The following is a 91521-nucleotide window of genomic DNA, read 5'->3' on the forward strand; positions in this document are numbered from 1 at the left end:
ACGGAAGGGGCGCTGCTGGGCCTGCATCTGCTGTGCTACTTCACTGCGGTTTTCTGGCTGCTCGAGCCGTGGAAAGCCGTGGCGTTCATCGGATTACACCATCTCGCGACCGGCCTGTACGGCGGCTCGATCTTCGCGCCGAATCACAAGGGCATGCCCGTGCGCTCCGAGGCCGAGACCCTGGACTGGATGACCCGTCAGGTGATCACCGCGCGCAATATCCGCGGCGGCCGCGTGGTGGACTATCTCTACGGTGGACTGAACTATCAGATCGAGCACCACCTGTTCCCGTCCATGCCGCAGCCGAATCTGCGCCGGGCCCGGCCCGTGGTGCGGGCGCACTGCCGCACCGCGGGCCTGGACTATTACGAAACCGGGGTGGTGCGAGCGTATTTCGAGATCATTACGCACCTACGACGGGTGAGCCGGCAGGCGCGGACTTGTCGGTGAGTCCATAGCGGCGGTGCCAGCGCGCCAATGGCCTTGGGGCCCACCAGTTCCACGCACCCGCCAGCCGCATGACCGCGGGCACCAACAGGATTCGAATGAGGAACGCGTCCAGCAGCACCGTCACCACCAGCCCGACGCCCAGACCGCGCATGAACGAGACCTGGGCCGTGACGATGGCGGCGAAGACGATGGCCATGACGGTCGCCGCCGCGGTGACGATCCGCCCGGTGCGGGCCAGCCCGAGTGCGACCGCCCGCCGGTTGTCGCCGGTGGCCAGCCATTCCTCCCGCATACGCGACAGGACGAAGATCTCGTAATCCATCGACAATCCGTAGGCGATGCAGATCAGCAGCGGCGGCATGGTCGCATTCGTGTGCCCGGTGGCGACGGTGCCGAGCCCACCGAGGTGGCCGTCCTGGAAGATCCACACCATCGCGCCGAGCGCGGCCGTCAGCGACAGCACGTTCATCAGCAGCGCCTTCACCGGCAGCAGCAGGCTGCCGGTGAACAGGAACATCAGCACGAAGGTCGCCAGCGCGATCAATGCCAGGATCGCCGGTACCCGATCGGTCACCCCGCGCACATTGTCCAGATCGCGCTGCGCCGATCCGCCGAAGAGGGTATCGGCCGGGGCCGCGATATCCTTCAGGTCGTCGAGCTGACGCTTGGCGGCGTCGGAGAACGGGTCCAGGGTGGTGCCGACGGTCAGATACGCGGCGGCCCCGTGGCGCGCGGAGTCGACGGTCGCGGTGCCGAGTCGTGTTCCGCCGGAATAGATTCCGTCCGGCGCGGCCACGCCGGTCACCTGCCGCACCCGCGACAGCGCCGCCGCGTATGCGGCCACCGCCTCGTCACCGGGCGCCGACGGCATGACGATGTAGACCGTCCCCTGGCTGTTCTGCCGGGGAAACTCCGCGCGCAGCAGGTCACCGGTTCGGCGCGCGGACGCCGAGGTGGGCAGGTTCCGGTCGTCGGGGTAGCCCAGGCGCACGCCCAGGAACGGCAGGCCCACGACAACGAACAGGGTCGTCACCACGAGCACCGTCGAAACGGCATGGCGCATGGCGAAATTCGCGGTCCGGTACCAGACGGTGGTCTCGGCGGGCCGGGTGACGGGCTCGGCTCGGCCGATCCGGTCCCCGAGCAGCAGGATGAGCACCGGCGCGACCAGCAGCGCGCCCACGAGACTGAAGGCGACACCCGCGATTCCGGCGTAGGCCAGCGACCGCAGGAAGTACATGGGCAGCACGAGCATGGTCGCGACCACGCAGCCCAGGGTGAGGGCGGAATACGCGACGGTGCGTCCCGCGCTGGTCAGAGTCCGTCGCAGCGCCGCGTCCGGCGGCATCCCCGCACCCCGTTCCTCGCGATAGCGGCTGAGGATGAACAGCGTGTAGTCCACGGCCAGCGCCAGGCACAGCGCGGTCGCCAGATTGACCGCGAATACCGCGACATCGGTCCAGGCGAACAGGATTCGCAGCGCGGCGGCCGTACCCGCGATCGCGAAGGCCGCCACCGCCAGCGGGACCAGCGCCGCGAGGACACCGCCGAAGATCCAGATCAGGGCCGCGAAGGTGAACGGCGTCGCGATGATCTCCAGTTTGATCAGATCCACACGGGACTGCCGATTGATCTCGTACTGCGCCACGGCCTGCCCGCCCGCCGTGACAGTAATATCGTCCGAGGAGCCGATCAGGGGTGCGGCGATATCGTGGGCGCGCACCGGGGCCTGCCGATCGTCGCCGGTGACGCGGGCCGCGATCAGGGCGGTGCGATGATCCGTTCCGATCAGCACCGGCGCGACCGTCGCGGGCGCGGTCCAGTACGAAATCACCTGTGTCGCATACGGAGACGAACGCAGCGCGTCCACCACCGCCAGTCCGCGAGTCCGCGCCTGTGGTGAGTCGGCCCCGGACGGTGAGGTGACGGTGAAAACCAGCGAGGATCCGCCCGCCCCGAACGTCTCGTCGAGTACCTGAGCCGCTCGGGCCGATTCGGAATCGGGAACGTCGTATCCACCGGCGGGCAACTGGGCGCTCACCGGTAGTCCGTACACCGCGGCGGCGGTGACGAACACCCCGAGCCACGCCGCGATCCGCCGCGGAGAACGAAGGACGAACTCGGCGATCCGAGCCAACAGCACGCCTACCTCCAGATTCGTATTCAGCTGTGTGCCAGCGGTTCCGCGACCGGATTCGGCCCGCGGTGGAACACGCGCCGGCGCGTCTCGGTGACGCGGCCGACGCCGGTGACCGCGCGCGCCACAGCCCGCGCGTCGCGAGCGAGATCGGGCAACTGCCCCGACGGCACGCGGTATCCGAGGAAATGGAGGCCGGGAGCGTGGGCCAGCGTCCGACCGCCGTGCACCAGCGGCCGCCCGCCCACCTCGGCGAGTACGCCCAGATGCCCGACCAGTGCGGTCAGATCCGGGCGCTGTCCGGTCGCGGCGATCACGGCATCGGGGCGGATCGCCGATCCGTCGGCGAGCAGCACCCTCGGCCCCGCGAAACCCGTGACCGCCGACACTATTTCGATCGCGCCCGCACTCACCGCCGATACCAGCCCGCGGTCGATCGTGCCCGCGGTGTGCCCGGTGCGGGTCAGGGCCGTGACAATGCCGTGGCGCGGGGCGGACAAGCCGAGGGTGCTCAGATCGCCCCATTGCAGTCGGTGCAGGAGCAGACTGGCCCGGTCCACCGCGGCGTCGGGCAGCGGCCAATGCTTGACCGCCTGGCTCAGCAGCGAGGTCAGCGGGCCGAGGCGAAACAGTAACGGCGGATTGCGGATCGCCATTCGTACCCGGGCCGCGCCGGAGCGCGCCAATTCGACGGCGATATCAATACCGGTGGGCCCGCAACCCACCACCAGCACATCGCGGTTTCGATACGGTCGCGGTCCGCGGTAGTCCCGGGCGTGTGCGAGTCGCCCCGCGAAGCCGTCGGATCCGGGCCAGTCCGGTAGATGCGGCCTGCGGTGCAGGCCGGTCGCCACGATCACCCGCGCGGTCGGGATGTCACCGGCGCTGGTGCGCACGATCCAGTGGTTGCCACTGCGCTCGATACGCTCGGCCCGGATGCCGTAGCGCACGTCGGGATCGAGTGCGCGCACATAGCGGGCGATGTAGTCGAGGAAATCGTCGCGACTCGGCCAGGGTCCGCATGCGGGCGGAAGTCGCATTCCCGGAAGCGAACTCAGCGGCCGCCAGGAATTCATGCGCAGCGACGGATAGTAGCCGTGCCAGGTGGAACACGGGCGATCGGAGCATTCCAGGAGCATCGGGCGCGCGCCCGCCTCGGTCAGGGTCCAGGCCGCGGCGAGCCCGGCGGGTCCGGCACCGATCACCACGGGAGGATGCGGATCGGTCACTCGGATATGACAACCTGGGCATCTGAAATTCCACTGACATCTTCGAATCATTGCTGACAGGTAGCTGAATATTGGTGACGGCGTATCCGGCAACCCGTTTCTGGTTGGAAATTCCTAATATCAACCGGCAGCTGATAATTCGCCGTGGTGTGTCGCCGGTAAATTGCCATACGGGTGCTAGGGTCTAGCGCGACCTCGAACTCATCGAACCTCCATGCACATCTGCGAAGGAAGGTTGAATGTTCACGATGCGTAATAGGCGGCATCGGTACGGGTTTGCGTTGACTGCGATAGCGGTCGTTCAGGTTGCGCTCGCTACCATTGCCAACGCCGACCCCTCGTGCCCGTGTATGCCGGATCGCCCGGCGCCGGTTTCCGACAATCCGGATATGTATACCGGGCCGATCCAGCCGCTGCTTCCGTTCCCGCAGCCGCCGTCGCCACCGGAATTCGACCCGTTCTATCGTCCCGATCCCGCGCGGTTCGTGGATCTGAAGCCGGGCCAGATCATCGCGGCGCGACAGGTGAATTTCGCCGGTATCGGCGTTATCCCCTTGGACGTCGAGGCGTGGCAGCTGTCGTTCCGTTCGAACAACAGCCGTGACGAACCGATCGCCGCGGTGACCACGGTGGTCAAGCCGCATATCGGTCCCAACCCGCGCAAGCTGCTGTCCTATCAGGTGCCGGAGGACTCGCTCGCGAATTACTGTGCGCCGTCCTACAATTTCCAACTCGCGTCGGTCCCGGGTAACTACATGGGCCAGATCGAACCGGCCGCTGAGATGCTTCAGCCGTTCCAGCAGGCGCTTCGGCAGGGCTGGAATATGAACATTCCCGACCATCAGGGTCCCAATTCGGCCTTCTACGCCGGGCCGCTGGGCGGGCGGATCACGCTCGACAGCATTCGGGCGGCCGAGAACTTCTATCCGATGGATCTCGACGGTCGGCACACGCCGGTCGTCATGCAGGGACATCTGGGCGGCGGACCGCCCACGCAATTCGCGGCGGAACTGCATCACGATTACGCGCCGGATCTGAATCTCAAGGGCGCGGCGGTCAACAGCCCGCTGTCGGATCTGGCCGGACTGGTCGCGCACAACAGCGGAAATCTCGCGGGCCCGTCCATCTTCGACGCCATGGTCGGCATCTCTCGGGAGTATCCGGATTTCGGCCGGTACCTCGACGAGCACATGGACGGCGTGGGCAAGGCGATCCGGGATGTCCACGGCGTGGTGTGCATGGGATGGGCGGGCATCGCCCCGCCCTATCAGAACTACATGGGATCACTGCCGCCCAATGTGTTCGACGACCCGGCCGTCAAGCACGCGATGGACGAGAACCGCTACGGCAATCAGCAGCCGGACATCCCGATGTACTACTACCAGCCTGCGCTGGACTGGGTGATGCCCACGCCGCTGGTGGACGACTTCATCAACACCACCTGTCGGGACCATCCGGATGCGAGCATCCACTATGTCCGCGATCACGCCAGTGAGCTCCTCACGATTCCCTATGTGGCCCAACCATCGATCGATCGCTGGTTGACCGAGAGGGTCGACGGAATACCCGCCCCCGAGGGCTGTTCGGTCAGCGATGTCGCGACCATGGCATCGCCCAACAATGCGAACGGTGATCAGGGCGGCGACGCCGCCCCGATGCCGGATGCCGTCGAGCGGAGCAACGGAAACTAGGCAGTCCATCGAAAAAGGGTCCGGCCGGGTTCGCCCGGCCGGACCCTTTTCAGCTTACGAGTGTCGCGCGCAACCGATCGCTGGGCGCGATGCCCAACTCGGCGTCGAGGATTCGGCGTAGATTGCGGAACGCCTCGACCGCCTCGGCCCGGCGACCCGAGCTCTTGAGGGCGATGAGCAGCAGCTCCCACAGTCGCTCGTTGAACGGATCGGCGGCGATGAAGGTTTTGGAATTGACGATCACCTTCTGATAATTCTGCAGGCCGATCCACGAATCCAGCAGCGCCTCACGTGCGACGGCGCGCAACTGGTGCAACTGATCCGCGCGCGCGGCCACCAGGGGACCGTCGGCGACATCGGCCAGCGCGTCACCGCGCCACATGTTCAGCGCGTCCTCCAGCATGGCCGCCACCACCGAACGTGCCGAGGTGCCCAGGGCCAGTGCGTGTTCGACCTGTTCGGAGAAACGATAGGCGTCCACGCAGGCGCGGTCGATATTGAGCCGATAGTTCGAGGCCGATGATTCCAGCAGATCGGCGGGGAGTTTGTTTGCGCCGAACCACTTCCGCAATCTTGCGATATGCGCGTGCAAGGCATTGACGGCATCGGTGGTTCCGGACAGCTGGAGTTCTTCGATGAGCTCGTCGCGCCGCATCCACTCCCGGGGCCGAATCGCGAGAATTGCCACTATGCTGCGCAGTTTTCGGCCCGAGAGGGTGGCCTCGGCGCCGTCCATCATGATCTGCACGGGACCGAGCATCGAAATACTGGTTGTCGCCATACGTTGCCCACCATCCAGAACGCGCTGCAGCCGTTGCTGTACCGGGACCCCCCTCGACAGCGAATGCTAGCACTACTGCTTTTCTACGGTGTGCAACGCAGCCGCGCGTGTGAACTCGAATGAGATCGCCTTCGGAGTCCGGGTCGCCCACCAATAACTGGTGCCGGTTCCGGGCCAGCATTGCCGGTTGTTTCCGGTGTGGTCGAGAAACCAGCTGTCGCAACCCGAGTTCCATACCGAACGGGAAAGTTTCGAATGCAACCATCGATTGAATTCCCGCTGGATCTCCGGGCGCACCTCCATCCGGGTCGCGCCGCCGCGGCGCAGCATGCCGAGACATTCGGTGATGTAGCGGATCTGCGCCTCGATGACGAACAGGATGGACTGGGCCCCGCCGCCGGAGTTCGGTCCCATGATCAGGAACAGATTCGGGAATCCGGCCACGGTCATGCCGAGGTAGGCCCGCATACCGTCGCGCCAGGCCCGCGCGATGGTGTATCCGTCTCGGCCCACGATATGTTCACCGGCGCAGCGATTGTCGGTGTCGAAGCCGGTGGCCAGCACGATCACATCGGCCTCGTGCAGCACGCCGTCGGCGGTGCGCACCCCGCTCGGCTCGAATTCCGTGATGCCCGCGGTGACCAGATCGACGTCCGGTCGGCACAGCGCCGGGTAGTAGTCGCTGGTCAGCAGGATCCGCTTGCAGCCGATGGTGTAGTCGGGAATCAGCTTGGCCCGCAATGCCGGATCCGGCACCTGTCGGCGCAGCGTCCGCAGCGCCGCCCAGCGCAGCACCCGCAGCAGGCGCGGATGCAGGAATCCGGCCACCGGCACCTCGTGGGTCCAGAAGGCGAAATTGCGATACAGCGCGGCCAGCCCGGGGACGCGCGACAGCAGCCGACGCTCGCGCGCGCCGATGGCGCGATTCGGCTTGGGCAGCACCCAGTGCGGGGTGCGCTGGAAAACCGTCACCCGCTCGGCCACCCCGGCGACGGCGGGAACCAGTTGCACCGCACTGGCTCCCGTGCCGATCACCGCGACCCGCTTACCGGCGAGATCGAGTGCGGGGTCCCATTCGGCGGTGTGCACGATCGGACCGGCGAACCGGTCCTGGCCCGCGAATTCGGGGCGATGTGGTCGATGCAGCACGCCATTGCACAGCACGACCACACGCGGGCAGTAGAGTTCGCCGCCGCGGGTCCGCACCCACCAGCGATCCACGGCGTCGTCGAATTCGTAGGACACCACCTCGGAGTCGAAGCGAATATGCGCCTCGAGGGCAAAGTCCTTCACCACCCGCCGGGCGTAGTCGAGGATCTCCGGCTGGTCGGCGTAGAGCTTGCTCCATCCGGTGTGCGGGGCGAAGGAATACGAATACATCAGCGACATGACATCGCACGCGCAGCCCGGATAGGTATTGCTGCGCCAGGTACCGCCGATCTCGTGCGCCTTCTCCAGGATCACGAAATTGTCGACGCCCGCCCGACGCAGGCCGACGCCCATACCCACACCGGCCATCCCGGCTCCGACGATCAAAACATCCGGATAGCTGAAATCTGGCATGTGCCACCTCGTTTCGCTCGGTCGACGGTCAGGGTCCGTCGCACTCGGGCGTCAGTACCCGCAGTGCGCGCGGCAGGATGTGCAGGCCGTAGCCGGTATGGGTGCCCGGCATGAGTTCGCCGTCGTGTTCGATCAGCAGGGGCTCGCCGTCGGTGCGTTCCAACCGGATTCGCCGTCCCCTGCCGTAGTGCACCCCGGGCAGGTCGTCGATCGCGCCGGTGAACGCGACGCGGAACAGTTCCGGCAGATCGACGACGGCGGTGGCCACGCAGACATCCAGCAGTCCGTCGTCGAGTATCGAATGCGGCAGCAGGCGAAAATCGCCGCCGCGATGGCGCATTCCGCCGATATCGGCCACGACGATGCGGTCCTCGACCAGTATTTCGCCGTCGACGATCACCCGGCCCGGGAACGGCCGATAGCTCGCGGCGGCCGCTACCGTCGCGCGCAGCAGCAGATCTCGGCCGTGGCCCTCGATTTCGGTGGCCGCCAGTAATGTCGCGGGCAGCAGCCCCGCGGCGCAGCCCAGCAGCACGGGGACCTCGAATTCCTCGAGCCGGGCCAGATCGATCGCGCGCCAAGGCGGTTCCGGACGTAGCGCGATCGTCACGACCTCTTCCCACGGTCGATGCCCCCACAGCCCGCGGAAACTGGAATTACCCGTCCCGCCCGGTGCGATCAGCAATGCGGGCGCCTGGCCGGTCAATTCGTCGAGCATCCGCAGCGCCGCCGCGACCTGTCCGGCCGTGCCGTCGCCGCCGACGGCGACCACCACATCGGGCCGGTATGCGAGGACCTGTTCGACCACCCGCGCCTCGGTCGACGTCGCCGTCGTCTCGATGCTGCGCAGTGCGATGGCGTCCAGCTTCTCCAGCGCGCGCATCAGCGCGCCGGTATCGCCGCCGGCGGCCGGATTCACCACTGCCAGAACGGGAATCACAGCGCGTTGGTCATCCGCAGCAGGCTCCACACCGCGCCCGGGGTGAGCCGTCCACCGACCGCGAGATATTCGGGGAAGACCAGTGTCGGCTGCCACTTCAGCTTGTATTCGAGCTGACTGCGTGCGGGATAGACGCGCGCACCGTGGTCGGCGAGCAGTCGCACCGCGCGGGCGGTGACGCGGTCGGCGGTCGGAAGTTCCAGTGCGGGATCGAGTCCGGTGAACGGGGTGAAGCCGAAGTGCAGCCAGCGGGCGCCCTCGCGCCGGAAATCGCGCATGGCGGTGAAATTCACCGCCTCCATGACGCCGGGCACGGTACCGGGCAGGCGGCGGCTGAGATCGTGCAGCCAGCCGCGATGAGCGCCGTAGGCGGGAGCGTAGGAGATGTAGCCGACCGGTGCGCCGCCGATCCGCGCCAGATACAGTCGGCGCAGCCGCTGTGCGGGGCCGCCGATCTCGCCGACCAGGAACCGTAATGGTTTGGCGTGCCGCCCCTTCGAACGCAGCCACCGCTGATCGATATCGGCGAGTGCGTCACGGTGGCGGAGGGCGTCGACCCGTTCGACCACCAGTCCGGCGCGCTGGGCGCGGGAGATCTTGTTGCGCAAGCGCATGAAGCGCTTCCCGGCCAGTTCGGTCTGATCGAGAGCCACCGCGTACGAGGCGCCGATCTGATTGACCGGCATACCGAGTTCGGCGTACAGGGCGGCGTCGGCGCGCTGTACCTGCACGGCCACCACCTTCCTGCGTTCGTCGACCGCATGACCGAGGAATCGGCGCAGCAGCTCCGCCCGGCGCTCCGCGGCGGCGACGGGGCCGCCGAATTGAATCAGATGGCGACCCCAGCGGCGGTAGCAGATGAAGCCGGGCACATCCGGAACCGTGAAGTACAGATTGTCCCGATTGAGAGCGAGATAGGCGCTGGGATTATCGGCATACCGCCGGAGAACATCGCGGCGGATATCCTCCCTGCACGGTGTCACATCCGATGAAACCAACGGTGATCGGCCCTTTCAGCGAGATCGATCGGTGCGATCCAGCATGGCCACTCGTCCTGACGACTGGCTGATCCGTTTGCTGAGCCACGTCAGCAATAGGTCAGCAACATTTCAGTGCCGCCCGGCAGGCTGGCATCCACGATGACGACGGCGCAGCATACGAAGCCATACACCTACGGCAGCTATGTGGGTGGTGCAGACATTGGCGGCGACACCTGGGTGCATGTGCTGTCGTCCCGTGCGATCTTCGAGGACTCCTTCGCGAGCCTGCGGCTCAAACGCGATCTCGATCGCGGCGCGGTGGCGCTGGCGTCGGTGCCGCCGGGTGTGGTCGTGGGCCGGGTGGCCGTCGCCGACGAGACCACCGCCGCGCGAGCGCTGACGGTGGCGGCCGAGGCGGCGGTGCTCTGGCGGGCCGCGCCCGTCGCCGATCGGGTCGAATTCCTCGCCAGGGCACGGGAACTGCTGCTGGACAAGGCCGATGCCATCGTCCGGATGCTCACCCTGGAGGGCCATCCGCTGGAGTTGGCGCGCTGGGAGTTCCGCGGCTTCCTCGAGATGTGCGAACAGTCCACGCGGGAATTCGTGCGCGGGCAGCTGTGCACCGAATATCGCACCGCCGACGATCGGGTGCGCCTGATCCGCCGCTGTGCCGACGGGGTGGTGTGCGTGAATCCCCCCGCGAACGCGCCCATGTCGAGTGCGCTGCTGGCCGCGACCGCGGTGGTCGCGGGCAATGCGGTGGTGGTGCGCGCACCTCGCGCGGCGCCGCTGGGCGTGACCTACGCCCTGCGCGAGATCGTGGCCCCGGCCCTGGCCGCGGTGGGCGCACCGCCCGGCGCGATCGGGAGTCTGTGCGGTGATCCGGAATGGCTGCTGCGCATGTGGCTGGACAGCCCGCGCGTGGACGACATCATGTACTTCGGCGGGGTGGAATCGGGACGGGAGCTGGAAAGGCGTTGTGTCGCAGCGGGAAAGAAGCCGATTCTGGAGCTCGCGGGCAATGACATCGTGCTGATCTGGCGCGATGCCGATCTGACCGCGGCCGCGCGGGCGGTCACCGAGAGCTTCTTCGGCTCGGGACAGCTGTGCATGATTCCGAATCAGGTGGTGGTGCATCCGGCGGTGGCCGATGAGCTGCTCGCCCGGGTCGTCGAGCTGGCCGAACAGCTGCGGCCCGGCTATCCGGACGATGAGGGTGTCGTGCTGTCGCCGGTGCTGCGCCACGATCGGTTCCACGCCGTCCTGGCCGATGCGGTGGCGCACGGCGCGACCGTGGTCACCGGCGGTTCGAACATGCACCTGGACGGGTCGGCCGATTCCGCGGGATTCTTCCTGCGGCCCACCGTCGTTCGCGTGGACGGTCTGGCCGCCGCCCGGGAGCTGGTCGCCGTACGGGAGGAGACGTTCTTTCCCCTCGTGCCGGTGATCGTGCCCGAGGCCGAGGACGACGAGCGCCTGCTGGAGGCGTGCCTGCGGTTCGTCGACGGCAATCGCTACGGACTGCGGAACTCGCTGTGGGCCCGCGATGCCCAGGTGATCGATCGATATGTGGCCAGTGTGACCAACGGCGGCCTGATCAAGGTCAACGAATCCCATATCGCGTTCACCGCGCCGCTGCCCTCGCACGGCGGAACCGGGCTCACCGGAGGAGTTTTCGGCGAGGCCAACTATCCGATGCTGCGGGCCTCGCATCTGCAGGGCGTCGCGATCTCCGCGGCCGGTCAACCGTACGGATACCGGTAGGGGTGGGCATGCGTACCCTCGACGAGGCGCGGACCATGTGCGAAAAGCACATTCCCGGACTGTATTCCGCGCTCGCGGACATTCCGCTGACCGAGCTGGAACGACCCGGCAATCCCGGGCTGGAGTTGTTCCGCAAGTTCGGCGGGCCAGGACTGGTGATCCCGAACGCGTACGGTGGCCGCGGCGTCGATCCGCTCGACGCGGTGTGCGTGATGCGCGCGGTCGCCTCCGTCGCACCCTCGCTGGCGGTCGCCACCACCATGCACCACTTCTCGGTCGCGACGCTGTTCACCCTCGCCGACAGCCTGCGCGCCGCGGGCACCGAATGGGCGATCCTGGAGGGTATCGCCGACCAGAACCTGCTCGTCTCTTCCGGTTTCGCCGAGGGGCGGCCCGGCGGCGGCATTCTGTCGCCGACGATGACCGCGACCCCGGCCGAGCGCGGCTATCGGGTCAGCGGTTCCAAGCGGCCGTGCAGTATGGCCGCCTCGATGGATCTGCTCTCGGCCAGCGCGGTCGTGCCCGGTGAATCCGAACCGGTGATGCTGCTGATACCCGCTGCCGCCGAGGGGATTTCGACGCATCCGTTCTGGGCCAGCGCCATTCTGGCCGGGGCCGAGAGTGATGAGGTACGCCTGAACGATGTATTCGTCGACGAGCGCCTGGCCGTGCGGGCCACGGTGGACGACTCGGGCGCGGTCGACGAATTACAGACCGTCGGATTCATCTGGTTCGAACTGCTGATCTGCGCGTGCTACCTCGGCATGGCCAGCGCGCTGGTGGAGCGGGTGTTCCGCGCCGGTCGTGCGAGTCGGGAGACGCTGTCCTGGTTGGGGATTCGGCTGGAGACCGCGGCCCTGCTGCTGGAATCGGTGGCGCGACTGCTGATCGAGGGCCGCGCCGACAATCCCGCCTTGGCGCAGACCATGATCGCCCGCTTCGCGGTGCAGGACGCCATCGGGGAGACGGCCGCGCGGGCGCTGGAAACCCTCGGCGGCACGGCCTTTGTCACCGATCCCGATATCGCCTACCTCGCCACGGCGAGCCGCTGTCTCGCATTCCATCCACCCGCTCGCCAGGCCTGCGGTGACAGCCTCGCCGAAAGTCTGGCGGGCGGCACCTTCCGGATCGACTGAAAGTGACGATATGACCATTGAGCACAGCGATCCAGTCGCGAACGATACGGCCTGGGTGGCGCGGGCCTACCGCGACAACCTCAGCTCGGGCCGGGCGCGCATCGCGGAACTGATCGGCGGGCAGGTGGAGGTCGCCTCCGAGGGCGCGTGGGTGACCACGATCGATGGCGAAAAGTACCTCAACGCGGGCGGTTACGGGGTTTTCATCACCGGCGCGCGACATCCGGTGGTGGTCGGCGAGGTGCAGCGGCAGCTGCAGCGGCATCCGATCGGCACGCGAATGTTCTTGGAGCCCACCGCCGCTCGGGCCGCGGGCATGCTGGCCCGGATCGCGCCCGAGGGTCTCGAGCGGGTGCACTTCTGCGGATCGGGGGCCGAGGCGACCGAGACCGCGATCAAGATCGCCCGGCTGTCCGGGCACCGGCATCTGATCTCCATGCACGGCGGATATCACGGCAAAACCCTCGGTGCGCTGTCGGTCACGGCGAAAAGCCTGTTCCAGGACCCGTTTCGGCCGCTGCTACCCGATGTGACCCATATTCCCTACAACGATGTGCCCGCGCTGCACGCGGCGCTGGAACGTTCGGCGGGCCCGGCGTGCGTGATCGTCGAACCCGTACAGGGCGAGGCCGGGGTGGTGCTGCCGCTGCCCGGCTATCTGCACAGCGTGCGCGCGCTGTGCTCGGAGTTCGGCGCGCTGCTGGTGGTCGACGAGATCCAGACCGGACTGGGCCGCCTGGGCGCCTGGTGGGGTTCCGATCTCGAGGGGATTCGGCCCGATATCCTGTTGTCCGGCAAGGCGCTCGGCGGGGGAGTGCTGCCGGTCGCGGCGGCCATCGCGACCGAGCGGGCCTATTCGGTGCTCGACCGCGATCCCTTCCTGCACACCTCGACCTTCTCCGCCGCGCCGGTGGCCATGGCGGCGGTGTGCGGCGCGCTCATCGCCATCGAACAGGACGGGCTGGTGGAGCGGGCCGCGCTGCTCGGGGCCGAATTGCTCTCCGCGATCACCGATATCGCGGTAGCCGCGCTGGGCGTGCAGATCCGGCAGGTGCGCGGGCGCGGCCTGCTGATCGGAATCGAGTTCGTGGATCCGGCGCTGGCGGGCGAACTGCTGATCGAACTGGTCCGCCGCCGCGTCATCCCCAGTCATTCGCTCAATTGCGAACGCGTGCTGCGGCTCACGCCGCCCGCCGTCATGGATCGCGACGAGGTGGAGTTCCTGCTGGATCGCTTCGCGCAGGCGGTCACGGCGCTGGCCGATCGGTATCCCCACAGCGAAAGGTGAGGTCGACAACGATGCGTGCGGTTCAACTCACGGTCGGCTCGGTCACCTGTCCGGCCGCCCGCGCCTACGCCCGGATCGCCGAATTCGAACGATATCCGGAGTTGGTGGCCGAGGTGCGATCGGTCATCGTGCACGACAGCCCCGACGGTGCTCCGATGAGCAGCGATTGGGAGGTGTATTTCCGCAACGGGCCGCTGCGCTGGTCGGAGGTGGACTACTTCCAGCCCGAGCAGCGGCGCATCGTCTTCGAACAGACCACCGGCGATTTCGACATCTTCCGCGGCACCTGGCGGGTGGAGAGCGTGGACGCGGGTTGCGCGGTGCATTTCGAGGCCGCGTTCGACTTCGGAATCCCCAGTCTCGCGGGAATTCTGGAGCCGGTCGCGGAGAAGGTGCTCAAGGAGGGCATCGCAGTGGCGCTGTTCCAACTGCTCGGCGACGCGCAGGTGATCGACGATGCCGCGGTCGCGGCGGCCGTGGCAGCCAAACTCGCGCTGTCGGGCGTCGCTTCGGAAGGCCGGGCGCTATGACGATCTCGGTCGAGGCGATCAGCCGCGCGGTCGGTTCCACCGCCGAACTGGCGAGTTGGGCGCGCACCGTGCGCTACGAGGACATTCCCGCGCCCACCCTCGCCCTGGCGCGCAGCCAGCTGGTCTCGACGCTCTCGGCCGTGCGCGCCTCGCTGACCCATCCGCTGGGCCGCGCGCTGGTGGCCACCTTCGGCGCGCCGCTGCATCGCGATCCGAAACAGTCCGCGGCGGTGCTGGCCGGGCTGGCCACCTGTCTGGACTTCGACGATGTGTCCTTCGTGGGACATCTGTCGGCCTCGTGCGTCTCGGTGCCGGTGGCCTATGCCCGCGGGCTCGAACTGGACGGGCGGGCATTGCTGACCAGCATCGTAGTGGCCAACGAATGCGCCGCCCGGCTCACGGCCGCAACGATTCTCGGGCCGTTCTTCCGGGCGCAGGCCAATACCCACTGCCATCTGGTCGGGGCGGCCACCGCGCTGCTGCACGCGCGCCGCGCGCCCGCGGTCGAGTGGACCTCGGCGCTGGGCCTGGCCCTGGGCATGGTGCCGACGCCGCTGCATCGCGCCGTCCTCGGCGGCGATGTCAAAGCGCTCACCGCCGCGCTGCCGGTGCGTTCGGCCCTGGACGCATGCGATGCGGCCGCGCACGGGATGCGGTGCACCACAGATCTTCTCGACGGCGGCGACGGTCTGCTGGCGCAGTTGTCAGCGGTGCCGCTGCCGGAACTGCTGGTGGCCGGGCTGGGGCGGCGCTGGCATACGGATACGGTGGGGTTCAAGCGTTTTCCGGGCAGCGCCTACGCCCAGGCGGCCTACGAATGCGCCGAGCGACTCAGCGCCCGGCTGCCGCCGCGGGATCTGCCCGCGATCCGGCGCATCGTGGTGCACGGCTGTCTGCTGACCTATCTGCTCGACCGCAAGGTGCGGCCGTTCCTGGACGGCCGCCGAACCCCGGTCGCCGCGGCCAATTTCGCGCTCGGCTACGGCGTGGCGACGATCCTGCTGACCGGGCGGCTCGGCGCGGACGATCTGGCCCCGGCTGCCCTCGGTGACGAACAGCGCTGGCGGCTGGCCGATCGGGTGAGCGTGGAACACGACACCGCTATGACCGAGCAGATGCTGCGGGCCACCGCCCCGCTGGGCGAGGCGCTGCGCTGGGCGGGTCCGCGCGCGGCCAGCTGGCCGGAGCTGCAGGCGTGGGCGGGTGAGGAACTGCCGCGCCGGCTGGCCGAACTCGGCCTGCCCGAATCCACTTTCGAGCAGGCGACCATGTCCATCGGCGCGCGCGTGGTGGTCGAACTGGCCGACGGCCGTCGTCTGACCGAACAGTGCGATCGCTCGATCGGCATGACCGGACCGGCCACCCGACAGCATCATCAGGTCATCGCGGGCGGGAAATTTCTCGCGGTCGGTGGAAATGCGGAGACGCTGTCGCGAGTGGAACGACTGGAAACTCTGGATGCGGAGCAAACCGCCCGCACCCTCGCGACCGCGCTGTGTCAGCCCTATGGGAGGTGAGCAAAGGTCGACACTCTACGCGACAGGCCCGTGGATGCAAAATGATTGGCAAATTATTGGTTAATATATCGGAGTGGCCGATGTAGGCGAAACACCCGCGATGCGCCGACTGCACCGCCATATGTGGTGGATGCTGTCACTTCTCGTATCGGTGCTGCTGGCCGCGGGCACCGTGCATTCGTGGTTCAAGGCCGACGAGCCGGATATATCCTCGGCCGTCATCGGATCGGTCGCCACCTCACCCGAGGAGGTCGATCGGGCGGTCGCCGAACAGTGGAAGCCCGGCGAGGCCCACTACCGGATTCCGACCGGCGTGCTCATGCTGTCGCTGGAATTCGTGAATCCCTACGCGGTCAAGGCGACCGGCATGATTTGGCAGCGAATCGACCCCGCGCTGCCGCCGGATGTGGTGCACGGCGTATTGCTGCCCGAGGGCGACAATCCGCGAACCGTGACCCCCGCCTTCAACTTCGACGACCGCGGCACCCGCATCGAGGTGTGGACGTTCAACGGCACCTTCCGCCAGCAGTTCGACTATCGGGACTATCCGCTGGACCGCCAGGATGTCTGGTTGCGTATGCGGTCGGCCGATCTGCATCGGCCGGTGCAGTTGGTCCCCGATTTCGAGGCGTTCCCCAAACCGTGGGAGACGGCGAAGCTGGCGGGTCTGGATCCCGGTCTGGTGCTGGGCAGTTGGCATGCCGATTACACGGTCTTCAGTTTCGAACATCGCGAATTCGGACTGCAGCACAATCGGGCGGCGTATCAGGCCGCGGATCTGTATTTCAATCTCGGCATCGATCGCAGCCTGGTGGGTCCGCTGATCGGCCGGATCGTGCCGGTGCTGCTGCTGGCGCTGCTGATGTTCCTGTCGCTGTTCGTGATCACGACGGATCCGGATCGGCGCACCATCTCCGGTTTCACGGCCTTCGCGATCATCGGTTTCTCCGTGTCGACGGTGCTCGTCGTGGCGGTCAACGACAATGCCGCGCGCACCGAAACCGGTTCGGCCGGAATCTCTTACATCGAATTCTGGTACTTCTCGCTCTACATGATGACGCTGCTGGTCGCGTTCAATGCCACCATGCTGCTGACCGGTGGGCTGCGCAAAATCGTGATGTGGCGGGAGAATCTGTTCCCGAAACTGGTGTTCTGGCCGTTGTTCTGCGGATTGATGTACATCGCGACGCTCGCGTTCCTCGGGCCCTGAGGCCAGGGCCCGAGGAGGCCGCTAGCGTCCGAGCGCCCGTGCGAGCTGGCGCTTGTTCATTTTGGAACGGCCCGGGATACCGCGCCTGCGGGCCTCGTTGTAGAGCTGATCGCGGGTGGGGCCCTGCGTGCGCGACCGGCTTGTGCGGTTCGCTGTTCGATGTACTGCCATGTCACACCTCCTTGTCCGACATATTCGGAACTTGCAGCGGTGGCCGGCCGGATTGCTCGGTGAGCGTCCAGTCGGCGGGTAGACCCCTCACACACCCGTCCGAACCCTCGGCCTCGATCGTGACCGTGGCCGGGCCCAGCCGTAGATCGGCGAGGACGAGTCGACCCCAGCGCTCGGGCAACAGCGGTGCGAGCGCGATTTCGCGTCCCGGGACATCGGGCTCCAATCCCAGGAACGAGCGAACCAGCAGCAGCGGCGTGGCCGACGCCCAGGCCTGCGGGGAGCAGGACGTGGGATACGGGATGGGCGTGCGGAATTGGTCGCGGGGGAAGCCGCAGAACAATTCGGGCAGCCGGCCGTCGAAGGCCAGGGCGGCATCGATCAGACCCTCGGCCAGACGTTCGGCCAGCCTGGTCGCGCCGGGCAGATGCCGGTAGCGGATCAGCCCGGCGATCGCGATGGCCGTGTCGTGCGGCCAGACCGAGCCGTTGTGATAACTCATCGGGTTGTACGCGCCCATGCCGGTGGCGAGGGTGCGCAGCCCGAAGCCGTTGTCCATGGCCGGATCGGCCAGTCGCTCGATGAGCTGAGCGGCGCGATCGTCGGGGACGATTCCGGTCCACAGGCAGTGCGCCACATTGCTGGTCAGTGCGTCCACGCGGCGCTTGCGCCGATCCAAAGCGATGGCGTACCAGCCGGATTCGGGAATCCAGAACGCCTCGTCGAACTGCTTGCGCAGATCGGCGGCCTGGCCGCGCAGCCGTTCGGCGGTGGTGACATCGCCACGGGCCTCGGCGATCGAGGCGCGCGCCAGCCGGGCGGCATAGGTGTAGCCCTGCACCTCGCACAGCGCCAGTGGCGTCTCGGCGAGGCGGCCGGTCACATCGTTGATGGCGTCGAAGCTGTCCTTCCAGCCCTGATTGGCCAGGCCCCGATCGGTTTTGCGCTGATATTCCACGAAGCCGTCGCCGTCGGCGTCGCCGAAATGATCGATCCAGTCCAGTGCCGCGTCGGCGGCGGGCAGCAACTCGTCGATGATCTCCGCGTCGGCGCCCCAGCGGCGGCACTGGTCGAGCAGCATGACGAACAGCGGAGTGGCGTCGACGGTTCCGTAGTAGACGCTGCCGCCGAGCACCCGGTCACCGGCCGGTCCGCGGCGCATCTCGTGCATGATGCGGCCCGGCTCCTCCTCGGTGAGCGGGTCGACTGTACTGCCCTGCAGTTCGGCCAGCTGACGCAGCGTGCCGACGGCCAGATCGCCGTCCAGCAGCAGCGCCATCCACGAGGTGATCAGGCTGTCGCGGCCGAACAGGGTCATGAACCAGGGCGCGCCCGCGGCCACGTAGGCGGGCGGGCCGCCGCTGGAATCCTCCACGCGCACACTGCCTTCGATGCGCAGCGCGCCGAGATCGCTTTCGGTGTGGCGCAGGATGTGCGCCAGGCCCGCGTCGGAGGCGGTGAGATTGGTTGCGGAAGCGCGCCAGGCCTTGATGCGGCGACTCGGATTGTCCTCCTCGGTGATCGACATCCGCACCGGATGGTGACCGACCACCGGCTGGGCCAGCAGGGTGGTCTGCCATTCACCGCGCGCGGGTACGACCGCGTGCCACGTGCACGTGCCCGGGTGGACCTGTGGACGTCCGGTCGCGGTGACCAGCAGCCCGCGACCCGGATCGTCGTGGTCGCTGAGCCGCAGTTGTTCGCCGACGACCGCGGCCTCCGCGCCGCTCAGATGGGTCCGGCCCTCCTTGACGGCGAACAGGTCCGCGAAATCGGCATCGGCGTGCAGGGTGATGGTGAGCGCGGTGTCCTCGCTGCCGAGGTTGTGCACGGTCACGATCTCGCGCAAGCCCTCTCCGATGAGGCGGCGGCGCTCGATCAGCACGGTGCTGTCGGCCAGCCCCGCCCGCGGCGGCATACGCAGCACGAACCGGGCCTTGAACGCCTCGCCCGCCAGCACGGTCAGCGGGTCGAGCGGATGCCCGTCCACGCGCAGTTCCCACCGCGACAGCACCCGCGTGTCGTGGTAATACAGCCCCTGCGTCCCGCAGGGATGGATATCGCCGAGCTGATCGGACAGACAGAACGTGGCCGCCTCGACCAGGGTGATGGTCGATTGACCGCCGACTCCGATCGGCGGCCCGGCATTGAATATTCGCGGCAAGGTACTGCTCATCGCATTCCTCCTCCGCGTCCCGCAGCGGAAACGATATGTAGTGATCGCATCGATACTCCCCCTACCAGGGCGGATCTGTCGAGAAAAGAGCGAATTTTCCGCAAACTCATCGCCACCCATCCTCTCTCGAGTCGGCCGCGAAGAGGGGGAGGATCGGTATTACCGACCGGAATTGTTCGACTCGGGCGGCGGTCGAGCGATGCGACATCGATCCGCCTGTTGACGAGTGACCCACGCCACCCTACGGTAAGGAAATCTCCATTCTCTTTTTCAGATGAGGAAGATATGAGGTTTCGTACCGCCGCGGTCGCCGGCATTCTGTTCGTCCTGGTCGGCACGGTCGCTACCGGTGGTGCCCACGCGGTACCCATGCGCTCCGACGTGCCTGTTCAGCCACTTCCGGTGATGGTCGTGCCGCCGGAGATGGATCCCTTCTACAAGGCTCCCGCCGATGTCATCGCCGATACGCCGCCGGGCGGGATCATCAAGGCGCGGCAGATCACGCCCGCATTGCTGTCGGTGGCGCCGTTCAATATCGACGCCTGGCAGGTGCTGTATCGCACGAACGACAGTCGCGGCAACGCCGTCGCAACCGTGACCACGCTGTTGAAGCCGCGGGGGCCCGCACCGGAGGGCGGGTTCAAGCTGCTGTCGTACCAGGTCGCCGAGGACTCCACCGCGCAGTACTGCGCGATGTCCTATGTCGTGCAGCAGGGGTCGATTCCCGCGGATTACGTCAATTCGGCGGAGACGTCGCTGGCTGTGGCGCTTGGCATTTCGCAGGGCTGGGCGGTCGCGATCCCGGACTATCAGGGGCCGAACTCCGCCTACGGCGCGGCCATTCTGGGCGGGCAGGCGACGCTGGACGGGATTCGCGCGGCCGAGAGTTTCGCACCGCTGCAGCTGACCGCGGGCGCGGCGACGCCCGTGGGATTGATGGGCTACTCCGGCGGCACGATTCCGACCGGATGGGTGGCCGAACATCACGACGTCTACGCGCCCGAGCTGAATATCGCGGGCGTTTCGATCGGCGGTGTCGCGATGGGCGATCTGAAGGCGGTGCTGCGGTTCAACAATTCGAATCTGGGCGCGGGGCTCATCGGTGCGGCGCTGCACGGATTCGCCACCGAGTATCCGGAGGTGCAGCAGGCGTTCGATACCCAGTACGACTGGTTCGGGCGGTTCATGACCTCGGTCAAGGGTTTGCTGTGCCATCCGATGGGCTCGGCGCTGTTTCCGTTCTGGAACTTTCTGGGCTCCTATACCGGCCCCGGTGATCCGCTCGAGGTTCCCGCGCTGAGCGCGGCGATCACCGCGCAGCAACTCGGCCAGCACACCCCCGATGTGCCGATGTACATCTATCACGCGCAGAACGACGAGTTCATCCCGAACGCGGGCACCGATCGAGTCGTCGACGGCTACTGTGCCGATCCGAATGCCAGCGTCACCTACACGCGAGAATTCCTGGCCGAGCACATCATCGGCATCATGGGCTGGCTCCCGGATGGATATCAGTTCATCATCGACCGGCTCAACGGCGTTCCCGCCGCGAAGGGCTGCACCATCACCAGCCCGTTCACATCGTTCAGCACAGGCGATTTCGTCAAACTGCTCGGCGACAAATGGCCCGCCATCGCGGGTCTGTTGACCGGATATCCGGTCGGCGCGCGGTAGGTCAGGGTTCCAGCACCCGGTCCGCCAGGTCCTCGATGACCCGGCGGACCCGGTCGGGGTGGCGGACGTCCGCGCCATGATCGCTGCGAGGCAAGGAGATTCGCTGTGCGTGCGGTAGGACTCCGGCCACCGCGTCGACGCGCTCGGTGAGCCTGGCGGGGCTGCGGTCGCCGCCGAGTAGGACGGTCGGGACGGTGATGCGGGCGTAGGTGTCGAGTCGGGGGCCCAGGTGGTCCATGGCCGCCAGGTCGTTGATCTGGCACGGGACGAGGCGGCGGTGGCGTGGGGTCAGGGCGGTGAGCAGGCCGACGGCCAGGGACTGCCAGCGCGGCAGTCCGATCACGGCGTGGACGAACAGGGCCATCGCCCGGCCGGATCGACCGGCCGCTATCGCGGCGCGGGCCGCGGTGATCATTTCGCCGTTCGGGCCGGACCAGGGTGCGTCCAGTACCGCCGCCGGTTCGAAGATCACCGCGCCGGTGAACGAATGCTGTTCCGCGGCAATAGCTTCCAGTGCGATCACGCCCCCGGAGGAGTGACCGTAGACGAGCAGCGGTGTGCCGAGGCGATGGGCGACGGCGAGGACGTCGGCGACCTCGTCCGCGACGTCGAACGGGCCGCGTTCGAGCAGATCCAGTCGATACTGGCGGCGGCGCAGGCGAATCACGCGGAACCGGCGCGCGAGCAGCGCCGCGAGTTTACGGGTGCGGGTGCCGTCGTCGAGCCCCGGACCGATGATCAGAACCGGCGGCCCGCTGCCCTCGTCGAAGACCTGGATATCGACGCCGTCGGCCGAAACCATCGAATCCATCACCACTCCATTCGCCTTAGCAGTGCTAAGTGTGACTTAGCACTGCTAAGGTGTCAATGATGTCTTCCGCCGATCGCCCGGGCCTGACCAGGCAAATACTCATCGATACCGCGTTGCGCCTACTGGACGAGGTCGGGCTGGACGGGCTGTCGGTGCGTCGGCTCGCGGCCGAATTCGGGGTGAAGTCACCGGCGCTGTACTGGCATGTGCGCGGTAAGCAGGAACTGCTCGACGGTATGGCCGATGCGATCATCGCGGCGGCCCGCGTGCGTCCGCCGCGCGCGAACGAGACCTGGCAGGATTGGTTGACCAGGCGCGGCGAGAAGTACCGCCGCACGCTGCTCGCCCATCGAGACGGGGCGCGGGTGGTGACCAATGCCGAGTGGTTGAGTGAGCACACCATCGTACGGTTCAACGGTGAGCTCGTGGTGCTGGTCGAGCGGGGTTTCGGCGCGGCGCTGGCCATGCGAACACTGACGGCGATCACCCAATACACCAATGGTTTCGTGCTGCGGGAACAGATTCGCCCGACGGCCGTCGATCGCCTCGCCGCCAACCGTCTCGATGCCCTGACGGAATTGCTCGACGCCGATGCGCCGCTGCTGACGGCCCTGCGCGCCGGTGCCGGCACGGTGGGCGATCGGGCCTATCGGCACGGATTGCGAGCGCTCGTCGACGGCACTGCCGAAGCGCTGGCGCGGGAGACTCAGCGCGCCTAGGAGTGTCGGCCGGGGCGCGTGGGCACAATTGCGGACGTGATGTCCACGCGGGTTCGACGGATATTGATTCCCGCCACGCTGACGGTCGTCGTGCTGACGGTCGGCGGATGTGGCGGCGGTACTGTTCGACGCCACGATATCGTCGGTCCGATGGCGCCGCAGCGATTGGCGAAGGTCACCGAATATCTCGGTACCCGACCGGGTTTCGCGGGTGTGGTGCTGCGGGATCGGGTTACGGGCGCGGTATGGCGCACCGAACACTCCTCGACGCTCATGTGGGGCTGTTCCGTACCCAAACTGGCGATGGCGGTCGATCTGTTGCTGCGCGAGGACGCGGGGGCCGTGCGGCTGTCCGACGAGGACCGCGCCCTCGTGCACGCCATGCTGCATTCCAGTGACAACGACGCCGCCGACGCCCTGTGGAATCGCTTCGGCGGCGCGGCCGAATTCGGGGCTCGATTCCCGAGCTACGGCATGACCGATATGCGATTCTCCGACGAACACGAGCACACCTGGGGCTGGATTCTCACCACCGCCGACGATTTCGACCGGCTGGTCAACCATGTGCTGGAGGGACTGCCCGCAACCATCCGCGACTATCTGATCGACGAAATGCGTTCCGTGGGACCGGAACAGCGCTGGGGCGTATGGGGCGCGGGCTCGGAGGCCCGGCCGGGTCTGAAGAACGGCTGGTCCGACGATGACGACGACGGTTCCTGGCTCACCCACTCGGCGGGCTTCGCGGGCCCCGACGCCCGCTACACCCTCGCGATCACCGACAACACCAAGCTCGTCGAAAACGGCTACGAGACCGGCGCGGAGACCACCACGACCGTGGCCAGGCTGCTGTTCGATCCGGACTCATGAGGGCGAGCCCAGTTCGCACGATGACGACGACGGTTCCTGGCTCACCCACTCGGCGGGCTTCGCGGGCCCCGACGCCCGCTACACCCTCGCGATCACCGACAACACCAAGCTCGTCGAAAACGGCTACGAGACCGGCGCGGAGACCACCACGACCGTGGCCAGGCTGCTGTTCGATCCGGACTCATGAGGGCGAGCCCAGTTCGCAGTACATGATGTGCAGGCCGATGCGGCCCCGGGTGGGATGGCGGAGCGCTCCGGGGACGGTGCCCACGATCTCGAAGCCGAGGCGTTCGATTACTTCGGCCTATCCGCTGCGAGGTGGCAAGGTTACCGGGTCGGTGACGCTGCTCGGCGGGTCGACCAGGGAGGGGACCACCGGGGCGCGGGTCGGGAGGTAGTCCGGCGGTACGCCGCCGTCGCGGATGACGGTTCGATAGGCATCCACCGCGCAGGTCGGTTTGCGGGTCAGTGCGGGGTCGGTCGTGACGTCGACCGTGTACAGGCCGAAACGGGGTGTGTAGGAACCCCATTCGTAGTTGTCGGTGAGGCTCCAGTAGTTGTAGCCGATGACGTTGAAGTCGTCCATGCGGGCGCGTTGCAGCCAGTAGGTGACATCCCGCAGATAGTCGGCCCGGCGATAGTAGGTGGGGTCCTCGCAGCCGTCCTTGGTGGCCATGCCGTTCTCGGCGACGTAGATCTTCACCTTTCGCTTCTGTTCGGGTGTGGCGTTGTTGCCGACGATCTTGGTGACATAGCGGCGGATGACGTAGTAGATGCCCTCGGCCTGCAGCGGCATATTCCACAGCTGTGAGCCGTCGGCGGTCGCGCCGAGACGTGGGCCGCGGCGTGTGGCGAGATCGACCGTGGCGCCGAAATAGTAGTCCACGGAGACGAAGTCGAGCTTGTCGCGGATCAGCCCGAAGATTCTGCCGTTGACGCTCTCGTCGTCCCTGGACACGAATCCGATATTGCTGGTGACCATCGCGTCGGGGCGCTTGCCGTGGATGTAGTCGTAGATTCCGTTGTGCGCCTGGGCGAAACTGTCTTCCATCTTGTGGAACCGACCGTCGAAATCGGGACCCGGATGATGATTGAGCTCTTGGACGATATAGGCGACCGGCTCGTTGATGGTGACCCACAACGTCTTCGGCGAGTCGAAACGGTCGACCACCTTGCGCGCGTTGGTGAGCCACTTGTCGACCATGCCCGGATCCTCCCAGCCGTTCGGGCCGAGCCAGGCCGGATAGACCCAGTGGTCGAGGGTGATCATCGGTTGCATACCGGCGGCGGTGATCTGTGCGAGCACGCGCTCGTAGAATTGGAAACCGGCCTCGTCCCATCGACCCGGCTGCGGTTGCACCCGTGCCCATTCGACGCTCAACCGGAAGACCTTGACGCCCAAATCCGCAGCGCGCGCGATGTCTTCGCGGTAATGGGTGTAGAAGTCGACTGAATCGCGCAACTTCTCGTGTCCGAAAGCCGGGTTGTCGATATAGCCGGTCCAATTGCTCGCGGGTGCGTGCCCCTCGCTCTGGAAGCCGGATGTCGCTACGCCCCAGAGGAAATCGGCGGGCAGCGGGTCAACCCGACCGGGCGGTTCGGATGCGGCCTGTGCTGGAACTGCTGAGGCGCTCACACCTATGACGATAGCGGCGAGCAGCGCCCGGGCCAATGTTGTTGCGGGACGGCGCGACATGAAGATCACGGATCGTATTCGCGACCGGCGCCGTTCTGGATGGAAAGAAAAAATGCGCGGTTCGGGGGACATGTCCGATCGAAAGTCGATCCCATCCGGAACGAACACAGCTTCGAATGCATGATGGCGCCCGGTCGTACGGGAGCGCCGCCCGTGCCGTGCGCCGGGCGGAAACAACGAAATGTCGCTACTACTCGAGGAGAACCATGGGTCTTCTGTCCGCTCTCGTTTCCACACTCGGCGGCGTTGTCGGTGCTCTGCTCACCGGGTTGGGGAACGTTGCCACCGCGGCGTTCTGAGGTCTGACCCGCGGCCCGGGGCGGGTTTCGAGCCGCCCAGCTTCGTCTCCGCCCCGGGCCGGTGGGGTTCGCGATGCATTGTCAAGGGGCCGTAAGTCGCTGCGAGGGGTCGATTTTCGTGTCGAGGACAAGCGTGACGTCGGTGGTCCGGCGCGGGGTTACCGCTGCGCTCGTGCTGCCGACCGTCGGTGTGGTGGCGGTGGCGAATGCCGATCCGCAGTCGATTTCGGTTCCGCTGCAAGGCTGTCCGGGGTTGTATGTGCTGGCGGTGCAGGGTACGGGGCAGTCGGCCCCGGACGCGCCGGTGTCATTGGATTCGGGAATGCTGGCCGCGGTGCTGGAGCCTGTGCTCGGCACCGCTCGCGGGCTGGTCGCGCGGGCCTATGTGCCCTACGACGCGGCCTTCGGCGGGGCGGTGCCGGGCGGTGTGGTGCCGTATTCGGTATCGGTGACCGGCGGACTCGAACATCTGCGGCAGATGGCGGTGGATGTGGTCCGGAAATGTCCCGACAGTGAATTGGCGATGGTCGGATATTCCCAAGGCGCGCACGTGGTTTCGATGTTCGCGCAGGAGGTCGGGCAGGGCCGCAGTGAGGTTCCGGCCGATCGGGTCGCGGCCGTGGCGCTGATCGCCGACCCGACGCGCCGGCCGGGCGCCCCGTTGTTTCCGGGCAGCCCCGGACGCCGTTCACCGGCGGCCGCGCCCGGTACCGCGGGAACGGAAGTCGCCCGGCTGCAGCCATTTCCGCAGCAGAGCCTGTCGGGCGGCGGGATCGGACCCGATCAGGACATCGCCGTGGATTTCGGCGCGCTGAGCGGCCGGGTCGCCTCGCTGTGCATGGCGGGTGATCTGGCCTGTGACGCCCCGGCCGATCTGCCCATGCTGCGCACGATCGTGAATATCGCGGGGCAGGCCGATCTGGACCCCAACGATCCGATGGCCGCGTTCACTTCGATTCTGAAGGCGTTACAGGATATGGCGGTCAAGACGGCCGTCGACGTCGCCGATCGGGATCTGGCGGGCCAGTCGCTGGGCACGCTGTCGCTGTCGCGGCAGACGCCGCTGAGTCAGCGGCTCGCCGAGATGTCGGATCCCCGAACGCAACCCGCCGACGCGGCGGCGAGCCGGACGCTGCTGAAACTCGGCACGAGTGTGCTCAACACCCTGATCGCGCTCACCGGCGCGACGCTGACTACCGACGAGGTCGCCTACGTCACCGCGGCCGCCGATCCGCTCGACGGCGTGCGTCGACTCGCGGAGAAGGTGGTGCAGTCGGTGCGCCGCCCGATTCCGAAAGCCCATGCGTTCCATCTGTTCACGCAGATGTTCGACGCCGTGGCGCAACTGCTCGACGATACGCTCTCGGCCGCGGATCCCGACATCTGGACGCAGTATCTCGACACCGGTCGTCAGCACGGCGCGTACGTATTCGCCTCGGCCGGTGGGCGTTCCGCGGTGCAGTTCGTGGCGGATTGGTTCACCGCGTTGGCGCGGGATCTGTCCGATCCGCGCGTCCCGGCCGCGCAGCCGAACCGGCCGACCCCGCAATCGCTTGCGGCGCAACCCTTACCGGTGCCGCAGCCGCTGCCGCAACCGGCTGTGGGAACCGACAGCGCCGAACAACCGGCCATCGGCACCGCCCAGGCCACGCCCATCGAGCACCGCGAGGTCGCCTGGTGGCAGCCGATCGGGATGGATCGCGAGGTGGCCCGATACTACCTGTGGCTGCTGCTGTTCATCGGTATCGCCGTGCTGACGCATCTGCTGTCGTGGGTGTGGATGCCGCGGGAGCGCTTCCTGATCGGCGTCGCGGCCCGGCGGCGGCGATTCGGGTGGGCGCGGCGGCGCTGAGGATCATCGGCTCAGCAACTGATCGACGGCGCGGCGGAACAGGCGCACGCTGTCGGAATTACCCAGGCGCAGAGCGATATTGGTGTGATTGAGCATGCTTTCGATCTGGAAGGCGATCAGCTCGGGATCGATGGGTCCGAGTTCGCCCGCCGCGACAGCGGTTTCGAGATGTCCGATCAGTGTCTGCAGCCAGTCGGCGCGCCGCTGGGTGAGCGCGTCGCGGACCGGGCCGGGATGACTGTCGAATTCGGCGAGGGTGGCGGTCCAGAAGCAGCCGCCGGGGAAGACCGGGCGCTCGATATAGGCCAGCCAGTTGTCGATCAGCGCGCGCATTCGCTCGAGGCCCGGCGCGGTGTCGCGGGCGGGCGTCACGACCTCGTCGAGGAAGACCGTGCGCGCGGTTTCGATGGTCGCGAGCTGGAGCTGTTCCTTGGTCCGGAACAGGGTTTGGATACCCGCCTTGCTGATGTCGAGATCGTCGGCCAGCCGACCGAAACTCACCCCGCCCAGCCCGTCGACGGAGGCGATATCGGCCGCGCGGCGGGTGATGGTCTGACGCGATCGTGCCCCACGCTGGAGGCGGCGATCGGAGATCGCTGTCTCGCTCACGATGTCAGATTACGCGTCGCGCCCCGCCGGGTGGCCGCGACGAACAGCGCAACCAACAGCACGCTCAGCCACACGTAGGTATTACCGATGATGTGTTGCCAAGGGGTCCAGGAGAATTCGCGATTATTGTCGCCGGGCTCCCAGTTCTGCGGGCCGATCACGAAGACCACCGCGGTGGCCAGGACCACCGCGTACCAGATCAGCGCCGAGCGCAGCGGCCGGTGCGCGGCCGCGCCGACCCCGGCCAGCAGGGCCGGGGCGATCCACACCCAGTGATGCGACCACGAGATCGGCGAGACCAGCAGCGTGAAGACCGCGTTGAACGACACCATCAGCGCCGGATTGTCGCTCGCGCGACGCATGGCCGTCACCACCAGCGCCAGCAGCAGCGCGCCGAGGATCAGCCACAGCGCGGTGAAGGCCGGTTCGGGTACGCGCAGGCGGGCGAGTACGCCCTGAATCGACTGATTGGTGTGGAAGGCCGAACCACTCAGCCCGGAGACATTGCCCATGCCGCCGAACCAGTAGCGGGTCGATTCGTGCGGCATGATCGCGAAGGCCAACAGCGTCGCGGCGGCCCCCGTCACCGCGGCGGTGACGGCCGCGCGGTAATCCTTGCGGACCAGGAAGTAGATGACGAACGCGGCCGGGGTCAGCTTGATCGCGGCGGCGACGCCGATGAGCATGCCGCGCTTCCACTTCGGTCGCAGCGCCAGGCAGTCGGCGGCCACCAGCACCATCAGCAGCAGGTTGACCTGGCCGAAGTCGAGGGTGGAGTGGACCGGTTCGAGCAGTAGTCCGAGCGGGATGGCGCAGGCGGTCGCCCACAGCGCCAATTGGGTGTTGCCGGTCCACAGCCGCCGGGCCGTCAGATAGATGGTCACCGCCAAGGCGAGCGTCGAAACCACGAAGAACGCGGTCGCGGCCGGATGCCAGGACAGTATCGCGAACGGGCCCAGCGCCAGCGCCGCGAACGGGGGATAGATGAACGGCAGGCTGATGCCCATACTCGTCTTGGGCAGCGAACCGTACATATCGGCGCCGTGCCACCACGCCTGGACACCGAGGCGATAGACCTGCAGGTCGATGAACTCACGCTTGATCGGGGTCAGCGGCCAGGTCGGATGGGTCAGCCAGACGACGGCGACCGCGATCAACAGCGGCGGGACCAGCCACAGCGGACGACCGAAGGGACGAGCCGAGGACTTCGTCGGAGCGGAGGTGGAGACACTAACCATCCAGCACGAGGTTACCGGTCGCCGACCGGTCCGGTGCGCTCGGGCCGCGCGGACGCACCCGCGGTGCTACCGTCAGTTTACTGGACACGAGTCCAGATCTGGAACCGGGTCGGGGTCTAGGAGTTCGGTCGGTGCGCGAGATGTCGTTGCCGTCGATGGTTGGTGTCCTGCTGGTGGCGGTGGGGGTGCTGAGCGCACCCGCGGTGGCCGATTCGGGACCCGGGGATTACGAAGAGTATGTGGCCCTCGGGGATTCGTGGGCGGCCGATGCGACGCTGAGTCAGGCGACCGGCGATCATGTGCCGCTGGGATGCACGCAGAGCCGGCGCAACTATCCCAAACAGGTGGCCGCGGCCCTGCGGATTCCGGTCTTCCGGGATGCGAGCTGCGGCGGCGCGGAGACGATCGATATGACCTCCCCACAGGTGACGCGGCTGGGTGCCAACCCCGCGCAATTCGATCGGCTCACGCCCACCACCGATCTGGTGACCATCGGAATCGGCGGCAACGACGCGTCCTTGGCCGCGACCGTGCAGCGCTGCCTGACCGTGGATCCGACGGCGACGCCGTGTCAGGACGCACTGGTCGTGAACGGCGTCGATCGAATGTCGGCGAATATCGACGCGGCCGAGCCGAAGGTGCTCGCGACGCTGGCTGGAATCAAGGCGCGCTCGCCGCGCGCTCGCATTCTGCTGATCGACTACTTCCAGGGAGCCCGCCCCGGGCGCGGGTGCTATCCGGTCATTCCGATCTCCGACAGCGATGCGGGCTGGCTCGGCCGCAAACTCGTCGAATTGGACGCCATGCTGGCCGATGCGGCGCGGCGGGCCGGGGCGGAATTCGTCGATACCTATTCGGGCAGTGTCGGCCACGACGCGTGCCAGCTGCCGGGAGTTCGATGGGTGGAAGGGCTGATTCCGGTGTCCGCCAACCCGCCCGGGCCCGCGGTGCCGTTCCATCCCAATCAGCTGGGCGCCGATTATCAGGCTCGTACGATCCTCCAGGCGTTGGCGGGCTGAGTAACGCCCTAGCATGAGAGCCGTTATGGCCACTACGCGCGAGCAGCGGCGATCTCGGAATGCCGAGGCGCCGCTCACCCTCACCACCGAACCGCCGCGGAGTTTGTCCTTCGCCGATCAGTCGGCGTTCTGGATCAATCTCGGCGTGAGTCTCATCGGCTTCACCGGGGCCATCGCTGTATTGCGACCCGGTGGGCATCCGCAATTGCCGGTGGTCGCGGCGATCGTCGCGACCGTACTGGGGACGGTGGTGGGGACGGCAATGGTCGCGGCCGCGGGCGCGGTCGGCGCGCGGACCGGGGCTCCGGCGATGGCGAATTTCCGGGGGCTGTTCGGGACTCGACTGTCGTACGCGCCGACCCTCGCCAATATCGCGCAGTGCATCGGCTGGGGCGTCTACGAGCTGACGGTCATCGCCAGCGGATTCCAGGCCATCACACACGGCCGGTTCGGACATGCGCCGGTGATCGTGGCGGCCGGAATCCTGTGCACCGCAATGGCGATCTGGCCGCTGTCGGTGCTGCACATCCTGCGCAAGTACGTGACCGTCGCGGTCGCCATCTCGATGCTGTATTTCACCGTGCAGCTGCTGCGCAATCCGCTGCCGCAGGTCGAGGGCGCCTCGTGGAGCGGCTTCTTCCCGGCCGTGGACACCGCGCTCGCGGTGGCCGTGTCGTTCGTGCCGCTGGCCGCCGACTACACCCGGCACGCGCATTCGGCGCGGGCCGCGTCCGGGGCGACGCTACTGGGATATTCGGCCGGGCAGATCTGGTGCTATCTGCTCGGTATCGTCGCGCTGATCCAGGTGGGCGGCGATGTCGACCGGATCTTCGACACCTTCCTCGGCGTGAGCGCCGGATGGGTGTTCTTCGCGGTGTTGGTGCTGCGCGAATCGGATCAGTCGTTCGCGAATGTGTATTCCACGGCCATGTCGCTGCAGAATCTGCTGCCGCGGGTGGATCGGCGGATTCTGGCGGCGGCGGTCGGGGCGCTGGCGACCGTATCGGCCTTGGGCGTCCACGATTTCACGGGATTCTCGAATTTCCTGCTGCTGATCGGATCGGTCTTCGTGCCGCTGTGCGCGGTGCTGGTGGTGGACTACTTCTTCGGTCGGGGACGTGCGGGCTGGGATCTGTCGGAGCATGCGCCCGCGCGGCCGCTCATGCTGCTGCCGTGGGTGCTCGGATTCGCGGTGTATCAGCTGTGCAATCCGGGTTCGGTGTCGTGGTGGGCCCGGCTGTGGGAGCGGGCGCAGGACGCGATCGGCTTCCATCCGGACTGGTGGTCGTCGGCCTCGCTGTTCTCGTTCCTGGTCGCGGCGGTCGCGACCGGTGTGCTGGTGCTGATCGAACGCCGGGGGCGGGCCGCTGCCTGATCAGGTGTTCGGCATGGGGACCGATCCGATGGTCGAATCGGATTGGCCGCCACTGCGTCCGGACGAGATAGCCGAGGGGGCGCAGATCGAGTGGCGCAGTCCGCGACCGCTCTCGTCGACGGCCCGGGTGCGATTGGCCGATGGACGGCGAGTGGTGGTCAAGCGCGTACCGGTGGCGCTGCGCGATGCCGCGGCGCTGGCCGAGGAGCACGCGTTCATGGCTCATCTGCGCTCGGGCGGAATTGCGGTCCCGGCCGTACGGTCTTGGGCGCGCGGGGAATTCGCCTACGAGATGCATGAGCTCGGTGTGGGGGAGGACCGGTATCGGGGCGTGTTCTCGTGGACGCCGTATCTGTCGGTGGCGCATGCGGAGGCGGCGGGCGGGATGCTCGCGCGCATGCACCTGGCCGCCGAGGGTTTCGACGCCCCCGCCCGACCGCCCCGACCGTTGACCGCCGCCCTGTGCACCGATCCGATCGCGACGGTCGAGCGGTACGCGGCCGCTCGCCCGGCCGTCGCGCGCTTTCTGGCCGGACGTGCGTGGCGCGCCGAATTGGCCTGGCCGCCGGTCGATATCACCGGGCTCGCGCCGCTGTGGACGCACAACGATTGGCACGGAACGAATCTGCTGTGGTGCGGTGACGAGATCGGCGCGGTCTTCGATTTCGGCCTGGCCGACCGCACGACCGCGGTCTTCGATCTGGCCGTGGCGATCGAACGGTTCGCCGTCGACTGGATCGGGCTGCGCGACACCGGCCGGGCCGGGGTGGCCGGTGATCAGCTCGCGGCGTTCCTGGCCGCCTACCGCGAGATCCGCCAGCTCACCCCCGTAGAACGCGACGCGCTGCCGCGGCTGTTCCCGCTCGCGCACATCGCCTACGAACTCTCCGAAATCGACTACTTCCTGGCCGTATTGCCGAAGCCGAATCGCGACAACGCCGAAATCGCCTACCGCGACTACCTCGTCGGTCACCTGCGCTGGGCGGGTTCGGCGGCGGGCCGGGAGCTGCTCGCAATGATTGATCATTTGACCAGGTGAGCGAGCCCACAGGCGCTCGGAACTACCCTGCCGGTCGGAACTTTCGAGCCAGAACCCGGCAAATTTGTCGACCGGACACCACTTTGCCGGACAAACCGGGCGAACCGACGGCCCGCCTCGCATATTCTTGTCGCCGGAACCCGGAGACCTAGATCACTCCGTCGGGCTGCTATGTTTGCTCGCTGCTAGTGCTCGCCGCGGGTCGAGCGGGGGACAGCTACGACAGAGGAGTAAGAGGTTGGCTATCCCAGGTTCAGAACAGGGCACGACCCGAGGTGAGTCGCCCGGCGGATGGGGCGCGCTGTTCCGCACGAAATCGGTGGAACAGTCCATGCGCGACACCGACGAACCCGATGCGAAACTGCGCAAGGATCTGACGGCCGTGGACCTCACGGTCTTCGGCGTGGCCGTCGTGGTCGGCGCGGGCATCTTCACCCTGACCGCGCGCACCGCGGGCACCGTGGCCGGACCGTCGGTCTCGCTGGCCTTCGTCTTCGCCGCGATCGCATGCGGTCTCACCGCGCTGTGCTACGCGGAATTCGCCTCGACCGTGCCGGTCGCGGGCAGCGCGTACACCTTCTCCTACGCGACCTTCGGCGAACTCGCCGCGTGGATCATCGGCTGGGACCTCATCCTGGAATTCGCGCTCGCGGCCGCGGTGGTGGCCAAGGGTTGGTCGCAGTATCTCGGCCAGGTCATCGGGACCACGCCGATCCTGCATTTCGGATCGGTCAGCTTCGACTGGGGCGCGGTGCTGCTGCTGGCCGTGCTCGGCGTGCTGCTGGCGATCGGCACCAAGGTGTCCTCGCGGGTGTCGGCGGTGGCGGTGGCCATCAAGCTGGCGGTGATCGCGCTGGTGATCGTGGTCGGCCTGACCTACTTCAAGTCCGAGAACCTCAGCCCCTACATTCCGCCGTCCAAGCCGGGTGAGGGCGGCTCGGGCATTCATCAGACGCTGTTCTCGTGGCTGACCGGCGCTGGTAACAGCACCTTCGGCTGGTACGGCCTGTTGGCCGCGGCGAGCCTGGTGTTCTTCGCGTTCATCGGATTCGACGTGGTGGCCACCACCGCCGAGGAGACCAAGAACCCGCAGCGCAATGTGCCGCGCGGCATTCTCGGCTCGCTGATCATCGTGACCGTGCTGTACGTGGCGGTCTCGCTGGTGCTCACCGGCATGGTGCCCTACACCGATCTGCAAAGCGGCGACGCGACTCTCGCGACCGCCTTCGCGATTCACGGTGTGACATGGGCGAAGAACCTCATCTCGATCGGCGCGCTTGCCGGTCTGACCACGGTGGTCATGGTGATGTACCTGGGCCAGACCCGGGTGCTGTTCGCGATGTCGCGCGACGGACTGCTGCCGCGCGGACTCGCGCACACCGGTAACAAGGGCACGCCCGTGCGGATCACCGTCATCGTCGGCGTGGTGTGTGCGGTGCTGGCCGGCTTCGTGGAGTTCGGCACGCTCGAGGAAATGGTCAATATCGGCACGCTGTTCGCATTCGTGCTGGTCTCGATCGGCGTGCTCATCCTGCGCCGGACCCGCCCCGATCTGCCGCGCGGCTTCCGGGTTCCGCTGGTTCCGCTGATTCCGATCCTGGCCGTGCTGGCCTGTATCTGGTTGATGCTGAACCTGTCGGTGGAGACCTGGCTGCGGTTCCTGGTCTGGATGGTCGTCGGCCTGGCGCTGTATTTCACCTACGGCGTGCGACATTCGGTGCTGCGCAAGGGACGCTAGGTAGCGCGCGGACGAACCATCGTCGCGGGAATCCGGATCTGTGGCGCTGTCTCGGCCGCCGCGTGGGCGGTCCGAGCCAGCGTCCGCGCGCGGTCGAGCTGTTCGAGAATGGTTTCCCAGTAGGCGTATCCGTCCTCCGGACGCGTGCCGCGGGACTGGTCGTAGTGAATACGCAGCAGGGTGCGGGTGGCCTCGGCGGTATAGGCCGCCGCGGCCAGCGGCGGGGGGACCTGGTCGGCCGAATCGTAGAGCTGGGCGATCCGGTCGGTGAGCCAGTAGGCCTCGAAATGGGCTTGGGCCGAGGGGTCTTCCTCGCTCAGCTCCACCGCGCCCGGCCCGGCCGCGCGCGCCCGATCCGACAGGCTGGCCACATCGGGCGCCTGGCTCAGGGCTCTGCGCAGATCCGCGCCGAGCAGGCGATACAGCAAACCCGCGAGCATGGCGTGTTCCACGCCCGGCGCGTCGGCGCCGGACATCTCCCGGCGCCACACCTGCTCCGTGACCTGCTCGATCTCGCCGCGCAGGATCGCCAGTGCCGCCCTCAACTGCCCTATCGTGGCCATAGGTGCTCGATTCTCTGTCGTCCTGACAGGTGGACAAGACGGACGACCGTCTTGCCGAAAAGCAAGGCTACCTTCTAGCAAATACATTTCCCGGCGCATCGCCGCAGGTGAATTTCGGGGTGTCGCGAGCGTTCTTTCCAAACGGAGCTATTTCCTCCGATTTCGGGTCTACACTCCCCTCGACGGATGCGAACACCCCTACCGAGGGACGGATCTCATGACCGACCGCGAGCCAGGACCGCAGATCGACCCCGCCACCATCGATTTCGAGCGTGGCTATCGCGAGGGCACCCTGGTGGAGGGCGTCGTCATGGATCGGATGCCCTGGGATACCGGGCTACCGCAGCCGCTATTGGTGAAATACGAAGCGGCGGGCCGCATCTCGGGTGATGTGCTCGATGTGGGCTGCGGTCCGGGCGACAACGCCGTCTTCCTCGCCGAGCGCGGCTACCGGGTGACCGGGCTGGACGGCGCGCCCACGGCCATCGAGATGGCCCGCGCCCGTGCCGCCGAACGCGGTGTGCGGGTCGAATTCGCCGTCGGCGATGCCACCGAACTCGCCGGCTACGACGGCCGTTTCGACACCGTGGTGAGCAGTATGCTGCTGCACTGCCTCGACCCCCGGCAGCGCCGGACCAATGTCGAGGCGCTGCACCGGGTGCTGCGCCCGGGCGGACGGTTGATCCAGTTCTGCTTCCCCGAGGATTCGGTCGCCAGGCTGTACTCGCCCTATCCGATCGCGGAATCCGAACTGCGCGAACTGTTCTCGACGCCCGAATGGAACCTCGTCGCGCTGAGGCTGGACCGGGTCACGGCCATCTCCCCGCCGCCGGAGGTCTTGGATACGTTCCGGGCGAACGGTTTCGAACCCGAATTGGATCCCACCGGCGCGATGCTGCTGCCGACCTGGGAACTCGAGGCCCTGCGGAACTGACGGCACGCCCGACCGGTCGGTTGTCCATATTCTTGGGTCATGAGTGTGCGGACCGACAGCGCGGCCGGGCCCCTGCCACGGGGCCGGCATCGGCTCAGCCGTGCGGAGGTGGAGTCGTCCCAGTATCGGCGGCTGTGCGGGGCGGCGCTGGTCGTGGTCGGCGAACTCGGGTACACCGCGACCACGGTCGCCGATATCGTGGCGCGCGCTCAGGTGGCGCGGCGGACGTTCTACGCGATGTTCGCCGGGAAGGACGAATGTTTCGCCGCCGCCTACGATTTCGGGGTCGAACTGGGTCTGGCCCGGGTCGGCGCGGCGATCGGGGACTGGGGTGAAGGGGATTTCGCCGCGCGGGTGCGGACCTCGTTCGAGGTCTATCTGGAGGTGCTCGCGGGTGCACCGGAGGCCACCCGCGCGCTGTATGTGGAAACACTCGTGGCGGGCGGACCCTTGATCGCGCACCGCGCGCGGGTGCACGGCCTGTTCGCCGATTACGTCATGGGTATCGCGCGGGCGGGTGTGGCGGCCGGTGATCTGCGTGAACCGCCCGATCCCGGGCTGGTGGACATGCTGCTCGGCGGTATCGACGATCGGATTCGGGCCTGTCTGAACGGGAAGGGGGCCGCGGCGCTGCCGGATCTCGCGCCGCTGTTCACCCGGACCGCGCTGGCCCTGTGCGACGCCCGCGCCTGATCAGGACTCCAGCGCCGGGGCCGATTTGCGATAGGTTCGCGCGACCAGCGCCGCGCGCAGATACCAGAGTCCGCTGGGCTGAGTGGGATCCAGGCCGGTGAGTTGGCCTACCCGCTTGAGCCGGTAGTCGACCGTATTGGTGTGCACCTGCAATTGGCGGGCGGTGCGTTGCCGGGACAGACCGGTGGCGAGATGACTGCGCAGGGTTTCGAGGAGATCGGGATGGTCGTCGAGGGGATCGAGCAGGGCGCCGAGGCGATCGAGGCCGGGGCCCGGGCGGGTGAGCTGATATTCCATCGCCAGATCGGCGAAGCGGTACAGGCCGGGCGGGCTGCCTAGTCGTAGGACGGTATCCAGCAGTTCGTGGGCGCGGTCGGCGCAGTCGGGGATCTCGGTGGTAACGGCGGTGACCACGGTCGCGGTCACGGGAACCTGTGCCGCCTCGGACAATCGGGCGATGAGCCGGTCCAGTTCCGCGTCGGCGATCGCGTCGATGGGGACGAGGACGGTGCCGCCGTCGACGCTCAGCAGCGACAAGGCACGGCCGCCACAGCAGCGCGACAGTTCGGTCTGTAACCGCCGAAGTTTGCGGCGCGCAACGACTTTGGTGTCCACACCGGGATGGGCCTCGTCGCGGTGACGCGGCACGCTCATGGCCAGTACCGCATACTCCGCGGCGATCTCGATACCGCTCTCGCGGGCCATGGTCGAGGTCGGATGGCCCGAGAGCAGGGCCGAGACCAGCGTGTGCACGGCCGTATGGTGTTCGCTCACGGCGGCCTGGTGTTCGCGCACATAGGCCAGGGCGACCGCCGGGGTGATGGTGTCGAGCACGCGCAGCAGCAATTGCGCCGGATCGGCCGGGCGCTCATCCGGTTCGGCCTGGGTGAGCAGCAGATCGAAGGCCAGTTTGAAGCCCTCGTGCACGGCGTGGTGCACGGTATCGATCGGAATGCCCTCGCGGGCCCAGCCCGCCGCGGCCTGCTGCAGGAATTCGACCTTGTCGTCGGGCTGGCGGCCCTCGAGCACATCGATGGTCAGCTCCAGGCAGATTCGCGTGACCGCGGTGATGTCGCCGCGTAAGGCGTCACCGGGCAGGGTGGCGCACGGCGCCACATGGGTGGCGAAGTGGCCGACCAGTTGCCGCGACAGGTTCCGGACATCGTGCCTTGCGCGACCGTTCATGGAGGAGCTCCGCACTTGCGTCTTCGAGGAACACGAACGTTCCCAGTAGCGGCCAACCCTAGCGAGCGTGCCCGCCGGTACGCAACAGTCCGGCGTGAAAGTGACAGGGGTTCAGCGCTTTCGAACTAGTCGGTTGGACCTTCAGACACAGGATACAGCCGGTGGATGGTCAGCGCGGCGGCCAGCAGGCGGGAACCGCTCGGATCGGACGGATCGATGCCGGTGAGTTCGGCGATGCGGCGCAGGCGGTAGCTGAAAGTATTCGGGTGGACGTGGATTTCGGCGGCGGCGGATTTGCGGTCGGCGCCGTGGCGTAGTTGAGCGTCGAGGGTACGGATCAGATGGGGGCTGTCGAGCAGTGGTGTGATGCGCTCGGCCAGGCGGTCGCGGGCCGGGCCGGGGCGGGTGAGCTGATATTCCAGTAATAGATCGTCCAGGCCGTAGGCCCCGGTGGGGCGGCCCAGGAGGTGTGCGAGTTCGGCGAGTTCGGCGGCCTGCTGGGCGGCCGGTCTGATGTCTTCGAGTGCGGTGGCGGGGTTTTCGGCGAGGGTGACCGCGACGCCGAACTGTTCGGCGAGTTCGGTGGCCAGCGCCGACCAGCATCGCGCCGGGGGTTCGGCGCCGCCGGGCAGCAGTACGATGCCGTTGACGCCGTCGAAGGTGTGCAGTGCGGCGGCGGTGAATCGGTCCAGAGTGGTCTGCAGCAGGCGGATGCGGCGGCGGGTGAGCAGATCGGCCACCGAGGCGGGCCGACCGTCCGGCGCCAGGTGGATCGCCAGCACCGTATAGCGCTGTGCCAGAACGATATCCGCGCGCGGCCAATTCCTCCGCGGGTACGCCGCGCAGCAGGGCGGCGCACAGGGCGCGGCGGGCCTCGCGTTCGGCGTGGTAGATGGACTGCTCGACCTCGGCGTAGGACTCGACGCTGACGGTGTTGATGTGCATGAGCAGTTCGAGCAGTCGATCGCCGAAGGCGACCAGTTCGTCGAGTTCGCTCGGCTCGCTGGCGGCCACCGCCTCGCGCAGCACCTGACGCGCCGACGCGTGTACCGCCTCGACCAACAGGCGTAGCGGCAGTCGGTCCTCGGCATGGTGTTCCACTACGGGCGCAACGTATTTCGCGACCTCCTCGCGGGGGAAGTCGCGGTTCTGTTCGACCGCGTGCAGGAAGGCGTGGGCGCAGCCGTAGATGGCGGTGAGCACCTCGCCGAAATGGCCCTCGGGCAGCTGTGCGGCCGGTGGGGTCGAGCCCAGGCCGGAGGTGAGGATTCGCTCGGCGAACTCGGGCAGCCGGTCGAGCAGGCGGGCGGCGAGCCCGCCCTCGCGCGGTGCGGGTGCGACGGTGACCGACATGGGCCGATTGTGGCTGGACACAGATCGCGGCGGCAAGTCGTGGTTTCCGCCGGGGTCGGCTTTGTTTCCGGGGACAAACGCGGGGGGTGAAGATGCGCGCCCGAGGGCAGTGACAGCCGGGTGGGGCGGATCTAGATTTCGACTGTGGATTGGAGGTGTTCGTGAGCGGGCCGCTACGACCGGATCTCGATCCGTTCCATCGGCCGCCCGCGGGGTTCGAGCGGTTGCCCGCGGGGACGGTGTTGCGTAGCCGGGTGGTGGGGTTGGCGTCGTTCGGGGTTGTGCCGCTGCGGGTTTCGGCGTGGCAGCTGCTGTATCGGACGCGGGATGTGCACGGTGCGGCGGAGGCCGCGGTGACGACGGTGCTCGCGCCGCGCGGGGTGGCGGCCGGGGCTCCGCTGGTCTCCTTCCAGTGCGCCATCGATGCCGTTGCGCCGCATTGCTTTCCGTCGTACGCGCTGCGATCGGGCGCGCGGGCGCTGGGGGCGATACCGCAGATCGAACTGCCGCTGATCGTGGCCGCGCTGGCCCGGGGGTGGGTGGTCTCGGTGCCCGATCACGGCGGCGCCGACGGACGGTTCGGTGCGCCCCGGGAGCCCGGCTATCGGGCGCTGGATGCGGTGCGGGCGGCGTTGCGGTTCGGTCCATTGGGTTTGAGCGAGTCGACATCCGTTGCGCTGTGGGGATATTCGGGCGGCGGGCTGGCGACGGTGTGGGCGGCGGAGCTGGCGGCGAGCTATGCGCCGGAGCTCGGAATCGTGGGCGCGGTCGCCGGATCGCCGGTGGGTGATCCGGGTGCGGCCTTCGTGCGCCTGGACGGCACGCTGTTCGCGGGCTTCGCGATGGTGTTCACCGCCGGACTGCGCCGGACCTATCCGGAACTGGACGCCGTGCTGCGCGCCCAGGTGCGCCCGAGATATCTGGCCATGCTCGCGAAAACCGAAGCGGCGGCGACCTTTCCACTCCTGGCCCGCTTCGCGCTGCGCCGCGTCGACACCCCCATCGGAATGGCCGCGCTGATGGCCCTACCGGAACTGCGCGCGATCCTCGCCGACATCCGCCCCGGCTCGGTTGCCCCGGCCATGCCGATGCTGGTCCTGCAGGGCGTCAACGACGAGGTCGTCGCGGTCGGCGATGTGGACGCCCTGGTCGACCGCTACACCACCGCCGGGGCCCGAATCCACTATCTACGCGACCGTCTGAGCACCCACCTGCCCCTACAGTTCCTGGCTCTCCCGGTCATGCTGGATTGGCTCACCGACCGCTTCGCGGGCCTACCGGCGACGACCGGCACCGAAACGGTGTGGTCGGTGGCGACCTCGCGCCGAGCCTTGACGACCCACGCCCGCCTGACCCTGCTCAACCTGCGCTTACTCACCGGGCGGGTGATTCGCGGCGCGCCTCGTCCGGTCGCATCGGTGAGTGTGGTCGTGGATCCGGCGGTGTGATCGCCGGGGCAAGGGGCGGGGTCGAAATCGACGGGAGTGTTCGAGGTGGGCGGGGCATGATGGGGCCATGGATGCGCATGCGGAGCTTTTCGATCTGGCGGAGAAGTATTGGGACACGGTGTTGGAGGCCGGGCCCAGTTCGGCGACGTTGTTGGGGGAGCATAAGTTCGATGATCGGGTCGAGGATTTGTCGGAGGGGGCGGAGCAGCGGCTCATCGGGGTGTATCAGGGTCTGTTGCAACGGGTTTCGGATATCGATGTCGAGGCGTTGGGGGATGAGGATCGCATCACCCGGAGTCTGTTGATCAATGAGTTGGCCTCGACGGTTGATCATTTGTCTTGGCGGCCGGTGGAGTTGGCGTCGGATCAGATGGATGGCGTGCATTCCATGACGCTGACGATGGCGCCGCAGACCAATGCGCCCACGGTGGACAGCGCCGAGGCGCTGGTGCGGCGGTTCCGGCAGTTCGACGTGAAGTTCGGCCAGGCCGCGGATCGGTTCCGGGCGGGGCTGGCGGCGGGGCGGACTCCGGCGCGGATCGTCATCGAGCGTTCGCTCAATCAGCTCGACGGATATCTGGCCTCCGATATCGCGACCGATCCGTTCGTGACCTTCCCCGGACCGGCGGACTGGGATGGCGAGAAGCAGTGGCGCGCAACCCTTTCCGAGGTCGTGCGCGATGTGGTCCGCCCGGCGTTGCGCACCTACCGCCAGGTACTGGCCGAGGAACTGCTGCCGGTCGCGCGGCCCGGCGACAAGGCGGGGCTGTGCTGGTTGGGTGACGACGGCGCGGATATCTACCGCCGGTTGCTGCGTCGCCACACCACCCTCGAGGATATGGGCGCGGACGAGATCCACGACACCGGATTGGCGGAGTTGGAGCGGTTGCGCGAGGAGTACGCGCGGATCGGCGCGAAGTTGTTCGGCATCACCGATCAGGCCGAACTGTTCGCGAGGTTGCAGGGCGATCCCGATCTGCACTACCGCGACGGCGAGGAGATCATGGTCGACGCGCGCGCCGCGCTGGCCGCCGCGAATGTCGAAATGCCCAACTGGTTCGGCCGGTTGCCGAAGGAATCCTGCGATATCGTCCCGGTGCCCGAATTCCTGGCTGCCGACGCACCCGGCGCGTACTACTTCCCGCCCGCGGCCGACGGATCGCGGCCGGGCACCTACTTCGTCAATCAGTACGATCCGCAGAGCCGTCCGCGCTACCAGACCGCCGCGATCGCGTACCACGAGGCGATTCCGGGCCATCATCTGCAGTTGACCATCGCCAACGAACTCGATCATCTGCCGCGCTTCCAGCGGCAGTCGTTCGCGAATACCGCATTCGTCGAGGGCTGGGCGCTCTACACCGAACGTCTCGCCGACGAAATGGGTTTGTACGCCGACGATGTGGCGCGTCTGGGCATGCTGGCCGCGGATTCGTTCCGATCCTGCCGACTGGTCGTCGACACCGGACTGCACGCGAAGGGCTGGAGCAGGCAGCAGGCGATCGACTACATGGTCGCCAACGCGCCGATCGGACGGACCGAGATCGAGAGCGAAATCGACCGCTATATCGCCATGCCGGGTCAGGCGGTCGGATACAAGGTGGGCCAGCTCGAAATTCGTAAGCAGCGTGCCGGTGTCACCGAGCGGCTCGGAGACCGCTTCGATATCAAGGTCTTCCACGACACCGTGCTCGGCGCGGGTTCGGTGAGCCTGCCGGTGCTGCGGGAGCTGGCCGCGACGCTGTAAACAAGTCGGACGTTCAGTACATAACCGCGTCGACCGGGCGATTCGATGCGGTGTGTCCGGCTGCGGCAAATACGTGGCGTGCGGTTCAATGGACTGGTACGACGAGTTCTGTCAGCATGCTCCGCCACAACAGCATCCGAGAGGACAACGAACGTGAGCATGGTTCTCGCCGCGGCACACGATGTGTACACCACGGTGGTGGCCCAGGTCGGCAACCCGACCCCCGAAACTCCTCCGGCCGCCGACAAGCTGCTCAAGATGGTCCGATACTTCACCTGGTTCGTCCTGCTCTCCGGCGTCAGCGCCATCACCTACGGCGGTGGCAAATTCGCCTGGGAGAAGTGGAACGGCGGTGCTTTGGATTCGCCGAAGATGGTGGCCGGAGCCATGATCGGCGGCGCCACGGCGACCAGCGCGGGCACCATCATGAACGCGGTCATCGGCAGCTAGCACCCTGGCTTCGCCAGGGAAAAGAGAAGCGCCGAGGCCGGAAAAGGGAAAGGGCCGGGATGAGAACTCACCCCGGCACCGTTCCCTTGTGTTTCCGGTGCGCCCCGTTTCCTTGTGTCCCCGGTGCGCCCCGTTTCCTTGTGTCCCCGGTGCGCCCCGTTTCCTTGTGTCCCCGGCGCGCCCCGTTTCCTTGTGTCCCCGGCGCGCCCCGTTTCCTTGTGTCCCCGGCGCGCACCGTTTCCCTGTTTCCCGGGCGCGCACCGCTCCCCATTTTCCCGGCGCGCACCGTTCCTCTATTTTCCCGGCGCGCACCGTTCCTCTATTTTTCCCGGCGCGCTTTTCGCCGGGATCAGCCGAGCATGCTCTGCATCTGCTGGATCTCGGTCTGCTGGGCGCTGACGATCTGCTGCGCCAGTTTCTTCGCGTCGGCATTGACGCCGCTCGACAATTCGGCGTTGGCCATGTCGATCGCGCCGCGGTGATGGTCGATCATCATCTGCATCCACATGCGGTCGAATTCTGGTCCTGTGGCGTTCTGGAGGGCCGTCATCTGGTCTTGCGACATGATGCCGGGCATATCGTGGCCCATGGTGGCGGCGGGGGCGGGTTTACCGAAGGCGCGCAGCAGGTCGGCGATCTGCTGCATTTCGGGGGATTGCGCCTGTTCCACATTCGCCGCGAGGGCGATCAGCTGCTGATTCTGTGAGCGGGTCGGAACCAGTTTCGCCATATCGACGGCCTGCGCGTGATGCGGATACATCATCTGCAGGAACGAGATATCGGCGTCGTTGAAATCGCTGCGGGTCGAACCGGTGGCGGTGCCGTGGTCCATACCGGCCATGGTCGTGCTGGGCGCGGCGGAGTTGTCGCCGCTGCTGCAACCCGCGATCAGCAGCGCCGCGGCGATTCCGGTGCCTGCCAGGGTGATTCGGGTACGTGCGCCGAACATGGTTGTCCTCCTGAGGAGCTGGATGTGATCTGTATGGGGGCATGCGAGAACGCGGCCCATCAGATCCGCAGGATCGACAACTCCGGTAGGGACAGCACGGTCCAGGGCGGCGGCCGCGGCTGCCGGGACAGCCGGGCCCGGGCGGCCGGTCCGGCGGTATCGCCCGGATCGGCGCCGAGCCAGGCGACCAGGATCAGCCCGAGCGCCAGCGCCAGCGCCGAGAGTACGAAGACGCACGCGTGCATCGAGGTGTGGGCGGCGTCGGCGTCGGACGGGTGCTCCGCCGATGATATCGACGCGGGCGTGCCCGACATCGCCATCGTGACCGCCGGCGGATGTCCGGTGTGCGCACCGCTCGACCCGCCGTGGCAGGCGGCGAAAACCACCGCGTGCATCAGCATGATCCCGGCGACCAGCACGAACAGCCCGAGCGCGCTCGGGCGGCCGTATCGCTGGTTCCGGTCGGTCACGCCCGACAGTCTAGGGCCGTTCGCGGTAGATTTGCTGTCAGGTCGATCCGTCCGCTGTACCGACCGGAAGGGGAGTCATCAGATGGTCAATCAACTCGATCCCGTGGTGTCCAAATTCGTCGACGCGGTGAACGCGGGCGACAGCGCGGGTTTCTTCGATCTGCTCACCGACGACGTGACGATGTCGGATGACGGCAACGATCGCGATGTGCGCAACTGGGTGGACAGCGAGATCTTCGGCAGCAATGCCCGCATGGATGTGGAGTCGGCCACCGACGGCGGTCGCGCCCTGGTCGCCGACTACACCAACGATCGCTGGGGTTCGATGCGCACCGCGTGGCGCTTCACCGTGGCGGGCGACAAGATCTCCCGTTTCGAAACCGGTCAGGCGTAGGACTCGAGCCGCTTGCGCCCCCCGTAATTTCGGGCAGCCGCGGGGATAACAATCGGACTGCCGCCGATCGATACCCTCGATGACAGACTCGAGGGAGGAACTTCATGCGAAACGTATCGACGGCGCTCGCGGTGCTGGCCGCGGGCGCCATCATCGGCGCGACCGTGAATGCCGCACCGGCCCAAGCGGATCCGCCGCGTGGCAGCGGCCACGGATACTGCTTCGACCTCAATTCCGAACTGGCGCACGAGGCGATGGGTACGCTTGCGCCGCCGTCGGTGGACGGCGATTGGCAGCCGGTCGCGGCCGGTGACGATCCCATCTCCGAGGGCTGCCAGGACGTGCTGTCCTGGATGACCGTGGAGTGGCAGGGCATTCATCCCGGCCGCCACATCCTGTTCTTCAGCAACGGTTCCTACCTCGGCACCGCGACATCGAAGCCCTACGCCTACACCGATGTGCTCGGTAAGACGAAATCCACCGTGTCCGTGCAGTATCGGTGGCCCAAGGACTCCGACCCGCTGTGCTGCCCGAGCGGTTCGAGCGTGGTCACCTTCACCCTCGCCGACGGCAAGGTGCGCGCCGACGGCGAGTTCCCGCCCAACTGATCAGGGCGCGGCCACATCGACGACGAGCCGGACCGGCCCGTCCAGGGTGGTCACCGAGAACGCCGGGCGATCGGCATTCACGCCGATGAACGACTGGGTCGTGCCCTCGAACACGTGGGTGCTGTACACCCCCGCGATCGTGGGCGCGCTCGGATCGGTCGCCGGATCCGGCCCGGCGTATTCGGTGACCCCGCTGTCGAACGGATAGGCCGACCCCAGAATCTGCACCTGCAGGATCGAACGCCCGGCGACATCGATCCGCTTACCGCTACCGTCCTGTACGGCCCGGTCGGTGTACTGCACCCGCCAGCCCGGGCGGCCGGTGCCGCCGAGTTCGTAGACCACCCGATCGAATCCGGAATGATGTCCGATGCGGATATTGGTGACCGTGAGCCGCGAATCCAGCGACGGCGTGCCCTGCGCGGGCGTCGTGGCCGTGGGCGCGGGCTCGGTGGTGGACGGCAGCGACGACTGCGCGGCGGGCTCCGACGAGCCGCTCGAGCAACTTGTCAGCAGCGCGAGCGCCGCGATCACGGGCAACACCAGCCTGTTACGCATGGGGCAGATGGTATGCGGAGTAACCAGTGGGGTGGCCGCGACGACACGGCAACGATCTAGCACACTGTAGGTGTGATGGAGGTGGACGACGTGTTGAGCCGATTGCGGCGCTACCCGGATGTGGAGGCGGTGAATCTCTATGCCGTCGACGCCGCCGACCGCCTGATCCTCGACGTCGCCGCCGAATCGCTGGCCAAGGCGGGCAGCGGACATGTCGCCGTGATCGATGACGGGTACGGCGCGCTCACCCTCGGCGCGATCGCGGCACACGATCTGCGCGACGTGCGGGTGCATCAAGACCTGTTGACAGGTGAACTGGCACTGGCCAACAATGCCCGCGCCTTCGGACTCGCGGATCGCTACGCGACCCACACCCTGGGCAGGTGGCTGCTGGCGGATGTGAAGGTGGTGCTGATGCGGTTACCGCGCGCGCTGTCCGGACTGTCCGAAATCGCCGATGCCATAGCGCGTTACGCCGATCCCGATGTCGAGGTGTTCGCCGGGGCCCGCGACAAGTATCTGACGCCCGCGATGAACGAGGTGCTGGCGGAATCGTTCGCCTCGGTGCAGGCCAGTCGCGGTCGGCAGAAGTCGCGAATCCTGTTGGCGCGGCAGCCGCGGGCGCTGGGCGAACCGCCCTATCCGGTGCGCAAGCGGATCGATGAGCTGGGTCTGGACGTGGTCGCGCACGGCGCCGCGTTCTCCGGACCCAAACTCGATATCGGCACCCGCTTCCTGCTCGAACATCTGCGCCGGATGAAGCCCGACGCCCGCGATGCCGTCGATCTCGGTTGCGGTACCGGCATTCTCGCGGTCACGCTGGCCAAGGCCCGCCCGCATATCGCGGTGATCGGGACCGATCAGTCCGCGGCGGCGGTGGATTCGGCCCGCGCGACCGCCGCCGCCAACGGGGTGGCCGATCGCGTCACGGTGCTGCGCGACGACGCCATGTCCGAGATCCCGGACCGCAGTGCCGATCTGGTGGTGTGCAATCCGCCGTTCCATATCGGCGCGGCCGTGCACACCGGATCGGCGATCAAGATGTTCTCCGAAACCGGCCGAGTGCTGCGGCCGGGCGGTGAGCTCTGGACGGTCTACAACACGCATCTGAACTATCGCGGCGTCATGGAGAGCATGGTCGGCCGCACCGAGGTGGTCGGACGCAATCGCAAATTCACGGTGACCCGGTCGGTCTGCGGTTTGCACGGGTAGAGTCCCAAATGTCCGAATTCTGTCCGGTTCGGGAACTTGCTCCCGGGCGTGGACGTTGGATACTCAGAACGGCCACGACGGACGTGGACCGCGAACCTCGGAAAGGCACGAGAACGGTGCGCACCTCAAGCAACCCGATCTTCAAGAACCTGCCGCAACAACAGGGCGGTGGATACGCGGGATTCGGTTCGGCGGCTGCGGGCGCCGGACCATCCGCTCAGTACGGTCAGCAGCCGTACGGTTACCAGCAGCAGTATCAGCCGCAGGCGCCCTCGACGTCGCGGCCGATGACCATCGATGACGTCGTCACCAAGACCGCCATCTCGCTGGGTGTGGTGACCGTCGCGGCCGTCATCTCCTACGCGCTCACCGCGGGCAACCACGGCCTCGCGGGCCTGTTCGCCCTCGGTGGCCTGGTCGCGCTGGGCATGTCGTTCTTCAGCATGTTCAAGCCCGATCTGCAGACCAAGCCCGCCTTCGTGCTGACCTTCGCCGCGGCGGAAGGTCTGTTCCTGGGCGCGGTGTCGTTCCTGCTGGCGAACGTCCGATTCGGCGGTTCCGGCGGCGTGGGCGGATCGGGAATGATCGCGCAGGCCGTGCTCGGCACCTTCGGCGTGTTCTTCGGCATGCTCATCGTCTACAAGACCGGCGCGATCCGCGTGACGCCGCGGTTCACCCGGATCATGTTCGGCGCGATGATCGGCATCCTGGTCCTGATGCTGGGCAATGTGATCGCCGCCCTGTTCACCCCCGGCGGCTTCGGTCTGCGTGACGGCGGCCCGATCGCCATCATCTTCAGCCTGGTCGTCATCGGCATCGCGGCGTTCAGCTTCCTGCTCGACTTCGACGCCGCCGATCAGTTGATCCGCGCGCAGGCGCCGGAGAAGGCCGCCTGGCAGGTCGCCTTCGGCCTGACCGTCACCCTGGTGTGGCTGTACCTCGAGATTCTGCGCCTGCTGAGTTATCTGCAGAACGACTAGCGGTCCCGATAATTCGACAAATACCGATGGCCACCGGATTTCCGGTGGCCATCGGCGTATCCGGGCGGGCAGGATGAAATGTCGTGGACGACTACGAGATCAGCACGTGGCCGGTCGGACTACCGCGTTCGCTCGAGTATCCCGAGGTCGCGGTGGGCGCGATTCTCGCGGGCTCGGCGCGGCGGTTCGGGGATCGCGTGGCGTTCCGGTACCGGGAACGGGCGCTGAGCTACGCCGAGCTGTGGGATGCGGCCCGCCGGATGGCCGAGGGCCTGCGCGACAACGGCGTTCGCCCGGGCGCGCGCGTCGCGGTCTCGATGCTCAACTGTCTCGAGTTTCCGATCGCGTACTACGGCATCCAATTGGCCGGTGCCACTTTCGTACCCGTGAATCCACTGCTGCCCGCCGACCGGATCGCCGCCCAGGTACGCGACGCGGAGGCGGTCATGACGGTATCGGCGGCCGAGGTGGCCCAATTGTGTTCCGCTGCTTCCGGAGCGGGATCGATGGTCGAGATGGATACCCGCGACGCTCTGTCGCATATCGCCTACACCGGGGGAACGACAGGGCTGCCCAAAGGTGTGGAGCTGACCCATTACAACGTGGTGTGCAATGTGATTCAGCACGCGTGCTGGCATCACGGCGCGGTGCCCGCGCTGGACGACGACGGCGGACTGGTACTCGATCAGATCGGTACGGCCGAACAGTGGCCGGTGCGGGTGGGCACGGGCCTGGCCGTGAGTGTGCTACCGCCGTTCCATGCCATGGGAACCCTTGCGGGAATGAGTATTCCGATACTCGCGGGAATGACCGTGGTGTTACATGACTCGTTCGACGCGGCCGCCTATCTGGCCGAGGTCGAGCGGTTCGGCGCGACCTATATTCTCGGCGCGCCGGCCATGCATCATCGGCTGCTGCGCTGTCCGGACCTCCCGATTCGCGATCTGTCCTCGGTGCGGGCCGTCGGCTCCGGCGGTGCGCCGCTGCCGGTGGAGACCTTCCACGCGCTGCTGCGGACCTTTCCGCGGGCGGTGCTGTGCGAGGGGTACGGACTCAGTGAAATCACCATGGGCGCAACGAATCCGCCCGCGAACACATCGGGTCTGCGCAAGCCCGGCAGTGTGGGCGTCGCGATGTTCGATACCGAGATCCAGGTGGTCGCCGACGATGGCGAGCCGCTGCCGCCGGGTGCGCGCGGTGAGGTCCGGATCAGGGGCCCGCAGGTGATGCGGGGCTATCACCGTCGGCCCGAGGCGACCGCGGAAGTGCTGCGGGACGGGTGGTTTCACACCGGCGACATCGGCGTCCTCGATCGGGACGGTTATCTGTCGATCGTCGATCGCGGTAAGGATGTGCTGCTGCACAACGGATACAACGTGTATCCGCGCGAGCTGGAGGAACTGCTGCTGGCGCAGCCCGGTGTCGCCGCCGCGGCCGTGGTGGGCAGGCCGCATCGCGAATCCGGGGAATTGCCGGTCGCTTTCGTGGTCGCGCTGCCGGAGGCGAGGCCGGACGCGGCGGCGCTGATGGCCGGGGTCAATGCCAGGGTCGCGCCCTATCAGCGCCTGCGCGAGGTGCGTTTCCTCGATCGGCTGCCCGTGTCGCCGGCGGGCAAGATCGTCAAGCGCGACCTACGAAAACTGTTGGAGTGAACTAGCTTTCGAGCAGTTCCCGGGGCAGCACATCGGTGGCGACATGATCGTCGGCGCAGCGCTCGGCCAGCATGTCGATATTGTCGGCGTTGTTCCGGCGCAGCGGGAGGATCTTCTGATAGGCGGGCGAGGCGTACCAGCCCTGGGCCGCTTCGTAATCCGGGAATTCGATCACCACGATCACGCCGTCGGCGGGACCCTCGGCCACCATCTGCCGCCCGCCGTGCACGATGAACCTGCCGCCGAACGGGGCCAGGGTGGCGTCGATGCGCCGCAGATATTCGACGATGTCGGCGCCCAGGTCGACGTTGCTCAGGTGGGCGATGGCGTAGGCGGTCATCTTCGGCTCCTCGGGACGGATCATCTTGCTGAACAAGATGTTTCCGTGCCCGAGGAACGAAGTCGATTACCCGTCAGGTAGTACCCCTCCGGGTTTCGGCACGCCTTTCGCCGGAATCAGCTGAGGCGCTCGATGATCATGGCCATACCCTGGCCGCCGCCGACGCACATGGTCTCCAGGCCGAACTGCTTGTCGTGGGTCTGCAGATTGTTGATCAGGGTGGCGGTGATGCGGGCGCCGGTCATACCGAACGGGTGGCCCAGGGCGATCGCGCCGCCGGAGACGTTCAGCTTGTCCAGATCCATGTTCAGCTCGCGCGCCGAACCGAGCACCTGCACGGCGAAGGCCTCGTTGATCTCGTACAGATCGAGGTCGGCGATGCTCATCCCCGAGATCTTCAGCGCACGGCGGGTGGCCTCGATCGGGCCCAGACCCATGATCTCGGGCGACAGCCCGGACACGCCCGTGGACACGATGCGGGCCAGCGGGGTCAGGCCCAGTTCGCGAGCCTTGGTGTCGCTCATGATCACCACCGCGGCCGCGCCGTCGTTGAGCGGACAGGCATTACCCGCGGTGACCGTGCCGTCGGGCCGGAAGACCGGCTTGAGCTGCGACACCTTCTCGTAGCTGGTACCCGGGCGGGGGCCGTCGTCGGTGGCGACCACGGTGCCGTCGGGCAGGGTCACCGGGGTGATCTCCCGCTCGAAGAAGCCCGCCTTGATGGCCTCCTCGGCGCGGTTCTGCGACCGCACGCCCCAGTGGTCCTGATCCTCGCGGGTGATGCCGGTCAGCTGGGCGACGTTCTCGGCCGTCTGGCCCATGGCCATGTAGACGTCGGGCAGCTGGTCGAGTTCGCGCGGATCCTGCCAACCGTCCGAACCGCCCTCGGCGCGCTTGGCCGTGCGGGCCTCGGCCTCGGCGAACTTGATGTTGTGGGTGTCGGGCCAGCCGTCGGAGGTGCCCTTCGGGAAGCGCGACACGGTTTCCACACCGGCGGAGATGAATACGTCGCCCTCGCCGGCCTTGATGGCGTGGAAGGCCATGCGGGTGGTCTGCAGGGAGGAGGCGCAGTAGCGGTTGACCGTGGTGCCGGGCAGATAGTCGTAGCCCAGCTGGGTCGCCACCACCTTGGCCATATTGAAACCGCCCTCGCCGCCGGGCTGGCCGCAGCCGAGCATCAGATCGTCGATATCGGCGGCGGCCAGGGCGGGCACCTTGTCCAGCGCGGCCCGCACCATCTGCGCGGCCAGATCGTCGGGCCGCATGCTCACCAGGGAGCCCTTGGCGGCCCGACCGATCGGGGAGCGGGCGTAGGACACGATGACGGCCTCGGGCATGAGGACTCCTTATGTCGATGGCCGAGCCGCCAAGCGGCTGCTCGGTACAGCGGTACGGAATTCTCTTCCGAATCTACGTCGCGGGCACGACCTGTGGAACACCCGGTATGTCCCTTTCGCTCGCCCGCAGTTCACGCAGCAGGGCGGGCAGCAGATGACTCGCGGCCAGTTCGTAACCCGCGGCCGAGGGATGGAAACCGTCTGCGGAGAACAGGATCTCGGGTGTACTGCGGAAATCGCGACCCAGTAGATCGCCCATCGGAACCGGACAGCCGCCCGCGGCCAGCGTGGCCGCCGCCTGCGCGCGGGCCAGGCGCACACTCCAGCTGTGCACCACCGTGCGCAGCGGCTGCGGAATCGCCGCGACCGTCCCGAGATCCGGGCAGGTGCCGACGACGACCACGCTGCCCGCCGCGCGCAGCCGGGCCACGGCCTGGCGGACGCGCTGCGCGGAGCGCAGAACCGAATGCTTCTTGGTCACGTCGTTGCCGCCCACCAGGATCACCGCGGCGTCCGGCGGCGGCCCGGCGACGAACATCGCATCCACCTGGCCCGCCAGACCTTTCGAGGTCGCGCCCGAGATCGCCTTGGTGCTCAATCGGATTCGCCGCTCGGTCGCCTCGGCCAGGCCCCGCGCGATGCGCACCCCCGGCACCTCCTCGGCATTGACGCAACCGACACCCGCGGCCGTCGAATCGCCGAATACCATCAGGTGCACATCGAACGGAACCCCTGTACGCCACCGTTGCGGGGCCGGACAGCCGCTGGTGTAGATCCCGTCGGCCTCCGGCGGTTTCGAGATGTCCCGCCCGATGAGGTCGCGGGCCGCCTCGGCCTGCGCCATCAGCAACCGGTAGGTCGCCCAATATCCGGCGGTGGCGCTCGAACCGGCCACCACGGTCGCGGCTCCCGTCACCGCGAATGTCCGCCACGTCCTCACCACACACCCGTACCTTTCCCGGCGGCCTTTCTCGCCTCTACCACGCCTGCGTATATCGTGCCGGATCGATCGGGTGTGAGCATCGTGCTGTGATTTATCGAGTTATTGCCCGGGCGGTGGGCCGGGGACGTCGAAGGTGCCGTGCACGGGGGCGTTGAGTGCATTCGTGGTGACCACCACGTCGACCCGCCCCGGACCGGTGTCCTGGAACATGGCGTAGAGCATGCTGCCGTAGAGGCCCGCTACGACATTGACGCGGTATTCACCCACGACACCGGTGGACATATTGCGCCAGGCCACCGTGGTGTCCACATCGCACAGCGGGGCCAGCGGATATTGGCCCGGGCCGATTCCGGAGATGGGCAGGGCCTGCACATTGAGCACGGCCCGGCCGGGATAGTCCGGACTGGTATCGGCCCAGGTCCGGATGTTGCCCCAGCACAGCGCGCCGTTGAACTGGCTTGTCGTCTGGGGGAATTCGACGGTCTGGGCATTCGCCGGGGCGACGATCGCAACGGTCCCGAGGGACCCGAGTACGACAGCGCGGGCGGTCTTCGGCATCCTCACGCCGGCGATGATAGGGGGAATTTTGTGCGGAATCGCGATATGTGGTACACGCCGCGCCGCAAAGGGGACATGCCGGACCAATCGCACCCGATCGGCTCACAGGCTGCCGTTCTGCGACGATAGGAGCTATGCGCATCGCGAACCACGTCGTCGACCTGATCGGCAACACCCCGCTCGTTCGGCTGCACTCCGTGGTGGGGCCGGACTCAGGTCTGGTGGCGGCGAAAATCGAATACCTCAACCCCGGCGGAAGTTCCAAGGACCGCATCGCCGTCAAGATGATCGACGCGGCCGAGGAACAGGGCCTGCTGAAGCCGGGCGGCACGATCGTCGAGCCCACCTCCGGCAATACCGGCGTCGGCCTCGCGCTGGTCGCGCAGCAGCGCGGTTACAAATGCGTCTTCGTCTGCCCGGACAAGGTCAGCGAGGACAAGCGAAACGTGCTGCGCGCCTACGGCGCCGAGGTGGTGGTGTGTCCGACCGCGGTGCCGCCGGAACATCCCGACAGTTATTACAGCGTCTCCGATCGACTGGTCCGTGAAATCGAGGGCGCGTGGAAGCCCGATCAGTACTCCAATCCGGGCGGCCCGGCCAGCCACTACGAGACCACCGGACCGGAGATCTGGCGCGATACCGAGGGCCGGGTCACCCATTTCGTCGCGGGCGTCGGCACCGGCGGCACCATCACCGGCGCGGGGCGCTACCTCAAGGAGGTGTCCGGCGGGAAGGTCAAGGTGATCGGCGCGGATCCGGAGGGTTCGGTGTACTCCGGCGGCAGCGGTCGCCCGTATCTGGTCGAGGGTGTGGGCGAGGACTTCTGGCCCACCGCCTACGACCCGAACATCCCCGACGAGATCATCGCGGTCTCCGACGCGGATTCCTTCGAGATGACCCGGCGCCTGGCCCGTGAGGAGGGGCTGCTGGTCGGCGGATCGTGCGGTATGGCCGTGGTGGCGGCGCTGCGGGTCGCCGAGCGGGATCCGGATTCGGTGGTCGTGGTGCTGCTGCCCGACGGCGGCCGCGGATATCTGTCGAAGATCTTCAACGACCGGTGGATGAGCTCCTACGGCTTCCTGCGCTCGCGGCTGGATCGCCGCAGCGAGCCGCTGGTCGGGGATGTGTTGCGCGGCAAATCCGGTGGGCTGCCGGATCTGGTGCACACCCATCCGTCGGAGACGCTGCGCGATGCCATCGAGATCCTGCGCGAATACGGCGTCTCGCAGATGCCGGTGGTCGGCGCCGAACCGCCCGTGATGGCCGGTGAGGTGGCGGGCAGCGTCAGCGAGCGGGATCTGCTGTCGGCGGTGTTCGAGGGCCGCGCGCAACTGACCGATCCGGTGTCGAAGCATATGAGCGAATCGTTCCCGCTGATCGGTTCCGGCGAGACGGTGTCCTCGGCGACCAAATCGCTGGAGTCGACCGACGCGCTGATGGTCGTCGAGGACGGTAAGCCGATCGGCGTCATCACACGGCACGATCTGCTGGGGTTCCTCAGCAGCTACTGAGTGATCTCCACCTCACGGACGCACCCCTTCGGGGGTGCGTCTTTTGTTTCCGAGCGGTAACAACTGACGCGTAGCTGGATACTCAACAGAATATTTCCAGGTGGGAGGGTGTAGCCGTGATTTACGCGAATCTCCCTACTGGTTAAGGGAAATCGCGAAGTGAGGGCAGGATCACGCCGCCCGGTATCCTCGATAACTGGAGCGTTACCGAAAGTTCATGGGCACTGGCGATGATGGAGTCATATGACTCGGGGACAGGCGTTTGTGTGGGTATTGCTGACGGCCGCGGTAATCGGTATCGCGGACGTACTCGGGCGCGTCGGCTTCCCCGCGCCGGAGATGATCGTGTCGCTGGTCGTCGGCGCGGCCCTGGCGCTGAGCGGTCGGCTGCCCGCCCCGCTGCCGCGCGGGGTGAATCTGGGCGTGCAGGGCATGCTCGGCGTGCTGATGGGCAGCTATCTCGAGATGACGCTGCTGCGGTCGATCGGCTGGGCGCTGGTGCCGGTGCTGCTGGTCACGGTCGCGACGCTGCTGATCAGCGTGCTCGTGGCGATCATCTTCGCGCGGATGACCGGAATGGATCTGTCGACCGCGACGCTGGGCCTGATGGCCGGTGGTTCGGCGGCGGTGGTGGCCTGTGCCGACGAGTTGGACGCCGATCCGCGCCGGGTGGCGTTCATGCAGTACCTGCGGGTGGCCTTCGTGGCGCTGAGCGCGCCCGTGGTCGCGACGATGTTCGGTGAGGGCGACGGTTCGGCGGCGGGTGTCGTGGGCCGGGTGACCAATCCGGACCTGCCCGCGTGGATGATCGTGGGCCGCGGCGATCAGGTGGCCGGATTATCGATCGCGATCGTGCTGTGCCTGGTCGGCACGCGGCTGGGCCGCTGGCTGCGGCTGCCGAATGCGGCGCTGCTCGGACCGATGATGTTGGCGATGCTGCTGACCGCGGCCGGTGTGAGCCACGGCTACGCGCCCACGCATCTGTTCAAACAGCTGCTGTTCGTCTTCATCGGCTTCGAGGTGGGTACGAGATTCACCCGCGCGGTCGTGGTGGAGATGGCCCGGCTGATTCCGGCCATGCTGGCCGCCGTGGTGGCGCTGTCGGGGCTCGTGGGCGCGGTGGCGCTCAGCCTGGCGCTGTTCCTGGATCTGCGGCCCACCGATCTGTATCTGGCCACCACGCCGGGCGGTATCAATGCCGTGCTGGCCACCGCCGAGACCATGAACGTCAATACGCCGCTGATCACGTGCGTACAGAGCATTCGGCTGCTGGTGATGGTGCTCGTGCTGCCGCTGGTGATGCGGGTGCTGCGCAATCGGGTGGCGCCGGTCGTCGAGGACGCGGAACTCGACGCCGAGGCGGCCGGATCGGCCGTGGCCGTGTCGGCCGCTCGCGGCTGACCGAATCGGGACCAAATGCCCTTCGGGGGCGGGTCATACATACTTTTTGCGTGATCGATACCACTGATAGGCGACCGGTAAAACGCCAGGTCAGGGCGTCGGCGTAGCGGCAAATTCGTTAACCTACGGTGTCGTATCACCATTTGTTCACCTTTGGTTAAGTTTAATGTAACCCATCGCAACCATCCTGTGACCTCGTTCGAAAACAGACCTCAGGTCTGGAAGCGCGAGGAGTAGTACACGCCAATGCGGAACATGACCGCGATGGCCCCGGCGAAGAACGTGCCGGGGAACGGATAGTCGCAAGGTCGTGTCAGTTGGGGAGCAAAGTCCTCCCCGGTCCAAAAAACAGCATCAGCACGCAGGTGAACCCGAGAAACAGGGGTTGGCCTTGGATTCGTGCTGCCTGCTGCCGGCCGTCGGGCCGAAAGAGAGTAGGAATCACGTCGAATGTCGAAGTCCCCCAAGAGCAGTAGAGCCAAGGCGGTCGCACGCACCGCCGGATCCGTCACCCTGGCCCTGACCGCCGTCGTCGCCGTGACCGGCGCGAGCGGGCACCGCACGGATGTCGTGAAGCCGGTCGCACTGGCGTCGCCGATCGCCGACTCCGCTCCCCAGGCAGTTCCGGCCGCGATTCCCGCGCCCATGCCCGCGCCCGCGCCGCTGCCCGTGCTTCCGCCGCCGCCCCCGCCGGCGCCGAGCTACCCCGACAATCTCGACGGCTGGATCCATCAGGCGCTCGACATCATGACCGCCCACGGCATCCCCGGCAGCTACGACGGCATCATGCGCAATGTGCAGCGCGAGTCGTCGGGTAATCCGCGGGCCATCAACCTCTACGACTCCAATGCGGCCGCCGGTATCCCGTCCAAGGGCCTGCTGCAGGTGATCGAGCCGACCTTCCGCGCCTATCACGTGGACGGCACGTCGTGGGACATCTACGATCCGGTGGCGAATATCGCGGCCGCCTGCAATTACGCGGCTTCGCGTTACGGGTCCATGGATAACGTGAGCTCCGCGTACTGACACTGTCTAACAATCTGGCAGCAATATCGACGCTAACTAGTGATTCGAGTGATCACGGCAGGGTATAACCGGCCTTGTAGTAGTTCTGGCAAACCGTCGGGAATGGCAGATAGCGAAGGGATGGGTCGGTGCACACCTCCAGTTTGGCTATCGAATGGCAGCAGGGACTCTCGAACGCGTGGAGCTCGATCGCGACGTGGGTGCCCAAGTTCGTCGGATTCTTGCTGATCCTGCTCGCCGGCTGGATCATCGCGACCGTCGTGGCGAAGATCGCCGACCGGATTCTGCGCCGGGTCGGATTCGACCGATTGGTCGAACGAGGCGGTATCGCGGACATGCTGTCGCGCAGTCGATACGACGCCACCGACATCCTGGTGAAGCTGGTCTACTACGCGATTTTGTTGATCGCGTTGCAGATCGGATTCGGGGCCTTCGGACCCAATCCGATCAGTGACATGCTCAATGCCATCGTCGGCTGGCTGCCGCGCGCCGCGGTCGCGATCATCATCGTGTGCATCGCCGGTGCGATCGCGCGGGCGGTCATGGATCTGATCGCGAATATGCTCAGCGGTCTGTCCTACGGTCGCATGCTCGGGCGGATCGCCGCGGTATTCATCTGGGGCGTGGGCATCATCGCCGCGCTGAATCAGATCGGCGTGGCCACCTCGGTCACCACACCCATTCTTGTCACCGTGCTCGCGACCATCGGCGGTGTGCTGGTGGTCGGCGTCGGCGGCGGCCTGATCCGGCCCATGCAGCAGCGCTGGGAGGGCTGGCTGGACAGCGTCGAGGGCGAGATGCCGCAGCTGCGCGGCCATGCCGAGGCATTCCAGCGTGGCCGCGAGGATGCCGCTCGGCAGCGCCAGCAGGTGCGCGAGCAGTGGGCGCGCGGGGAGCGGCCGAGTGATCGGTGGATGCCGCAGATGGCCAATGCCGGATACGGGTCCGAGGAGGATATGGGTCGGCAGATGGATCAGTCGACCGGCCGCCAGCGCATGGCTGGGCGGGGCTACGACCAGGACCAGGATTACGACCAGGGTCAGGAGTACGGCGGCCAGTCCGGGTACGGGCAGCAGCGGGGGATGTCGCGTGGATTCCCGCAGCAGCAGGGCACGCCGCAACAGCAACAACAGCAGCAGGGTATGCAGCGCGGCGGCCAGGGCGGGATGAATCGCGGCGGGATCGGATATCCCACGCCGTTTCCCGACAATGGTGGATACAACGATCCGAATCGTGGGGACTCCGGATATGAGGATCAGCGTGGGCAGGGGAATCCGCCGCAGCGGCGGTGAGTAGGGGTGGGGTCTCGTCGTCCCGGCGAAAAGCATGCCGGGACGACGAGAAATTTTGTGGGGCGGTGCCTGGCCGACGAAAACAGGGCGCGGTGCCTGGCCGACGAGAATGGCTGGGGTGCTGTCGGGCAGACGAAAACTCTGAGTGCTCAGGGCTTTTCGTTGGCGAGTAGGCAGACGCCCGCCAGGCGCAGTTGCAGCCAATCGGCGTGGGACCAGTCGCGGGGGGCGCGCAGGGCCTCGCGGCCGGAATGTTCGATCAGGCCCCGGGCATATCCGGCGAGCAGGACACTGCCGGGGACCGCGGCCGAATTCTCCACTCCCTGTTCGAGAATGTCGCGCACGGCGGCGGCATGTTGGTCCAGGGCCGCCGAAACCGCCGGAACCTCACGGGCGGCTGCCAGCGCCGGAACTCCGTGCGTCTTGTGCAGGCGATTGAGCGTCTTGCGCGCCGACACTTCGAGCAACGCGGAGCCGAGCAAAAACACCAGGTGATACTAGCAATCCAGCAGCATCGGCAGCACTGTGATGTTTCACAAGGTCGATCAGCGGAAAGCCTTGGCTCCCGTGAGCGCCTCGCCCAGTACGAGTTGATGCACCTCGGCCGTGCCCTCGTAGGTGAGTACCGACTCCAGATTGTTGGCATGGCGCAGCACCGGATATTCCAGCGTGATTCCGTTGGCGCCCAAAATGGTCCGGCATTCGCGCGCGATGGCGATCGCCTCGCGGGTGCTGTTGAGTTTGCCCGCGCTGACCTGTTCGGGCTTCAACCCGCCCTGATCCTTCAACCGACCCAGATGCAGCGCCAGCAGCTGGCCCTTACCCAATTCGACGGCCATATCCGCGAGTTTGGCCTGGGTGAGCTGATAGGCCGCGAGCGGCTTGTCGAAGACCTGGCGGGTGCGGGCGTAGTCGATGGCCGCGTCCAGACAGTCGCGCGCGGCGCCCAGCGCGCCGAAGACGATGCCGAACCGCGCCTCCGACAGACAGCCCAGCGGCGCGGCCAGGCCCTTACCTTCCGGCAGCAGCGCGTCTTCGGGCAGCCGCACCCCGTCCAGGCTCAGCTCGGCGGTGATCGAGGCGCGCAGCGACAGCTTGTGATGCATCTCCCGGGTGCTGAAACCGGGCGTGCCCGCGGGGACGAGGAAACCGCGGATGCCCTCCTCGGTGCGTGCCCACACCACGGCCACATCGGCGACCGAGCCGTTGGTGATCCACATCTTGGATCCGTCGAGCACCCAGTCGGACCCGTCGCGACGGGCGCGGGTGCGCATACCGCCCGGATTCGAACCGAAGTCGGGTTCGGTCAGGCCGAAGCAGCCCAGCGCCGCGCCCGCGGCCATCTCCGGCAGCCAACGCTGCTTCTGCTCCTCCGAACCGTATTTGTGGATCGCGGTCATGGCCAGCGAGCCCTGTACCGAAACCATGCTGCGCACACCGGAATCCACGGCCTCGAGCTCCAGGCAGGCCAGCCCGTACTCGGTCGCGGAGGTTCCGGCGCAGCCGTAGCCCTCGAGATGCATGCCCAGCAGACCGAGCTTGCCGAGTTCCGGCGCCAGTTCCCGAGCCGGGAACGTCCCCTGCTCGAACCATTCGGCCACATGCGGGCGCAGCCGCTGTTCGCCGAACGCTCGAACGGTGTCCCGGATCTGCCGCTCGGTGTCGGTGAGCAGGGAATCAATGGCGAAAAGCTCGTCAACCGAAGTCATGTACGCCACATTATCGGTCGGTTGACCTACGTGACAGGACAACTGTGACCGGACCCCGAGGACGGCCGAAAAAATTCCGAAGACCACCGATGGCCCCGGCCCGAACGCATACCGTCAACAGGTCGGTGGACAGGCCGTCCTAGGCTGGCAGCCATGACCGACGATCAGCTGGGGTTCTCCACACGCGCCGTGCACGCCGGATTCGATCCCGATCCGCAGACAGGTGCGGTGAACGTGCCGATCTATGCCAGCTCGACCTTCGCCCAGGACGGGGTGGGCGGGCTGCGCGGCGGCTACGAATACGCGCGCACCGGCAATCCGACCCGGACCGCGCTGGAGGCGAATCTGGCCGCGCTCGAATCCGGGCGGCACGGCCGGGCATTCGCCTCGGGTATGGCGGCCACCGACTGTCTGCTGCGTTCGGCGCTGCGCCCCGGCGATCATCTGGTGATTCCCGACGACGCCTACGGCGGCACCTTCCGGCTCATCGACAAGGTATTCACCCAGTGGGGCATCGAATACTCGGTGGCGCCGGTCTCGGATCCCGATCGGGTGCGAGAGGCGTTGCGGCCCAATACGAAACTGGTCTGGATCGAGACCCCGACCAATCCGCTGCTCAATATCGGCGATATCGCCACGCTGGCCGATATCGCGCACGGCGGCGGCGCGAAACTGGTGGTGGACAACACCTTCGCCTCGCCCTACCTGCAGCAGCCGCTGCTGCTGGGCGCGGATGTCGTACTGCATTCGACCACCAAGTACATCGGCGGTCACTCCGATGTGGTGGGCGGCGCGCTGATCACCGACGATCCGGAACTGGACGCGGCCTTCGGCTTTCTCCAGAACGGCGCGGGCGCGGTGCCCGGGCCCACCGACGCGTTCCTGACCATGCGCGGGGTGAAAACCCTTGCGGTGCGGATGGATCGGCACTGCGACAATGCCGAGACCCTCGTCGGATTCCTGGCCGATCATCCGGCGATCTCGCGGGTGATCTATCCGGGTCTGCCCGAACATCCGGGTTATGCGGTGGCGCAGAAGCAGATGCGCCGCTTCGGTGGCATGATCTCGGTGCGGTTGCACGGGGGCCATCAGGCCGCGCACGACTTCTGCGCGCGCACCCGGATCTTCACCCTCGCCGAATCGCTGGGCGGAGTGGAATCGTTGATCGAGCATCCGGCGGCCATGACACACGCCTCGACCGCGGGCTCCGAACTGGAAGTGCCCGCCGATCTGGTGCGGCTGTCGGTCGGGATCGAGGACATCGCCGATCTGCTCGCCGATGTGGAGCAGGCACTGAAGTGATAAGGGCGCGGGTCCGGCGACGGTGCTGCATTCCGTTGCCGGACCCGCCTGGTCCCCGGTATCAGCTGTGGTAGGGCTCCGCGCTGACCAGCGTCACCTTCATGGTGTTGCCATTGGGCAGCGTGTACTCGCGGGTCTCGCCCACCTTGGCGTCGATCAGTGCGCCGCCGAGCGGCGAAGAGGGCGAGTAGGTCTCCAGATCGGAGTTGCCCAAGCCCTCCTCGCGGGTGCCGATGAGGAATGTCTCGGTGTCGGTCTCGTCGCCGTCGTAATAGACCTTGACGACCGAACCCGGCAGTGCGACACCCGAAACCGACGGCGCCACACCCACCTTCGCGTTGTTGAGCAGCTCCTGGAGCTGCCGGATGCGGGCTTCCTGCTGGCCCTGCTCCTCACGCGCGGCGTGGTAGCCCCCGTTCTCCTTGAGGTCGCCTTCTTCGCGGCGTTCGTTGATCTCGGCCGCGATGACCGGACGGTTGGCAATGAGCGCGTCGAGTTCGCCCTTGAGCCTGTCGTGCGACTCCGGTGTCAGCCAGGTCACGTTCGTCTCAGTCATCTCGATCACTCCCTAGTAGTTGTTCCCGGCATGCCGGGATTCCCTGTTTCCGCCGCCGCACACCCCCGCTGCTGGAGGTCTGCGGCAGCAGTGGACGGCTGGAGCGATCCCCGGGGGACGTCCTCGAATCCCGACAGGCTTGACTCCGTCCCGCGCATGCGCTGGCCGCCAATGCAGCAAACACGGCTCCGAGTTCCGGAACCGTGTATCGGACCATTTTAGCACGATTTACAAAATCGCAGGTCGGAGCGGTCTTTACGGCGCGTTTTGCCCTGTTGGCCCGGCATTTCGGGGTTGTGAAACGCCCATGCTCAGGGTGCTTTCAGATACTGCGGGACCTTGCCGCTGCAGCCGTAGATGTTCCCATTGGCGGGCCGCGCTGTGCTGCGGACGGTTGCCGTGAGTTCGACGGTGCCGCTCGTGGAGGGCGGGATCAGCACCTCGCGGCGGCCGACCTCGGCGCCGTCGGTGTCCATGGTCCGCACGAAACACACGACCGCCTGGTCGGGATGTTTGCGGGTGACCTTGAAGTGGATGTCCATGGTCGAGTCGTCCACATAGGCGTAGCCCAGCTGATCGGGCTCGATGTCCTGCGGGCCGAACTGCTTGTAACCGAGGTAGGCGACGCCCAGGCCGAGCAGCACCACGACCGCGCCGAGCGCGATCGCGATCCGGCGCCGATCGCGCGGGGGCCGCGCGCCGTAGCGATCGGCTACCCGGTCGGTCGCCTCGCTCATGATCAGGTGCTCCCGGGGGGTAGGTCGGAACAAACGAAGGTCGAATGGAACTATAGGGAGTGGAGATCGGCGCGACCCGCCGGGCCCGTAGGGCCCGCGCACGGCGGCGCGCCACACGGACTCGGCACCCGCGGCGGAAAGCGATGAGGTGAACACGGTGATCGACGAGGTGAATCAGGCGTGAGTGGACTTCGCCTCATGGCGGTGCATGCCCACCCGGACGACGAGTCCAGCAAGGGCGCCGCGACGACCGCGAAATACGCCGCGGAGGGCAACGACGTTCTGGTCGTCACCCTGACCGGCGGCGAGCGGGGCTCGATTCTCAACCCCGCGATGGATGTTCCCGGCATCCTCGAGCGCATCGAGGAGGTGCGCCGCGAGGAGATGGCCGAGGCCGCCCGGGCGCTCGGGGTCCGCCAGACCTGGCTGGGCTTCGTGGATTCCGGTCTGCCCGAGGGCGATCCGCTGCCGCCGCTGCCCGAGGGCAGTTTCGCGCTGGTGCCGCTCGAAGAGGCCACCGAGGCGCTGGTGCGGGTGGTGCGCGAATTCAAGCCGCACGTCATCACCACCTACGACGAGAACGGCGGCTATCCGCATCCGGATCACATCATGTGCCACAAGGTTTCGATGGCAGCCTTCGAGGCCGCCGGAGATCCGGAGCGCTTCCCCGACGCGGGCGAGCCGTGGACGCCGCTGAAGCTGTACTACGACCACGGCTTCAGCATGCAGCGCCTGGAGGCGTTCGCCGCGGAGTTCGAGCGCATCGGTGAGCCGTTCCCCATGCAGGACTGGCTGGATCGCATTCGCAAGGCAGCCGCCGAGCGCGGCGACAATTTCTCGCGGGTCACCACCCAGGTCGAGTGCGCGAAGTACTTCCCGCAGCGTGACGACGCCCTGCGCGCGCACGCCACCCAGATCGATCCCAACGGCGCGTTCTTCGCCATCCCGCTGGAAATGCAGCAGCGGCTGTGGCCCACGGAGGAATTCGAGCTCGCCCGCACCCGAGTGCGTACCGAACTGCCGGAGAACGATCTGTTCGCGGGCATCCGCGAGGCCGAGGGCGACGAGGATCCCGGCCGATGATGTTGACCCTGCTCGCCCAGCCGACCACCAATCCGACCGGCCCCGAATTCGGCAAGGCGTCCCCGCTCGGCCTGGTGATCATCCTGGTCCTGCTGGTGGGCACGGTGCTGCTGATCCGCTCGATGAACAAGCACATCAAGCGCCTGCCCGCCGAATTCTCCCCGGAGCATCCGGAGCCGGATCAGGAGGCCGACGAGGGCACCGAAGCCGGTGTGGTGCCGCACGATGCGGAATCCTCCGACGCCGAGGCGAAGCCGAAGGCCAAACCCGACGCGCCCTCGTGACTCAGGCGGTCCGGGCGATGAGGGCGTCGGCGAACTGACGCAGCGCGGTGATCGCATCGGGTGGGAACGGCGCTCGGTCGAGGGCGCGCTGCGCCCGCAGCCAACGTTCGCGGATCATCTGCTCGACCTGCCGACGAGCCAGCACGGTCAGCAGGTCCCGGCAGTCGGCCGCGCCGCGCTCGTCCAGTAGCGGATCGCCGATCAGTCGGTGCAGTTGTGCGGCCTGGCGAGTATCGGCCCGGCGCAGCGCGATCGCCACCAGGGCGGTGTGTTTGCCGCTGCGCAGATCCTCGAGATTCGATTTACCCGTATGCGTCGGATCGCCGAAGGCGCCGAACAGGTCGTCCTGTAGTTGAAACGCCTCGCCGAGCGGCTGGGCGTGTTCCGAAAGCGCCTGCGCCACAGCGGCGTCCGCACCCGCGAGGGCCGCGCCCAGTAGCAGCGGCCGCTCCACGGTATAGGCCGAGGTCTTGTACCGGATGATCTTCAGCGCGCGTTCCAGATCGGCCGTCGGCCGTCCGGTGCTGTGCAGATCGAGGTACTGGCCGTAGTCGACCTCGCCGCGCATGGCGTCGATCACCGGCAGCGCGGCCCGCAGCCGATCGCCGGAAAGCCCGGCGGTGTGCAGTAATTCGTCGGACCAGGCCAGGGCGAAATCGCCGATCAGGATGGCCGCCGCGGTGCCGCGACTGCGGTGGACCGTCGGCTGATCGCGCCGGGTGTCGCTGTCATCGATGATGTCGTCGTGAATGAGCACCGAGGCGTGGAACATCTCCAATGCCGCCGCGGCGCGGACGATTTCGTCCGGCAGTCCGAGCCCGCCCCCGGCGCACCAGCCGAGGACGCAGAACATCGGCCGGATGCGTTTGCCACCGGAGAACAGGAACGCGCGCACGGCCTGGGTGATATCGGGCGGTAGCCCCCGCTCGGCCGCCGCATGGGCCTTATCGGCCAGGAAGTCCCGCAGAACGGCCTCGATCCGGGTGCGCACGGCCGCGGAATCGCGCAGCGGCGCGGTGGTGCTGACGGTCATCGGATCACCTCGGAGTCGTCGGTCATGGCCATGGCTTCCTCCAGGAGCGCGTCGACGATGCGGTGTTCGGGCACGGTGCGCACCACCCGGCCCTTGACGAAGATCTGGCCCTTGCCGTTGCCGGAGGAGACGCCCAGATCGGCCTCGCGAGCCTCGCCGGGACCGTTGACCACACAGCCCATCACCGCCACCCGCAGCGGATGCGGAAAGCCCTCGAACGCGGCTTCGACCCGGGCGGCGAGGTGGTGGATGTCGACCTGGACCCGGCCGCAGCCGGGGCAGGACACGATCTCGAGGGTGCGCGGGCGCAGGCCCAGTGACTGCAGAATGTGATTGCCCACCTTGACCTGTTCGGCCGGTGGTTCGGAGACCGAGACCCGGATGGTGTCGCCGATGCCCTCGGCGAGCAGTACACCCAGCGCCACCGCGGATTTGATGGTGCCCTGCAATAGCGGCCCGGCCTCGGTGACGCCCAGATGGATGGGATAGTCGCAGCGCTCGGCCAGCAGCCGATTCGCGGCGATCATGGTGCGCGGATCATGGTGTTTGACAGCGATTTTCAGCTCGCGGAAGCCGTGCTCCTCGAACAGCGCGGCCTCGTGCAGGGCGGAATCGACCAGGGCCTCGGCGGTCGGGCCGCCGTGGCGGGCCAGCATGCGCGGATCGAGCGATCCGGCATTGACGCCCACCCGGATCGGGGTGCCGGCGGCCGCCGCCGCGCGGGCGATCTCGCCGACCCGATCGTCGAATTGCCGGATATTGCCCGGATTCACCCGTACCGCCGCGCATCCGGCGTCGATGGCGGCGAAGACGTAGCGGGGTTGGAAATGGATATCGGCGATCACCGGCAGCGGCGAGCGGGCGACGATGGCGGGCAGCGCGGCCGCGTCGTCGGGAGTGGGGACCGCGACGCGGACGATATCGCAGCCCGCCGCGGTGACCGCGGCGATCTGCTGCAGCGTGGCGTCGATATCGGCGGTGCGGGTGGTGGTCATGGTCTGCACCGAGATCGGCGCGTCCCCGCCGACCGCGACCGAGCCGACGCGCACCTGCCGGCAGGCGCGGCGGGCGGATGTATCGAGGGCGGCGCTCACGACGAAACCTCCTGGCGATCGACCAGTTCGAGCTGGGCGCGGCGCACCGCGTGGGTGATTCCGGCGCCGGTGAGTCCGGCCTCGGCGAGCAGATCGGCGCGTTCGCCGTGGCACAGGAAGCGATGGGGCACACCGAGTCCCAGCACGGGAACCGCGCTTCCGGCCTCGGTCAGCGCGCGCCGCAGCGCCGCGGCGACCGCCCCGGAGACGGAGTTGTCCTCGGCCACCACGACCAGTCGGTGCCGCAGACACGCGCCGACCAGCGCCGCCGGAATCGGCAGCACCCAGCGCGGATCGACGACACTGGCGGCGATGCCGAATTCGGCGAGATGCCCAGCCGCGCGCAGACATTCGGCGGTCAGCGGACCGACGCCGACCAGCAGCACGTCCCGTTGCGGCGCGCGGTACAGCAGATCCAGGCCGTTGTACTGCTCGACCGCCGGAATATCCGGTCCCACCGAGGCTTTGGGATATCGCACGGCCGTGGGACCGGCCTCGTAACCGACCGCCTCCCACAGCAGTTCCCGCAGCCGGGTGGCATCGCGGGGCGCGGCCACGCGCAGTCCGGGCACGGTCGCCAGCAGGGTGAGATCCCACATGCCGTGATGGCTGGGCCCGTCCGGGCCGGTGATACCCGCGCGGTCCAGGACGAGGGTCACCGGTAGTCGATGCAGGCCCACATCCAACAGCAGCTGATCGAAGGCGCGGTTGAGGAAGGTCGAATAGATCGCCACCACCGGATGCAGTCCCGCGGTGGCCATTCCGGCCGCACTGGTCAGTGCGTGCTGTTCGGCGATGCCGACGTCGAAGCAGCGGGCGGGGAAGTGTTCGGCGAATCGCGACAGTCCGGTCGGGCCCGGCATGGCGGCGGTGACGGCCACGATATCGTCACGGCGATAACCGATTTCGACAAGCTCGTCGCCGAAGACGTTGGTCCAGGCCGGTTTTCCGCCGGAGCGCCCGCGCGGGCCGACGGTGTGCATGCGCTCGGCGTCGGCGCAGGCCGGTTCGTAGCCGTGGCCCTTGATCGTGACCGCGTGCACCACCACCGGATGCTCCGCGTCGCGGGCCTTGCGCAGGGCCGATTCCAGGGCGTCGATATCGTGGCCGTCGATCGGGCCGAGATAGGTCAGGCCGAGCTGATCGAAGACGGTCGGGGACGGATCGTTCGGTGGCCGCTCGCGCAGCCGCCGCAGATGGGCGGCGATCGATCCGGCGGTCGGGGAGTAGGAGTGCCCGTTGTCGTTGAGCACCACGACCACCGGGCGCGCGCCCGCGCCGATATTGTTCAGCGCCTCGTAGGCCATCCCGCCGGTGAGGGCGCCGTCGCCGATCACCGCCACCACCGCGCGGTCGCTGTCGCCCCGGATCGCATGGGCTTTGGCGATGCCGTCGGCATAGGACAGGGCGGTGGAGGCGTGCGAGTTCTCGATCACGTCGTGCACCGATTCGGTGCGGCTCGGATAGCCCGACAGCCCGCCGGGTCGGCGCAGCCCGTGGATGAAGTCCTCGCGTCGCCCGGTGAGGATCTTGTGCGCGTAGGCTTGATGGCCGGTATCGAAAAGCACTGTGTCACGGGGCGATTCGAAGACACGGTGCAGGGCTATGGTCAATTCGACGACGCCGAGATTCGGGCCCAGATGCCCGCCCGTGCCCGCGAGGGTGTCGAGGATCAGTTCGCGGATCTGCTCGGCGAGGCGGGGTAGCTGCCGGGGTGACAGCCGCCGCAGATCCTCGGGGCAGGTGATGTGTTCCAGTTCGGTCATGGTCGGCGCCTCAGGGGTGATGGTGCGGCGAAGGTGATGGTCTCCGTCGCGATGACGAGTTCTTCGACGGTGACCGGACCGCGCCGGCGCAGTTCCTCGATCACCCCATCCACCAGAACCGCGGGGGCGGATGCGCCGGCCGACAACCCGATGATCCGCGCCTGCTCGATCCATTCGTCGTGGATATGGGAGGCGTCATCGATGAGGTGGGCCGGAATGCCCTGGCGGCGTGCGACTTCCACCATTCGCTGCGAATTCGACGAATTGGCGGAGCCGACCACCAGGACCAGGTCGCTGCGCGCGGAGATCGCCTCCACCGCGCGCTGGCGATTGGTGCTGGCATAGCAGATATCGGCACTTGCGGGGCCGTGCAGTTTCGGAAAGCGTTGCCGCAGAGCGGCTACCGTCGCCTCGGTCTCCTCGATCGAGAGCGTCGTCTGGGTGAGGTAGGAGACCCGGGAGTCGTCGGGCACCCGCAGGGCCGCGGCCTCGGCGGGGGTGTCGACGATCACCGTCGCCTCCGGGGCCTCGCCGAAGGTGCCCTCCACCTCCTCGTGCCCGGCGTGCCCGATGAGTACGACCGTATCGCCGCGCGCGGCGAAACGCTTGGCCTCCGAATGCACCTTGGTGACCAGAGGACAGGTGGCGTCGACCACGGTGAGGCCGCGTCGGCGGGCCTGCTCGCGCACCGCGGGCGAGACGCCGTGCGCGGAGAACACGACGGTCGCGTCCATCGGCACCTCGTCCAATTCGTCGACGAAGATCGCACCTCGCGCGGCCAGCTCGCGCACTACGCGGGTGTTGTGCACAATCTGTTTTCGCACGTAGATCGGGCCCTCGCGATCGGGATCGGCGAGTAGCCGGGCGACGGTCGCGATGGCGCGCTCGACGCCCGCGCACAGCGAGCGGGGTGCGGCCAGTAGTACGGTTCGCTCCATTTCGACGGGCCCCTAACTGTCGCGGTGTGCCACCAGGTGAGCCAGCGTGGTCAGATCGGCGACGGCCAACCGATCGGGCAGGGCGCGCAGGGCCGCCCGGACGTGCCGGTCGGCCTGTCGCTCGGTCCAGCGCTTCCCGCCCGCGGCCTCGATCAGCGTTGTGGCGTGGGCGATTTCGGCGGCCGACAGCGGTTCGTCGGAGCGATAGAGCTCGAGCAGCTCCAGCGCGGCGGACGTGCCCGAGCGCAGCGCCGCCACGACCGGCAGCGATCGTTTGCGGCGCGCCAGATCGTCGGCAGGTTTGCCGGTGACCGCGGGGTCGCCCCAGATGCCGATGAGATCGTCGACGAACTGGAAGGCCAGGCCGAGTTCGCGGCCGAAACGGTCCAGCGCGGTCACCACGGCCGGTGGCGCGCCGGCGGACAGGCCGCCCAGCGCGCACGCGCAGCCCAGCAGCGCACCGGTCTTGCCCATGGCGATGCGCTCGCATTCGGCGACCGTCGGTCGGCGGCGATCGATACTGCAGTCCGCGTGCTGGCCGCGACACAGCTCGACCACCGTGGTCTCGATCCGCTCGATGGCCGGAAACACCTGTGCCGGAGGCAGTTTCGTAGCCAGAACGCGCACTGCCAGCGCGTGCAGGGCGTCGCCGAGGAGGATGGCGTCGGCCGGACCCCACACCGCCCACACGGTCGGGCGGCCGCGGCGGGAGCCGTCGCGGTCCATGAGATCGTCGTGCACGAGGGTGAAATTGTGGATCAATTCGACCGCGGCGGCCACCGGCGCCGCGGTCGCGGGCGGCGCGCCGCAGGCCACGCAGGCGCAGACGGCCAGGGCGGGACGTAGTTGCTTACCGGAGCCGGTATGCGTCGGATCGCCCCCGGCATCCCACCAGCCGAGGTGATATCCGGCCATGTGGCGCAGGGGTTCCGGGAGGGTTTCGACGGATTCGCGCAGCAGCGGATCGAAGATCTCGCGGGCTCGGGCGAGGATTTCGGCGGGACGGGGCACCGGGGCGGTGGAGGCCGGTACGGTCGTCATCTGACCCACCGCTCGCGCAATTTGTCCAGTCGGGCCGCTCCGGTGCCCAGACCGGTCGGCCCCGGTAGCGCGGCCGCGACCGGTGGCGCGATATCGCCGAATCGCTCACGTAGTTCCGATGTTCCGTAGCGGTGGCATTCCCGGTACCAGTGCAGGGTTCCGGCCAGCCAGTCCCGCAGCTGGACGACTCGCCGTTCGATCGCGGCGCGGTCGGCATCGTCGAGTTCGAACTCCGTTGCCAGGATCGGGAGTTCGTGTTCGACCACGCGCTGAAAGTGTTCCAGTCGCGCGGTGAGCAGGGCGTGCACAATCGAGATCGCCTCGCCGCGTTCGATATTCAGGAAGTTCTGCACGACGCGGACGCCGTTGTGCAGTTCGCCCTCGTACCGGATCTCCTTGGGGTAGGAGATCAGATCGTTGGCCAGCATGGCGGTGTCGATCGCGGTGTTCTCCAGATCGGCGAGGATGCGGTTGCCGCGGACGGCGGGCGGGGTGGTGTCGCCCTGGGTCAGGCGGGGCAGTTCGGTCGTCAGATCCGCGCCGCTGGTGTGGCGGCGCATTTCGATGTAGTCGACCGGATCGGGGAGCCGGTTGAGGCTGAGATTCGCGGTTTCCCAGTCGAGGCTGTCGAGCAGGCGGATCAGCGCCGCCCGCAATCGTTTCCGGGCGGATTCGTCCATGGTGGCGGTCGTGCGCCGCCACAGGTGGGCCAGGCCGCGCTCGGCGGGATTGCCCGGCGCGGGAGTGTCGCTCGAGGCCGTCGGCATGAATTCGCGCAGCCGGTGGCTGTGGGTTTTGGCGCCGAGCGCGTCGCCGCGAGCGCCGAAGGCCGCGGGGTAGAGGTCGTCGAGATAGGTCCGCCAGCACAGCCAGTCGGCCGCCAGATTCAGCGCTGACTGCTCGGCGTAGGGGGTGATGGCCGCGGCGTACAGGGCGAAATCGAAGTTGCGCACATCGGTTTCGCGCCACAGTCCGTCATCGAGCAGGCCGGGCGGCGGCTTCAGCATGTCCATATCGCGGACCCACTCGAGCACGTGGGCGCGGGCCGGATCCAGGCCGGGGTTCACATGGACGTCGAACGGCGGCGGCACCTGCGGGATCGGCAGGTCGCCGATCGGCTCCCGCGGCGGCCGCAGATGGTTCGCCAGGCGCTTGGCCCCGAGTTTCTGGATCAGCCCGTGCGTGGAATTCGGTGAAAAGCGCCGGGCCGCATCGTTGTTCATATACCGGCTGGAGCGCATATGCCATTCGTGGCCACCGGCCTGCCAATCCTGCAGACCTTTCACATAGGCGGCCACGGCCAGCTGTTCGTCCGGCCCGGCGGCGTATTCGGCGAACAGCACCGGGATTTCGGTGAGGGCGGTGTGCTCGAACTGCTGTAGGCGCGAGGTCAGCAGATCGTTGACCACCTCGGCCGCGCGGCGCACGTCGTAGCCGAGGAAGTGTTCGAGCACCAGAATGCCGTTGGACAGCTCACCCTCGTCGAGCACCTCGCGCTCGTAGGAGAAGATGTCGTTGCGCAGATGGACGGCGTCGGCGAAGGTGTCGCGCAGCACCCCCAGCGACCTGGTATCGACCATTCGGGCCGGAAGCTCTTGCCCCACAGCGTGTTCCACCAGATGTGCCGACCACGGCGCGCCGCCCACCTTGCGCCGCATCTCGATGTACTCGATCGGATTCGCGATCCGGCCCTCGGCGATATTGGCCAGCTCCCAGCGTGACTCCTCCAGTAGGGCGCGATTGGCGGTGGCGAAGCGGCGCTGCCAGTCGGCCGACATCGCCGGCGTCGTGCGTGTCCACAGATCGGCCAGGCCGAGCTCCACCGGATTCGACGGCTCCGGGAGCGGGTCGTCGCCGATAGGCATGAACGAGTAGATCCGGTCGAGATATTCCTTTGCGCCCCGGATATCCCGGGGGCGCTTGAACAATTCGAGGAAGTGATCGTCGAAGTAGAACACCCAGGTGTACCAGTCGGTGATCAGATCCAATTCCGTCCCATCGCAATCGGGATGGGTGTAGGCGCACATGAGGCCGTAATCGTGCTTGTTCAGGTCCTCCTCGGACCAGATGTGGCGACCCTGCTGTGGTTCGAAGAAACCCATCCGGCGCGCCCATTCCCGGGTGTGCGCCCGGGCCTGTTCCAGATGGGGGTTCAACCGCGCGGGATACGGCGTGTAGAACTCTGGCAATTCGAACGGCTGCATGGCAGACCTTCCGGGCGTCGAATAGCGTGGGACGACCGTTGCGGGGGCTGGGATTGGTTCGAGAACCGATGTAGCGGAAAGAAATTCGCGACCGATCGGACCCGGGGCGGGGTTCTGCGGCTTTCGCGGAGAATTGAACTATACCAATTTCGTTACTCGACGGAGGGTTTATCGCGAAATTGAAGCCGACGGCGTTGTGCGGCAATGGATTACGTATCGGTCATACTGCGGCGGAACTGTCGGCGCGGGCATGGGTGAGGCGTATGGCCAGTAGCCGCAGGGCCGCGACCGCGGGCGTCGGCATCGGCGCCCGGTCCAGCGCCGACAGCGCCTGATCGCGACGCTGTGCGACCATCCGCTCGACCTCGGCGTGCGCGCCGGTGGCCGTGAGGATGTCCCGGCAGCGTTGCGCGTCGTCCTCGTCGAGCGTGGGATCGCCCAGTAACCGGCACAATTCGCGCTGCCGCGGCGTATCGGCCCGCTGCAGGGCCAGACCGATCACCACGGTGCGCCGCCCGCGGCGCAGATCGTCGAGTACGCCCTGTAGATCCCGGTTGAGCTGGAACGCCTCCCCGAGCAGCCGGGCGTAGACAGCCAGCGCCTCGCGGGTCTCGCCGGGGGCCCCGGCCAGGCTCGCGCCGAGTTCCAGCGGCCGTTCGCAGGTGTAGGCGACCACCTTATAGCGAATGATGCGCAGGGCCTCGTCCAGGGCGAGTTCGGAGCGGGCGGTGGCCAGCAGGTCCAGGAACTGTCCGTAGATCACATCGGCGCGCATCGTGGATACGATCGACACCGCCGCGGCCCGCTGTCGCGCGGTCAGATGGGCCGTGCTCAACAGCTCGTCGGACCAGATCAGCGCGAGATTACCGAGTAGCGCCGCAGCGTGTCGTCCGAAGCCGTCGGCATCGGAGCGGTCGGCGTAGCGAGCCGACATAGCCCGGTGCAGCGGCAGATGGCCGTGGCGCAGGACGGTGTCGCCGATGATGTCGTTGTGGATCAGCACCGCGGCGTGATACATCTCCAGCGAGGCCGCCGCCCGCACGATCGCGTTCGGAATCCGTTCGCTGCCACCGGCGGCGAACCAGCCCAGCGCACACAGCAGCGGCCGGGTGCGTTTACCGCCGGTGAAGACGAACGAGTGCAGCGCGTCCACATAATCCGAGGGCAGCTGGGCCTTGTCGGCCTCGCGGGCCTTGGCGGCGAGAAAGGTTTCCAGCACCGCGTCGATCCGTTCGCGCAGCGCGACCAGATCCGTGGCTATCGCCGGATCGTCGGTGGTCCGTGGGTGCATCGGAGGTCACCGGTAGCGCGGATTCGTGTTGTGCCATTCGAACGATCCGGCGAACCACGAGCGCAACCCGTGCAGATACAGCTGGAGTTCCGGCGAGCCCTCGGTGCGCATCGCCAGGCGTTCGGCCTCGAAATCGCGGACGACGCGATTGTGCAGGTCGACAACGATTTCCGTGGCCCGCGACACCGAACAGCCGCGTTCGGCGGCGACCTGCAGCACCATATTGCAGACCGGATTCTCGTCGGCGGCGTCCTTGGCGACCGACAGCAGATCGTTGACCAGGACCGCGGCGGTGCCCGCGCGGAACGCGGCGTGCCGCACCCGGGTCCGGTAGAAGATTTCGCCGGGCAGCCGGTATCCGGCGACCGGATCGATGAGGGTCATCGAGGTGTAGAAGCTGTCGTGCTGGCGGCCCGCGAGGTATTCCCAGGCGGGCACCTCCCGTTCGGGCAGCCGCCACGCGGAGTAGGCGTTCCAGGATACGAACATCGCGGCGGTGGCGTAGCAGGCGCGCTGCACCTGATCGGGAGTGGCGTGCCGATTCAGATGTGCGACAGCGGATTCGAAGGCGCGGAACACCAGATGGTCGCGCAGGGCGTCGTTCAGAGGTGGACTGAACTCGCCCATCTCCGGCAGCGGATCCATGGCCGCCATCACCAGCGACAGCCGCGGGCCGAGTTCCTCGGCGCGCGCGCCGCGCGCGGTATCGTCGGCGAACAGGTCATCGGCCATCCACCAGGCCGTATTCAGTTGGGCGGCCAGCAGCAGGCGGTCGGGGTCGTCGCAGTCGGTGTGGGTGAGCATCACCAATCGCCCGTAGCCGATACTGCGCAGCAACTCCGCGTCGTCCTCGTCGAGACCCAGACCGAGCGCCCACGTGACGAGGCGATCGTCGACCTCGGTGGCCAGCGCGTCGTCGATGCGGCTGGGCGGCGGACAGTACAGCGGCGGGGCCGAACCGTCGCCCCACTCCCGCTCCACACAGGGCGCCTCGGCGCGGCCGAGGCGGATGATCGGTGCGAAGGCCCTGCTGTCGTCGCAGCCGTCGCGTGCCGAACGGGCGGCGGGTGTGGGGGCTGAGGGCCGTGGTAGGGAAAGGGACGACGTGCCGAGACCTTTCGGTCCGGAGAGCGTGGCCACGCGCTCGGTGGAATTCGACGGGTGTTCGGTCGCATTGGTCATGAGCGGATCGTTCTTCCTCGTGGGTTCGACGATTCGAGCACAACTCGACGCACGGCCGCGTGGTGTCTGCAGCAGTGTTTCGCCGAAAACTGAATCGAATTACCGGAACTCCGGGTCACCAGCCGGTTTCATCGATATTGGTGCCTGTACTCGCTATTTCGATATGAGACCTGTGAAATTCTGACGACGCTCTGCAGCACTTCAACCCATACCAATGGTATTTCGGGCCGAACGCACCGTAAAGTGTTAATTTGCAGCAACTTTGACGCGCCGCCAGAAGGATGTGTGCCGAGCGGGAGTTGCTCGGCGGAAACGGGGAGCGCCGTTGGCGCGCAGCTACCGGCGCGCGAACGGTGCTGTGCGACAACGGGCTTCGCATCGTGCCACGAACCGTCCAGTCGTTTCCGCGCCGCGAACCGACATCAGAAGCGCGGATCGTGGGTGCGATGCCGACAGATGTCGCAGTCGCAATCGAAGTAGCCGATACCCGCGCTGCCGTGTGCGCCGCGCCGTTCGGCCTCCTCCAGATCGGCGAACCACGGTCGCCGTGCGGGTCGGGGTGTTGCGGTGTCCTTCATGACTCTGAGATACCCAGTTCGGTGGGCGCACACTGATCACGGTTACGCCTCGTGGCGCGCTCGCGCTCGGAGTTTCAGATATGTTCCGTGGCTGCGGGCCGGTTCGAAGCGGTATCCGCCGATGCGGCCCAGCGAACCTCGGCCGGTCATCGACCGGCCGAGGTGGGACCGAACAACTGCCCAGGTTGCGAGCACGACCTGCGGACCGGTCGCCGGTTCCCGGCCCGGCCTCGTTGCCGGGTGTGGTGGGAGTGGTGTGGGTGTAGGAGGGCAGGGCTTGGCGGCTGGCTTCGAACTTCCGGCGGGCGGCGCGCCCTCGGGTCTGTCGACCTCTTCAGTACACGCCCTCCGCGGACAGATGTCAACGCTGTAGGTCTACAAGATTGGATCGGCGGTGGAAGCTTACCGGCGGCGTACTCTCCTCGGAATTGCATATGCGATTTCGCTTCGGCTGCAATGCTTTTGATGCGTTATAGCGACAGGTGGCGTAAGATCGGACAGCGTTACCGTGCGCAATTCGCCCGAGTGGACGCGCGCGGATTCGGCTTCGCCGCTCCAGACCCCGGCGGCCGGTCACACGAAACCGGCGTAGGGAGTCCTCATGGATGAACAGCAGCACACGGTAGCGGGACTGGCAGGAATCGATGCGTTCGATTCCGGCGACGGGGCTCAACAGTGGACTGTCGTAGCGGTGATGGTCGACGGCGGGGGAGTCGAGCCTTTGCCCGCAGGGGAGGTGGTCGCGGCCGATTTGAGCCTGGCCGCCGACCAGATTTGTGGATATCTTCCGCCGCGGCTCGAATCGGGACAGTCGTGCTATCTGGTGGCGACTCCCGGTATGTTCGAACGGGATTCCGAGACGGGTTTGCTGAACACAGCGCCCGGACCGACCTGGGTGAACCGGATTCGCCGGACCGAATGCGGCTGGGAGCGAAGCGAATGGGGCCGAGCGCCGCACTGGCTGGGCCGCCCCGACGCGGTGGGAGGGTGATGTGGAGCGCATGGGTGGTCGTCCCGCCGCGCGGCCGCGGTGCGTCTCGGCGAATCGGCCGAGATCGGCATAAGCTGGGTCCCACTTCAGCCGGTTTGAACTCGACGGGCACCATGTGCTGGGGGTGGAGCGAGGAATACGCCACTGACGGGAGTATGCGATGGTCGATCGAGATCGCACACTCGGTGCGTGCGGGTGAGCATGGGTAATGCGGCGACCACCCGATTCTTGGCAGTGCTGAACGAGACCGAATCCAATGGGGCGTCATCCGGCCAGCGGCTGTGCCAGGCGTGTGTTCGATCCCTGCCGGTATCGGAGGCGGCCATCACGCTGGCGATGCCGGGTGGTCGCTGGGAAGTGCTGGGCGCGGTGGGCGAGACGGCGGCTCGGTTTGCCGACGCGCAGGCGGCGACCGGGGAGGGGCCCGGTCCCGACGCGCACAGATTCGGCACTCCGATTCGGGTTGCGGATTTCGCTCAGGAGGCCCACAGTGACCGATGGCCGTTGCTGGCGCAGTGGAATCGGGTCGGGGTCATAGGAAGCGAATGTTCGATTCCCTTGCGGTTGGGCGCTTTTCGGCTCGGGTTCCTCGATCTGCTGGGGGTCGAATCCGTCCTCTCCGACGCCGTGGTCTACTCCGAGGCCTTGCAAGTCGCCGGGGTGATCACCACGATGCTGTTGACCGACCTCACAGCATTATCCGACGTCCGGGCCGACGGCGACGGTATCGCGCTGGCGCCGTGGGGCGAGCCTTCGGCGTCGGCGCGTGAGATACACCAGGCGATCGGCATGATCGCGGTGCAACTGGATTGCACGGTGACCGCGGCCTATGCGCGGCTGGTGGGATACACGTTCACCACCGAGCGCACCCTTGCCGACGTGGCCGCCGACGTGGTCGCCCGTCGATTGCGTTTCCCGCCCGACCCCGAACCCGGCGCACTCCGACGCCACCAGCCCGATCCCACATGAACGGCGCAGCCCGTGGTGGAGGTTCTAGAATTGATGAGAAGGGTGGATGGAGATGACAGGCCGAGAGGGTGTGCTCACCGCGGCGCTGGTGCGTCTGGTCGATACCCTGGTCGCCGACTACGACCCGGTCGACCTGACCCAGGAGCTCGTCGACACCAGCGTCGAACTTCTGGATGCCGACGCCGCCGGGCTGCTGCTGGTCGACGGGCGGGGTGAGTTGCAAGTGCTGGCGTCGACCTCCGAGGAAACGCATCTGCTGGAGCTACTGCAGATCCAATCCTCCAGCGGACCCTGCCTGCAGGCCCTGCGCACCGGGCAGCCGGTCCTGGTCGGTGATCTCGATGTCGCAGCGCAGCAGTGGCGCCAATTCGCCGATCAGGCGCGCCGTCTGGGTTTTCGCGGGATGTGCGCGCTGCCCATGCGCCTGCGCACCGAGCGCATCGGGGCTCTCAATTTGTTCACCCGCGGCACCGACACGCTCGGCGCCGATGATCTACAGCTCGCCCAGGCGCTGGCCGACTTCGCCACGATCGGAATCCTGCATGCCCGTATCCTGGCCGATTCCCTCGCGGTGAACGAGCAGCTCAATCGTGCGCTCAACAGCCGCCTGATCATCGAACAGGCCAAGGGGATGCTGGCCGAACGCGGAAACCTCGACATGGACAACGCATTTCAACGGCTGCGTGGATACGCCCGCGATACCAACAACCGGCTCGCGGACCTCGCCTTCGCCCTGGTCGACCGCACGGTCGATCTGGACACCGTGCTGCTCGATGTTCCCCGCGGCCGAAAAGGACATACTCCGCGCCAGGGGTGAGGTTCGCACCGCGCGGGATCAGCCGTCGCGAAGAGGTAGAATCGGTTAGCCCTCGAGGCTGCTCCAGACCCCGGTAGCCGAACCGAAGCAATGTCGGAACGGACGAATCGGAGCAGCTCATCGTCAGCCAGCTTTTCGCACCCCAGCTCCCGGAAGACCGCCCGGCGCCGGTGGCCTTCGTAGATACTCCCGCGTCAAGGGAATTCGTGGCCGCCAGCGACAGGTTGGTGCGGCACCTGTTCGATGTTTGTCTGCAATTGGGTGCGCTGCGTGTGGTTTTCGACCACCGCGGCCACAATGCCGCCGATGCTCGAACCGCCAGTGCCGCGTTGGCCGGAACGCTCGATGACATGGATATGCTCGTCGGCGACGCCGTCCTGGCCATGCTCCTGCTCGCCCGGCATACGCAAGCGGCCGTGTTACCGAAACCCGGCTAACGCCGATGCGTTCGGTGGGCGGCACCGTCGCCGTCGGTGGACCAGTTGCCCACCAGCGACAACATCGCCAGTCCGGTTTCGCGGATCACCGTCTCCAGGTGCTCGAGCGTCGTCGAGATCTCCCCTTCCGCTACTGCCGCATCGTCGGGAGTGTCATCGGCGCGGTCGAGACCCTGTTGCAGTTTGTTCAGCCGCAGGGCGACAGCGGTCAACTCCTCTATCAGGCGATTGCTGTGGAGCGCGAATTCGGCTGTCCCCGTGGGCTGTTCGTGGTTCGTGTCGAAAGTCGCGAACGGATCGTCGGCCATGGCATACTTCCGGTTCGTCTGCATGGGCCCGGACCCACATGCCGCGGTTCGGGAGGGTGATGACAGACACTGTACGTGAACCGACTCCCACCGGATGAACGAAAAGCGCTCGGGCCAAAGAAGATTGCGGGCGGCTCCACGCAATGACCGGCTGACGAACGGACATCGAGTGCACGAAAACGACGGCGCCGACCCACTGACCACTGCGGCGGCGCTACGTCTGTTGAGCGGAATCGATTTCGGGCGCATCGTGTTCTCTCGATACGCACTGCCCACTATCCGGCCTGTTCACCACATCGTGGTCGACGACACCGTCGTCGTCGCGGTGGGTCCCGAGGCCGTGCGCGCCATCAATCGAAAAGTGGTCACCTACGAAGCCGACACCGTCGACCGTCGCACCCACCGCGGCTGGTTCGTCGTACTCCTCGGCATTGCCGAAGAAATCACCGACGTTTCCCGGATCCGTCTCTACCTGGACGAACTCGCCCATTGGCTACCCGGCACGAACACCGGTCTGATGGCGATACGGCCCGACCTGGTCACCGCCGTCCAGCTCCCCGGCGGAACCGGCGGCGCATCGCACGGGCTCTGACTCGCGACTGCTACCCGAGAGAGCCGGTCGCGGGGTCCGTGGCCGTCGTCAGCAGGGCGGAGTGCGCGGCGTCGGGAGCGGTGGTAAACGCGATGACGCGCAGCACAATCATGTTGCCCATGTTGCCGTAGACGTACATCGTGTTGCCGAGTTCGAACGGATAGGCGTCGAGCCGGACCGCGTGGTCACCGATGGTCAGCTGCCGGGGAACGCGTGACCAGCTCGCGCTGTCGTAGACAACGCGCTGCGCGGTTCCCACCCGAACCGTCAAGGCTGCCAGTAGATCCGGCAGTTCGGCGATGAGTTTTCCCGTTCGGGGCCACCAGGCGCCGTCGAGGTAGCCGTGGCTTTCAGTCTTCGGCTTCAGCCGCAGTCGGGGGGTGCGGTGGGGCGGAACACGATTCCGGGCCGAGCGGAGGTGCAGCTGTAATGGCGCCATGTCCCGAGTACACGCCTCGCGGACCACTTTGTCAACGATGTAGGCCTACACTTACCGCGACACAGCTGTCGAGAAATGGAGGCCCGTCCCGTGATGGCCGAACACCCGACCAACCGCAAATCCGCCCCGACCGGGACCGGCCATCGCTCGGCCGATGATCGCGGCCGCAGTCCGGTGACGCGGGACGCAGTGCTTCGCGCCGCGCTCGAGATAGTCGATCGCGAGGGCATCGACGGGTTGTCGATGCGCCGGCTCGCCGACGCGGTGGGGCGGGATCCGATGGTGATCTACCGGCATCTACCGAACAAAGCCGCGGTGCTCGACGGCGTGGCCGAGGTCGTGTACGCGCAACTGTCGGTCGAGGCCGCCGACCCGGACTGGATAGCCCAATTGCGGGCGGTAGCAAGGAATTTCCGTCAGCTGGCGCTGGCGCATCCGAAGGTGGTGCCGCTGCTGGTGACCCGGCCGTTGGCGACGCCTCTGGGCCTGCGTTCCCCGGCTGTACTGCGGCCGCTGGAGGATATGCTGGCGCTGCTGACCCGCGCCGGGTTCTCCGGCGCCGATGCGTTGCATGTCTATCGGGCGTTCTTCGGCTTCATGTTCGGGCACATACTCACCGAACTGCAGGAGATCGTCGAAAATCCCGAGGAAACCGACGACCTGTTGCGGCTCGGACTGTACCGGCTGCCGATCGGCGAGTTCCCGCTGCTGCGTGGACTGGCGCCGGTGCTCAACGCCTACGATGGCGCCGCCGAACTCGAACGCGGCCTGGACATTCTGCTGACCGGTCTGGCCGCGAACCTGTCCGCCGGCGAGCGTCACCACCGGTGATCGCACCTCATGGCCCACCGCCCATAGCCGGTGCCGCCGGTATCAGGGTCCTCTACGATGTAAATCTACGTTGTAGACATACGCTGTAACGAGGTCTAGGCTGGGGTAATGACCGGCGCAATCGTCGAACGGTCGGCCGATCCGGCCGCGGCCGAAGGCGGCTCCGGGGACGGGATCGGTTCGATGACCACCGAGAACAAATTCACGCAGTGGGTCAATACGGCGAAATCGAGTCTCGAGAAGCGATCTCACGACGGTGGTCACCGCGGTCCCGCGGACGGGCGTGACCACCAGGAACGCGGCGCGCTGGGGCGGGCCGCGCAGAAGCTCAGGAGTGTCATCGGGCGTTGAGCCGAATCCTCGACGTACGCGCGGGCGACCCGCTCACAGGAAGTCGAGGAAATGAACCATGGCAATTACCGACGTCGCCGTCTACGCGCATCTGGGTGCGACCGATATAGAGGCTCTCGGACGTGAACTCGACGAGATCCGCCGGGACATCGAGGCTCGACGCGGAGCGCGGGATGCGAATTACATCCGTCGCGCGATCGCGTTCCAGCGCGCTCTGGACGTCACCGCTCGGCTGACGATCGCGTTGAGCCGCAAACGGTTCGGATGGCTGCTGGGAACCATGGCGCTGGCGACCGCCAAGAGTATCGAGAACATGGAGATCGGCCACAATGTGGGCCACGGTCAGTGGGATTGGATGAACGATCCAGAAATCCATTCCACCACATGGGAATGGGATATGGCGGGTCTGTCGTCGCAGTGGCGGTACTCGCACAACTATCGCCATCACATGTTCACCAATGTGCTCGGGATGGACGATGACATCGGTTTCGGAGTGATGCGGGTTACCCGCGACCAGCGGTGGCGGCCGTACATGCTGTTACAGCCATTGCAGAACCTGTTGCTGGCCACGGGTTTCGAATGGGGTATCGCCCTGCACGGCCTGGACGCCGAACGTGCCGCTGCCGCGACCGCAGCGGAGAAGTCCACGCAGGCCCGGGCGTTGCTCAAAAAGATCGCCAGGCAAACCGGCAAGGATTACGTGCTGTTCCCGGCGTTGAGCGGCCGCCGTTGGCGCCGTGCGCTGACCGCGAATCTCACGGCCAACGCGATGCGCAACATCTGGGCTTATGTGGTGATCTTCTGCGGTCATTTCCCCGACGGCGCCGAGAAATTCACCGCGGCGGTGATCGGGGACGAGACCAAGTCCGAGTGGTATCTGCGGCAGATGCTCGGCACCGCGAATTTCGAGGCCGGACCCGTACTTGCCTTCCTGAGCGGTAATCTGTGCTATCAGATAGAGCATCACCTGTTCCCCGATCTGCCCAGCAACCGATACGCCGAGATTGCCATACGGGTGCGAGCGTTGTGCGACAAATACGACCTGCCCTACACGAGCGGTTCGCTGCTGCGCCAATACCTTCTGGTGATGCGCACCGTCCACAAGCTCGCACTGCCGGATCGCTTCCTGATCGCCACCGCCGACGACGCCCCCGAGACGGCCTCGGAACGAAAGTTCCTCGCTCCCGCCGCGATCGGCCCGGTCGATCCGGACCGCTCACCAGGACGACCCGGGCTGCGCTCGGCGCTGCGGTCGATGTCGGCCGTAGCGGAGCGGCCCTCGCGGTCGTGAACCCGGTCGAGCGCAACTACTCTTGCTGTTCGGACAACCCCGCCGCACAGTTCGTGGCGAAACGAGGAGGTGGGTGAGCGTGAACGAATTGAGCAGTGCGACATCGCCTTATCTGCGTCAGCATGCCGGCAATCCGGTCGAATGGCGACAGTGGGATGCCGCGGCATTGGCAGAGGCGGCGGCGCGAGACGTGCCGGTTCTGCTGTCGATCGGGTACGCGAGCTGCCACTGGTGTCATGTCATGGCGCACGAATCGTTCGAGGACGAAGCCACCGCGGCGGTGATGAACGAGAACTTCGTGTGTGTGAAGGTGGACCGGGAGGAGCGGCCCGATATCGATGCGGTGTACATGAATGCCACCGTGGCGATGACCGGGCAGGGTGGGTGGCCGATGACGTGTTTTCTCACGCCGGCGGGGGAGCCGTTCTATTGCGGGACCTATTATCCGAAGACGCCGCGGCACGGGATGCCGTCGTTCACGCAATTGCTGACCGCGGTGACCGACACCTGGCGTAATCGGCGCGGGGAGGTCGATACCGCCGCGACGCAGGTGGCCGAGGCTATGCGGGAGCAGGCCGGGGGGCTGCCGGACGCGCGGATGGGGATCGGGGCGGAATTGCTCGATCATGCGGTGGGTACCGTTCTGAAGGATGTCGATCCGCAGCACGGTGGATTCGGTGGCGCGCCGAAGTTTCCGCCGTCGGCACTGCTGGAGGGGCTGCTGCGCGGATACGAGCGCACGGGGGACGAGGGTGTGCTGCAGGTGGTTTCGTTCACCGCCGAGGCGATGGCGCGCGGTGGTATCTACGACCAACTGCGGGGTGGATTCGCGCGGTATTCGGTCGATGCCGCGTGGGTGGTACCGCATTTCGAGAAGATGCTCTACGACAATGCGCAACTGCTGCGGGTGTACGCGCATCTGGCGCGGCGCGGGGCGGACGGTTCGGCGCAGCGGATCACTCGGGAGACCGCGCAGTTCCTGATCGATGATCTGGGGACCGAACAGGGCGGCTTCGCCTCCGCGCTGGATGCCGACACCCATATCGAACCGGGTGCGCCGGGTGTGGAGGGCGCGACCTATGTGTGGACCCCGGCCGAGCTGAACGGTGTCGTCGGGGCGATCGACGGGGCTTGGGCGGCAGAGTTTTTCGGTGTCACCACCGCGGGCACCTTCGAGCACGGCACCTCGGTGCTGACCCGCTACACCGAGCCCGCCGCGGCGGATCTCCCGCGCCTGGAACGGATTCGGGACGCCCTGCGTGCCGAGCGGGACGGTCGCCCACAGCCCGAGCGTGACGACAAAGTGGTCACCGCCTGGAACGGTATGGCCGTCGTCGCGCTGGCCGAAGCCGGTGCGGCACAGCAGCGCACCGACTGGATCGATGCGGCCGCGCGCTGCGCCCGCTTCCTGCTCGATACGCATGTGCGCGACGGACGCGTCTGCCGCGCCTCCCTTGGTGGCGTCGCGGGGACCGCCGCCGGGGTGCTGGAGGATTACGCCTGGCTGACGCTGGGTCTGTTGGCGCTGCATCAGACCGCCGAGGGCGATTGGCTCACCCCGGCCCAGCGCGTACTGGATTCCGCCGTCACGCATTTCGCCGACCCCGACGCCCCGGGCAGCTGGTTCGATACCGCCGACGATGCCGAAACCCTGGTCGCCCGCCCGCGCGATCCCATGGACGGCGCGACCCCGGCCGGAACCTCTGTCCTGGCCGAGGCCTTGCTGACCGCCGCGGCCCTGGTCGACGCCGAGCGGGCGATCTACTATCGCGACCTCGCCGACCGAACCCTCGAACGCGGCGCGATCCTGCTGGCCCGCGCGCCGCGTTCGGCCGGGCACTGGCTGGCGGTGGCCGAGGCCGCGCTGCGCGGGCCGATCCAGGTGGCGATATCCGGCGAGGATGAGTGGGCCGCAACGCTTCTCGCCGCGGCTCGCCAGGCCGCCCCGGGCGGTTCGGTTGTGGTGTCGGGGAGGCGGGATTCCCAGCCGCTGCTGGCTGATCGACCGCCCGCCGGTGGAAAATCCGCCGCGTACGTCTGCCACGGCTCGGTCTGCGATCTACCCGTCACCACGGTCGAGCAGTTGCGCACGGGGCTGCTGCGCGCGTAGTCGCGTGCTGTCGGTGTGGTCTGCTCCTTGCTGTGTCGGTGAGGTGTGTGCCGCGTGCCGGGTTCGTTTGTTGCTGTGTCGGTGAGGTGTGTCGCGTGTGTGGTTCGTTCGTTGTTGTGTCCGTGAGGTGTGTGCCGCGTGCGGGGTTCGCTCGTTGCTGCGGCCGTGAAGTACGTGCCGCGGGTGATCTGCTTGTCCCGCGGCGGGTGGTGTGCCGGACTTTCGCGCGCTGTCGATTGCGGGTCGCTGGTGGCCGCTGTGTGATCTGTCCGTGAATATGGACGCGGCGCCCCGCGGGCGGTTTGCCCGATTGCCGGGCTCGGTCGGACGGCGGGCGTGCTGATCTTGGTCGATAGCAATCCGGCATGAGATTGCCGTTGGTGCAGCGCGGTTGCTTGCCGGCGGGATTTCCGGACGGCAGGATTGCCTCGCCGAGAGCAACCCGAAATCGACGCCGACCGCATCCGCAGGGAGATCGCGTGAGATTGCCACGACGTAAGAACCGTTCACTTTCGCTGTCCGGGCGTGCCGCGATGGCGACGGTCGCCGCCGCGGCGGCGGTGGCATCGATCACAACCGGCGTGGCTGCCGCACGGCCGATCGGGGCCTTCGATGTGGGCGGCGCCATCGAGGCGGAGTACGACCGGGCGGGTGGCCTCGCCACCTTCGGCAATCCGATCGGCCCCGAATCGGACGCGGCGCGCGGCGGCCGCTTCCAGGTATTCGAGCGCAACACCTCGATCTACTGGTCGGTGGGCACCGACGCGCACGCGGTCGGCGGCCTCATCCGCGACAAGTGGGCGGCCCTCGGCTGGGAGAACAGCCCGCTCGGCTTCCCGATCACCGACGAGCAGAAGGCCCGCAAGGGCGACGGCCGCTACAACCTGTTCGACGGCGGTTCGGTCTACTGGTCCCAGCGCACCGGCGCGCACGCGGTGTGGGGTTCGATCCGTGACATCTGGGTCAGCAATGTCGCCGAATCGGGCCGCTACGGCTATCCGACCAGCGATGAATACGACTACCAGGGCGGCAAGGCGCAGGACTTCCAGGGCGGTCGAATCACCTGGCATCCGTAGGGATTTCGGCGTCCACCGCGGCCAGATCGGTCCAGCACGAGGTCGGCTCCTTGCGTCCGCGCAGCTGAATCGTCTCGTAGTGCGTCCATTTCGCACGCTCGTCCGGGGTGGCGGCATCGATTACCGCTCGGCTCACCAGAATTCGGCGCGACACGTGTTTCGCCTCGGCGGTGAGCCGGGACGCCTCGTTGACCGCATCGCCGATCACCGTGTACTCCAGGCGGGTGTCGCTGCCGACGTCCCCGGCGAAGACCAGTCCGCGCGCGACCCCGATGCCGATATCGAGCTCACCCAGCGCGGCCACCTCGTCGCGAATCCGGCGGGCCGCCCGTAGCGCGGGAGTCGCGTTGTCGCCTAGGGCGATCGGTGCGCCGAAGATGCACAGCGCCGCATCGCCCTCGAACTTGTTGACCAGTCCGCCGTTGTCCTCGGTCGCCGAAACCACCGTGGCGAGAAGGCGATTGAGCTTGGCGACGAATTCGCGCGGCGCGAGTTCGGTGGACAGCTCCACCGATCCGACGACATCGACGAACAGCGCGGTCACCACCCGCACATCGCCGGTCAGATCGACCGAACCCGACAGCGCCCGCGCGGCCACCTCGGTGCCCACATGGCGACCGAACACCTCGCGCATCCGTTCCCGCTCGGCCAGATTGGCCGCCATCTCGTTCACCGAATGTTCCAGCCGCCCGATCTCGCTGGCGCTGCCGACGGGCACCCGGGCATCCAGATCGCCGCGCGCGATCCGATCCAGCGCACGACGCAGCGCGCGCAGCGGCGCGGCCACCGCCCGGGCCAGCGTGGCCATGGTGAGCGCGCCGATCAGCAGGCCGACCAGCGACATGTAGAGGGCGGTCCGAATCCGGTCCTCGGGTTCGGCGGCCGGATCGGCGAGCACGGTGATCAGCATGAGCAGCGGCATCGCCCCGGCCACCGCCCACGAGACGACCAGCCGATTGAGCACCGTGGAACTCCAGTGCATGGTCCCGCCCAGCACCACCGCGACGATCGGAATCGCGGGCCGGATCAGCCGATCCACCACCAGGAAGGTGAAGCCCGCCGATTCCAGCGCGCCGAGCGTGAACATCGCCGCGATCACCGCGGTCGCCCGGGGCGGCACCACATGTCCGAAGATGGCCGAGACGATCGCGACGCCGGGCAGCCATACGGCCAGCACCCGGGCGGTGATCGCGATCGGCACGTTCAGCAGCCGCCGCGCCTCGGCGTCGCTGGGCCTGCGGCCCTGATCGAGCCAGCCGAAGTAGCGGAACCGATCCCGCACGGCCAATACCGCGCCGAACAGCGCGCCGAGGGCCGGATAGATCGCGGCCTGGGCGAAGGCGGTGACCCAGTCCGGTCCGAGCCGGCCGAGGAATCCGCTCAACCACAGTTCGGTGACGATGACGCCGAGTCCGCCCAGATTGCAGCCCAGTACCACCGCGGACAGCCCCCACGGCGCCCGCAGCGCCCACAGGATCAGCCGCGCGATCATGGCCGCAGCATAGAACGTGTACTACAGGAGCACGACCAGCCACACCGCGATGTAGTGGCACAGGGCCGCGACAACCGTTGCCGCGTGGAAGAATTCGTGATGTCCGAAGGTGCTCGGCCAGGGATTGGGCCATTTGGTGGCGTAGAGGATCGCGCCCGCGCTGTAGGCGATGCCGCCGATCAGCAGCAGCACCATGGGCGTTACGCCGACGTTGTGCGTCATGGGCGCCGCGACCGGCACGATCGCCCAGCCCAGCAGCAGATACAGCGGCACGCCGACCCAGCGAGGCGCGGTCGGCCACAGCAGTTTCAGCGCCACCCCGGCCAATGCGCCCGCCCACACCACGCTCAGCAGTGCGATGCCGGTGCGCCCGGGCAGGCCGAGCAGTGCGAAGGGCGTGTAGCTGCCCGCGATGAACAGGAAGATCATGGAATGGTCGGCGCGCTTCATATGTACGCGCGTGCGCTCGCTCGCCCAGTTCACCCGATGATAGGTGGCGCTGACGCCGAAGACGCCACAGACGGTCAGCCCGTACACCAGCGTCGAAACCGCCGCGGTGGCCGAGACCATCGATGCCGCGCCGACCAGCGCCGCGACCGCCACCGCGGCCACCGCGACCGCATAGGTGTGAATCCACCCCCGCATCCGCGGTTTGAGCGGAATGCTCGCGACCTCTTCCAGCGCGCCCAGCACTGCCTGCACGGGACCCGTCGACTCCGACACGACCTACCTCCTGAGCAACCTACGGTACCGTAGGTTAGCGGCGACGGCACTGTCCCGCCGGTGCGCCACCGCTAGGCGTAGGGTGGACCGCCGTGGAGATTGCTAGTCGGGCGCGTAGCCTGCCGTATCGCATCTACGAAGCACGGCTGTCGAAACAGCTGGCCGGCAAACAACATCCGCGCCACGTGGCGGTGGTGTGCGACGGTAATCGCCGCTGGGCTCGGGAGAACGGGTTCACAGACGTGGCCCACGGGCATCGGGTCGGCGCCCTGAAGATCGCCGAGCTGGTCGACTGGTGTCACGGTGAGAACATCGAGATGGTGACGGTCTATCTGCTGTCCACCGAGAACCTCAACCGCGCCCCCGACGAGCTGGAAACGCTGTTCGAGGTGATCACCGACGTCGTGGAGGAACTGTCCGCGCCGGAGAAGAACTGGAGTGTGCGCATCGTCGGCACACTCGACGGCCTGCCCGGCGAGGTGGCCCGGCGACTACAGAAGGCCGCCGACGAAACCCAGGGCCGCAACGGCACTCACGTCAATGTCGCGATCGGTTACGGCGGGCGGCAGGAGATCGCCGACGCGGTGCGCTCGCTGGTCCGCCAGGAGATGGCCGCGGGGGAGACCGGCGAGGATCTGGTGCAGTCGATCACCGTCAGCGCGATCGGACAGCATCTCTACACCTCGGGCCAGCCGGATCCGGACCTGGTCATCCGCACCTCCGGCGAGCAACGGCTGTCGGGTTTTCTGCTGTGGCAGAGCGCGTACTCCGAGATCTGGTTCACCGAGGCGTACTGGCCGGAGTTCCGGCGGGTGGACTTCCTGCGCGCGCTGCGCGATTACGCGGCGCGCCATCGCCGCTACGGGATCTAGCGGTATCGAGCGTCGGGTTCACGTACCGTCGGTCATATGACCGAGAGCGTGGCCGACGATCCGGGGGACCAGCCGCCGTCGTATGTCAGCTACGAGGAGTTCGGGCGGCGCTTTCTGGAATACGCCGCCTCGGCCGACCGCATCTCCGGCGCCTTCGGTCAATTGACCGGCGCCGCCTTCGATTTCGGGCCGATCGGGGCCGGGCCCGGTAAATTGGCCAAGGTGTCGGCCCAGGTGCAGCTGGGGGAGCCGACGCTGACCCGGGAGGTCGGCCAGTACATCGAATTCGAGCTGCGCATCCCGCTGCAGGTGGATCTGACGCTCGATCTGGCCGTGGACCGGCATCGCTACGAGGTCGACGGCTATGTCAGGGTCCATCTGACCGTGCGCACGGCCGAACCGCTGCGGGTGATCATCGATATCGCCGAACCGCGATCCGGCGATGTGCGCATCAATGTCGACACCGATACCAAGCGCGGACAATTGGTGCGCATCGTCGCGGGCGTCGACCACGAGATCCGCCGATTCGTCGCCAGATATATCGCCCGCGAGATTCGCAAACCGCATATCGCCGCGGCCCGCGACATCGATGTGGCCGCTCGCCTCGACGCCGCCTGGAAGCTCTGAATCACAACTTGCGCAGGCGAAGCCGGTTGATGCTGTGATCGGCGTCCTTGCGTAACACCAGGGTCGCGCGCGGCCGGGTGGGCAGGATGTTCTCCACGAGATTGGGCCGGTTGGTGGAGTTCCAGATCTCGCGGGCGGCCACCGTGGCCTCCCGATCGTTGAACTTCGAATAGTGGTGGAAGTGCGAATTCGGATCCGCGAAGGCCGTTTCGCGCAGCGTGAGAAAACGATTCACGTACCACTGCTCGATGTCCTCGATGCGGGCGTCGACGTAGATGGAGAAATCGAACAGATCCGAGACCATCAGCCGCGGGCCGGTCTGCAGGACGTTCAGGCCCTCCATGATCAGGATGTCGGGCTGGCGCACGCAATGGAACTCGCCCGGCACGATGTCGTAGCGGATATGCGAATACACCGGGGCGCACACCTCGGGCGCTCCCGATTTCACCTCGGTGACGAAGCGCAGCAGTTTGCGCCGGTCGTAGCTCTCCGGGAAACCCTTGCGGTGCATGATGCCGCGGCGGGTCAGTTCGGCGGTGGGATAGAGGAACCCGTCGGTGGTGACCAGGTCGACGCGGGGGTGGTGGTCCCAGCGCGCGAGCAGGGCCTGTAGCACGCGCGCGGTGGTGGATTTGCCGACCGCCACGCTGCCCGCGATGCCGATGACGAACGGCACCTGGTGATCCGGATGCGTTTCGCCGAGAAAGGTTGCGGTGGCGGCGAACAGGCGCTGGCGGGCGGCCACCTGCAGATGGATGAGCCGGGCCAGCGGCAGATAAACCTCGGCGACCTCTTCCAGATCGATCTGCTCGCCCAGGCCGCGCAGCCCGATCAGTTCTTCCTCGGTGAGAACCAGCGGAGTCGATTTCCGCAGAGTGCGCCACTGCTTCCGATCGAATTCCACATAGGGACTCGGTTCGCTCATCCGTGCCACTGTGCACACCCCACGGCCGACGGTCCACGCATAGGCGAATTCTCCTCGCGGGCAAGGGGCCGGTGTACGCCGGGTGTGATTACTCACGGGTAACAATGCGTGAGATATGTCGCATTGCGCATCCCTCTAAGGTCGGGGGCATGCAAGCGCATCCGCTCGTCACCGAATATCTGCGGCTGGGTCTGGCATTCGATCGTCTCGAACCGGGCTTCGTCGACGCCTATACCGGCGATCCGGTGCTGCGCCGTGCGGTCGAATCCGCGCCCGCCCCGCGGCCGCGTGAATTGGCCACGCGGGCAGCGGATCTGCGCCGTCGGCTGCCCGAGGCGGAGCTGCCGGAACAGCGCGCGGAATTCCTCGATGGGCAACTGCGCGCGCTGGAATGTTCGGGACGTAAGTTCGCCGGTGAGCGGATCGCGTTCATCGACGAGGTGCGGGCCTATTTCGACGTCGAGATCGCCCCGGGCGAGATCGAGGACTACCGCGAGGCGCATCGCCAGCTCGAGGAGGTGCTACCCGGCGACGGATCGCTGTCGGATCGGATGGTCGAACATCGCCGGGCCGACGAGATTCCGCCGGACCGGTTGCGCGACTGTGTGGCCGCGTTCTCCGGCGCGCTGCGCGAACTGGTGCGCGACCGCTATCCGCTACCCGAGCACGAACGGGTGGACTACGAGGTCGTCGGCGACAAGCCGTGGTCGGGCTTCAACTACTACCTGGGCGACCACCGGTCCCGGGTGGCGATCAACGCCGACCTCAAACAACATATGGCCCACCTGCCCGCGCTCATAGCGCACGAGTCCTATCCGGGCCATCACACCGAGCACTGCCGCAAGGAGGCCGGACTGATCGCGACCGGACATGACGAGCAAACCCTGTTTCTGGTCAACACCCCGCAGTGCCTGATGGCCGAGGGCCTGGCGGATCTGGCGCTGCGGTCGATCGTGGGCCCGCGGTGGGGCCGGTGGGCGCAGGAGATCTACGCGGATCTGGGGCTGCGCTTCGACGGCGAACGGGCGGAACGGTTTTCGCGCGCCTCCGGAAAGCTGCTGAGCGTGCGCCAGGACGCGGCGCTGCTACTGCACGATCGCGGCCGCGATGCCGACGAGGCCGCCGAATTCCTGCGGCGCTGGGGTCTGTACACCCCCGAGCGGGCCCGGCAGTCGCTGCGTTTTCTGTCCTCGCCGCTGTGGCGGGCCTACATCAGCACCTATGTCGAGGGTTATCGCCTGCTCGGCGACTGGCTGGATCGGGCCGCCGACGCCGAGGACCGCGCCGATCGTTTCCGGCGACTGCTCGACGAACCGCTCACCCCGGGCGCGATCCGCGCGATGGCCTAGCGCGGCAGGTGGCAGCCGACCACCGGCCGTTGTGCCCAATCCCCGCGTCGGGCACAACTGTCGACGCGAACTACTGGATGGTCATGCAGCCCTGTCCACCGGCGGAGATCGAACACATCAGCTGCGACAGCACGCGCAGCATGCCCTCGAGGGGGTTGTTCGGAACGGCGATGAACTGAAACATTTCGTACCTTTCGGATTCGAGTGGGAAGTGGCCGCCTCGCGGCCGCAGTCATCTTGCAGAATCCGATATGTCCGATTCGATCCTTTTGCATCACTTTTCGATCATTCGTCTCATAGCCTCACCGCCGAACCGGGCGGGACCGCCACCTCTGCGAGGACGGATTCGGCGCCGCTTAGACTGACTGCGTGACCCAGACGACCGCTGCCTCCGTCAACTCCCAGTCGCTAGCCGAACTCGAT

Annotated in this window: 86 protein-coding genes and 1 pseudogene (1 of these 87 running past the window's edge); 45 read left to right on the forward strand and 42 right to left on the reverse strand. The window is 67.1% G+C overall.

What is annotated here, in order from left to right:
* Positions 1–450: the end of a fatty acid desaturase family protein gene (locus NP4_RS08750; protein WP_067994592.1), read on the forward strand. 630 nt of this gene lie to the left of the window's left edge; only the last 450 of its 1080 coding nucleotides appear in the window; its start codon lies off the left edge, out of view; its stop codon occupies positions 448–450.
* Here the strand turns inward: NP4_RS08750 and NP4_RS08755 are convergent.
* Positions 404–2590 (reverse strand): MMPL family transporter, encoded by a 2187-nt coding sequence (locus NP4_RS08755; protein ID WP_373863818.1) that lies wholly within the window; start codon positions 2588–2590, stop codon positions 404–406. The genes NP4_RS08750 and NP4_RS08755 overlap by 47 nt on opposite strands.
* 23 nt (positions 2591–2613) lie before the next feature.
* Positions 2614–3816 carry a flavin-containing monooxygenase gene (locus NP4_RS42485; protein ID WP_067994596.1) on the reverse strand — a complete coding sequence of 401 codons (1203 nt, stop codon included), beginning with the start codon at positions 3814–3816 and terminating at the stop codon, positions 2614–2616.
* A gap of 389 nt (positions 3817–4205) precedes the next feature.
* Here NP4_RS42485 and NP4_RS08765 point away from each other — a divergent pair, with 389 nt between their 5' ends.
* A complete protein-coding gene (locus NP4_RS08765; RefSeq protein WP_169813694.1) occupies positions 4206–5507 on the forward strand; it encodes a lipase family protein in 1302 nt (433 codons plus the stop codon).
* Positions 5508–5556: 49 nt separating this feature from the next.
* Here the strand turns inward: NP4_RS08765 and NP4_RS08770 are convergent, their stop codons facing one another.
* The 4 genes from NP4_RS08770 to NP4_RS08785 all read right to left on the reverse strand — a co-directional run bounded on the left by NP4_RS08770 (position 5557) and on the right by NP4_RS08785 (position 9774).
* Positions 5557–6288: an AfsR/SARP family transcriptional regulator gene (locus tag NP4_RS08770; RefSeq protein WP_067994601.1), complete on the reverse strand. Its 732-nt coding sequence runs from the start codon at positions 6286–6288 to the stop codon at positions 5557–5559.
* 72 nt (positions 6289–6360) lie between these two features.
* The gene (locus NP4_RS08775; protein WP_067994604.1) at positions 6361–7851 is read right to left on the reverse strand and encodes a flavin-containing monooxygenase; all 1491 of its coding nucleotides are present in this window, start codon (positions 7849–7851) and stop codon (positions 6361–6363) included.
* A 28-nt stretch (positions 7852–7879) separates the two neighbouring features.
* Entirely contained in the window at positions 7880–8791 is a 912-nt protein-coding gene (locus tag NP4_RS08780; RefSeq protein ID WP_067994607.1) for a diacylglycerol/lipid kinase family protein, read from the reverse strand.
* Positions 8788–9774: a DUF2156 domain-containing protein gene (locus NP4_RS08785; protein WP_067994901.1), complete on the reverse strand. Its 987-nt coding sequence runs from the start codon at positions 9772–9774 to the stop codon at positions 8788–8790. The genes NP4_RS08780 and NP4_RS08785 overlap by 4 nt, the downstream gene beginning before the upstream one ends.
* A 156-nt stretch (positions 9775–9930) precedes the next feature.
* On the opposite strand from NP4_RS08785, the gene NP4_RS08790 reads away from it, so the two are divergent.
* The 6 genes from NP4_RS08790 to NP4_RS08815 all read left to right on the forward strand — a co-directional run bounded on the left by NP4_RS08790 (position 9931) and on the right by NP4_RS08815 (position 17216).
* A complete protein-coding gene (locus tag NP4_RS08790) occupies positions 9931–11535 on the forward strand; it encodes an aldehyde dehydrogenase family protein (protein WP_067994612.1) in 1605 nt (534 codons plus the stop codon).
* 8 nt (positions 11536–11543) lie between these two features.
* The gene (locus NP4_RS08795) at positions 11544–12671 is read left to right on the forward strand and encodes an acyl-CoA dehydrogenase family protein (protein WP_067994904.1); all 1128 of its coding nucleotides are present in this window, start codon (positions 11544–11546) and stop codon (positions 12669–12671) included.
* 10 nt (positions 12672–12681) lie between these two features.
* The gene (locus NP4_RS08800) at positions 12682–13959 is read left to right on the forward strand and encodes an aspartate aminotransferase family protein (RefSeq protein ID WP_067994614.1); all 1278 of its coding nucleotides are present in this window, start codon (positions 12682–12684) and stop codon (positions 13957–13959) included.
* Positions 13960–13970: 11 nt separating this feature from the next.
* A complete protein-coding gene (locus NP4_RS08805; RefSeq protein WP_067994617.1) occupies positions 13971–14489 on the forward strand; it encodes a type II toxin-antitoxin system RatA family toxin in 519 nt (172 codons plus the stop codon).
* On the forward strand, positions 14486–16006 hold the full coding sequence (locus tag NP4_RS08810; RefSeq protein ID WP_067994619.1) for an MmgE/PrpD family protein: 1521 nt from the start codon (positions 14486–14488) through the stop codon (positions 16004–16006). The genes NP4_RS08805 and NP4_RS08810 overlap by 4 nt, the downstream gene beginning before the upstream one ends.
* A gap of 73 nt (positions 16007–16079) precedes the next feature.
* Positions 16080–17216 carry a hypothetical protein gene (locus tag NP4_RS08815; RefSeq protein ID WP_147287937.1) on the forward strand — a complete coding sequence of 379 codons (1137 nt, stop codon included), beginning with the start codon at positions 16080–16082 and terminating at the stop codon, positions 17214–17216.
* Between the two features lie 21 nt (positions 17217–17237).
* On the opposite strand, the gene NP4_RS39785 is transcribed toward NP4_RS08815, so the two are convergent.
* Positions 17238–17387, reverse strand: coding sequence for a hypothetical protein (locus tag NP4_RS39785; protein ID WP_245997788.1), 150 nt, complete (start codon positions 17385–17387; stop codon positions 17238–17240).
* Position 17388: 1 nt separating this feature from the next.
* Complete coding sequence (locus NP4_RS08820) at positions 17389–19563, reverse strand: amylo-alpha-1,6-glucosidase (protein ID WP_067994624.1); 2175 nt, start codon at positions 19561–19563, stop codon at positions 17389–17391.
* Positions 19564–19848: 285 nt separating this feature from the next.
* Here NP4_RS08820 and NP4_RS08825 point away from each other — a divergent pair, with 285 nt between their 5' ends.
* A complete protein-coding gene (locus tag NP4_RS08825; protein ID WP_067994627.1) occupies positions 19849–21237 on the forward strand; it encodes a lipase family protein in 1389 nt (462 codons plus the stop codon).
* Between the two features lies 1 nt (position 21238).
* Here the strand turns inward: NP4_RS08825 and NP4_RS08830 are convergent, their stop codons facing one another.
* Entirely contained in the window at positions 21239–22048 is an 810-nt protein-coding gene (locus NP4_RS08830; RefSeq protein ID WP_067994630.1) for an alpha/beta fold hydrolase, read from the reverse strand.
* A gap of 59 nt (positions 22049–22107) precedes the next feature.
* On the opposite strand from NP4_RS08830, the gene NP4_RS08835 reads away from it, so the two are divergent.
* Positions 22108–22767 carry a TetR/AcrR family transcriptional regulator C-terminal domain-containing protein gene (locus NP4_RS08835; protein ID WP_067994632.1) on the forward strand — a complete coding sequence of 220 codons (660 nt, stop codon included), beginning with the start codon at positions 22108–22110 and terminating at the stop codon, positions 22765–22767.
* Between the two features lie 36 nt (positions 22768–22803).
* On the forward strand, positions 22804–23634 hold the full coding sequence (locus NP4_RS08840; RefSeq protein WP_211335854.1) for a serine hydrolase family protein: 831 nt from the start codon (positions 22804–22806) through the stop codon (positions 23632–23634).
* A gap of 304 nt (positions 23635–23938) precedes the next feature.
* On the opposite strand, the gene NP4_RS08845 is transcribed toward NP4_RS08840, so the two are convergent.
* The gene (locus tag NP4_RS08845) at positions 23939–25270 is read right to left on the reverse strand and encodes a family 1 glycosylhydrolase (RefSeq protein WP_245997790.1); all 1332 of its coding nucleotides are present in this window, start codon (positions 25268–25270) and stop codon (positions 23939–23941) included.
* A 492-nt stretch (positions 25271–25762) separates the two neighbouring features.
* Here NP4_RS08845 and NP4_RS08850 point away from each other — a divergent pair, with 492 nt between their 5' ends.
* Positions 25763–27481, forward strand: a complete 1719-nt coding sequence (locus tag NP4_RS08850) for a cutinase family protein (protein ID WP_169813695.1) — start codon at positions 25763–25765, stop codon at positions 27479–27481.
* A 3-nt stretch (positions 27482–27484) separates the two neighbouring features.
* Here the strand turns inward: NP4_RS08850 and NP4_RS08855 are convergent, their stop codons facing one another.
* A complete protein-coding gene (locus NP4_RS08855) occupies positions 27485–28090 on the reverse strand; it encodes a TetR/AcrR family transcriptional regulator (protein ID WP_245997792.1) in 606 nt (201 codons plus the stop codon).
* The gene (locus tag NP4_RS08860) at positions 28087–29328 is read right to left on the reverse strand and encodes a glycosyltransferase 87 family protein (protein ID WP_082875677.1); all 1242 of its coding nucleotides are present in this window, start codon (positions 29326–29328) and stop codon (positions 28087–28089) included. Before NP4_RS08860 ends, NP4_RS08855 begins: the two co-directional genes overlap by 4 nt.
* 140 nt (positions 29329–29468) lie before the next feature.
* Here NP4_RS08860 and NP4_RS08865 point away from each other — a divergent pair, with 140 nt between their 5' ends.
* The 4 genes from NP4_RS08865 to NP4_RS08880 all read left to right on the forward strand — a co-directional run bounded on the left by NP4_RS08865 (position 29469) and on the right by NP4_RS08880 (position 34499).
* Positions 29469–30347, forward strand: coding sequence for an SGNH/GDSL hydrolase family protein (locus tag NP4_RS08865; protein WP_067994643.1), 879 nt, complete (start codon positions 29469–29471; stop codon positions 30345–30347).
* A 25-nt stretch (positions 30348–30372) separates the two neighbouring features.
* A complete protein-coding gene (locus NP4_RS08870; RefSeq protein ID WP_067994646.1) occupies positions 30373–31722 on the forward strand; it encodes a purine-cytosine permease family protein in 1350 nt (449 codons plus the stop codon).
* A gap of 13 nt (positions 31723–31735) precedes the next feature.
* Positions 31736–32761: a phosphotransferase enzyme family protein gene (locus NP4_RS08875; RefSeq protein WP_082875698.1), complete on the forward strand. Its 1026-nt coding sequence runs from the start codon at positions 31736–31738 to the stop codon at positions 32759–32761.
* Between the two features lie 331 nt (positions 32762–33092).
* Positions 33093–34499: an amino acid permease gene (locus tag NP4_RS08880; protein ID WP_082875678.1), complete on the forward strand. Its 1407-nt coding sequence runs from the start codon at positions 33093–33095 to the stop codon at positions 34497–34499.
* Here NP4_RS08880 and NP4_RS08885 read toward each other — a convergent pair.
* Entirely contained in the window at positions 34496–35044 is a 549-nt protein-coding gene (locus NP4_RS08885) for a hypothetical protein (RefSeq protein WP_067994652.1), read from the reverse strand. The two genes, NP4_RS08880 and NP4_RS08885, sit on opposite strands and share 4 nt — an antisense overlap.
* A 235-nt stretch (positions 35045–35279) precedes the next feature.
* Here NP4_RS08885 and NP4_RS08890 point away from each other — a divergent pair, with 235 nt between their 5' ends.
* Positions 35280–35996: a class I SAM-dependent methyltransferase gene (locus tag NP4_RS08890; RefSeq protein ID WP_082875679.1), complete on the forward strand. Its 717-nt coding sequence runs from the start codon at positions 35280–35282 to the stop codon at positions 35994–35996.
* 39 nt (positions 35997–36035) lie between these two features.
* Positions 36036–36689, forward strand: a complete 654-nt coding sequence (locus NP4_RS08895; protein WP_067994654.1) for a TetR/AcrR family transcriptional regulator — start codon at positions 36036–36038, stop codon at positions 36687–36689.
* Here NP4_RS08895 and NP4_RS08900 read toward each other — a convergent pair whose 3' ends face one another.
* The 3 genes and pseudogenes from NP4_RS08900 to NP4_RS43580 all read right to left on the reverse strand — a co-directional run.
* Positions 36690–37874 carry a PucR family transcriptional regulator gene (locus NP4_RS08900; RefSeq protein WP_067994656.1) on the reverse strand — a complete coding sequence of 395 codons (1185 nt, stop codon included), beginning with the start codon at positions 37872–37874 and terminating at the stop codon, positions 36690–36692.
* Between the two features lie 125 nt (positions 37875–37999).
* Complete coding sequence (locus NP4_RS42490) at positions 38000–38656, reverse strand: PucR family transcriptional regulator (protein ID WP_245997800.1); 657 nt, start codon at positions 38654–38656, stop codon at positions 38000–38002.
* Positions 38657–38801: 145 nt separating this feature from the next.
* A pseudogene (locus NP4_RS43580) lies at positions 38802–39227 on the reverse strand (RsbRD N-terminal domain-containing protein); the annotation flags it as partial.
* A gap of 161 nt (positions 39228–39388) precedes the next feature.
* Between NP4_RS43580 and NP4_RS08910 the strand changes: the two are divergent.
* The 3 genes from NP4_RS08910 to NP4_RS08920 all read left to right on the forward strand — a co-directional run bounded on the left by NP4_RS08910 (position 39389) and on the right by NP4_RS08920 (position 42869).
* The gene (locus NP4_RS08910) at positions 39389–40675 is read left to right on the forward strand and encodes a lipase family protein (RefSeq protein WP_245997814.1); all 1287 of its coding nucleotides are present in this window, start codon (positions 39389–39391) and stop codon (positions 40673–40675) included.
* Positions 40676–40742: 67 nt separating this feature from the next.
* Positions 40743–42419 carry a DUF885 domain-containing protein gene (locus tag NP4_RS08915; protein WP_067994661.1) on the forward strand — a complete coding sequence of 559 codons (1677 nt, stop codon included), beginning with the start codon at positions 40743–40745 and terminating at the stop codon, positions 42417–42419.
* Positions 42420–42578: 159 nt separating this feature from the next.
* Positions 42579–42869: a hypothetical protein gene (locus tag NP4_RS08920; protein ID WP_174556109.1), complete on the forward strand. Its 291-nt coding sequence runs from the start codon at positions 42579–42581 to the stop codon at positions 42867–42869.
* Between the two features lie 349 nt (positions 42870–43218).
* On the opposite strand, the gene NP4_RS08925 is transcribed toward NP4_RS08920, so the two are convergent.
* Together NP4_RS08925 and NP4_RS08930 are read right to left on the reverse strand one after the other, a co-directional pair.
* On the reverse strand, positions 43219–43818 hold the full coding sequence (locus NP4_RS08925) for a DUF305 domain-containing protein (RefSeq protein WP_174556106.1): 600 nt from the start codon (positions 43816–43818) through the stop codon (positions 43219–43221).
* A 59-nt stretch (positions 43819–43877) separates the two neighbouring features.
* Positions 43878–44288 carry a DUF6153 family protein gene (locus NP4_RS08930; RefSeq protein ID WP_067994664.1) on the reverse strand — a complete coding sequence of 137 codons (411 nt, stop codon included), beginning with the start codon at positions 44286–44288 and terminating at the stop codon, positions 43878–43880.
* An 82-nt stretch (positions 44289–44370) separates the two neighbouring features.
* Between NP4_RS08930 and NP4_RS08935 the strand changes: the two genes are divergently transcribed.
* Both NP4_RS08935 and NP4_RS08940 read left to right on the forward strand, forming a co-directional pair.
* Entirely contained in the window at positions 44371–44682 is a 312-nt protein-coding gene (locus NP4_RS08935) for a nuclear transport factor 2-like protein (RefSeq protein WP_067994667.1), read from the forward strand.
* A gap of 104 nt (positions 44683–44786) precedes the next feature.
* The gene (locus NP4_RS08940; RefSeq protein WP_067994670.1) at positions 44787–45290 is read left to right on the forward strand and encodes an LppP/LprE family lipoprotein; all 504 of its coding nucleotides are present in this window, start codon (positions 44787–44789) and stop codon (positions 45288–45290) included.
* On the opposite strand, the gene NP4_RS08945 is transcribed toward NP4_RS08940, so the two are convergent.
* Entirely contained in the window at positions 45291–45848 is a 558-nt protein-coding gene (locus NP4_RS08945) for an AMIN-like domain-containing (lipo)protein (RefSeq protein ID WP_067994674.1), read from the reverse strand.
* A gap of 75 nt (positions 45849–45923) precedes the next feature.
* On the opposite strand from NP4_RS08945, the gene NP4_RS08950 reads away from it, so the two are divergent.
* The 3 genes from NP4_RS08950 to NP4_RS08960 all read left to right on the forward strand — a co-directional run bounded on the left by NP4_RS08950 (position 45924) and on the right by NP4_RS08960 (position 49692).
* The gene (locus tag NP4_RS08950; protein WP_067994676.1) at positions 45924–47060 is read left to right on the forward strand and encodes a class I SAM-dependent methyltransferase; all 1137 of its coding nucleotides are present in this window, start codon (positions 45924–45926) and stop codon (positions 47058–47060) included.
* Positions 47061–47176: 116 nt separating this feature from the next.
* Positions 47177–48040, forward strand: a complete 864-nt coding sequence (locus tag NP4_RS08955) for a Bax inhibitor-1/YccA family protein (protein WP_062504085.1) — start codon at positions 47177–47179, stop codon at positions 48038–48040.
* Positions 48041–48123: 83 nt separating this feature from the next.
* The gene (locus tag NP4_RS08960) at positions 48124–49692 is read left to right on the forward strand and encodes a class I adenylate-forming enzyme family protein (protein WP_211335855.1); all 1569 of its coding nucleotides are present in this window, start codon (positions 48124–48126) and stop codon (positions 49690–49692) included.
* 1 nt (position 49693) lies between these two features.
* On the opposite strand, the gene NP4_RS08965 is transcribed toward NP4_RS08960, so the two are convergent.
* The 4 genes from NP4_RS08965 to NP4_RS08980 all read right to left on the reverse strand — a co-directional run bounded on the left by NP4_RS08965 (position 49694) and on the right by NP4_RS08980 (position 52870).
* Entirely contained in the window at positions 49694–50032 is a 339-nt protein-coding gene (locus NP4_RS08965) for a DUF1330 domain-containing protein (protein ID WP_067994927.1), read from the reverse strand.
* Positions 50033–50148: 116 nt separating this feature from the next.
* Positions 50149–51369, reverse strand: a complete 1221-nt coding sequence (locus tag NP4_RS08970; RefSeq protein WP_067994680.1) for an acetyl-CoA C-acetyltransferase — start codon at positions 51367–51369, stop codon at positions 50149–50151.
* A 73-nt stretch (positions 51370–51442) separates the two neighbouring features.
* Complete coding sequence (locus tag NP4_RS08975; protein WP_067994684.1) at positions 51443–52312, reverse strand: SGNH/GDSL hydrolase family protein; 870 nt, start codon at positions 52310–52312, stop codon at positions 51443–51445.
* A gap of 99 nt (positions 52313–52411) precedes the next feature.
* A complete protein-coding gene (locus tag NP4_RS08980) occupies positions 52412–52870 on the reverse strand; it encodes a hypothetical protein (protein WP_169813698.1) in 459 nt (152 codons plus the stop codon).
* A gap of 134 nt (positions 52871–53004) precedes the next feature.
* On the opposite strand from NP4_RS08980, the gene NP4_RS08985 reads away from it, so the two are divergent.
* The 4 genes from NP4_RS08985 (at position 53005) to NP4_RS39795 (ending at position 58100) form a co-directional block, all read left to right on the forward strand.
* A complete protein-coding gene (locus NP4_RS08985; protein WP_067994687.1) occupies positions 53005–54381 on the forward strand; it encodes a cystathionine beta-synthase in 1377 nt (458 codons plus the stop codon).
* A 243-nt stretch (positions 54382–54624) separates the two neighbouring features.
* Positions 54625–55782, forward strand: a complete 1158-nt coding sequence (locus NP4_RS08990) for an AbrB family transcriptional regulator (protein ID WP_067994688.1) — start codon at positions 54625–54627, stop codon at positions 55780–55782.
* A gap of 450 nt (positions 55783–56232) precedes the next feature.
* Complete coding sequence (locus NP4_RS08995) at positions 56233–56808, forward strand: transglycosylase SLT domain-containing protein (RefSeq protein WP_067994691.1); 576 nt, start codon at positions 56233–56235, stop codon at positions 56806–56808.
* Positions 56809–56936: 128 nt separating this feature from the next.
* Positions 56937–58100, forward strand: coding sequence for a mechanosensitive ion channel family protein (locus NP4_RS39795; RefSeq protein ID WP_082875681.1), 1164 nt, complete (start codon positions 56937–56939; stop codon positions 58098–58100).
* Positions 58101–58249: 149 nt separating this feature from the next.
* Here the strand turns inward: NP4_RS39795 and NP4_RS09005 are convergent, their stop codons facing one another.
* Together NP4_RS09005 and NP4_RS09010 are read right to left on the reverse strand one after the other, a co-directional pair.
* Positions 58250–58588, reverse strand: a complete 339-nt coding sequence (locus tag NP4_RS09005) for a DUF6401 family natural product biosynthesis protein (protein ID WP_067994694.1) — start codon at positions 58586–58588, stop codon at positions 58250–58252.
* 57 nt (positions 58589–58645) lie between these two features.
* Entirely contained in the window at positions 58646–59809 is a 1164-nt protein-coding gene (locus NP4_RS09010; RefSeq protein ID WP_373863815.1) for an acyl-CoA dehydrogenase family protein, read from the reverse strand.
* A gap of 153 nt (positions 59810–59962) precedes the next feature.
* Here NP4_RS09010 and NP4_RS09015 point away from each other — a divergent pair, with 153 nt between their 5' ends.
* Complete coding sequence (locus tag NP4_RS09015) at positions 59963–61111, forward strand: cystathionine gamma-synthase (protein ID WP_067994701.1); 1149 nt, start codon at positions 59963–59965, stop codon at positions 61109–61111.
* Positions 61112–61172: 61 nt separating this feature from the next.
* Here the strand turns inward: NP4_RS09015 and greA are convergent, their stop codons facing one another.
* Both greA and NP4_RS09025 read right to left on the reverse strand, forming a co-directional pair.
* Positions 61173–61667, reverse strand: a complete 495-nt coding sequence (greA, locus tag NP4_RS09020; protein WP_067994703.1) for a transcription elongation factor GreA — start codon at positions 61665–61667, stop codon at positions 61173–61175.
* A 311-nt stretch (positions 61668–61978) separates the two neighbouring features.
* A complete protein-coding gene (locus NP4_RS09025; RefSeq protein ID WP_067994705.1) occupies positions 61979–62404 on the reverse strand; it encodes a DUF4307 domain-containing protein in 426 nt (141 codons plus the stop codon).
* A 198-nt stretch (positions 62405–62602) separates the two neighbouring features.
* Here NP4_RS09025 and mca point away from each other — a divergent pair, with 198 nt between their 5' ends.
* Together mca and NP4_RS09035 are read left to right on the forward strand one after the other, a co-directional pair.
* Positions 62603–63487 (forward strand): mycothiol conjugate amidase Mca, encoded by an 885-nt coding sequence (gene mca, locus NP4_RS09030; protein WP_062504060.1) that lies wholly within the window; start codon positions 62603–62605, stop codon positions 63485–63487.
* Entirely contained in the window at positions 63487–63771 is a 285-nt protein-coding gene (locus NP4_RS09035; RefSeq protein ID WP_067994932.1) for a hypothetical protein, read from the forward strand. Before mca ends, NP4_RS09035 begins: the two co-directional genes overlap by 1 nt.
* A gap of 1 nt (position 63772) precedes the next feature.
* On the opposite strand, the gene NP4_RS09040 is transcribed toward NP4_RS09035, so the two are convergent.
* The 9 genes from NP4_RS09040 to NP4_RS40790 form a co-directional block, all read right to left on the reverse strand.
* The gene (locus NP4_RS09040) at positions 63773–64804 is read right to left on the reverse strand and encodes a polyprenyl synthetase family protein (protein WP_067994708.1); all 1032 of its coding nucleotides are present in this window, start codon (positions 64802–64804) and stop codon (positions 63773–63775) included.
* Positions 64801–65898, reverse strand: a complete 1098-nt coding sequence (gene ispG / locus NP4_RS09045) for a flavodoxin-dependent (E)-4-hydroxy-3-methylbut-2-enyl-diphosphate synthase (protein WP_067994710.1) — start codon at positions 65896–65898, stop codon at positions 64801–64803. The genes NP4_RS09040 and ispG overlap by 4 nt, the downstream gene beginning before the upstream one ends.
* Positions 65895–67664 carry a 1-deoxy-D-xylulose-5-phosphate synthase gene (locus NP4_RS09050; protein ID WP_067994712.1) on the reverse strand — a complete coding sequence of 590 codons (1770 nt, stop codon included), beginning with the start codon at positions 67662–67664 and terminating at the stop codon, positions 65895–65897. Before NP4_RS09050 ends, ispG begins: the two co-directional genes overlap by 4 nt.
* Complete coding sequence (ispH, locus tag NP4_RS09055; protein ID WP_067994715.1) at positions 67661–68602, reverse strand: 4-hydroxy-3-methylbut-2-enyl diphosphate reductase; 942 nt, start codon at positions 68600–68602, stop codon at positions 67661–67663. Before ispH ends, NP4_RS09050 begins: the two co-directional genes overlap by 4 nt.
* Before the next feature lie 12 nt (positions 68603–68614).
* Positions 68615–69643, reverse strand: a complete 1029-nt coding sequence (locus NP4_RS09060; RefSeq protein WP_067994718.1) for a polyprenyl synthetase family protein — start codon at positions 69641–69643, stop codon at positions 68615–68617.
* Entirely contained in the window at positions 69640–71847 is a 2208-nt protein-coding gene (locus tag NP4_RS09065; RefSeq protein WP_067994720.1) for a terpene synthase family protein, read from the reverse strand. The genes NP4_RS09060 and NP4_RS09065 overlap by 4 nt, the downstream gene beginning before the upstream one ends.
* 220 nt (positions 71848–72067) lie before the next feature.
* Positions 72068–73138 (reverse strand): polyprenyl synthetase family protein, encoded by a 1071-nt coding sequence (locus tag NP4_RS09070; protein WP_067994723.1) that lies wholly within the window; start codon positions 73136–73138, stop codon positions 72068–72070.
* A gap of 6 nt (positions 73139–73144) precedes the next feature.
* Entirely contained in the window at positions 73145–74320 is a 1176-nt protein-coding gene (locus NP4_RS09075) for a family 2 encapsulin nanocompartment cargo protein terpene cyclase (RefSeq protein ID WP_067994726.1), read from the reverse strand.
* Positions 74321–74742: 422 nt separating this feature from the next.
* Complete coding sequence (locus NP4_RS40790; RefSeq protein WP_156524896.1) at positions 74743–74898, reverse strand: hypothetical protein; 156 nt, start codon at positions 74896–74898, stop codon at positions 74743–74745.
* Between the two features lie 601 nt (positions 74899–75499).
* On the opposite strand from NP4_RS40790, the gene NP4_RS09080 reads away from it, so the two are divergent.
* The 3 genes from NP4_RS09080 (at position 75500) to NP4_RS09090 (ending at position 77675) form a co-directional block, all read left to right on the forward strand.
* A complete protein-coding gene (locus NP4_RS09080) occupies positions 75500–75889 on the forward strand; it encodes a hypothetical protein (protein WP_067994729.1) in 390 nt (129 codons plus the stop codon).
* A 189-nt stretch (positions 75890–76078) separates the two neighbouring features.
* Positions 76079–76858: an ANTAR domain-containing protein gene (locus tag NP4_RS09085; RefSeq protein WP_147287940.1), complete on the forward strand. Its 780-nt coding sequence runs from the start codon at positions 76079–76081 to the stop codon at positions 76856–76858.
* A gap of 52 nt (positions 76859–76910) precedes the next feature.
* Positions 76911–77675: a GAF and ANTAR domain-containing protein gene (locus tag NP4_RS09090; protein ID WP_067994935.1), complete on the forward strand. Its 765-nt coding sequence runs from the start codon at positions 76911–76913 to the stop codon at positions 77673–77675.
* Positions 77676–77869: 194 nt separating this feature from the next.
* Here NP4_RS09090 and NP4_RS40795 read toward each other — a convergent pair whose 3' ends face one another.
* A complete protein-coding gene (locus NP4_RS40795; RefSeq protein WP_147287941.1) occupies positions 77870–78085 on the reverse strand; it encodes a hypothetical protein in 216 nt (71 codons plus the stop codon).
* A gap of 23 nt (positions 78086–78108) precedes the next feature.
* Entirely contained in the window at positions 78109–78420 is a 312-nt protein-coding gene (locus NP4_RS09100; RefSeq protein ID WP_147287942.1) for a hypothetical protein, read from the reverse strand.
* A 94-nt stretch (positions 78421–78514) separates the two neighbouring features.
* Here NP4_RS09100 and NP4_RS09105 point away from each other — a divergent pair, with 94 nt between their 5' ends.
* Positions 78515–79012 (forward strand): pyridoxamine 5'-phosphate oxidase family protein, encoded by a 498-nt coding sequence (locus NP4_RS09105; protein ID WP_082875682.1) that lies wholly within the window; start codon positions 78515–78517, stop codon positions 79010–79012.
* Positions 79013–79022: 10 nt separating this feature from the next.
* Here the strand turns inward: NP4_RS09105 and NP4_RS09110 are convergent, their stop codons facing one another.
* Positions 79023–79451 (reverse strand): DUF5994 family protein, encoded by a 429-nt coding sequence (locus NP4_RS09110; protein ID WP_067994742.1) that lies wholly within the window; start codon positions 79449–79451, stop codon positions 79023–79025.
* A 93-nt stretch (positions 79452–79544) separates the two neighbouring features.
* Here NP4_RS09110 and NP4_RS09115 point away from each other — a divergent pair, with 93 nt between their 5' ends.
* The 5 genes from NP4_RS09115 to NP4_RS09135 all read left to right on the forward strand — a co-directional run bounded on the left by NP4_RS09115 (position 79545) and on the right by NP4_RS09135 (position 85110).
* Positions 79545–80282, forward strand: a complete 738-nt coding sequence (locus tag NP4_RS09115; RefSeq protein ID WP_067994941.1) for a TetR/AcrR family transcriptional regulator C-terminal domain-containing protein — start codon at positions 79545–79547, stop codon at positions 80280–80282.
* 108 nt (positions 80283–80390) lie between these two features.
* Positions 80391–80633, forward strand: coding sequence for a hypothetical protein (locus NP4_RS09120; RefSeq protein WP_067994745.1), 243 nt, complete (start codon positions 80391–80393; stop codon positions 80631–80633).
* Positions 80634–80691: 58 nt separating this feature from the next.
* Entirely contained in the window at positions 80692–81924 is a 1233-nt protein-coding gene (locus NP4_RS09125; RefSeq protein WP_067994748.1) for a fatty acid desaturase family protein, read from the forward strand.
* 79 nt (positions 81925–82003) lie between these two features.
* Complete coding sequence (locus NP4_RS09130) at positions 82004–84034, forward strand: thioredoxin domain-containing protein (RefSeq protein WP_245997842.1); 2031 nt, start codon at positions 82004–82006, stop codon at positions 84032–84034.
* Between the two features lie 479 nt (positions 84035–84513).
* Positions 84514–85110 (forward strand): LGFP repeat-containing protein, encoded by a 597-nt coding sequence (locus NP4_RS09135; RefSeq protein ID WP_373863816.1) that lies wholly within the window; start codon positions 84514–84516, stop codon positions 85108–85110.
* On the opposite strand, the gene NP4_RS09140 is transcribed toward NP4_RS09135, so the two are convergent.
* Together NP4_RS09140 and trhA are read right to left on the reverse strand one after the other, a co-directional pair.
* The gene (locus NP4_RS09140; RefSeq protein ID WP_067994757.1) at positions 85094–86602 is read right to left on the reverse strand and encodes an adenylate/guanylate cyclase domain-containing protein; all 1509 of its coding nucleotides are present in this window, start codon (positions 86600–86602) and stop codon (positions 85094–85096) included. The genes NP4_RS09135 and NP4_RS09140 overlap by 17 nt on opposite strands.
* Before the next feature lie 21 nt (positions 86603–86623).
* Positions 86624–87247: a PAQR family membrane homeostasis protein TrhA gene (gene trhA, locus NP4_RS09145; RefSeq protein WP_067994944.1), complete on the reverse strand. Its 624-nt coding sequence runs from the start codon at positions 87245–87247 to the stop codon at positions 86624–86626.
* A 170-nt stretch (positions 87248–87417) separates the two neighbouring features.
* Here trhA and NP4_RS09150 point away from each other — a divergent pair, with 170 nt between their 5' ends.
* Both NP4_RS09150 and NP4_RS09155 read left to right on the forward strand, forming a co-directional pair.
* Positions 87418–88197: an isoprenyl transferase gene (locus tag NP4_RS09150; RefSeq protein WP_082875683.1), complete on the forward strand. Its 780-nt coding sequence runs from the start codon at positions 87418–87420 to the stop codon at positions 88195–88197.
* A 36-nt stretch (positions 88198–88233) separates the two neighbouring features.
* Positions 88234–88824 (forward strand): hypothetical protein, encoded by a 591-nt coding sequence (locus NP4_RS09155; protein ID WP_067994761.1) that lies wholly within the window; start codon positions 88234–88236, stop codon positions 88822–88824.
* A 1-nt stretch (position 88825) separates the two neighbouring features.
* Here the strand turns inward: NP4_RS09155 and coaA are convergent, their stop codons facing one another.
* A complete protein-coding gene (gene coaA / locus NP4_RS09160; protein ID WP_067994764.1) occupies positions 88826–89758 on the reverse strand; it encodes a type I pantothenate kinase in 933 nt (310 codons plus the stop codon).
* A 140-nt stretch (positions 89759–89898) separates the two neighbouring features.
* Between coaA and NP4_RS09165 the strand changes: the two genes are divergently transcribed.
* Positions 89899–91098: a DUF885 domain-containing protein gene (locus NP4_RS09165; RefSeq protein WP_067994767.1), complete on the forward strand. Its 1200-nt coding sequence runs from the start codon at positions 89899–89901 to the stop codon at positions 91096–91098.
* The last annotated feature ends 423 nt before the right edge of the window (positions 91099–91521 follow it).

The sequence above is a fragment of the Nocardia pseudobrasiliensis NBRC 108224 genome (genome assembly GCF_001613105.1).
In the GTDB taxonomy this organism is placed as follows: Bacteria; Actinomycetota; Actinomycetes; order Mycobacteriales; family Mycobacteriaceae; genus Nocardia; species Nocardia pseudobrasiliensis.

Coding starts and splice junctions, on each gene's coding strand:
- NP4_RS08765 (WP_169813694.1), top strand. CDS start 4,206: ATGTATACCGGGCCGATCCAGCCGCTGCTTCCGTTCCCGCAGCCGCCG.
- NP4_RS08770 (WP_067994601.1), bottom strand. CDS start 6,288: ATGGCGACAACCAGTATTTCGATGCTCGGTCCCGTGCAGATCATGATG.
- NP4_RS08775 (WP_067994604.1), bottom strand. CDS start 7,851: ATGCCAGATTTCAGCTATCCGGATGTTTTGATCGTCGGAGCCGGGATG.
- NP4_RS08790 (WP_067994612.1), top strand. CDS start 9,931: ATGACGACGGCGCAGCATACGAAGCCATACACCTACGGCAGCTATGTG.
- NP4_RS08795 (WP_067994904.1), top strand. CDS start 11,544: ATGCGTACCCTCGACGAGGCGCGGACCATGTGCGAAAAGCACATTCCC.
- NP4_RS08800 (WP_067994614.1), top strand. CDS start 12,682: ATGACCATTGAGCACAGCGATCCAGTCGCGAACGATACGGCCTGGGTG.
- NP4_RS08805 (WP_067994617.1), top strand. CDS start 13,971: ATGCGTGCGGTTCAACTCACGGTCGGCTCGGTCACCTGTCCGGCCGCC.
- NP4_RS08810 (WP_067994619.1), top strand. CDS start 14,486: ATGACGATCTCGGTCGAGGCGATCAGCCGCGCGGTCGGTTCCACCGCC.
- NP4_RS39785 (WP_245997788.1), bottom strand. CDS start 17,387: ATGGCAGTACATCGAACAGCGAACCGCACAAGCCGGTCGCGCACGCAG.
- NP4_RS08820 (WP_067994624.1), bottom strand. CDS start 19,563: ATGAGCAGTACCTTGCCGCGAATATTCAATGCCGGGCCGCCGATCGGA.
- NP4_RS08825 (WP_067994627.1), top strand. CDS start 19,849: ATGAGGTTTCGTACCGCCGCGGTCGCCGGCATTCTGTTCGTCCTGGTC.
- NP4_RS08830 (WP_067994630.1), bottom strand. CDS start 22,048: ATGGATTCGATGGTTTCGGCCGACGGCGTCGATATCCAGGTCTTCGAC.
- NP4_RS08835 (WP_067994632.1), top strand. CDS start 22,108: ATGTCTTCCGCCGATCGCCCGGGCCTGACCAGGCAAATACTCATCGAT.
- NP4_RS08860 (WP_082875677.1), bottom strand. CDS start 29,328: ATGGTTAGTGTCTCCACCTCCGCTCCGACGAAGTCCTCGGCTCGTCCC.
- NP4_RS08865 (WP_067994643.1), top strand. CDS start 29,469: ATGTCGTTGCCGTCGATGGTTGGTGTCCTGCTGGTGGCGGTGGGGGTG.
- NP4_RS08870 (WP_067994646.1), top strand. CDS start 30,373: ATGGCCACTACGCGCGAGCAGCGGCGATCTCGGAATGCCGAGGCGCCG.
- NP4_RS08875 (WP_082875698.1), top strand. CDS start 31,736: ATGGGGACCGATCCGATGGTCGAATCGGATTGGCCGCCACTGCGTCCG.
- NP4_RS08880 (WP_082875678.1), top strand. CDS start 33,093: ATGCGCGACACCGACGAACCCGATGCGAAACTGCGCAAGGATCTGACG.
- NP4_RS08890 (WP_082875679.1), top strand. CDS start 35,280: ATGACCGACCGCGAGCCAGGACCGCAGATCGACCCCGCCACCATCGAT.
- NP4_RS08895 (WP_067994654.1), top strand. CDS start 36,036: ATGAGTGTGCGGACCGACAGCGCGGCCGGGCCCCTGCCACGGGGCCGG.
- NP4_RS08900 (WP_067994656.1), bottom strand. CDS start 37,874: ATGAACGGTCGCGCAAGGCACGATGTCCGGAACCTGTCGCGGCAACTG.
- NP4_RS08915 (WP_067994661.1), top strand. CDS start 40,743: ATGGATGCGCATGCGGAGCTTTTCGATCTGGCGGAGAAGTATTGGGAC.
- NP4_RS08920 (WP_174556109.1), top strand. CDS start 42,579: ATGGTTCTCGCCGCGGCACACGATGTGTACACCACGGTGGTGGCCCAG.
- NP4_RS08925 (WP_174556106.1), bottom strand. CDS start 43,818: ATGTTCGGCGCACGTACCCGAATCACCCTGGCAGGCACCGGAATCGCC.
- NP4_RS08935 (WP_067994667.1), top strand. CDS start 44,371: ATGGTCAATCAACTCGATCCCGTGGTGTCCAAATTCGTCGACGCGGTG.
- NP4_RS08940 (WP_067994670.1), top strand. CDS start 44,787: ATGCGAAACGTATCGACGGCGCTCGCGGTGCTGGCCGCGGGCGCCATC.
- NP4_RS08945 (WP_067994674.1), bottom strand. CDS start 45,848: ATGCGTAACAGGCTGGTGTTGCCCGTGATCGCGGCGCTCGCGCTGCTG.
- NP4_RS08950 (WP_067994676.1), top strand. CDS start 45,924: ATGGAGGTGGACGACGTGTTGAGCCGATTGCGGCGCTACCCGGATGTG.
- NP4_RS08965 (WP_067994927.1), bottom strand. CDS start 50,032: ATGACCGCCTACGCCATCGCCCACCTGAGCAACGTCGACCTGGGCGCC.
- NP4_RS08970 (WP_067994680.1), bottom strand. CDS start 51,369: ATGCCCGAGGCCGTCATCGTGTCCTACGCCCGCTCCCCGATCGGTCGG.
- NP4_RS08980 (WP_169813698.1), bottom strand. CDS start 52,870: ATGCCGAAGACCGCCCGCGCTGTCGTACTCGGGTCCCTCGGGACCGTT.
- NP4_RS08985 (WP_067994687.1), top strand. CDS start 53,005: ATGCGCATCGCGAACCACGTCGTCGACCTGATCGGCAACACCCCGCTC.
- NP4_RS08990 (WP_067994688.1), top strand. CDS start 54,625: ATGACTCGGGGACAGGCGTTTGTGTGGGTATTGCTGACGGCCGCGGTA.
- NP4_RS08995 (WP_067994691.1), top strand. CDS start 56,233: ATGTCGAAGTCCCCCAAGAGCAGTAGAGCCAAGGCGGTCGCACGCACC.
- NP4_RS09010 (WP_373863815.1), bottom strand. CDS start 59,809: ATGACTTCGGTTGACGAGCTTTTCGCCATTGATTCCCTGCTCACCGAC.
- NP4_RS09015 (WP_067994701.1), top strand. CDS start 59,963: ATGACCGACGATCAGCTGGGGTTCTCCACACGCGCCGTGCACGCCGGA.
- greA (WP_067994703.1), bottom strand. CDS start 61,667: ATGACTGAGACGAACGTGACCTGGCTGACACCGGAGTCGCACGACAGG.
- NP4_RS09025 (WP_067994705.1), bottom strand. CDS start 62,404: ATGAGCGAGGCGACCGACCGGGTAGCCGATCGCTACGGCGCGCGGCCC.
- mca (WP_062504060.1), top strand. CDS start 62,603: ATGGCGGTGCATGCCCACCCGGACGACGAGTCCAGCAAGGGCGCCGCG.
- NP4_RS09035 (WP_067994932.1), top strand. CDS start 63,487: ATGTTGACCCTGCTCGCCCAGCCGACCACCAATCCGACCGGCCCCGAA.
- NP4_RS09040 (WP_067994708.1), bottom strand. CDS start 64,804: ATGACCGTCAGCACCACCGCGCCGCTGCGCGATTCCGCGGCCGTGCGC.
- NP4_RS09050 (WP_067994712.1), bottom strand. CDS start 67,664: ATGACCGAACTGGAACACATCACCTGCCCCGAGGATCTGCGGCGGCTG.
- ispH (WP_067994715.1), bottom strand. CDS start 68,602: ATGGAGCGAACCGTACTACTGGCCGCACCCCGCTCGCTGTGCGCGGGC.
- NP4_RS09060 (WP_067994718.1), bottom strand. CDS start 69,643: ATGACGACCGTACCGGCCTCCACCGCCCCGGTGCCCCGTCCCGCCGAA.
- NP4_RS09065 (WP_067994720.1), bottom strand. CDS start 71,847: ATGCAGCCGTTCGAATTGCCAGAGTTCTACACGCCGTATCCCGCGCGG.
- NP4_RS09070 (WP_067994723.1), bottom strand. CDS start 73,138: ATGCACCCACGGACCACCGACGATCCGGCGATAGCCACGGATCTGGTC.
- NP4_RS09075 (WP_067994726.1), bottom strand. CDS start 74,320: ATGACCAATGCGACCGAACACCCGTCGAATTCCACCGAGCGCGTGGCC.
- NP4_RS40790 (WP_156524896.1), bottom strand. CDS start 74,898: ATGAAGGACACCGCAACACCCCGACCCGCACGGCGACCGTGGTTCGCC.
- NP4_RS09080 (WP_067994729.1), top strand. CDS start 75,500: ATGGATGAACAGCAGCACACGGTAGCGGGACTGGCAGGAATCGATGCG.
- NP4_RS09090 (WP_067994935.1), top strand. CDS start 76,911: ATGACAGGCCGAGAGGGTGTGCTCACCGCGGCGCTGGTGCGTCTGGTC.
- NP4_RS09100 (WP_147287942.1), bottom strand. CDS start 78,420: ATGGCCGACGATCCGTTCGCGACTTTCGACACGAACCACGAACAGCCC.
- NP4_RS09105 (WP_082875682.1), top strand. CDS start 78,515: ATGAACGAAAAGCGCTCGGGCCAAAGAAGATTGCGGGCGGCTCCACGC.
- NP4_RS09110 (WP_067994742.1), bottom strand. CDS start 79,451: ATGGCGCCATTACAGCTGCACCTCCGCTCGGCCCGGAATCGTGTTCCG.
- NP4_RS09115 (WP_067994941.1), top strand. CDS start 79,545: ATGGCCGAACACCCGACCAACCGCAAATCCGCCCCGACCGGGACCGGC.
- NP4_RS09120 (WP_067994745.1), top strand. CDS start 80,391: ATGACCGGCGCAATCGTCGAACGGTCGGCCGATCCGGCCGCGGCCGAA.
- NP4_RS09125 (WP_067994748.1), top strand. CDS start 80,692: ATGGCAATTACCGACGTCGCCGTCTACGCGCATCTGGGTGCGACCGAT.
- NP4_RS09140 (WP_067994757.1), bottom strand. CDS start 86,602: ATGATCGCGCGGCTGATCCTGTGGGCGCTGCGGGCGCCGTGGGGGCTG.
- trhA (WP_067994944.1), bottom strand. CDS start 87,247: ATGCGGGGGTGGATTCACACCTATGCGGTCGCGGTGGCCGCGGTGGCG.
- NP4_RS09155 (WP_067994761.1), top strand. CDS start 88,234: ATGACCGAGAGCGTGGCCGACGATCCGGGGGACCAGCCGCCGTCGTAT.
- NP4_RS09165 (WP_067994767.1), top strand. CDS start 89,899: ATGCAAGCGCATCCGCTCGTCACCGAATATCTGCGGCTGGGTCTGGCA.